123 protein-coding genes, 1 tRNA gene and 1 pseudogene (1 of these 125 only partly in view) are annotated in these 110,733 nt (G+C 58.4%); 55 read left to right on the top strand and 70 right to left on the bottom strand.

Annotation, left to right across the window (positions count from 1 at the left end):
- The 9 genes from Harman_RS18100 to Harman_RS18060 all read right to left on the bottom strand — a co-directional run.
- On the bottom strand, positions 1–261 hold the 5' portion of the coding sequence (locus tag Harman_RS18100; protein ID WP_015299293.1) for a heavy metal translocating P-type ATPase. 2,112 nt of this gene lie to the left of the window's left edge; the window shows 261 of its 2,373 coding nt (coding positions 1–261); its start codon is at positions 259–261; its stop codon lies beyond the left edge, outside the window.
- 60 nt (positions 262–321) lie between these two features.
- Positions 322–1,071, bottom strand: coding sequence for a helix-turn-helix domain-containing protein (locus Harman_RS18095; protein WP_006183449.1), 750 nt, complete (start codon positions 1,069–1,071; stop codon positions 322–324).
- Positions 1,072–1,132: 61 nt separating this feature from the next.
- Positions 1,133–1,417 (bottom strand): hypothetical protein, encoded by a 285-nt coding sequence (locus tag Harman_RS18090; protein WP_006183450.1) that lies wholly within the window; start codon positions 1,415–1,417, stop codon positions 1,133–1,135.
- Between the two features lie 37 nt (positions 1,418–1,454).
- A complete protein-coding gene (locus Harman_RS18085; protein ID WP_006183451.1) occupies positions 1,455–2,117 on the bottom strand; it encodes a DUF6735 family protein in 663 nt (220 codons plus the stop codon).
- Between the two features lie 68 nt (positions 2,118–2,185).
- Entirely contained in the window at positions 2,186–2,566 is a 381-nt protein-coding gene (locus Harman_RS18080; protein WP_006183452.1) for a hypothetical protein, read from the bottom strand.
- Between the two features lie 106 nt (positions 2,567–2,672).
- Positions 2,673–2,861 carry a hypothetical protein gene (locus Harman_RS18075; protein ID WP_096396460.1) on the bottom strand — a complete coding sequence of 63 codons (189 nt, stop codon included), beginning with the start codon at positions 2,859–2,861 and terminating at the stop codon, positions 2,673–2,675.
- Positions 2,862–3,005: 144 nt separating this feature from the next.
- Positions 3,006–3,893 (bottom strand): biosurfactant protein 1, encoded by an 888-nt coding sequence (locus Harman_RS18070; protein WP_096396480.1) that lies wholly within the window; start codon positions 3,891–3,893, stop codon positions 3,006–3,008.
- Between the two features lie 100 nt (positions 3,894–3,993).
- Positions 3,994–4,917, bottom strand: coding sequence for a transcription initiation factor IIB (locus Harman_RS18065; protein ID WP_137685140.1), 924 nt, complete (start codon positions 4,915–4,917; stop codon positions 3,994–3,996).
- Positions 4,918–5,151: 234 nt separating this feature from the next.
- On the bottom strand, positions 5,152–5,556 hold the full coding sequence (locus Harman_RS18060) for a hypothetical protein (RefSeq protein ID WP_137685129.1): 405 nt from the start codon (positions 5,554–5,556) through the stop codon (positions 5,152–5,154).
- A gap of 143 nt (positions 5,557–5,699) precedes the next feature.
- Between Harman_RS18060 and Harman_RS22275 the strand changes: the two genes are divergently transcribed.
- A complete protein-coding gene (locus tag Harman_RS22275) occupies positions 5,700–5,849 on the top strand; it encodes a DUF7837 family putative zinc-binding protein (protein WP_449271443.1) in 150 nt (49 codons plus the stop codon).
- On the opposite strand, the gene Harman_RS18055 is transcribed toward Harman_RS22275, so the two are convergent.
- The gene (locus Harman_RS18055; protein ID WP_137685128.1) at positions 5,837–6,745 is read right to left on the bottom strand and encodes an HFX_2341 family transcriptional regulator domain-containing protein; all 909 of its coding nucleotides are present in this window, start codon (positions 6,743–6,745) and stop codon (positions 5,837–5,839) included. The genes Harman_RS22275 and Harman_RS18055 overlap by 13 nt on opposite strands.
- Positions 6,746–6,951: 206 nt before the next feature.
- On the opposite strand from Harman_RS18055, the gene Harman_RS18050 reads away from it, so the two are divergent.
- Together Harman_RS18050 and Harman_RS18045 are read left to right on the top strand one after the other, a co-directional pair.
- Positions 6,952–7,740 carry a hypothetical protein gene (locus tag Harman_RS18050; RefSeq protein WP_137685127.1) on the top strand — a complete coding sequence of 263 codons (789 nt, stop codon included), beginning with the start codon at positions 6,952–6,954 and terminating at the stop codon, positions 7,738–7,740.
- A 95-nt stretch (positions 7,741–7,835) separates the two neighbouring features.
- The gene (locus Harman_RS18045; RefSeq protein ID WP_137685139.1) at positions 7,836–8,198 is read left to right on the top strand and encodes a hypothetical protein; all 363 of its coding nucleotides are present in this window, start codon (positions 7,836–7,838) and stop codon (positions 8,196–8,198) included.
- A gap of 547 nt (positions 8,199–8,745) precedes the next feature.
- Here Harman_RS18045 and Harman_RS18040 read toward each other — a convergent pair.
- From Harman_RS18040 to Harman_RS17940, 20 genes are all read right to left on the bottom strand, one after another.
- Positions 8,746–9,612, bottom strand: a complete 867-nt coding sequence (locus Harman_RS18040; protein ID WP_137685126.1) for a DNA-binding protein — start codon at positions 9,610–9,612, stop codon at positions 8,746–8,748.
- A 663-nt stretch (positions 9,613–10,275) separates the two neighbouring features.
- Positions 10,276–10,605 carry a hypothetical protein gene (locus Harman_RS18030; RefSeq protein ID WP_137685125.1) on the bottom strand — a complete coding sequence of 110 codons (330 nt, stop codon included), beginning with the start codon at positions 10,603–10,605 and terminating at the stop codon, positions 10,276–10,278.
- 9 nt (positions 10,606–10,614) lie between these two features.
- Complete coding sequence (locus Harman_RS18025) at positions 10,615–10,971, bottom strand: hypothetical protein (protein WP_137685124.1); 357 nt, start codon at positions 10,969–10,971, stop codon at positions 10,615–10,617.
- A gap of 99 nt (positions 10,972–11,070) precedes the next feature.
- On the bottom strand, positions 11,071–11,538 hold the full coding sequence (locus Harman_RS18020) for a hypothetical protein (protein ID WP_137685123.1): 468 nt from the start codon (positions 11,536–11,538) through the stop codon (positions 11,071–11,073).
- Complete coding sequence (locus Harman_RS18015) at positions 11,535–11,867, bottom strand: ribbon-helix-helix domain-containing protein (protein WP_137685122.1); 333 nt, start codon at positions 11,865–11,867, stop codon at positions 11,535–11,537. The genes Harman_RS18020 and Harman_RS18015 overlap by 4 nt, the downstream gene beginning before the upstream one ends.
- 83 nt (positions 11,868–11,950) lie before the next feature.
- The gene (locus tag Harman_RS18010; protein WP_137685121.1) at positions 11,951–12,286 is read right to left on the bottom strand and encodes a DUF7558 family protein; all 336 of its coding nucleotides are present in this window, start codon (positions 12,284–12,286) and stop codon (positions 11,951–11,953) included.
- On the bottom strand, positions 12,286–12,576 hold the full coding sequence (locus Harman_RS18005; RefSeq protein ID WP_137685120.1) for a hypothetical protein: 291 nt from the start codon (positions 12,574–12,576) through the stop codon (positions 12,286–12,288). The genes Harman_RS18010 and Harman_RS18005 overlap by 1 nt, the downstream gene beginning before the upstream one ends.
- 233 nt (positions 12,577–12,809) lie before the next feature.
- On the bottom strand, positions 12,810–13,298 hold the full coding sequence (locus Harman_RS18000; protein WP_235007257.1) for a hypothetical protein: 489 nt from the start codon (positions 13,296–13,298) through the stop codon (positions 12,810–12,812).
- A gap of 360 nt (positions 13,299–13,658) precedes the next feature.
- Positions 13,659–14,921, bottom strand: coding sequence for a phage NrS-1 polymerase family protein (locus Harman_RS21655; protein WP_200830977.1), 1,263 nt, complete (start codon positions 14,919–14,921; stop codon positions 13,659–13,661).
- A 351-nt stretch (positions 14,922–15,272) separates the two neighbouring features.
- Complete coding sequence (locus Harman_RS17990; protein ID WP_200830975.1) at positions 15,273–19,610, bottom strand: primase-like DNA-binding domain-containing protein; 4,338 nt, start codon at positions 19,608–19,610, stop codon at positions 15,273–15,275.
- Positions 19,576–21,783, bottom strand: coding sequence for a VirB4 family type IV secretion system protein (locus Harman_RS17985; protein WP_137685119.1), 2,208 nt, complete (start codon positions 21,781–21,783; stop codon positions 19,576–19,578). Before Harman_RS17985 ends, Harman_RS17990 begins: the two co-directional genes overlap by 35 nt.
- Entirely contained in the window at positions 21,776–22,897 is a 1,122-nt protein-coding gene (locus Harman_RS17980) for a hypothetical protein (protein ID WP_137685118.1), read from the bottom strand. The genes Harman_RS17985 and Harman_RS17980 overlap by 8 nt, the downstream gene beginning before the upstream one ends.
- Positions 22,898–22,899: 2 nt before the next feature.
- A complete protein-coding gene (locus tag Harman_RS17975; protein ID WP_137685117.1) occupies positions 22,900–24,015 on the bottom strand; it encodes a hypothetical protein in 1,116 nt (371 codons plus the stop codon).
- Positions 24,016–24,017: 2 nt separating this feature from the next.
- Positions 24,018–24,854: a hypothetical protein gene (locus tag Harman_RS17970; RefSeq protein WP_137685116.1), complete on the bottom strand. Its 837-nt coding sequence runs from the start codon at positions 24,852–24,854 to the stop codon at positions 24,018–24,020.
- 3 nt (positions 24,855–24,857) lie between these two features.
- Entirely contained in the window at positions 24,858–26,594 is a 1,737-nt protein-coding gene (locus Harman_RS17965; RefSeq protein WP_137685115.1) for a hypothetical protein, read from the bottom strand.
- A gap of 28 nt (positions 26,595–26,622) precedes the next feature.
- Entirely contained in the window at positions 26,623–27,045 is a 423-nt protein-coding gene (locus tag Harman_RS17960) for a hypothetical protein (protein WP_137685114.1), read from the bottom strand.
- A 6-nt stretch (positions 27,046–27,051) separates the two neighbouring features.
- Positions 27,052–27,300, bottom strand: a complete 249-nt coding sequence (locus Harman_RS17955) for a hypothetical protein (RefSeq protein WP_049987855.1) — start codon at positions 27,298–27,300, stop codon at positions 27,052–27,054.
- A gap of 202 nt (positions 27,301–27,502) precedes the next feature.
- Positions 27,503–27,685, bottom strand: a complete 183-nt coding sequence (xseB, locus tag Harman_RS17950) for an exodeoxyribonuclease VII small subunit (RefSeq protein WP_092893802.1) — start codon at positions 27,683–27,685, stop codon at positions 27,503–27,505.
- 2 nt (positions 27,686–27,687) lie between these two features.
- Positions 27,688–28,740, bottom strand: coding sequence for an exodeoxyribonuclease VII large subunit (gene xseA / locus Harman_RS17945; RefSeq protein ID WP_137685113.1), 1,053 nt, complete (start codon positions 28,738–28,740; stop codon positions 27,688–27,690).
- A gap of 75 nt (positions 28,741–28,815) precedes the next feature.
- Complete coding sequence (locus Harman_RS17940) at positions 28,816–28,983, bottom strand: DUF1931 family protein (protein ID WP_121538119.1); 168 nt, start codon at positions 28,981–28,983, stop codon at positions 28,816–28,818.
- Between the two features lie 222 nt (positions 28,984–29,205).
- Here Harman_RS17940 and Harman_RS17935 point away from each other — a divergent pair, with 222 nt between their 5' ends.
- From Harman_RS17935 to Harman_RS17920, 4 genes are all read left to right on the top strand, one after another.
- On the top strand, positions 29,206–29,883 hold the full coding sequence (locus Harman_RS17935) for a metal-dependent transcriptional regulator (protein ID WP_137685112.1): 678 nt from the start codon (positions 29,206–29,208) through the stop codon (positions 29,881–29,883).
- A gap of 128 nt (positions 29,884–30,011) precedes the next feature.
- The gene (locus Harman_RS17930; protein WP_137685111.1) at positions 30,012–31,271 is read left to right on the top strand and encodes a multicopper oxidase domain-containing protein; all 1,260 of its coding nucleotides are present in this window, start codon (positions 30,012–30,014) and stop codon (positions 31,269–31,271) included.
- A 1-nt stretch (position 31,272) separates the two neighbouring features.
- Positions 31,273–32,523: a ZIP family metal transporter gene (locus tag Harman_RS17925; protein WP_137685110.1), complete on the top strand. Its 1,251-nt coding sequence runs from the start codon at positions 31,273–31,275 to the stop codon at positions 32,521–32,523.
- A 142-nt stretch (positions 32,524–32,665) separates the two neighbouring features.
- Entirely contained in the window at positions 32,666–32,971 is a 306-nt protein-coding gene (locus tag Harman_RS17920) for a cupredoxin domain-containing protein (RefSeq protein WP_235007256.1), read from the top strand.
- 46 nt (positions 32,972–33,017) lie between these two features.
- Here Harman_RS17920 and Harman_RS17915 read toward each other — a convergent pair whose 3' ends face one another.
- Positions 33,018–33,536 (bottom strand): winged helix-turn-helix transcriptional regulator, encoded by a 519-nt coding sequence (locus Harman_RS17915; RefSeq protein WP_137685109.1) that lies wholly within the window; start codon positions 33,534–33,536, stop codon positions 33,018–33,020.
- Positions 33,533–33,808, bottom strand: a complete 276-nt coding sequence (locus Harman_RS17910; protein WP_225935434.1) for a DUF7471 family protein — start codon at positions 33,806–33,808, stop codon at positions 33,533–33,535. The genes Harman_RS17915 and Harman_RS17910 overlap by 4 nt, the downstream gene beginning before the upstream one ends.
- Positions 33,809–34,040: 232 nt before the next feature.
- Between Harman_RS17910 and Harman_RS17905 the strand changes: the two genes are divergently transcribed.
- From Harman_RS17905 to Harman_RS17890, 4 genes are all read left to right on the top strand, one after another.
- The gene (locus Harman_RS17905) at positions 34,041–34,628 is read left to right on the top strand and encodes a methyltransferase family protein (protein WP_137685107.1); all 588 of its coding nucleotides are present in this window, start codon (positions 34,041–34,043) and stop codon (positions 34,626–34,628) included.
- A gap of 77 nt (positions 34,629–34,705) precedes the next feature.
- Positions 34,706–36,013 (top strand): DUF7405 family protein, encoded by a 1,308-nt coding sequence (locus Harman_RS17900; protein ID WP_137685106.1) that lies wholly within the window; start codon positions 34,706–34,708, stop codon positions 36,011–36,013.
- On the top strand, positions 36,000–37,061 hold the full coding sequence (locus tag Harman_RS17895; RefSeq protein ID WP_137685105.1) for an iron transporter: 1,062 nt from the start codon (positions 36,000–36,002) through the stop codon (positions 37,059–37,061). Before Harman_RS17900 ends, Harman_RS17895 begins: the two co-directional genes overlap by 14 nt.
- Positions 37,062–37,290: 229 nt before the next feature.
- Positions 37,291–38,361 (top strand): iron transporter, encoded by a 1,071-nt coding sequence (locus Harman_RS17890; protein ID WP_137685104.1) that lies wholly within the window; start codon positions 37,291–37,293, stop codon positions 38,359–38,361.
- 62 nt (positions 38,362–38,423) lie between these two features.
- Here Harman_RS17890 and Harman_RS17885 read toward each other — a convergent pair whose 3' ends face one another.
- Both Harman_RS17885 and Harman_RS22165 read right to left on the bottom strand, forming a co-directional pair.
- The gene (locus tag Harman_RS17885; protein WP_137685103.1) at positions 38,424–39,935 is read right to left on the bottom strand and encodes a hypothetical protein; all 1,512 of its coding nucleotides are present in this window, start codon (positions 39,933–39,935) and stop codon (positions 38,424–38,426) included.
- Complete coding sequence (locus tag Harman_RS22165) at positions 39,919–40,185, bottom strand: DNA-binding protein (protein ID WP_137685102.1); 267 nt, start codon at positions 40,183–40,185, stop codon at positions 39,919–39,921. Before Harman_RS22165 ends, Harman_RS17885 begins: the two co-directional genes overlap by 17 nt.
- A gap of 424 nt (positions 40,186–40,609) precedes the next feature.
- Here Harman_RS22165 and Harman_RS17875 point away from each other — a divergent pair, with 424 nt between their 5' ends.
- From Harman_RS17875 to Harman_RS17855, 6 genes are all read left to right on the top strand, one after another.
- On the top strand, positions 40,610–41,068 hold the full coding sequence (locus Harman_RS17875; protein ID WP_394347831.1) for a DUF7541 family protein: 459 nt from the start codon (positions 40,610–40,612) through the stop codon (positions 41,066–41,068).
- Positions 41,069–41,155: 87 nt separating this feature from the next.
- A complete protein-coding gene (locus tag Harman_RS22270) occupies positions 41,156–41,269 on the top strand; it encodes a hypothetical protein (protein WP_449271442.1) in 114 nt (37 codons plus the stop codon).
- A 127-nt stretch (positions 41,270–41,396) separates the two neighbouring features.
- Positions 41,397–44,081, top strand: coding sequence for a heavy metal translocating P-type ATPase (locus Harman_RS17870; protein ID WP_137685100.1), 2,685 nt, complete (start codon positions 41,397–41,399; stop codon positions 44,079–44,081).
- Position 44,082: 1 nt separating this feature from the next.
- Entirely contained in the window at positions 44,083–44,520 is a 438-nt protein-coding gene (locus tag Harman_RS17865; protein ID WP_137685099.1) for a hypothetical protein, read from the top strand.
- A gap of 21 nt (positions 44,521–44,541) precedes the next feature.
- Positions 44,542–45,477, top strand: coding sequence for a cation diffusion facilitator family transporter (locus tag Harman_RS17860; RefSeq protein ID WP_137685098.1), 936 nt, complete (start codon positions 44,542–44,544; stop codon positions 45,475–45,477).
- 26 nt (positions 45,478–45,503) lie between these two features.
- Positions 45,504–45,887: a SpoIIAA family protein gene (locus tag Harman_RS17855; RefSeq protein ID WP_137685097.1), complete on the top strand. Its 384-nt coding sequence runs from the start codon at positions 45,504–45,506 to the stop codon at positions 45,885–45,887.
- Here Harman_RS17855 and Harman_RS17850 read toward each other — a convergent pair.
- The 5 genes from Harman_RS17850 to Harman_RS17830 form a co-directional block, all read right to left on the bottom strand.
- Positions 45,884–47,206, bottom strand: a complete 1,323-nt coding sequence (locus Harman_RS17850) for an arylsulfotransferase family protein (RefSeq protein ID WP_137685096.1) — start codon at positions 47,204–47,206, stop codon at positions 45,884–45,886. The two genes, Harman_RS17855 and Harman_RS17850, sit on opposite strands and share 4 nt — an antisense overlap.
- Positions 47,203–47,481, bottom strand: coding sequence for a DUF7521 family protein (locus Harman_RS17845; protein WP_004594563.1), 279 nt, complete (start codon positions 47,479–47,481; stop codon positions 47,203–47,205). Before Harman_RS17845 ends, Harman_RS17850 begins: the two co-directional genes overlap by 4 nt.
- On the bottom strand, positions 47,478–47,855 hold the full coding sequence (locus tag Harman_RS17840; RefSeq protein ID WP_137685095.1) for a winged helix-turn-helix domain-containing protein: 378 nt from the start codon (positions 47,853–47,855) through the stop codon (positions 47,478–47,480). The genes Harman_RS17845 and Harman_RS17840 overlap by 4 nt, the downstream gene beginning before the upstream one ends.
- A 150-nt stretch (positions 47,856–48,005) precedes the next feature.
- On the bottom strand, positions 48,006–48,233 hold the full coding sequence (locus Harman_RS17835) for a transcriptional regulator (protein WP_137685094.1): 228 nt from the start codon (positions 48,231–48,233) through the stop codon (positions 48,006–48,008).
- A 59-nt stretch (positions 48,234–48,292) separates the two neighbouring features.
- Positions 48,293–49,252: a transcription initiation factor IIB gene (locus Harman_RS17830; protein WP_137685093.1), complete on the bottom strand. Its 960-nt coding sequence runs from the start codon at positions 49,250–49,252 to the stop codon at positions 48,293–48,295.
- A gap of 70 nt (positions 49,253–49,322) precedes the next feature.
- Between Harman_RS17830 and Harman_RS17825 the strand changes: the two genes are divergently transcribed.
- From Harman_RS17825 to Harman_RS17810, 4 genes are all read left to right on the top strand, one after another.
- Complete coding sequence (locus Harman_RS17825) at positions 49,323–49,940, top strand: COX15/CtaA family protein (protein WP_327411452.1); 618 nt, start codon at positions 49,323–49,325, stop codon at positions 49,938–49,940.
- 281 nt (positions 49,941–50,221) lie between these two features.
- Entirely contained in the window at positions 50,222–51,031 is an 810-nt protein-coding gene (locus tag Harman_RS17820; protein ID WP_235007253.1) for a DsbA family protein, read from the top strand.
- A gap of 7 nt (positions 51,032–51,038) precedes the next feature.
- Positions 51,039–51,455 (top strand): disulfide bond formation protein B, encoded by a 417-nt coding sequence (locus Harman_RS17815; RefSeq protein ID WP_201289638.1) that lies wholly within the window; start codon positions 51,039–51,041, stop codon positions 51,453–51,455.
- Between the two features lie 251 nt (positions 51,456–51,706).
- On the top strand, positions 51,707–52,279 hold the full coding sequence (locus Harman_RS17810; RefSeq protein WP_225935436.1) for a CPBP family intramembrane glutamic endopeptidase: 573 nt from the start codon (positions 51,707–51,709) through the stop codon (positions 52,277–52,279).
- A gap of 109 nt (positions 52,280–52,388) precedes the next feature.
- Here Harman_RS17810 and Harman_RS17805 read toward each other — a convergent pair whose 3' ends face one another.
- From Harman_RS17805 to Harman_RS17795, 3 genes are all read right to left on the bottom strand, one after another.
- Positions 52,389–52,574: a DUF7333 family protein gene (locus tag Harman_RS17805; RefSeq protein WP_137685088.1), complete on the bottom strand. Its 186-nt coding sequence runs from the start codon at positions 52,572–52,574 to the stop codon at positions 52,389–52,391.
- Positions 52,575–52,857: 283 nt separating this feature from the next.
- On the bottom strand, positions 52,858–53,610 hold the full coding sequence (locus Harman_RS17800) for a DUF7260 family protein (RefSeq protein WP_137685087.1): 753 nt from the start codon (positions 53,608–53,610) through the stop codon (positions 52,858–52,860).
- 103 nt (positions 53,611–53,713) lie between these two features.
- Positions 53,714–54,298 carry a plastocyanin/azurin family copper-binding protein gene (locus Harman_RS17795; RefSeq protein ID WP_137685086.1) on the bottom strand — a complete coding sequence of 195 codons (585 nt, stop codon included), beginning with the start codon at positions 54,296–54,298 and terminating at the stop codon, positions 53,714–53,716.
- Positions 54,299–54,485: 187 nt separating this feature from the next.
- On the opposite strand from Harman_RS17795, the gene Harman_RS17790 reads away from it, so the two are divergent.
- From Harman_RS17790 to Harman_RS17760, 6 genes and pseudogenes are all read left to right on the top strand, one after another.
- The gene (locus tag Harman_RS17790) at positions 54,486–55,910 is read left to right on the top strand and encodes a cytochrome ubiquinol oxidase subunit I (protein ID WP_137685085.1); all 1,425 of its coding nucleotides are present in this window, start codon (positions 54,486–54,488) and stop codon (positions 55,908–55,910) included.
- On the top strand, positions 55,903–56,907 hold the full coding sequence (gene cydB / locus Harman_RS17785; protein WP_137685084.1) for a cytochrome d ubiquinol oxidase subunit II: 1,005 nt from the start codon (positions 55,903–55,905) through the stop codon (positions 56,905–56,907). Before Harman_RS17790 ends, cydB begins: the two co-directional genes overlap by 8 nt.
- Positions 56,908–57,301: 394 nt before the next feature.
- Positions 57,302–57,376, top strand: a tRNA-Glu gene (locus Harman_RS17775).
- Positions 57,377–58,236: 860 nt separating this feature from the next.
- Positions 58,237–58,932 carry a ZIP family metal transporter gene (locus tag Harman_RS17770; RefSeq protein ID WP_137685082.1) on the top strand — a complete coding sequence of 232 codons (696 nt, stop codon included), beginning with the start codon at positions 58,237–58,239 and terminating at the stop codon, positions 58,930–58,932.
- A gap of 95 nt (positions 58,933–59,027) precedes the next feature.
- Positions 59,028–59,677: pseudogene (locus Harman_RS17765) on the top strand (IS6 family transposase).
- Positions 59,678–59,769: 92 nt separating this feature from the next.
- Positions 59,770–60,354 carry a plastocyanin/azurin family copper-binding protein gene (locus Harman_RS17760; RefSeq protein ID WP_137685081.1) on the top strand — a complete coding sequence of 195 codons (585 nt, stop codon included), beginning with the start codon at positions 59,770–59,772 and terminating at the stop codon, positions 60,352–60,354.
- 151 nt (positions 60,355–60,505) lie between these two features.
- Here the strand turns inward: Harman_RS17760 and Harman_RS17755 are convergent, their stop codons facing one another.
- Positions 60,506–61,579 carry a sodium:calcium antiporter gene (locus tag Harman_RS17755; RefSeq protein WP_200830973.1) on the bottom strand — a complete coding sequence of 358 codons (1,074 nt, stop codon included), beginning with the start codon at positions 61,577–61,579 and terminating at the stop codon, positions 60,506–60,508.
- Between the two features lie 392 nt (positions 61,580–61,971).
- Between Harman_RS17755 and Harman_RS17750 the strand changes: the two genes are divergently transcribed.
- On the top strand, positions 61,972–63,003 hold the full coding sequence (locus Harman_RS17750; RefSeq protein WP_225935438.1) for a hypothetical protein: 1,032 nt from the start codon (positions 61,972–61,974) through the stop codon (positions 63,001–63,003).
- A 77-nt stretch (positions 63,004–63,080) separates the two neighbouring features.
- Positions 63,081–63,233, top strand: a complete 153-nt coding sequence (locus Harman_RS21650) for a hypothetical protein (protein WP_200830978.1) — start codon at positions 63,081–63,083, stop codon at positions 63,231–63,233.
- Between the two features lie 62 nt (positions 63,234–63,295).
- Here Harman_RS21650 and Harman_RS17745 read toward each other — a convergent pair whose 3' ends face one another.
- The gene (locus tag Harman_RS17745; RefSeq protein ID WP_137685079.1) at positions 63,296–65,830 is read right to left on the bottom strand and encodes a heavy metal translocating P-type ATPase; all 2,535 of its coding nucleotides are present in this window, start codon (positions 65,828–65,830) and stop codon (positions 63,296–63,298) included.
- Between the two features lie 325 nt (positions 65,831–66,155).
- On the opposite strand from Harman_RS17745, the gene Harman_RS17740 reads away from it, so the two are divergent.
- Positions 66,156–67,064, top strand: a complete 909-nt coding sequence (locus Harman_RS17740) for a cation diffusion facilitator family transporter (protein ID WP_137685078.1) — start codon at positions 66,156–66,158, stop codon at positions 67,062–67,064.
- A 312-nt stretch (positions 67,065–67,376) separates the two neighbouring features.
- Here Harman_RS17740 and Harman_RS17735 read toward each other — a convergent pair whose 3' ends face one another.
- Positions 67,377–67,778, bottom strand: a complete 402-nt coding sequence (locus Harman_RS17735; protein ID WP_137685077.1) for a CopG family ribbon-helix-helix protein — start codon at positions 67,776–67,778, stop codon at positions 67,377–67,379.
- A gap of 101 nt (positions 67,779–67,879) precedes the next feature.
- Between Harman_RS17735 and Harman_RS17730 the strand changes: the two genes are divergently transcribed.
- On the top strand, positions 67,880–68,671 hold the full coding sequence (locus Harman_RS17730; protein WP_137685076.1) for a HoxN/HupN/NixA family nickel/cobalt transporter: 792 nt from the start codon (positions 67,880–67,882) through the stop codon (positions 68,669–68,671).
- Positions 68,672–68,753: 82 nt separating this feature from the next.
- Here the strand turns inward: Harman_RS17730 and Harman_RS17725 are convergent, their stop codons facing one another.
- The 5 genes from Harman_RS17725 to Harman_RS17705 all read right to left on the bottom strand — a co-directional run bounded on the left by Harman_RS17725 (position 68,754) and on the right by Harman_RS17705 (position 72,675).
- Complete coding sequence (locus Harman_RS17725; RefSeq protein ID WP_137685075.1) at positions 68,754–71,036, bottom strand: copper-translocating P-type ATPase; 2,283 nt, start codon at positions 71,034–71,036, stop codon at positions 68,754–68,756.
- Between the two features lie 132 nt (positions 71,037–71,168).
- On the bottom strand, positions 71,169–71,366 hold the full coding sequence (locus Harman_RS17720) for a heavy-metal-associated domain-containing protein (protein ID WP_004594582.1): 198 nt from the start codon (positions 71,364–71,366) through the stop codon (positions 71,169–71,171).
- Positions 71,367–71,512: 146 nt separating this feature from the next.
- Positions 71,513–71,908: a hypothetical protein gene (locus Harman_RS17715; protein WP_004594583.1), complete on the bottom strand. Its 396-nt coding sequence runs from the start codon at positions 71,906–71,908 to the stop codon at positions 71,513–71,515.
- Positions 71,909–72,045: 137 nt separating this feature from the next.
- On the bottom strand, positions 72,046–72,321 hold the full coding sequence (locus Harman_RS17710; RefSeq protein ID WP_004594584.1) for a DUF7521 family protein: 276 nt from the start codon (positions 72,319–72,321) through the stop codon (positions 72,046–72,048).
- Between the two features lie 3 nt (positions 72,322–72,324).
- Positions 72,325–72,675: an ArsR/SmtB family transcription factor gene (locus tag Harman_RS17705; protein WP_137685074.1), complete on the bottom strand. Its 351-nt coding sequence runs from the start codon at positions 72,673–72,675 to the stop codon at positions 72,325–72,327.
- Positions 72,676–72,789: 114 nt separating this feature from the next.
- Between Harman_RS17705 and Harman_RS17700 the strand changes: the two genes are divergently transcribed.
- On the top strand, positions 72,790–73,350 hold the full coding sequence (locus Harman_RS17700; RefSeq protein WP_092817279.1) for a DoxX family protein: 561 nt from the start codon (positions 72,790–72,792) through the stop codon (positions 73,348–73,350).
- Positions 73,351–73,380: 30 nt separating this feature from the next.
- Positions 73,381–73,779: an SHOCT domain-containing protein gene (locus tag Harman_RS17695; RefSeq protein WP_049986209.1), complete on the top strand. Its 399-nt coding sequence runs from the start codon at positions 73,381–73,383 to the stop codon at positions 73,777–73,779.
- A gap of 11 nt (positions 73,780–73,790) precedes the next feature.
- Here Harman_RS17695 and Harman_RS17690 read toward each other — a convergent pair whose 3' ends face one another.
- Complete coding sequence (locus Harman_RS17690; RefSeq protein WP_092817280.1) at positions 73,791–74,240, bottom strand: universal stress protein; 450 nt, start codon at positions 74,238–74,240, stop codon at positions 73,791–73,793.
- Between the two features lie 184 nt (positions 74,241–74,424).
- Between Harman_RS17690 and Harman_RS17685 the strand changes: the two genes are divergently transcribed.
- A complete protein-coding gene (locus Harman_RS17685; RefSeq protein WP_004594590.1) occupies positions 74,425–74,925 on the top strand; it encodes a CBS domain-containing protein in 501 nt (166 codons plus the stop codon).
- A 68-nt stretch (positions 74,926–74,993) separates the two neighbouring features.
- Here Harman_RS17685 and acnA read toward each other — a convergent pair whose 3' ends face one another.
- Both acnA and Harman_RS17675 read right to left on the bottom strand, forming a co-directional pair.
- Positions 74,994–77,777 carry an aconitate hydratase AcnA gene (acnA, locus tag Harman_RS17680; RefSeq protein WP_135806943.1) on the bottom strand — a complete coding sequence of 928 codons (2,784 nt, stop codon included), beginning with the start codon at positions 77,775–77,777 and terminating at the stop codon, positions 74,994–74,996.
- Between the two features lie 71 nt (positions 77,778–77,848).
- Positions 77,849–78,046: a heavy-metal-associated domain-containing protein gene (locus Harman_RS17675; protein ID WP_049938510.1), complete on the bottom strand. Its 198-nt coding sequence runs from the start codon at positions 78,044–78,046 to the stop codon at positions 77,849–77,851.
- Positions 78,047–78,180: 134 nt separating this feature from the next.
- On the opposite strand from Harman_RS17675, the gene Harman_RS17670 reads away from it, so the two are divergent.
- The 7 genes from Harman_RS17670 to Harman_RS17640 all read left to right on the top strand — a co-directional run bounded on the left by Harman_RS17670 (position 78,181) and on the right by Harman_RS17640 (position 85,068).
- Positions 78,181–78,771 carry an AsnC family transcriptional regulator gene (locus Harman_RS17670; RefSeq protein ID WP_049986206.1) on the top strand — a complete coding sequence of 197 codons (591 nt, stop codon included), beginning with the start codon at positions 78,181–78,183 and terminating at the stop codon, positions 78,769–78,771.
- Between the two features lie 94 nt (positions 78,772–78,865).
- Positions 78,866–81,472 carry a heavy metal translocating P-type ATPase gene (locus tag Harman_RS17665; RefSeq protein WP_004594598.1) on the top strand — a complete coding sequence of 869 codons (2,607 nt, stop codon included), beginning with the start codon at positions 78,866–78,868 and terminating at the stop codon, positions 81,470–81,472.
- Between the two features lie 17 nt (positions 81,473–81,489).
- On the top strand, positions 81,490–81,714 hold the full coding sequence (locus tag Harman_RS17660; protein WP_004594599.1) for a DUF7123 family protein: 225 nt from the start codon (positions 81,490–81,492) through the stop codon (positions 81,712–81,714).
- Entirely contained in the window at positions 81,711–82,712 is a 1,002-nt protein-coding gene (locus Harman_RS17655) for a DUF63 family protein (protein ID WP_004594600.1), read from the top strand. Before Harman_RS17660 ends, Harman_RS17655 begins: the two co-directional genes overlap by 4 nt.
- 67 nt (positions 82,713–82,779) lie before the next feature.
- The gene (locus tag Harman_RS17650; protein ID WP_235007251.1) at positions 82,780–83,916 is read left to right on the top strand and encodes an NAD(P)/FAD-dependent oxidoreductase; all 1,137 of its coding nucleotides are present in this window, start codon (positions 82,780–82,782) and stop codon (positions 83,914–83,916) included.
- A gap of 393 nt (positions 83,917–84,309) precedes the next feature.
- A complete protein-coding gene (locus Harman_RS17645) occupies positions 84,310–84,774 on the top strand; it encodes a DoxX family protein (RefSeq protein WP_225935281.1) in 465 nt (154 codons plus the stop codon).
- A gap of 6 nt (positions 84,775–84,780) precedes the next feature.
- Positions 84,781–85,068 (top strand): hypothetical protein, encoded by a 288-nt coding sequence (locus Harman_RS17640; RefSeq protein WP_004594603.1) that lies wholly within the window; start codon positions 84,781–84,783, stop codon positions 85,066–85,068.
- Positions 85,069–85,332: 264 nt separating this feature from the next.
- Here the strand turns inward: Harman_RS17640 and Harman_RS17635 are convergent, their stop codons facing one another.
- A complete protein-coding gene (locus Harman_RS17635) occupies positions 85,333–86,331 on the bottom strand; it encodes a universal stress protein (RefSeq protein ID WP_004594604.1) in 999 nt (332 codons plus the stop codon).
- A gap of 456 nt (positions 86,332–86,787) precedes the next feature.
- Here Harman_RS17635 and Harman_RS17630 point away from each other — a divergent pair, with 456 nt between their 5' ends.
- The 8 genes from Harman_RS17630 to Harman_RS17595 all read left to right on the top strand — a co-directional run bounded on the left by Harman_RS17630 (position 86,788) and on the right by Harman_RS17595 (position 92,090).
- The gene (locus Harman_RS17630) at positions 86,788–87,282 is read left to right on the top strand and encodes a DUF411 domain-containing protein (RefSeq protein WP_004594605.1); all 495 of its coding nucleotides are present in this window, start codon (positions 86,788–86,790) and stop codon (positions 87,280–87,282) included.
- A 52-nt stretch (positions 87,283–87,334) separates the two neighbouring features.
- On the top strand, positions 87,335–87,706 hold the full coding sequence (locus tag Harman_RS17625; protein ID WP_135306274.1) for a hypothetical protein: 372 nt from the start codon (positions 87,335–87,337) through the stop codon (positions 87,704–87,706).
- 7 nt (positions 87,707–87,713) lie between these two features.
- Complete coding sequence (locus Harman_RS17620) at positions 87,714–88,595, top strand: class I SAM-dependent methyltransferase (protein ID WP_004594607.1); 882 nt, start codon at positions 87,714–87,716, stop codon at positions 88,593–88,595.
- Positions 88,596–88,944: 349 nt separating this feature from the next.
- Positions 88,945–89,085, top strand: coding sequence for a YHS domain-containing protein (locus Harman_RS17615; RefSeq protein WP_137685073.1), 141 nt, complete (start codon positions 88,945–88,947; stop codon positions 89,083–89,085).
- Positions 89,086–89,168: 83 nt separating this feature from the next.
- Positions 89,169–89,771, top strand: a complete 603-nt coding sequence (locus Harman_RS17610) for an AsnC family transcriptional regulator (protein WP_137685072.1) — start codon at positions 89,169–89,171, stop codon at positions 89,769–89,771.
- Positions 89,772–89,987: 216 nt separating this feature from the next.
- Positions 89,988–90,611 carry an ABC transporter ATP-binding protein gene (locus Harman_RS17605; protein WP_137685071.1) on the top strand — a complete coding sequence of 208 codons (624 nt, stop codon included), beginning with the start codon at positions 89,988–89,990 and terminating at the stop codon, positions 90,609–90,611.
- 109 nt (positions 90,612–90,720) lie between these two features.
- Positions 90,721–91,341, top strand: a complete 621-nt coding sequence (locus Harman_RS17600; RefSeq protein WP_235007250.1) for an ABC transporter permease — start codon at positions 90,721–90,723, stop codon at positions 91,339–91,341.
- The gene (locus tag Harman_RS17595; RefSeq protein WP_004594612.1) at positions 91,338–92,090 is read left to right on the top strand and encodes an ABC transporter permease; all 753 of its coding nucleotides are present in this window, start codon (positions 91,338–91,340) and stop codon (positions 92,088–92,090) included. The genes Harman_RS17600 and Harman_RS17595 overlap by 4 nt, the downstream gene beginning before the upstream one ends.
- Before the next feature lie 284 nt (positions 92,091–92,374).
- Here Harman_RS17595 and Harman_RS17590 read toward each other — a convergent pair whose 3' ends face one another.
- The 8 genes from Harman_RS17590 to Harman_RS17555 form a co-directional block, all read right to left on the bottom strand.
- Complete coding sequence (locus tag Harman_RS17590) at positions 92,375–93,121, bottom strand: plastocyanin/azurin family copper-binding protein (protein ID WP_004594613.1); 747 nt, start codon at positions 93,119–93,121, stop codon at positions 92,375–92,377.
- 19 nt (positions 93,122–93,140) lie between these two features.
- A complete protein-coding gene (locus tag Harman_RS17585; protein ID WP_004594614.1) occupies positions 93,141–93,449 on the bottom strand; it encodes a thioredoxin family protein in 309 nt (102 codons plus the stop codon).
- Positions 93,450–93,572: 123 nt separating this feature from the next.
- A complete protein-coding gene (locus tag Harman_RS17580; protein ID WP_004594615.1) occupies positions 93,573–93,926 on the bottom strand; it encodes an SHOCT domain-containing protein in 354 nt (117 codons plus the stop codon).
- 3 nt (positions 93,927–93,929) lie between these two features.
- A complete protein-coding gene (locus tag Harman_RS17575) occupies positions 93,930–94,346 on the bottom strand; it encodes a DUF302 domain-containing protein (RefSeq protein ID WP_004594616.1) in 417 nt (138 codons plus the stop codon).
- A gap of 95 nt (positions 94,347–94,441) precedes the next feature.
- On the bottom strand, positions 94,442–94,795 hold the full coding sequence (locus Harman_RS17570; protein ID WP_004594617.1) for an SHOCT domain-containing protein: 354 nt from the start codon (positions 94,793–94,795) through the stop codon (positions 94,442–94,444).
- Positions 94,796–94,852: 57 nt separating this feature from the next.
- On the bottom strand, positions 94,853–95,173 hold the full coding sequence (locus Harman_RS17565) for a hypothetical protein (protein WP_004594618.1): 321 nt from the start codon (positions 95,171–95,173) through the stop codon (positions 94,853–94,855).
- 168 nt (positions 95,174–95,341) lie between these two features.
- Complete coding sequence (locus Harman_RS17560) at positions 95,342–95,941, bottom strand: helix-turn-helix transcriptional regulator (RefSeq protein ID WP_011222408.1); 600 nt, start codon at positions 95,939–95,941, stop codon at positions 95,342–95,344.
- A gap of 125 nt (positions 95,942–96,066) precedes the next feature.
- Positions 96,067–97,461 (bottom strand): permease, encoded by a 1,395-nt coding sequence (locus Harman_RS17555; RefSeq protein WP_011222407.1) that lies wholly within the window; start codon positions 97,459–97,461, stop codon positions 96,067–96,069.
- 328 nt (positions 97,462–97,789) lie between these two features.
- On the opposite strand from Harman_RS17555, the gene Harman_RS17550 reads away from it, so the two are divergent.
- Positions 97,790–99,256: an amidohydrolase family protein gene (locus tag Harman_RS17550; RefSeq protein ID WP_137685069.1), complete on the top strand. Its 1,467-nt coding sequence runs from the start codon at positions 97,790–97,792 to the stop codon at positions 99,254–99,256.
- A 29-nt stretch (positions 99,257–99,285) separates the two neighbouring features.
- Here Harman_RS17550 and Harman_RS17545 read toward each other — a convergent pair whose 3' ends face one another.
- Positions 99,286–99,810, bottom strand: coding sequence for an ArsR/SmtB family transcription factor (locus Harman_RS17545; RefSeq protein WP_004048660.1), 525 nt, complete (start codon positions 99,808–99,810; stop codon positions 99,286–99,288).
- Positions 99,811–100,011: 201 nt separating this feature from the next.
- Here Harman_RS17545 and Harman_RS17540 point away from each other — a divergent pair, with 201 nt between their 5' ends.
- Genes Harman_RS17540 through Harman_RS17530 form a run of 3 tightly spaced genes read left to right on the top strand, consistent with a single transcriptional unit; the run spans position 100,012 to position 102,833 of the window.
- The gene (locus tag Harman_RS17540) at positions 100,012–100,227 is read left to right on the top strand and encodes a heavy-metal-associated domain-containing protein (RefSeq protein ID WP_004594622.1); all 216 of its coding nucleotides are present in this window, start codon (positions 100,012–100,014) and stop codon (positions 100,225–100,227) included.
- 4 nt (positions 100,228–100,231) lie between these two features.
- Positions 100,232–102,151: a heavy metal translocating P-type ATPase gene (locus tag Harman_RS17535; protein WP_004594624.1), complete on the top strand. Its 1,920-nt coding sequence runs from the start codon at positions 100,232–100,234 to the stop codon at positions 102,149–102,151.
- A gap of 28 nt (positions 102,152–102,179) precedes the next feature.
- Positions 102,180–102,833, top strand: a complete 654-nt coding sequence (locus Harman_RS17530; RefSeq protein ID WP_004594625.1) for a hypothetical protein — start codon at positions 102,180–102,182, stop codon at positions 102,831–102,833.
- A gap of 33 nt (positions 102,834–102,866) precedes the next feature.
- On the opposite strand, the gene Harman_RS17525 is transcribed toward Harman_RS17530, so the two are convergent.
- The 3 genes from Harman_RS17525 to Harman_RS17510 all read right to left on the bottom strand — a co-directional run bounded on the left by Harman_RS17525 (position 102,867) and on the right by Harman_RS17510 (position 105,831).
- A complete protein-coding gene (locus Harman_RS17525) occupies positions 102,867–104,099 on the bottom strand; it encodes a tyrosine-type recombinase/integrase (protein ID WP_049987695.1) in 1,233 nt (410 codons plus the stop codon).
- 381 nt (positions 104,100–104,480) lie between these two features.
- Positions 104,481–104,966: a hypothetical protein gene (locus Harman_RS17515; protein ID WP_121513335.1), complete on the bottom strand. Its 486-nt coding sequence runs from the start codon at positions 104,964–104,966 to the stop codon at positions 104,481–104,483.
- Complete coding sequence (locus tag Harman_RS17510) at positions 104,959–105,831, bottom strand: ParA family protein (RefSeq protein ID WP_128904668.1); 873 nt, start codon at positions 105,829–105,831, stop codon at positions 104,959–104,961. Before Harman_RS17510 ends, Harman_RS17515 begins: the two co-directional genes overlap by 8 nt.
- 493 nt (positions 105,832–106,324) lie before the next feature.
- On the opposite strand from Harman_RS17510, the gene Harman_RS17505 reads away from it, so the two are divergent.
- Both Harman_RS17505 and Harman_RS17500 read left to right on the top strand, forming a co-directional pair.
- A complete protein-coding gene (locus Harman_RS17505) occupies positions 106,325–106,999 on the top strand; it encodes a helix-turn-helix domain-containing protein (protein ID WP_136689351.1) in 675 nt (224 codons plus the stop codon).
- Positions 106,996–107,691, top strand: coding sequence for a nucleotidyltransferase family protein (locus tag Harman_RS17500; RefSeq protein ID WP_136689352.1), 696 nt, complete (start codon positions 106,996–106,998; stop codon positions 107,689–107,691). The genes Harman_RS17505 and Harman_RS17500 overlap by 4 nt, the downstream gene beginning before the upstream one ends.
- A gap of 84 nt (positions 107,692–107,775) precedes the next feature.
- Here the strand turns inward: Harman_RS17500 and Harman_RS17495 are convergent, their stop codons facing one another.
- From Harman_RS17495 to Harman_RS17475, 4 genes are all read right to left on the bottom strand, one after another.
- A complete protein-coding gene (locus Harman_RS17495; RefSeq protein WP_136689361.1) occupies positions 107,776–108,048 on the bottom strand; it encodes a hypothetical protein in 273 nt (90 codons plus the stop codon).
- Positions 108,049–108,205: 157 nt separating this feature from the next.
- On the bottom strand, positions 108,206–108,640 hold the full coding sequence (locus Harman_RS17490; RefSeq protein ID WP_136689353.1) for a TRAM domain-containing protein: 435 nt from the start codon (positions 108,638–108,640) through the stop codon (positions 108,206–108,208).
- 57 nt (positions 108,641–108,697) lie between these two features.
- Entirely contained in the window at positions 108,698–109,264 is a 567-nt protein-coding gene (locus Harman_RS17485) for a hypothetical protein (protein ID WP_235007249.1), read from the bottom strand.
- A 582-nt stretch (positions 109,265–109,846) separates the two neighbouring features.
- Entirely contained in the window at positions 109,847–110,731 is an 885-nt protein-coding gene (locus Harman_RS17475; protein ID WP_137685068.1) for an IS1595 family transposase, read from the bottom strand.
- Between the last annotated feature and the right edge of the window lie 2 nt (positions 110,732–110,733).

Here is a 110,733-nt window from a genome sequence, read left to right as displayed (position 1 = left end):
CCCGACGACCTCGTAGCCGGCGCCTTCAATCGCCTTGATTACGTCGGCTTCGCTAGTCCGATCAGGGTCGTACGTGACGTTGGCCGTGCCGGTGGTCGGCTGGAGCGTGGCGTCAGTAATGCCGTCGACACGCTGGAGGCTCTTGTCCACCTTTTGGGCGCAAGAGGGACAGTCCATCTCGGGAACGGCGAGGCGGGCGGTCAGCTCACGTCGCTGTCCGCCGCCGCTCGTTTCTCCTGCTGCGTCCGGATTCTCTGTCATTACCTCACGGTAGGAGTGGGAGTTCCATATGTCTTTGTTGGAATATTCCAACTGCGGCCCTCAGTGCGATGCCAGCCGTTCTTCCGCTACCCGCTCGCCGGCGACATGTTGCTTCGCCAAATGTTCTTCCGCCCGACGGAGTCGGTAGGTGAGTGTTGACCGTGGCACGTCGAGATGCTCGGCGAGTTCGCCGACGTCGACCTCGCGGGGTGACTCGTAGTAGCCGTGTTCGACAGCGGCCTGGAGTGCGGCCTCCTGTGCTGGCGGCAGGCCGCTCGGTGTCCCGTCGCCTCCCCCAGCTGATGTCGTCGTATCCGCGGTGCGGAGCATCTCCATCTGGGCGCATTCCCCGACGGCAACCCCGAGGGAATCGAAGAACGCCGCCACATCGCCCTCGTCGGAGTGAATGAGCCGCCACGTGTAGTGGCGGCCCTCGTGACGGGTCTCGAACAGCACACCGTCGCCGAGGTGGTCGCGGGCGATGTGGGGGACTGAGGCACAGGCAGGGGTCCGCTCCCAGTCGGAGTAGAGGATGAGCGTGTCGTCCGTGCGGTCGAGGACACGGGTGGTCTGGGTTGCGCCGCAGTCCTCGGTGGCGAGACAGTCGGCGTAGTAGTCGCTGTTGCGAAACGCGTCCTCGATGGCGTCGAGTGCGTCCGGAGTGCCGGTGGCATGGTCGACTCGCCAGAGCTGGTCGGCAGTGGCGTGCAGCGAGAGTGAACGAACGCGAGCGTCGGGGTGGTCTGCGAGGGCGTCCGCCACCCTGTTGCAGCCGGGCTCGTATTCGAGAGCGAAGACGAGTTCGCGCATACCCCGACTAAGGCCTGCCACGACATAACCCATGGCTTGGGGCGATGTCTACTGGCGGGTATCAGATCACGTCGTCCGGGTCGTGAACCTCCTGCATTCGCTGTGCTTCGGCCGCGTATTGCTCCTGGAGGTCGGGGTCATCGACCATGCCAAGATTGCCGGGTTCAGCATCGACTGCTGCTGTCGTATCTCGGACGTCGGTGAAGGACGTGAGTGCGCGTTCCTTCCGATAGTACTGTTCTCCATCGGGTGTTGCGTAGGTGAGGATGATCAGGTTCTGCTCGTCATCGGAGTACGTCCGTTCGACAAGCCAAACACGAACGTCATCTTCAGACTGATTTGACATACTTAGACGTCCCCCGATATCCACTAAGGGATTGGTGTTACGGCTTGCCGAGACTCGCTGTCTCGAAGGGTGATTCTCCGGTCGGAATGAGCAGCTCCTGTCGGTCTCCGACCCGCTCAGCGAGCTTCCGTTTCAGATACTGTATCGCCGTTGACGGCGTGAAGACGCCCTTATCGAGCATGTCGCCGACGACGTCTTTGAGGGCCGCGAACTGTCCCTGTAGGTGGCCGTCGCCGACCGGCTTGCCGTCGTACCAGCGCACCGTCGCGAGCGCGCCGTTCCCGACGGTCTCTCCCTGTTCGACCGTCTCCGAGTCGTACTGCAGCCCGAACCACAGCGTCCGATAGGCGGTCACCTCGAAGGTGGGTGACACCACGAAGATCGCCTCGTGGTGGAGATAGTCGAGGTGGTCAGCGACGATCTCGTCGAGGGTGAGCCCGGTGGCACGGGGCTTCGGCTTGACGACCGACGACGGACGATCCTCGCCGGCGAGGTAGCCGTCGACGCCATCTGCTTCGAGGCCATCGGCCAGTTCCGCCAGCAGCTGTTTCGCCCACTTCGAGTCGGTGTCGTCGCCACCGAACGGTGTTTCGGCCGAGATTCGGTGCTTGAGCTTGAGATTCGCTGCACCCCAATGAGAGTAGTGGAGCGTGTACTGTCCGTCTGTGCGTTCGTACGCAACGAGTGCGCGGTGGCCCATTGAACAATCTCCTTGCAGGACGACCCACGACTGGATCGCCCCGCACCCCTCCCGGGGGACGAACAACGCTACTCGTCGATCGGGTCGGGGGAACTGAGGTCCGCGTGGAGGACTTCGCCGTCGCGAACGACGTACCGTTTCGCCAGCACGGGAAACCGGCACTTGGTAAATCCGGCTGTCTGGATGTCGAATTCTTCGTTCGGTTCGAGATACTCCGCGAGCGACCGGAGGAACTCGTGAGTGACGATGCCACCGTCGTAGTCAGGAAGACCGTTCTCACGGGCCTCGTACACTTCGAAGCTGTCGTAGCCCCAGATAACGAGTTCGCCGTCGTCGTCCACTTCCCAGTTGAGCGTCCCGAAGCAGTGGTTCTCACAGAGCTCGCGGACTGCCTGTGGATCCGATACGAGCGCGCCGGTCGATGTCGTTGCGGCTTGCAATGTTGCCATGGATTGTTCTCGGGAGCGGTCTCGCGCCCCCGCACCCTTTCAGGGGGCGAGCAACTGCTCACGCTGTGACGGCCACATGACGTTGCGCTGCCGATGCGTCGAGCTGTCAGGATTCTCTGTTGATGTCACCGTCCCTCGTCGTATTCGGTTGGGTGAGAAAATCTACCTGCTCGAGGAGCGTCGTCGCGGTGCTAATTCGCTCTCGATCAGCGGGCTCCAATTGGTCGCTGTCGATACTGGTGAGGCTACTGAGCGCGCGGTGGAGTCGATAGCCGGGGGTGTCTCGTGGATCCATGTGTGCGCCTCCGCCAATTCTCGGCGCCGAAAAACACCGGCGGGCAGTCAGCAGGTGTGGTATCGTCGGGTGGTCGCGAGCTGGCTTCTGTTAACCAACAACTCCGAGCCGACACCAGAATTGTTGGTTAATTTGACGTCGTCTTTACTGATCGGCTTCGGGTTCGGGCCCGTAGCGTGGCGTGCCGCACCGCTGACAGCCCCACATTGGCTGCCCGGTCCACTCGTCATCGGGGACAGCCTCGAATTCGCGGAATCGATGCTTAGTCTCCCGATCACACTCTCGACACTCGAGGTGAGTTCTGTTTGGGCGCTCGCGTCGTGGCTGTTCGGTATCGGTCTTGTCAACGGATTTCTGGAGCGCAATCGCTGGCACCAGCCAGAGGTCGTTGTCTGCGTCCTCACGTAGGCTTGCAAGACGAGCTTCGGTGCGAACCTCGCTCCCGGTTTCGTCGTAGAGGAACGTCGTGTGCTCGCCGTCGTGACAGGACTGCGTCGTCTCTGTCCACGCCGTCCGCTCACGAGCAGCCGCGAGCAGCTGATTACCACATTCAGACGTGACCCGTGTCGCCGAGGGGAGCGAGGGCCACTGATCGACAAGCCGTGGGGCCGGTTCCTCGTCGAGATCATAGATTAGCTTGCAGTCATCGACTACTGGGTCATCGTCTGCCTTCGCGAGGAGGGTGGCCGCAGCAGATCCCTTCCCGACGGCGCCGTAGAACGTCGACGCCTCAACGACTATGTGGATGATATGGAGGAGAGTCTGTTCGGCAGTCGATGTGTCCTGATCGTCGGCTGCTTCGAGATGGTTCGTGAGACAGAACCGGCACTTCGACTGGCCAGCGGGGATCGACGCTCCACAGGAATCGCACTCGGTCTCACCTTCTGTCGGGTCGTCTGGATAGCCCGCGTCGACGCCACCAGAGCGTTGCCGCCGGGGCTCGCCACTACTACTGGCGAGTTGATCGTCGGGAACGTGGGTCGCTTCGCCGAGCGGTCGGAGGGCTTCGTAGTCGGCGTACTGGTCGGTCATAGAGTGATCTGGCCGTATCATGCTTCGTCTTCGGGTTTAAATAATGGCTCTCACATCAATCAGCCTACAGACATACAATCGAAAATCAGCAGTGTGGGCGTTAGACAGCCAGTTCGTCCAGCGCGTCGCGGTGGGTCCGCACGGTGACCACCGAGACGTTCGCAACGTCAGCGACGTCCGACTGGGTGAGCCACCGTCCGTCTTCGCGTCCGGCCTTGTACAGACAGGCTGCGGCGAACCCGGATGGTCGAACCCCCGTGGTTGCTCCGGTCGATTCGGATTCTTTCGCCAACTGCCGAGCCCGCTGCCGGATCTGATCGGAGACGTCGAGCTCCGAGGCCAACCGCGGAACGAACGTACTCGGCGTCACGGGTTGGGCTGGCAAGCCAAGTTCCGTATTCAGCGTCGTGTATGCGTTCGTCACCCGCGATTGCTCGACGCGCGCCGACTCGGTGATGTCGTCGAGCGTTCGCGGCCGCCCGTTACACCGACACGCCCCGTAGACACTCGCGGCGGCCATCGCCTCGATCGACCGGCCCTGGAGGAGGTCCTCGTTCTGAGCGCTGCGGAATAGCTGGCAGGCCTGGTCACGGATCGTCTCGGATAGTTCGAGCGCACTACTGATCCGGCGGACTTCACTAAGCCCGTGTGCGAGGTTGCGTTCAGCTTTCGACTGAAACCGCCCACGGGTCTGTTCACGCCGCATCCGAGTGAGCCGCCGTCGCTTCTGTCCTGAGAGTTCGTTCCCGTTCGCATCGGTCCCGCGGCCGATCTCCGTCGACAACCCACGATCGTGCCGCGCCGCGGTCAACGGAGCGCCAGTCCGTTCGCGCTCGTCGTCGAACCCTCGCCACTCTGGCCCGTGATCGATCCGTTGCTCGTCGATGACGAGGCCGCAGTCCTCGCAGATGGTTTCGACTGCGTTGGTGGTGACCCGGCCGTCGCACTCGGGACACTGGTTCGCACTCGACTCCGTCTGGACGTCCTCATCGAAGTCAGTTTCGTAGATGTCTCTGATTGCCATCGTTCTCACCGTGTTCAGGATACTCGCCAGTACAGCGAGCCCCTCACCCATTGAGGGGACAATAGACTCTATGCAGAACTGAAGTGCCTACACAGGGAGTCGGGTGAACTTCGACACCTGCCGTAAGAACGGCAAGAAGTGGAACGAGGTCCTCGACTGGGGCTACGACGAAATGTCACTAAACCTCCTGTACATCAGATCGAGTCCTTTCCTATAGGACATGATAGGACAGGACTAATCGTCCCGCTTCAGTGCTGCGTAGTACGGCACGCCCATCCTCACCGCGCCAATGAGTCTGTAGATGCCGTAGACGGCGCCAAGGGAGATCCCGACGGTTACAGCCCCGAACTCCATCCCGAGCTCTATCAACATCGTCACACGCGGCAGCACACGACTGAGCAACGGGACGGATTGCAGGAAGAGGCCTGAGTCGAGAACGAATGGTGTGCCACCGTAGACGGCGAGCAGGACGGCGTCCTTGAACTTCAGCACGCCAAAGAGGAGTAGCAGGCACACGCCACTGTAGATCCATTCGAGGTTCTCTAGAACGGCCTCCCGACCCACAGCGATCGAGGTGTCTTTGTTACCGGAGAAGTCACCTCGGATCTTGTTGATGGTCTGATGGAGGTCGTCGAACACTGTCGGATAATCAGACCGTTCCAGCATAGGTCTTGTTCCGGGTTCCACTTTCACTTCGCTTGGATCGAACTTTTGAACGTATACTCCGTTATTACACTTGGAGCCTGGAATACAGTGTCACACGCTCCAGCGCTCCATCCCCCATGTCGTCGGAACAATCGATCCTCGGAACCTGTCCGGCTTGCGACACCGAGATACCCGCAGGTATGCTCCTCATCGAGTACGAGAAGGACGACCACCGAGCGGTCTACGCGGAGTGTCCATTATGCGAGGAGCCAGTTCATCCTCGGTGAGTTTCCACCCACATCCGCCCCATCGTCGAGAGCTGCGTTTCAAGACTATTTCCGACCTTCTCGCGGTCCACATACCCCTTTTCGTCGAGTTTCGAGACGTTGTACTGGACGCGGCTGCGGAACGACTCGTCGTACTCCTCACCCTCTTCTTCAGCCAGCTGTTCGGCGAGCGCAGATGTCGACGCAATCGGATCCTTCCCAAAAAGGAAGTTCAGAATGGTTTTCTCGAAATCCTCAACGTCACTGCCAGGCGACGACGGGAACTCGACGTACATCTGCCCGTCGAGGTCTCGGGCACCCTCCGTCACACCGCTTTCGTTGATTCGGTCGAGAAGCTGCACGATCTCCTCGTACTGGCTGTGCACGGTCAGATCCTCGTACTGCTTCAGATCATCGAGCGTGTCCGCGGCGTTCTCCAGAACCTCCATCATCCGGTGCACGAGATATTCCTCCGGCGAGACGTAGTAGGTGTGGAGCCGGTCTCGAATCTCATCCATATCCTCCTGGAACTCGGCGATTATCGAGTCGGCCGCAGTAGCGAAGGCGAAGGCGACCGTGCGAGGCATCGAAGAGATGTTGACAAAAACCTCGTTATCAGCCTTCAGTTCGTCGAGGATGTAGTCGTACGCCATCGGATAGAGGGTCTCATAGTCAAACATGCCCTCGATTTCGATGGATTCGCGCTGGACCTCGACGTCAATCAGTTTGAACGAATCTTCCAATCGGCGAGTCATATTCGATGCGAGTTGCGCGGCCTTACTCGTTGCCTCATCGTCTGGATCGCCTTCGTGCGTGATGAGCACGACTCGGTCGGCCTCCATCTGTCCCTGCGAAATTGGGTAGATGAGACGCTCGAAGTCGAATCCAACTGGGATAATATGGACTCGTTCGGTCATAGTTCCCTCTGTCTGCGGTTTAGGCTAAAGACCTTCGTTATACGCTTCGAATGTGGGACGAATTATAATCCCTTTGGGCAGTATGTGTTTTGGCAAGCCTAAGAAATAGATATTGTGCGAATAAAAGCAAACAAGACTTATCCCTGTGCGGTGAGTAGTGTCACGACAGGCGCCACCGAGACACAACCGCGCCTGAGAGATCCGACATGCCCGGCGACCGATTCCCGCACGAGTTCGTACCGAAGACCAAACCTGGAGCTTCCACCGATAGACGCCTCTTCGGCTACAACGTCGAGGAGTTCCCGGCCCTCCAAGCACCGTTCCGCCGGTCGATTTGGTTCGTAAACCAACCACGAGAGGCGTTCATGCATCCCGACCAGATGCTCATCATCAACTCGATGGAGCAGAACGAGTTCCTGGTCGGTCGTACTCCTGAGGACGAGTTCGAGCGGCTACAGGAACTGGACGGGATCGTCGACGTCTACTTCCCAGGCGACCGCTGGGTCATGGACAGCGACGATATGGACCGTCGCGAACTCCTGAGCGAGATTGAGCGATCGGTCGAGGGGCAGAAGGCGCTCTACCGTATGGTTGAGGATGCCGAACTCGACGTCGAACTCTATCCCATCATCGTGGGGTGGGAACCGTGGCACTACGAGCACTGCCGGGAGCTGCTCGAGGTCTTCGGCACGAAGTCGTGTGCGTTTGACGGGACCGAGTACAACTCGAAGTTCAACCTCTGGGATGACCTAGAGGCCCTGGTCGAAACACTCGGCCCGGATCGGATTTACCTCAACGGTCGGGTCTCACACGAACATCTCCTCCACGCCCCAGACGAGGTTGTTGCCTTCTCCGGGAAGACGTCGATCTTGGACGAGAGCAGGCAACCGAACGGGGAACACGATGCCGAGCGGTTGACCGAGACCATCAACTGGAGGATCGAGGCCCTGCACAGCTCGCAAACTGCTCTTGACGAATTCATGGTGACCAACTAATGCCACGCAAAGGCGGCGGACCACCTGACGGACGTACCGACGAAGAACAATGGCAGCCTCCGGGACGCGAGGAACCACTCCAACGGTCACTCGATATGGCCTTGGAACTTGAACTGGACGATGAGGAGGAAGACCCGGATTTCATCTACGGCGATATCGTCCACGATACTGAGGCCGACGAACCGATCGCCTTGGTCGTCATAAACATTCCTGGACTCGAACTCGACGAGTGGGAGTTTGAGGACGGGGACACGCTGGCCGACAAGACTCCGAAGTACCCGGATGACGACGAGATCATCGTAGTTACTCCACTCGATGTGCTCGAACAGCACATCCCGAGATGGGGCGACCGGGAAGCTGCAATCCCACTCGAAGACCTCGTTGAGGAGAAAATTCCCTTCGCACCGTTCCCGTCCCTCCAACTGGTCCGGGTCGAAGACTCCCACCTTCGAGACTGAGATGGCCGACGAACTGTGGCCGTTTTTGGTCTTGCTTGCCCTCTTGGTCCTCACCGGAACGCTCGGGACCGTTATGGGCGCGTTCGGAGACGTTGTGCATCTCCTGTGTCCCGACCCGTCGAGCCCATTCAGTGTCTGGTGGTGTTAGGTGTCCTGCGTAGTCTCTGACCGAGATCCCCTCCTGCAGGTGCATCGGCGGTAGGTCTTTCCAGGCGTCCAGTGCGGCGGCTAACTGTACTTCGACGATCGGTGAGCCGGTCGTCCGGTGAGCTTCGCGGAGGTGAATGCGAAGCCGTTCGCGGGCTGTGAAAGTATGTTCCTTGGACATCGTTGCTCAGGGCACGTTGTCTGTGTCCCCCCCTGCCCCTCTGGGTACACACAAACCCCCTCTCTCTCAACCCTGGACAGCCGTCTCACTGCGCTCCTCTCAAGCGTGGGAGCCCGGTCGTGGCTGCCGGCCGACCAGCGGGAGGCCGGGAGCGGAGGGTGGGGTGGCGGGGTCTGGGTCGGTCCGGCACACAGCAAAAAAGAAGGCTGCGCTAACTGGCTATTCTTCCCACCACCGACCGCGCTCCGGGAACTCGATCCTGCTCCAGCCCGTGATGGCGAGACTGCACCGACCTTGGTACCAGTTCTTCTTGACCGCTCTGAATCTGACCGTCTGCCCCTCTCGAACCACCGTTTTCCCGCTCTTCTCCCAGACCGTGAATTTCGTTCGCCCGCTCTCGTCTTCGATGAGCCCGACTTGTTGAATTGAGTTGTCACTTGGAGTCCAGAGCTCAGTGATTTCACCCTGGACCGTCACCTCACCGACCGGGATGTCCGGCACATCCGCGATGGGCACGATTGCACCGGGGACCGCCTTCTGCTCCTCCAACGTCTCCAGCACCGCCTTCGTCACGTCCTGGCCGCGCTGCACCTTCTCGGCCAGCTGCTTCGCGACAACTGCTCTCGACCAGCCACCCTGCACTTCGTCGCTGATCCGCATTGCTTGCTCGTTGACCGCCGCGAGTTCCTCCTGCGTCAGCTTCTCTCGGGGATCTGTGCGCTCCACCGGTTCGGGCTTGTCTCGGCCACACTGCTCGACGACGACCTCCCGCGTCCGCTTCGCGCGTCCCTCCTGCTCACTGAGTTCCGCCTGGGCACTGATGTGCTCCAACTCGGCCTCCCGTGCCTCGATGCGCTCTTCCTGTTCGAGGGTCTTCCCGTACAGGTGATCCGGGCCTTCTTCGACCCGCGCATCTGGGTGGTTGGAATCGACTTTTGCCTGCACTTCCATGTCGACCGTCGCCCGGAACTCCGGCGTCTCGTCGACGACCTCGAATCCGTCCTCGTCGACCTGCGTTTCTTCGTGTTTCTCGAAAGCCTGTTCATCGACCGAAACTACATTACTGGTGGCGTTGTTACTTGACATTGGTCTCACGTAGACCTGAAGGCGCTCACGCGCCCGACACCGCGATGCTACAACATCGCGGATTTCCTCGACGACAACGACCGACAGACTCGTCTGCGCGCTCTCGCTCGCGCCTTCGCGAGCGCCCTGTGGGCGCGAGCGAGAGCGCGCCCGAGGCGGACGACCATCCAGCACCGCGCGCCGACCCGCCCGGAGCGAGCGGCCAGCGGGATATGCCCGCTCGTGTCCGGCCCGATGTGCGGGTCCGTGTCCAGGGCGACTGTCGCCGAGAACGCGCGCCGTGGTGTGGCGCGCGACAGCGCAGGCGGCACCAAGCCCTGGAACGCGAAAGCCCGCAAGGGGCGCAACCGACGGGGATACCCGCTGGCGCCGAGGGCACATCCATTTTAGCCCGGAACGGGCGCGGGCGGTGCGGAGAGCGCCCGCACGCCCGGAATGGTCGGTCGCGAGCGACGCGGAGGGCGGAACGCGGCGCGGGGGGCGAGCCGGAGAGAACCACTGGTCAACCGGGACCGACGGTTAGTGACACAGCCGACATCCTGGCGGACTCAGAAAGGGCGAGGCCGCCTCGGTCGTCCCCCGACCCCGCTAGCACCGGAGGAACGAGGAGCGCAGCGTGGGGCGCGGGATGCCGAGCGGCCGAGGGCTTTCACGAGACGCGTCTCAGTCGTCTCCCTGCGCGTTCAACTCCCGAAGGGTCCAGACAGCCGTCGTGCCGATCCGAACACCATCGAAATTGCGCATATCGAGGTTGACCGTGGCTGTCCGAAACGGATAGTGCTCAACGAGCACACGATGGATGACAGTTCTGACCGCCTCTGCACCATATCGATCAACGACAGCAGCCATCGCCTCGTCGAAGTGTGCGTTGTGGTGGTTCTCACGCGGGTCCCGTGCTCGCTCAAGGACAAGTGTGATCACGTCGTCGACCGACGCGTAGGCTGGATTCCCCGTCTGTTCTCGAACCTCGTAGAGCGCGTCGGTCTCGGTCATGGGTAGTACCTATCCACTGTCGACGTTGTCAGTTAAGTCGGCCCCATCAGTCGTGAGACGACGCTGACGGCGAACCTCAGCGAGGGCGTCTTTGAGCGTCGTGAGGTCGTCAATCGCCGTCGCCTCGCTCATAATGTCGTCGAGAAGCGCGGCTCGCTCGACAGCGTGGGTGTCTCCCTCGGTTGTCTCGATCGAGTCGATGGACACCGACCGCTCCTCACTCCATCCACACGCCCAGCAATTTCGGGCGACGACGAACTGCTCGTCTTTGTCAGCAGCAAGCAGTGCATCCGCCACTGATGCTGAGAGTGGATGGTCTGGCCCCACTTCCATCGTGACAGGGCCGCCACACGTAGGGCACTCCATATCGATACCGAATACCGCCGTCGCTTTCAATATATGGCGTCCGAGTCAAACAATCACATGGTCGTCGAAGAGGCGCTGCCGTAGCGAGATTGGGCGCCTTCAGGAAACGTGTTCGATGGTGATTTCAGGGAGTGAGTGCGCTGCTGGCTCCAGCTCGGCGAAGGATTTGTCGTTTGTGAGAATCGTCGGGTCGCGGTCACGGTGCTCAAACGCTAGCACGAGGATTGGAACGTCCTTCGGCTGGATCTCACAGACGCGAGCGAGCGTCTGCACGGTCGGAGCTGATCGCTGCTCTCGCAGGAGTGCGTCGCTCACATCACGACTCGACGGCGCCTCGATGAGCCCTGTCATTCGCGTCAGTCGCGTCAGAAACCTCGTTTTGACGGTATCACGGTCCGCCGCAGAGAGACTCTGTGTCCGGTCGAATGCGGCCAGCGCTTCTTGGACCATGTACGCGTTGATAGCAGACGTTGTCTCACCGCGGTCGATTTCAGCAAGCAATTCAGCGGCCTGCTCGTTGGTTCGCAGTGTCCCGAAGACCCACAAATTCGTATCGAGGATCTTCACGCGTCAGACCCGTACACCTGCTCGGATGTCTCCTTTCGTGCCTCTTCGACGGCCTGTTCGAGGTCGTCCGCATCGACTTTCTCCCCGAGTGCCGAGAGCTCTGCGTCGATATCGCTATCGGACTGGCGGCTCTGTTCGGCCTGCGCCAGCAGTTGCTCTAGCCGAAGCGCGGCGATCGCCGTGTCGTCATTGAGTTCTCGGAGATGGGACCGACATGCCTCCTTGATGAACTCGCTCTTATTCGTGTAGATCCCCGTTTCATCGAGGAATCGCTCGATTTCGGTGTCGAGTTCGACCGGGAACTTGACGCTGACACTCGCGTATTTCATGGTAGTACCATCGTGCTACAAATATTTAAATGACGGGCTCAGCCCTTGTTCCGGGGGGTGACGTACGGACATCGCTCTCCTCTTTATTTGCTGACCTCTTGGACAAGATGCTCCTCGAGGTCGCGCGTCCAGTACGTTGCAAGTCCGCCGGGACTACATCGCTCGCAAAATTGCAGCGGCCCCTCGAGATGGCCGAGTTCTACACGGAAGCGCGTGAGCGCTGCGAGGGCGTCGACGACGAGCCCACACCCGTCGCAGGTGTGGTGGTCGCGCTCCTCGGGATCCGGCCGCTCTTGGACGGCACAGTCGACACAGATTGGGTGTGTCACCCGTTCGTCTTTCCCCCACGTATGCGCCTCGCCCATCTCTGACCCAGGCGGTGAATCGCAGAACGCACACCCGGAAAGCGTCTGTTGCATCAGTCGTCCTCCGCGTCGGCGTCGGTGGCGGCCTGCCAGCCGCGATGGAACACGGCGAGTTGGGTGATCGAGTCGAAGGGCTTGCTACTGGGCTCGTGGACGAGAATGCGGTGGTCAGGGATTGGCGTCACCACATCGTCCTCAATGAGTTCATCAACGAGACGGCGGGCACTCCGCTCGTCGACGTCCGCCGTCGAGACCCGGGCCGCATCCCGGTCCTGGGCAACGAGTTCGGTTTCGAGTCGTTCGTAGTCGTCCGTCGTGTCGTCGAGGATATCAGGTCCAGTCATGAAAACTCACGCTCTGGACGCGCTTCGAGCGCGCCTCGCCCCTTTGCGGGCGCGAACGACGATCACGGACAGTTAGTTCGCCCGGCCGTTTGGGCCCTGCTCTTCCTGAGCACGTACGCCGAACCCGTACCTTTCCTGCTGCTGATGGGCTAGCTCTCCACCGCCGATGGCACCCTACGTATTCCGGTGGATTGCAAGAGTCGATAGCGAGGAAGCTCTCTTCCTTCGGGCTGTTAGAGTGCGATCACGAGCCCGGTCACGAGTGTAACGAGTGCGAGTGCCAGCCACGTTGTCCGCGCTGCGAGACGCCGCCAGAACCGCCGCCCCAGCTGGCGGAGTTGATCACGGAGGGCTGCCCGCCGTTCCGTTTCGAGGACCGCGACTTCGTCGTAGTAGTCACGGCGATCTGCGGGAAGCGTCCGGAGTGTCGTCTGGCACTCGCTGCAGGTGTATTCGAACTCTGCCCGGACGTGCTGGCGGCGAAACTCTTGCTTGCCGCCCTCGTCGTAGCCTGTAACCTCGTACACGAGAAGTTTTGAGACGAAGCGACGGGCTCCGCACTCCGGACATTGGTTCATTCGGAGCGTTGGCGTTCCATCCTCGCTGCTTGCATCGTCTGACCACGATGGCTGCGAATCTGTATCCTCCGTATCTCTCGATGGACTCGTGTGATTTTCTGACGGCGATGCACTGGCTGCCTCGGAGTTACTGAACGTAGACATGGATTCACCTGTGACTGCACTCAGCTGACACCAGACTGGACACCACGGCGGCTCTCGTGGTGGTGCCCATCGCGCTGAGCGCCGTCACCCTTGGTCGGCGCGATAAACGCTACTGCGGAGGAATTGTCTACTCGTACATAGTTCTGCGATCCACTCTTCGGCCTCGTCGAGACCGAGTCGCAGGATATCACGATGATCGACCGGCAGGAGTCATCGTCACCGGGCGTCGGGGGCGGTGGGTGGGGGATGGAGCACGATATAACGAGCCCATTGGGTAATCCGCCTCCGTTCACGGAACCAGGGCTCTGGAAGTAGTTTCCTCAGACAGGGATGATTGTCCTGACGTTTCAGTCCCCGCTGCTACTCAGACCGACCACCGAAGAATCGACGCAACATGGAGGCTGGCTCTGAGTCATCACCGGTCTCGATCGCAGTACTGGAGTCTTCCTTGTGGGATTGCGTAGTCTCCTGATCACGGGTTGCGAGTTCGTCGGTGAGGCGCTCGATCTCTGTTTCGAGGGCCTCGATCCGCTCAGTCTTCTGTTCGAGTGTTGCCTCGAGTTCGTCGACGCGCTCGCTCAACAAGCGGTTTTTCTCCGCCAGATACGCACGACTCCGGTCTACCTCGTCAGGCGTCCCGCCAGTTGCGACCCTGTCAGGTGTGCCGTGGGGATCTTCGGTATCGCCGCCGGCGTCCGGGTCGTAGAACTCCGACGTGGTCGCAATCGCTCGCTCGATGGTCTTCTCGCCGTACGTCGACCCGTCAGCGTAGTGGACCTCGTCCCACTTCTCCCGCATCAATCCCGACTGGCGGAACAGCTGCTCCATTTGGGTCCGGTCACCACCGGTCCAGAACGCCAGCAAACAGCACAACGCCATGTCGGCCTCGGACTGGCTGTCGTAGCCGACCGTATTCCCGTTCCAGAGCCGCTCGAATTTCTCGCCGTTCGATGCGTTTCGCGCTTTCTCGAGGAGGTCCTCGTCTTCGAGGTCGACGTCGACGTCGGCTACACCGGTCATCGGTGACCGGGCGGCAGCGTCACCACGCTGCTCGGACTCGGATGCTGTGTCACGCTCGATGTCTTGGACGTACTCGCGGTGAATCGCTGTGAGTGCGTCCTGCCGGCGTGCAACGCGAGTGGGTGTCCGCTCGACGTGATCGCCAGTGACGGTGAAAAAACGTGCCGTGTCGTACAGTTCGACGCTCCCGCGACGGTTCCGCCCGTCGGGGAGTGTGCCGGTGATCAGGACGTGATAGCCGGTACCGGACGGCGACACCTCCGTATAGGAGTCGAGTCGCTTGATGATGTCCAACGCTGCGTCGTCGACGTCGTCTGTCTCGGGATCGCGGCAGTCGTCTAGATCGACGCCGACGATGGGATCGTCGTTAGTAAACACGAACCCAATGCCATCGGCGTGCTCCGTCTCGGTGTAGTCGAGTGCTGCCTCGAAACTCGCCCAGGTCTCCGACGCTGTTGCTGACGCGAACCCCCCAGCCCCCGGCGTCACCGGAATCTTCGTCGGTTTACCGTCTCGGTTCTCTTCCCGCCAGCACACCCACTGGTCGCGTTCGCGTAACGTCTCCGGAATCGCCTCCGGCTCGTTGACGATAGGGTCACTCATCCTCACGTAGCACCTCGCATGGCTCTCACTGGCTCTGAGCCAGCACAGAACGCTCTCTGCTGTACGTCGCGATCCAATCCCTTGGTCCCAACGGGGACCCCCCGTTCTATCCTAGTTGGTTGTTGGGTGGAACACCCGCTATAGCAGGTTAAAAATCGCTGGACGTGAGCGTGTTCCACCCATTTCGGCCGTTTCGTAGCTGTTCCACCCATTGAAGATTTGGGTGGAACATGCCGCAGTCGGGTGATTTCCGACATTCGAGTTTGATTGGATGAGGTCATGATTCAGCTTGGGTGGAACAGGTCTCAAGAAGTCCCGATGATATCGGGAATTGGACCGTGTACGTCCATTTCATGGCTGAAAGTCCTCTTCAGACCGGATGCGGACACCAGTGTAATGCGGGACGGGTTCCCCGTCGATTCGCTTCTTCGTGGAGTCCACCTTGATGTGGGTGTTGAGCTTCCGGGTGAACCAACTCTTATTCAGCGGATCGTCGATGCCGTGTGCCTCTGCCCAGTCGTTGTAGAGACCGAATACATCGTCTTTCGGCACGGCTTCATCCGCGTCTTCGACGAGATATTCGTCGACAAACGCTTCGAACGACGGTGGCGATTGGTCTTCCTCGACTTTCTCATCGGCCTGGTCGGTCTGACTGGGTGGTTCGTCAGCGGCCGCTGATTCAGGCGATGCGGGACGGAGTGCCCCGTCAGTGATTGCCGAGAGTGGCCGCTTCTCACCGTCTTCATACACGACCGATTTCGCCTCATCGTGAAGGATAAGGATGCCGTACGTCGAACGTGTGTAGTCTGGTACGGGGAGGTCGGCTTCGGGGACGAATGGCTTCTTGACACGTACCCAGTCGTCCTCGAACGCCGATTTCGTCTCGTAGATGTGTTGCTCACCGTGCTCGTATACGACGTACTCGTCGGCAGCGTGGTCGTAGCTGTAGATGGCTGGAACACGATCTTTCGAGAGTGTTCCAAGCGACGGGAGGCGGATGTGTTCCGTCCCGCTGGTATCACGAAGGACGATCTCGTCGCCATCACGCTGCCAGATGTTCTGGGTCCCGTTCTCGTCGTCGGTCGCCGGTCGCACGGCCGTCACTCCACCTTCTTCGGTCGCTCCACCGTTGAACGTGAGATTCGAGTCAGTCGTGTAGAACCGCGTCTCACCATTCTGGAGGGTACGGACGGGTGGTGTGAGAATGCCGTCGACACGCTCGGCCCACTCAGTTTCGTCGTTTCCTGGGCGAACGACAAACAGCGGGATATCCCCTGCTTCTTGGGCTTTCCGGAGATTCGTGAGCACCTTTGCGGGATTCTCGGGTGTCGTCGTTTCGACTTCGATGGCGAATCGGTCGGCAACGTCGGGGTGACTCGCCCTCGCGTCAGGTTTCTCGCTGCCATCCTGTGCGAGGATCGAGACAGTGAAGCCGAGTGCGGTGAGCTCTTCTTCGATCTGGCGGAGTGCTGCGTCGTGGACACTCCCACCAGCGGCCTGCACGCTACCAGTATCGGGTGTCGAGACATCCTCTCCGGCTTCAGTGAGCCGGATGCGGAGCTCGTCGGCGTCGATATCGACGGTCGTATCGAGGTATCGTGATCGTTCTCGAATATCCGCGAGTGCATCATACGATGGCGGTTCGGCGTCGACGTCGTCGAAGAGTCGTCTGAGTTCGTCGTCAACTGCTTCGACAGCCACCCAGCCGTTCTCCTCACGGCATCCCGCTCGAAGTTGGAGACTCCGAACCACCTTCGCAATCGCACCGTCCAGGTCATCGCTCGCGATATCGAGGACCTCGTGTACGTCGGCAGGTGTTCTCGTTGTTGAGGTGTCTGGCTCAGCCGGCACACCGTGTCTGTCACTGATGTGTTCGTGCATCGAGGAGAGCGTCTCAGTGAACTGCTCTTCTTCACGCGCTGTGAGGGGAGACTTGCTCTCTGGGTGGCCCGGTGGGATCGGGAGTGGTTCGAGACTGAACGGATATGGCCCCGTTTCACCGAACGTCGGGCTCGGCAGGCTGGCGATCCACTCTCCGCGCGGCAACGAACGAATCCGATTGGCGAAATCCGCGGGATCCATCTCCTCGTGGGCCATCGCTCTGGCCAGTTCTCGGTCGACGTTGATTTTCCCGATGAGCGAACTGCCGATGTTGTTCAGGGCGTTCAGGTAGATTTTCCGCCCGCCTTCGGCCTCCATCTGTTCGGGGAACTGCATCGACAGGCCGACAGAGAGCCGGAATCCCCGCCCTTTCTCAAGCAGATCGTTCATGATGTCGGAGACCACGACCGACGCGGCCTCGTCGACGAGCAAGTTCACGACGTAGTCGTCCGGGTGCTCGGAGAGCGCCTGTTTGCGATCTTTGAGGGCTGCATCGAGATTGGTCAGGATCACACCGGTCATAATCCGGGCAGCGTCGTCGCGGAGGTCGCCGAGGTCGAAGAGGATGACCGTATCCTCGTCGAGGAGATCCCGGAAGTCGAACTGGTTCTCGGTATTATTGAAGATCTGACGCAGGTGCGTATCCTGTGAAATGTACGCAAGACGGTTTCCGACACCGCCCATCACGTTCGCGAAAGTATTCGAATCTAACTGGAGCTGCCGTCGAATCGTCCGAGTGACTTCCTCGTCGCTCGATCGCGGGGCGTCGCCGATGTTCTCGTTCGGTGGCCCGGCCTCCCAGAGCTGGTCGACGGCGTGTTCGAGCTGTCGGTGGGCAAAGTAGTCTGTCGACGCTCGGTACAGCCCGTTCTCACGCCCGTATTCCTCGTCGAACAGTGTCTTGATGAGCGTCTTGATGAGAGTCGGGGCCACAGTTGCCCGCTCGTAGCGGTCGGTCCCCATCACGAGCTTCAAAATCTCTTCGTAGTGGTCGGCCTTCCGCTGGACGGCGTCTTCGCGCCGTCGTCCGCTCTCCATCGACGGTTCGAGGTCGAAAAACGAGAACCCAGGGAGTACGTCCGGAATCGGGAAGTGGACGACGTTCTCTTCGAGGTCGGTCATTCCGAACCGACGCGCGTGAGCCCGCATATAATTCTGGGCCATGTCGTCGTTCTTCGGGATGATGAGGATCGTCGGCCCCTCTGTGTTGTCGTACAGCGACAGCATATCGTTGATGAGGGCTTTCGACTTCCCAGAGCCGGTTGTTCCGAACCGGCCGTAATGAGTGGGCAGCAGTCCGGGTGGAATGTGTGTCGGCACGTCTTCGGCCTCGCCGGTGTCTTTGAGGGCGTACCCGATTGCCATCCCGTCTCGGAACTCACTCATGAGGTCCTGGTGGGGACGGGGCAACGGATTCCGACTCTGCTGTTCCGCACGCGTCCCACGTGTCCCCTCGACAGTAAGCTGTTCCGAGGAGGGTACGAGTACGAAGTTCGCGAGTTCTCGGCCACTCACGACGAACTCCGGTCGGGTCTTCCCACGGCCGGTCATGATCTCACGATCCAAGAGCCGCTGAAGCGCCGCTCGGGCGTTTCGTTCTTTCGTGGCTGCCCGAAAGCCGCTGTCGCGCAACCGTTCGGCCGTAACCTCGTAGTACGGCCCGTCAAGCGGGTCGAATACCGGGACAAGTGATTGCATCCGCTCATCGAGATCATCGCGACCCTCGTCACCGGCTGGAATCCCGATGGCTCGGATGTTCGCGGTGAACGACCGCTTCGGATTTTTCGCCTCGATTGCCTCGATGCGTTTTGCAACCGCGTCGCTAAGCTGGTTTCTATCCCGGCTCTCCGACTGATCGTCGAGTTCGAAGAGGGAGCCAATAATCTCCTGGGCGAGTGTGTCCCGCCCGTCGATGACGTCCTCCTTGCGAAGATCGGCATCAGACTGCCAGCTCGCGCGTCGCTGGAAGACGACCTGGAACGCCACTGGTGCTGTCGCCTCCATCAGATGGTCGACGAGCGACGCGAGCGCACCCCCTGGCTGATCGACGGCTGAAAGTTCTGCTTCGTCGTCGTCGGTGAATGGCGACAGTGAGGTCATCCAGTCCTGCTTCCGAGTTGCCGACCCTTGCCACCGCACGCCGAGTGGGGAGACGGATTCGGTCGCTGGCCGCGCGAGTATCGTCCCCTCCGATGTTACCGTTGGTTTGCCAAGCGTCGTGAGTGGCTCATCCTCGGGAATCGCATCTGGTGGTGCGAGTTCGAGGGCCGTGTCTCCAACTTCGATGATGTGGTCGGCAGACGGATCGGCATCTGCTCCTCCATCCGCGACTGATTCGGCGTCTGCTGGCCTCGCTTGACCGTTGTCGTCAGTGCCACGTTCGTATTGCTCGTCAGGACCGAACTCGTACGTTAGCTCGCCCGACTCATAGTGCTCGACGAATGTCTCTCGGTCGAATTCGACAGGCTGCACGAGTCGCGATGCGATGTCGACCTCGGTACGCTCGATGTCGAACGTCTCGGGATAGACCGACCGGAGCCGTTTCTCCAGGGTATCCAGATGGTCGTCAGCACCGTAGTAGAATTCGACGGGGTCGTCTGCCCCCTCGCTCAGCGCGAGAAATTCGAATCGTATCGGTGTGTCGCTATGTAGCGGATTGAGTTTGTCAACTAGCCCTGCTGAGTCCGCTGAGGTCAGTTTGTGAAGACTTTCCAGTGCCTGCGGTAGACGCTCCGGATTGAGGCGTTCGGAGGTTGGCGTCACGCGGAGGAACTCACGCATCGTCGTCACCTCCCGTTGCGCCACCATCAGTCTCTGTTGGCGTCCGCTCAGGTGGGAGTTGTCCGTTGTTGGTCGCTCGGCTTTCAATATCGTCCTGGAACGCCTGCACGTCCGCGTCCACAGCATTCTCGCCAGTCCCGGGGAGTGAGGATCGCCGTTGCTCGGTTGGCTCGAAGTCGATGACTTGCTTCTCCTTGGGCATCGCTTTGACCTGGATGCCGCGCCACTCGCCGTCGACGCCCACCAGAGCCTCGGAGAAGCCGGCGTCTTCGTTGCCGGGGACAGCGTCCTGGACGAACCGCATCTGCGCGTAGTTCAGCCCGAATTCATCGGCCCATTCCTCGTCCATCCCATCGAGACGATGGAACTGTTTGACCGCACACTGGTCGAGGATCGCCTCGGATTCGGCGTGCTCGAAGAACTCGTCGACGGTCTGCGTGACCAGCCGAATCGAGAGATTGTGGTGGCGGTGGTGGCGGAACACCGTTTCGAGGAACGCCAGGCTCGCGGCGTCCTGCATGATGTAGCGCGCCTCGTCGATGTAGAACACGACCTCCTTGTCCGAGACCTTCGCCCGCTCGTAGACTAGCGAAATGAGCAACTGCATCGTCAGCGCCGTGCTGCTGTCGACGCTCCCCTCCTGCTGGGCCAGATCGAGGTAGATGACCTTCTCGTCCCGGATGTCAAAGTCCGACGCTTGACCGAGGTTGGCGTGGCGACCCTCCCCTTCGAAGGGGCGAAGCTGGTCCAGAAGCCACGTCGCGTCCTCGCGAATCTTCCCGGCCTCCTCGTCGGAACGAACGACGAACTCCTCAGGGTCGTCGACCATGTCCTCGAAGACGTCCATCATGTCTCGGATGGTCGGGCTCGGGTTGTCGTGTGTCGAGATGTCGTCGGTGATGCCCTTGCGCTTATAGGCACGTTTGAGGGCGAGTTCGAGCGTGGTGCGGCGGTCTCCCAGTGAGATACCACGGAGGGCGAAGAAGTTCGTGAGGAAGCTCATCGCGTCGTCGAGCTTCTCGTTGAACGGACTCGCGTCCTCACCCATCGCCCGCTGGACGTGCTCCGGGGTCTCCCGGATCTCCAGCGGATTGAGTCCGAGTGTCCCGCCGACAGTGATCCGCTTGGCGTCGAGTGCTTCGGAGACGCCTGCCCAGTTGTTGAGCGGTTCGAGGATGATGCCGATGCGGTCCTTGCTCTGCTCGATAGAGCGGATGAAGTTCTGCTTGGAGCTGAACGACTTCCCGGAGCCCGTGTCGCCGACCGTGAACATCGCGTAGCCGTTATCTCGGGAGAATGGGTCGATGACGACGGGGCTCTGGTTGTCTTTGTGAATGCCGAACTCGACGCCGCCCTCCTCGAGGATCGTCGCGTTGTGCGGCGAGGACAGTAACGCGCCGACGGCGCCACCGAGCGCGATCGATGTCCGGCCGAACTCGTTGTCGCCGATGGGCGCGGCGGACTGGAGGGCGAGGTCCTGCCGGCAGATGGCGGTCTTCGGCGTGAGGTTCGCCGGGTCGTCCCGGAGCGCACTCTTGACCGTCTGGACGGCATCTCTGAGCTCGTCTTTCTCGTCGGCCCGCACGGTGATGAACATCCCCTGATCGAAGACGTTCGCGCCGTTCTCGACGGCCTTGTACGTCGCTGCGGCTTCGTTGGCGCGTTCCTGCAGGTAGGCACTCCGGATACTCTGTTCGAGGTCAGCATCGACCTGGAGGTCGTCCGCGATGTCCTGCAGTTCGTTCCGGGCCCGCTCCTGATTCTTCGGCGTGATATGGGCCGTCAGATCGAACTGGACGTCGGTCATCTCGAAGAGGTCGCTCAGATACCCGTCGTTGGGATAGTCGGCATAGTTCGCGATATATAGCGTCGTCGTCCACTGCTCGCCGACCCGTGCGGCTCGCGTCTCCCACTCGATCGCTGCCGGCGCGGTCACCGTCTTGTGTGACTCGGAGATGTCGTCGAGGAGCTGGCGTTCAGCCTCACCTTCTTCGAGTGTCTCCTCGTCGAGGACATCGGTGAAGTCCACGTCTGGTTGATCATCCGCAGTGGAGCGGTCCCAGAGGTACTTACTGCCGACGCCAAGGACGAGACCCATTGCAAGGGCAAGTACTGCACTCTCTGCTGGCGTCAGATTCTGGAGCCACCCGGCGACGGAGCCAAGCGCGCCACCACCAGTCTGGAGGATCACGTTACGCATCGTGTGGGTCCTCCCGGCGCGAGTGGCCGATGATCGATTGGTCGCGAACGACACGCTCCGCCTCGTCGTAGTCGTGTTCGCGGCCGTTCCAGAAGTCCATATTCAGGACGAACAGCTCGACCGTGCTGAGCCGGCGTGCGGACCACCCCGACGCTTGCTGGATGAACTCGGCGCGCACGTCGTTGACGCGGCTGTCGAGTTTCTCGAACATCTTGGCACGGCGTTCGACGTCGGTGAGGTCCTCGCGGCGGGTGACGAACGGGTTGAACAGGAAGCCGATGACCGGGAACTGGGTCAGCTTCTCGGCGGGAGTCCCCTCGTCGCGGAAGCGGTCGTAGACCTCTATCGGGCTGACTTCAACGCCGATGTAGTACCGAACCTGCTGGATGCCCCGGTCACGCATCTCCTTCGGCCGTGTCTCCCGGTACTCCTCGAGGAGTTCTTTGAAGATCGGGTTCTCTGTGACGTCTTCGTCAGTGAGTCGATCTTCGATGGTCTCGGTGATCTGCTCGACTGGGAAGGAACGGGTTGTGGCGTGGAGTTTGAGCTTCGAGTCCAGTTCTTTGTTGGCGAACTCTTCGCCAGCGTCTTGCAGCTGCGCCCAGTCGTCGGACATCGCGAAGTCCATGTTGGCTGGATCGATCTCGATGAACGCCTCCATCGCGCCGTCTTCACGCTGGATGGCACCAGCGCCCGGCCACGCCCGCTTGATGTTCGTGAGGTCCTGCGTTCGCTCGTCCGGCTTGAACGGCGTGTAGTTCGCGAGTCCGCCCTCGTTGCGCTCTGACTCGTTGGTACTGGTGTCGGCGTCGGCGGGCGCACTGAACGTGACCTGAGGCCGTTTGAGGTACCGATAGACGTCTTTTGTCCACGTCCAGGCGTTCAGATGGGTTGGTGAGACGTAGATGACGGCGACGCCAAAGCCAAGCCCGCCAGCAACGAACGGGAGGGCCAGTGATTCGATCCCGGTGAGGCCCGCGATAAACAGCCCAATAATGGGGAAGGCGATGAGCATGCCGACGTCCCCTTCCTCGATATTGAGATACGGGATGCGGCTCTCCTCGCCGAACTGATCCATGATGCGCCGTGCTGCCGCGTCTTGATCTGCTGACATTGTTAGTGGATTCCTCGATCAAACTCCATCCCGCTGTCATCACTCGCCGATTCCGCTGTCGCTCCACCAGGATCATTCTCTGTTCGACGGTACGACGGCGTGCCGCCATCGTTTCCTCCATGTCCACCGCGGGCAGCCGCTTTTTGCGCGACGGCGTGGCCAGCGGCGGCCTTCGGCCCCCACCGAGCGGCAGTCGTCGCGACGCCGGCGCCACCGACGTAGGCTCCAGCGGCGACACCGCCAACGAGTGCTGCGCCTTTGGTCGCACCGCCGACGACTTTGGCCGTCAGCGGAGTCGCGTATTTGAACGTCTTCCACGTGATGTAGAGAGCGACCAGTGGGAGGGACGCCGCGACGAGATATTTGAGGAACGCTGTTCCTGGCGTGAGCGTCCCACCGCCGTAGATCAAGTCGTACCCCTTGAGGACCATCGCTGCCGGGAGCGGGAGGACAGCCAACGGGACAAACCGTTTGCAGAACCCCATTGCGATATCGGATACGACCGGAATGTTTCCGTAGGCCAGTGCAATAGCGATCGGCATTCCGTACAGGTAGACATAGAGCAGGATCATCCGGATGTAGAACAGCGCCTCCAGAGCCCACATTGAGATTCCACCAATCACGGCGAACAATAGCCCCAGTCCAGGGTTTGTGATGGCTGCTCCCAAGAACTGAAGCATTGCCGAGGCTACCGAGGAAAGCTCCGGCATTAGTGCAATGGTGAACCCGTCGACGAGGTAGAGTGCGAGAGTTCCAACCCAATACCACGTAATGATTAGAAAAGCACCGACCCAGGCCGTCTTCTTCGTTTTTCGGGCTTCGTAGGCACTTCCAATATTGAAGATCCGAACCGTGTGACGGCCCTGAACACTCATTACAAGGAGCAACAGGGCAATCAGCATGATTTCGCCGCCGATGAGAGCATCGTGAATCGCTGGCCAGGGTGCATTGGTCGGTTCACCGAAGACAAAGGCTCCGTTCGTCTCTGGGGTCGGGGTTCCGAACATTCCCTCAGTCAGAGTCTCATACCCCGACCTGAGACCGTCCATGAACAGCCCGATGAACCACTCAACGACGCCCTTGATGCCCTCAAGGACGACGTCAATGAGATCAACCATCGTCAGGTCTCCGTGATCGTGACCTCACAGTCAGTCATCTCGTCAGACCCGGTGTACTGGACATCATAGGTACTCGTGACTCGATTGCCACTGACTCGGGTCTCGACGATAACCGTGAACTGGCCGCTGTTACCATCTGGGGAACACCCCATTCCGTCCTCACTCTCTGAACCGAACGGGAACGAATTACTGAACAGGTCGGCCGTCTCGCCAGGGGAGACTACTACCTGGTCGGTTTCGTGCATTCCACTGCCTCTGGGGTTCTCAATTGGATTGGGAACGTCCCCGGAGAAGATCAGTTCAGTTATCGCTTCTGGACCACTCCCTGTGTTCTCTACCGTGACGAATGCCTCGCCATTCTTGATCCGGTCCGTCTCGCTCTCGCCATAGACTTCGTCCCACGGCTTATCTGGATTATTTCGATAGAGTCCAACATCCTGTATCTGAATCTCTGGACGGAGTTCAGTCGTGGTCTCAACTACTGTCTCCTCGCCTTTCAACGCGAGTACGCGGTACTCACCAGACGCATACGCGGTACCAATCTCGAATGAGACCTGCTGAGCACCTGCGGCTACGTCACGCTTCCCGAATAGCTCGCCGTTCGGTTGGATGAGGTTGACTTGGTCGACGTCGGCCTCTTCGGAGAGTTCGACGACGAGTGTAGTCCCCTCGACAGCGACTCGCGTAAGTGGGCCTTTGCCATCTGGAGAAGTCGTTCCGTCACTAGGCGTCCCAGAACCGCCATTGTCGTTCAGACAACCAGCGACGCCTGCGAGCGCAGCGCTGGCGACTGTTCGGAGGGCGGTTCGCCGACTGATGTGTGGGTGGTTTCTAGTCATGGACTATGGGTTCCGTTGGAAGATGTCTTCTGGACCGAGCATTCGGAGGAGCCGCTTGCCTGCGTAGAACATCACAATAAACGGGATGAGCTGCCAGCCGACCTCGAAAATAAACGCGAACCAACCGTCGATGGTGCCGAGCGGATGCCACCGAGCAGTAGCCGTCGCACTCACATATGCGGGGTTGTGCCCGAGCCACGAGCCTGGGTGGTACCGAGCCGTGTAGATACCCGGCTCGTCGATCGTCACAATCGCCACCCCGGAGGCGTTGGTCTGGACACGCTGCTCCGCGACGGTGATGTAGCCGTTGCGAGTGCTTCCACCGATTGGATATCGTCGGTCAGGATCGCTGAGCACGATTGGTGCGCCGGTTTCGTTGTCACGGAGTTCGATGCGGAGTGTGGCCTGGCTTTCGTTCTGCTGGAGAACCTCGACTGTCAGATTACTGCGCCGGAGCTGCCGCTCGGAGCCAGCGTCAGGTGCCACAATCGAGGCGTTCACACCCCGCACGATCCCCGCTACTTGGAGCGCGTCGCGGTCGACGTTCTCCGCGCGAACCGCAACACCGTACGTCGTCGTGTACGACTGGTTGACGATGTCGATGTTGATGTTCTCACCGAGAGTGCCGTCCGGAGACGGTCGGTCAGTACCCCAGGTGTCGATGATCTCTGGGCCATCGCGAACTGGTTCGGCACGGGGGCCGATTCGCGACGGATACGCGTGAACATAGACCGGAATCGCGTCAGACTCGACGGTGGCGCTGTCGGTCCGATTCGACCGAACGAGCGTGTCCCAGTTGGTGTTCCGCGCGGTGTAGAACCGCCAGACGCCACGGACTCGTGCGCTTCCATTCTCCGTGAGCGTGTACCCCTGCCACGGTCTGGACTGGAAGATAGCCACACCGGCGTCACCATTGGGATACTCGGCGTAGTAGGGGTACGCCGAGAGGTCGTAGATCTCGACGGCGATCGAGTCCGAGACGTTGAGCGACTCGGTACGATACGTGACCTCGACATCGGTCTCGTCGCCTCGGTCGATTCGCGTGGTCTTCTTCAACCGGACGCTGATCTCGGCTTCAAGCGTGAGGTTTGCACTCCAGTCATCCTCGATCTGGTAGTCGAGGGCCGGCGTGTGCGAGCCGTCACGCTCGACGATGGTTTCGCCATTCTTCTTCAATCGAACCTCCTCGACCTCGTTGCTCGTGAGCGACCACTCGATGGTCGTGTTCTCGGAGGAACTCCCGTTCGGAACCCGAACGCGATAGTCGACGAAGCCCCGCAGCGTCCCGTTCGGCGCGATGTAGAGTGCGGTCTCTCTGGACTCGAGATGCCCGCGTGTGGAGGGCTGGACCGCGAAGATCGTGGCGTGGGCATCTTCGATGAAGACGCCGTCCTTGAGGTCAGCGTGTGGTGGATGCACGGACGTCTCTGCCCCACCGGCGTTGAGGTCCTCGAAGTCGTTCCGGGTCCACGTTGCCGCGGTCGCCGGCGGGCGCTTGAACGTGATGTCCGTCCCGTTTGCGAGTTGGTGCATCGCGGTCCGGCTCTCGCCGTACCGCTGCTGATACTCCTCCTGGCTGATGTAGTTGTCCGCGTCGCGAGACCACAGCGTCGCTGATTCATTCTCAGTGAGCCCATTCCCCTCCGTGCCTGGCCGTGGCGGGCTTGCAGTAACGAGACCCGTGACTAGGCTCGTCACGAACAGGGCGGCCATTAGCACGGAGAGCTCTCGTTGTTTCATGGGGGCTCGCGACGGGGGTGGTAGTCACCTACCAGGGGGCGAGGTCGACGCACTGCGCCAGCGGGAGGTTCATCATCGACCCAGCGACGGTGTAGAGTGGCCCGAGGGCGACGAGGACGACCGCGGACTTCATCGCGGAGCGCTTGTGGCGCTTGAGGCCCTTCTTTTGGTCGGGCGTGATCGTGAACATCTCGATAAGGGAGTCGGCCTGCCACACGACTGCGAGGCCGACAATGCCCAGCGCCGTGGTAAGCTGGAAGAAGCCCTCGATCATGCTGGGAAGGTTGTCCGCACTACAGACGGCATTCGTCTGTGCGGCGGCGGGTTCCACAGCGAACAGGCTCAGGGCGACGACGATAAACATAGCTTGCCTGGGAAGCCTACTCGATGCCGTGGACTGGCTGTCGGGGCGATTCGAAGCCGTCTCGGAGGGCGTATTGTCCTGTGACATAGCGGGTTACTCCTCTGCGTCGTCGACGAGTGCTTTCAGATCAGCGTAGCGGTTGGTCTCGTCGACGATCTCGTCTTTCGTGTAGCCCTGTTCGCGGGCCCGTTCGAAGAGATCTCGAAGCTCGTCGGGGTCGACGTCGCGAAGCTCCATCTCATCTCGGAGGGCGCGGCGATAGAGGGCGGACCCGTTGATATGGCTGTTCCACGTCAGGTACAGATCATCGATGTCTTCGATGGTGACTGCCCGTGTGATCATATGTGCGGGGTGGGTATGCACCGGTTGAACCCCGGTCCATGGTGGTGCGATAGCTAGAAGATCGGTATATGCTTTCTGGCCACCAACTGGCGCAAAAATCTAAAGTAAATTATAACCGGAGAGTTCGTTCACCTCGCAAAGGTACCGTTAACCAACAATAGGTTAGATTCCGTTGACTGTTGGTTAAGATTAGAATGGCGCTCTACTCGAGTTCTACGACCTCTCCACGCCCGTTGTCGAGAATTTGCCTCACTTCGGCCAAGAGCTCCTGACCTTCCTCGTGGAGCCTTGTCCCTTCATCGAGGTCACACTCGTCCGCATCGAGCTGCTCAATGATTTCTTCGACACGGGTCAGCCGGTCGTGGATCTCTTTGTCGTTTGCCACGCTTAGATCATCCCCAACCAAAGCCCAGTGATGGCCAACAACAGCAACAACAGCACAGCGATTGCGGCCTTGTAGTAGACCGGCGAGAGGCCCTCGGGTGCGGCCGCCTCGTCGACTGCTTCGGCAAGCTCCCGTTCATGTTCATGCTCTTGCTGGAAGGTTTCGTACACGGCGTCGAGTTGCTGTGCCAGCGGCTTGACCTCGCTCGCGAGGAACTCCTCACGCGAATTCGCGATATACTCGCCGGCGGCCGTCGGCGTGATCGTTGCGACATCCGCCACCTGTTCTGCGATTACCCGGTCGTCAGTATGCCCGATCGCCGTGACGGTCGGGGTGTTCGTGGTGAAGATAGCCTCTGCGACCCGCTCGGTGTTGAACGCCTGGAGGTTCGAATCGCTCCCACCACCCCGGCCGACGATGATCGAGTCGACCTCCTCGGAGCGGTCCAGATGGTGGATGCCGTTCGCGATGGACGTGGGCGCCTCCGACCCTTGGACGGTGGCGTCCTTCACTAGGATGTCGACGGTAGGGTCCTGTTCGTGGATCGCGTTCTGGATGTCATAACGGGCATCGCCACGGAGGGAGGTTACGACCCCAACCCGCTCTGGGAACGCCGGCGGGCGCTGTTTCTGCTCGTCGTCGAACCAGCCACGCTCTTCGAGTTCGCTTCGTAGTCGCTCGACGGCAGCTGCTTGATCGCCGTCGCCGACGACGATCACCTCCCACGGTTTGAGGTCGATTTTCCCACCTTCGACCCAGTAGTCGATATCACCCTCGAGGATGACCTCGGTGCCGTCCTCGAGGTCGGCCTTCATCTCCCGGTAGCGGTTCGCCCAGATCATACAGGGGAGCTCGGCGTCGCCGTCGGTGAGCGTGAAGTAAAGCGCCGTACTGTTCTGGTGGAGGTCGGTGATCTCGCCGATACAGCGGACGCCGTTGAGGGCAGGCGCGTTCTGGACGACCGACGCAATCCGGTCGTTCAGCTGTGACACGCTGAGAACCTCTTTTGCATCGGGTTCGACCGCCTGCCGTTCGGTATCCGGTGCGTCCGCCATCTCCGTTTCCTAACTTCTGAACAGGAACATCAAAAAGCTACGTTCGAGTGACGGGGTTGGCTGCGTTACGCAGGCCTACAGATCGCGGGGCTGGACCGTCTTCCGGTCGTTGGCCTCGGCACGCTCTGCGGCGTCCTCGAGTAGTTCGGCGACCTCTTCGTTGAGGGCGTCGTAGAAATCTGCCGAGACGTTGTGGTCCGAGAGTGCATCCTTCACGGCTGCTTTGACGATTAGGTCAGACATTCCAACGCGGACTTCTATTGTCTATATTATAAAGGTTCGAACTCTCGGTTTTGCCATTCTGGGTGTCAGTTGGAAACACACCAAGAAGCTCCGAAAAATCGATGCCAGTGTTGACCGTGGCGATAACCGGACTCACGGACATCAGAATTGCACCCACAGCTGGTGACTCTACAAGCCGACACGCAGAAAACTATAAACTTAGTCTCGTCTAATTTCGTTCTAATGCTGAGCGCCATCATGGAGGACTATCTCAAAGCGATCTATTACCTCCAGGACGAAACGGATGAACGGGTGCGGACCTCGACGCTCGCTGAGCATATGGGTGTAGAACAGCCGTCCGTCACCAGTATGATGAAAAAATTGGCCGAGCGTGATTTGGTACATCATGAGCCCTACAAGGGGGTTGAACTCACAGACACCGGCATTCCTATCGCTCTCGAAATCATTCGCCACCACCGGCTTTTAGAACGATATCTGACGGATCACCTCGAGTACGATTGGGCTGAGGTGCACGACGAAGCAGATCGCCTCGAACACCACATCAGCAATCAATTCGCCGACCGGATAGCAGAGCAGTTAGGGGATCCCGCAGTTGACCCACATGGCGACCCGATTCCCACCGCGGAGCTGGATATTTCTGCACCGAAATGCGGTGAAACACTGGCCGATCATCAAGTGGGCGACAGCGTTCGAATCGAACGCGTGCCAGACGAAGACGCTGATCTACTCCGATATCTGTCCGAACACGGGATTCACCCGGGAACTGAAGTGGAAATCGTTGAGGTCACCTCATTTGGAATGGTGACACTCGATCTCGACGGTGGCGACGAACCAGTTGCACTTCCCGAGAAAGTTGCCCGCTCTATATCCGCTCAATCTCTGTCTGAGGATACAAGCTAACCGAGTCGGAACCTCGTCCGCCAGCGATTAGTTTAGACTCAATCAAAGTTTAGATGAGTCAAATATATACGTTGGATAGCTCAAGAGACTCCTATGGGCATCAAGAGGCTTGACCAGCGGAGGAGATCATGCCATCGATAGATTACAGTAGCGCAGCAGACGTCACAGAACGACTTGAAGAGCGGCTGGTCGAATCACTCACCGGTGAGACGAGCGTCAGCCGCCGCACGGTGCTCGGCGGTCTCGGTGTTGCCGGGAGTGCAGCCGTCGGACTCGGGAGTTCTCGGGCAAGTGCCGCCTCCGATCACGACGATGAGGCTGAACATGGTAACTTCGGTGCGGTGGGCGAATACCGGGATTTGGATTTCGACCCCCACGAGTTCCTCACTGCATTCAATACCGGAGACAGCGGGCAAGATAACGTTCCCCAACAGGTCTACGAAGAGGATGGCCGAACCGTGCGGGAGTTCGAGTTCACCGCCGTCGACACCACGATAGCAATCGCGCCGGGCGTTGAGTTCCAGGCATGGGCGTACAACGGCCAAGTACCGGGGCCGACGATCCGCGCCGTCGAGGGCGACCTGATTCGCGTGAAGTTCACGAATCTGGGACGACACGCACACACGATCCATCCACACCTGAAGAACCTCAACCCGAGAATGGACGGGATCCCCCAGAATGGGCCTGGCGTCCTCGATACGGGCGAGTCATTCACCTACGAGTGGATCGCCCAACCCGCCGGCACGCACTTCTATCACTGCCACTCACTCCCGTTGAAAGAGCACATCCACCGCGGACTCTACGGCACGATCATCGTCGATCCGGACCCCGAACGCGTCAGGGAGAATCCACGCGAGTACGTCAACTACCCGGGCCCGATTACCGATGACTTCCGAGAGCAGCTCGTCGAAGAGGCGAAGAGCCGGAATCACGAGTACGCTGAAAACGACGCCGTCAACGAGATGGTGATGGTGATGAACTCGTTCGACACCAACTTCGACGGCGGTAACGAGGTCTACGCGGCGAACACACGAGCGTTCGGCTACGGAGTCGGTGACACCGACGGCGAGGGCAACTGGACGGCGGGCGAGACGAAACGCCCCATCCAGATCGACAAGAACCAACGCCAGCGCGTGTACCTCTCCAATGCAACGGAGTTCGACCTCATCAACTCGTTCCACACGCATTCGCAGTTCTTCGACTACTACGACCACGGGACGACGCTGACGCCGACGAATAAGACCGTGGACACGATCATGCAATGCCAGGCGCAGCGCGGCATCATCGAGATTGACTACTCCGATCATGAGCCGGGCCTGTACATGTTCCACGCCCACCAGTCTGAGTTCGCCGAACTCGGCTGGATGAGCTTCTTCGAGGTGGTCTAACATGGCGGATAAGACACGAGACACGACGACGGACGGTGGTGTACCAGCTGAGAACGAGATAACACAACCGCTCGGCCTTCCAAAATGGGTCAGTGCGTTACTCCCGATCGTGTTGCTCGTACTCGTCTTAGGCGTGTTTGCGTTCACGTCACCGCTCGCCGGGGTTCAGAGCGGCGAACCACTTCCCGACGTAACGGTCACGCACACGACGCTTCCGAGCGACGAAACGGTCGTCCTGCACGTGACGAATAACGGCCCCGAATCCGTGACGATATCACAGGTCCTCGTCGACGAGGCGTACTGGGATTTCCGGGTCGAAGGAGCCGGTGGTGACCAAACGCTGGCCCCGATGGAAAGTGCGGAGATCGTGATTCCGTATCACTGGAATCCGGGGTGGGACCTCGAGGTCGCGCTCGTGCTCTCTGACGGAGCGACGTTCCACAACACGATCGTCGCGCCGAGTCAGTCGCCCGGGTTTAGCCTCAGTCTGCTCGGGACGCTCGCAGTCATCGGACTGTTCGTCGGCGTCATCCCAGTCGCATTAGGGATGCTCTGGTTCCCCTACATCAAGACGATGAGTGATCGGTGGCTGCACGCCGTGCTCTTGTTCGCGGCCGGCGTACTGGGCTTCTTGGCATTTGACGCCGGGTTCGAAGCGTTCGAACTCGCCGAACGAGTTCCGGGCGCGTACGAGGGCAACCTCTTGGTCGTCTTCGGGATCTTCGGCGCACTCCTGCTCGTCCAGGCGATCAGTGCGTGGCGTGAGGGCCGTGTCGCTGCTGGTGACAGTCGGGCGAGTAGCGGTCTCTGGATCGCCTATCTGGTCGCGATAGGGATCGGCCTGCACAACCTTGCGGAAGGACTTGCTATCGGGAGTTCGTTCGCACTCGGGCGCGTGTCACTCGGCGCATTCCTCGTGATCGGGTTCATGCTCCACAACGTGACGGAAGGTCCGGCTGTCGTCGCGCCGGTCGCCCGCGGGGAACGCCCTTCGCTCAAGCACTTCGCCGCACTCGGGGTGATCGCCGGCGCACCCGTCATCCTCGGGGGCTGGATCGGTAGTCTTGCATACTCGCCGACGATCGGGGCCTTCTTCCTCGCGATCGGGGTTGGCGCAATCCTGCAGGTCGACTGGGAGATCGCGCGAATGGTTCGCGATGCCGGCGGTCGCGTGGCGAGCGCGACGAACCTGCTCGCGTTCCTGCTCGGACTCGGCGTCATGTACGTGACCGATCTCTTCGTTGTCCTCTAATAGGAAAACACTCGTTTCCGTTACAATGGTCTCGAAGTTCTACAACCGACGATCGATATTGCGGCTCAGCACCGCGACCCTAGCGACTCTCAGCACCGCCGGGTGTCTAGGTGGACAGTCATCATCGGCCCAGACTGTCACGATGCCCGGTGATCTCAAATTTGAGCCGAAGACCGCGACGATCGAACCTGGTGAGACGGTTACATGGACGAACGAGAGTGACATCGATCACACGGTCACAGCCTATGAAGACGAGATTCCAGACGACGCCGCGTACTTCGCAAGTGGTGGCTTCGAGTCAGAGCGTGTTGCGAGGAATCGGGTCACCGAGGGACTCATCGCTCCGGGCGAGAACTACGAGCACACGTTCGATCAACCTGGAACGTACGGGTACTTTTGTATCCCACACGAGAGTTCTGGGATGGTCGGGACAGTTCGAGTAAAGTAATCGAACAATCAAGTTCTCGTTCCGACGAAACACATCCGCAAACTCGTCACGAGCCCTCCGCCAGTAGGTTATCGACGAGGCGGGTGAACCGGTCGATCATCCGATCGGGCAGCGAGGGTGTAATCTCTTCGAGGAGACGAGCGGTCTCAGTCGGCTCGGCTGCGACCAGCGTCACGTGATTATTGGCATCTCGGTGTTTCTCGATGAGATTTTGCTCCGTCAAATGATTCAAGTGCCACTCGAGAGTCCCCCGAGCAATCCCGAGAGACTCTGTGACAGCGTCCGGTCTGGATGGCCCCTGTTCGAGAACGCAGAATAAAATGTCGCGTGCTGTTTCCCGGCGAATGACAGCGATTGCTCCCCGCTCCCACGCATCATATTCAGGTGTGTAATAGTGGGTCCGGCCATAGAGAGGTAATTCGATTACTCTCTCTTGATTCTGGAGTTCCCTGAGATGGTACTGTACCTGTCCTGGTGCGAGGTCTAGTCTCCGCGTGAGTGCGTTGAAGTGTTCTCCAGGGTGGGTGGCAATACACTCGTGAATCCGGTCACGTTGGTGTGTCATGTATCCAAATTGGTCTCGTTCGAAATAGTTCGAGAGTGATAGACCGCAGCAATGACGAGCGCGACAAGAATGACATCAAGTCCGTGTTCGAGAAGGTGATGCTCGGCTTGTGAAAACAGGCCGACGATGGTGATCCCCGCAATTGCAGAGCGTCCAAAGAGGGCAGCTAGCGCAGCGACGACTAACAGATATGGACGGGATTGGCGCTGAACGAACGCGCCGATCGCAAGTCCCAGAAGCACCGCTGTACCAGCAGCTGCGATGGTGATCACCGCGAGCAACGGAAGGGACCACGGATCGATGAACCCACTATGAAGTGGGACAAATCCCGCCATCTGGGTTAAATTTGAAACGCAGTTACCTGAGAGCGTCGATTCAAATCACCCCGGATGTTAGAATTGTAGAGAGTGGTTGGTGGTTCTAAACCCCTTTAGAGGCAGCAGTCTCTATGTAGGAACCACGATTGACTCACCTTTTTGTCTTTCACAATCAGGACGTACGCATATGTCCGCATCCTCAGATCGCGCGCTACTGACGACAGTCGTCGCGGATGTCACGCTGATTCTCGGGTATGCGATCAGTGCGGTTCACCCTGACCGTCGAGTGTGGCCCATCGGCGACAGCTCCTGGCGGTGGTGGTTCAATTGGTCAGCGCTCTCCGTCGTGTTCGCTGGGTTTCCCGTGCTGGTCGCGCTTGATCGGGATTCATTCATTTTCACCAAACGCTGGAGCAAACTCGCAGGTAGCGGTATCGCCGCACTCGGGATGGGATTTGCCCTTTCCGCCCTCTTCGAACTCGGGTGGATGGAAAGCAGTGGAAGAGAAGGGGAGCTTCGGACGGACGGTATCTACCAGTACACGCGCAACCCACAGAGCGTGGGATTCATTACGTTCATCGTCGGCGCGATCATCGCAGTGAACTCCAGGAAACTGGCTGTACACGGCGTCTTGACCATCCTTGTGTACGCACTGTTCCCGTTTGCCGAAGAACCGTGGCTGCGAGAGCAGTATGGCCAGGAATACGATGAATACCGCAAGCGGACCCCCCGATTTATCGGGTGGAACTTGGTGAAGAAGCTCTTCACCAGATAGTCCGATACCGGCCTTGAGGGGGAGATTCAAGAACTCTACCAGAACCGCTTTTCCGTTGACTTCCTAACTGCCGGGTAATGAGTGATGAGAGAGGTATCCCTCGTCGAGAATTCCTCAAGTCGGCCATCGCTATCGGAGGAGCAGCGGCATTTAGTGCCTGCCTAGGCCGTGAAGAGGTCGATGTCCCGACGGGCCCGGACGATCTCTCGTCGTATCCACAACGTCAACACGCTTGGAATGAGGTCCTCCCACGGGACGACCATGGGAACGTCATCGCTCCGAGCCATCGTGTGCTCCTCTATTTGAATTACCGACGAGACGGGCAACCGAACGAAGACGACCGCGACCAAGTTGAAACAGCTCTCCGGGGTATCGAACACGCCTACGAGCGAAGCGGGGACGGGTTATTGCTCACGGTGAGTTATTCTCCGGCATACTTTGACCGATTCGACGACTCGCTTCCCGACGACGTTGACCTCCCCGATCCGGAAGCACTTGCTCCGTTCGAGGAACCCGAGTTCGATACGCCCGATGCGGTCGTCCATCTCGCAAGTAACACGGCACAGGTGGTGCTCGGTGCCGAAGAAGCCCTCAAAGGGAACAAATCGACCCTCAACGGTGTCGATCAGCCCGACGCTGCACTGACCGATGTCTTCTCACTCGCCGACCGGCGAACTGGATTTATCGGGGATGGACTCCCGGCGGAGAATGCAGACGATGCGGAGGGTGTTCCGGCCGACAAAGTCCCGGAGGACGCACCCCTGTTTATGGGATTCAAGTCCGGCTTCAAAAAGAACCAGGCCAGTGAAGAACGTGTGACGATCCAGTCGGGGCCGTTCGCCGGTGGCACGACTCAGCATATCTCCAAGCTCCGACTGAACCTCAACCAGTGGTACAACCAGGACGACCGCTGGCAGCGTGAGGCGAAGATGTTCTGTCCGTACCACGCCGAGAACGACGTAGTCGAGGGCACTGGAGACAACCTCGGAACCAGCAGCAAAATCGACGACTGTCAGCCAACGGATGAGACGGCCCGCGAGATGGGCGTCATCGGTCACTCCCAGAAATCTGCCCGCGCTCGCGACGATGATGACTCGCCGCTCATTCTTCGACGTGACTTCGATTCTACCGACGATGGAGCCGCCAGCCTCCACTTCCTTGCGCTCCAGCGACGGATCACCGATTTCGTCGATACGAGAGAAGCGATGAATGGCACTGACGTCACCGAGCAGTCGGCCGTCGGTCAGCGGAATAACAACGGCATCCTACAGTACATTCGTACGGAGCGTCGCGGTAATTTCCTCGTCCCGTCGCGGTCGTTGCGCGCGCTGCCACCTGCCCAGCCGACTGGGGACGCACAGGAGGTGACGCATGAATCGTCGTGACGTGCTCCGAGTGGCCGGGAGCGGTTCACTCGTAGGGCTCGCGGGGTGTGCCGGCCTGTTCGAGACGCAATCGGCACAAGCACCACCGCTTCCCGAGAACCGGCCGGACGCAGTCTACTATCCGACCCACTACGAGGGCATGAAAATGCCTGGAATGAAGGAACAGGGCGGGTACAGGTGTGCGCTCACGTATTCGTATGCGCACCGGTTCTGGCTGATGAAGCCGAATGGGATCACGAAGGTCGAGATTCAATCCGAGGATTCGATCCACCTGATGCCGGTCGTGTGGGAGACACATACGGGGATCATCCCACCCGATATCAATCCGCAGCTCACGATTACACAGAGCGGGGATTCGATTGATCAGTTCGCACCGTGGCCGATGCTCTCCCAGCCGATGGGGTTTCACTTCGGCGATAACGCACAGCTCAAGGGCGACGGTACGTACACTGTCGAGGTGAGTATCGGCGGGCCGTCGACGCGACGGACGGGGTCGCTGGCCGAGAATCAGGGGAACGCCTCGTTCACGTTCGAGTTCGAATTCAGCGAATCGACGCTCAACGAAATCTCGTATACGGACATCCCCGACGACAGAGAAGGCACGAAGGGTGCTGTCGACCTGATGGACATGGAGATGTTACCGAGTTCGCAAGTGCCGACACCGGACGCGCTCCCTGGGGACGTTCGTGGCTCGGGGACGAGTGGGGACGCGAAGTTCGTGGTTACGATCCTCGAAGACGCGTCGCGTTTCGGTGGGGACGAGAATCAGAGGTATCTCGCTGTTTCCCCGCGCACACCCTACAATCGAACGTTGCTGCCGATGATGTCGCTATCGGGGACACTGCACCGTGACGGTACGTCAGTGTTCGACGGAATTCTACAGGCGACTATCGATCCAGAGCTCCGCTATCACTACGGAGCGACGGTCGCGGATGTACGGACGGGAGATGAGCTGACGATTACAGTCGATTCGCCCCCACAAACGGCTCGCCATGAAGGATACGAGACAGCCTTCGTTGATATGCCAGATGTGCAGGTGACGTTGTAGTTCCAAAGGTGTCTTTAGAATTCCAACCGAAGCCAAACCTATGGAAGAGAAGCACCTTCTACTGGGGGCGTTACTTGGCGTTGTCTCACTCCTGGTACTCACTGGATTCGTCGTTCGCTTGGCGTAGACAGTCACAGAATGGCCGAGGCTGACAGTTACAGAAACCCCCGGTTGACGACAGCGAGGTCGACTCAATGAATCTACCAAACATACCATCTCAGAGGAGAATATGAATCGGAGAACGTTTCTCAAACAGGGGACTGCTCTCTCGGGTGGCCTAGTGCTGTCTGGTTGCCTGGGGCGGCTCGGATTCGAGACGCAGTCTGCATGGCGTGATCCTCCGCTCGTGGAGGATCGACCTGACGCCGTCTACTATCCTGCCATCATCGAAGGAATGGGAATGTACGGAACGACGACGGCCGGCGATCTCGGATTTGCGCTGATGCATTCCTTCCCGCACCGTTTCTGGAACCTCACTGGCTCACGAAAGACGAAAGTCGTCGTTCAGTCGGATGATTCGGTGCATCTGATGGCGAGTGTCTGGGACACCGAGACGGAGACGATCCTCCCGGTCGACGTCTCTGTCGAAATCAGTAACAGCGACGGTCGAGTGTCCTCAACCAACCTCTGGCCGATGATCTCGCCGAATATGGGGTTCCACTACGGCGACAATATCGCTCTCCCGGGGGAAGGACAGTACGATGTGACGCTCCAGGTCGGCCCCTTGCAGACAGCTCGTACGAATCCATTCCACGGGCGATTTACAGAGGGACAGTCTGCCACGATGCAGTTCACGTTCGATACGGATGAGACGTACAATTTGGAGATTCGCCGGTTAGGCGACAAAGCAGGCACCCGTGGGACAGTCGATCTAATGGACATGGAAATGGTCCCTGAACCGGTCGTACCGACAAAATCCGACCTTCCTGGTCGACTTCTCCATGAAGGGCAATCCGGTGATGCGACGATAGTCGTTGCTCTCGTTGACGGTGACCATCGGTTTAGCGATAGTGACGGTCCCTTCCTGATCGTCTCTCCTCGAACACCTTACAATCGCGTGATGCTCCCGAGGATGGCTCTTTCAGCAACACTCAACCGAGGAGGAGACACAATCACACAAGGGACACTCCAAGCGTCTCTCGATCCCGACCTCGGGAGTTTCTATGGGATGGGTCTTGATGAACTCAAGACGGGCGATACGGTCAGAATCACCGTAGAGACACCACCTCAACTGGCGCGGCACGATGGCTACGAAACCGCGTTCCTCGATATGGAGCCGATTGAGTTCACTGTCGAGTGATCCCTTTCTGGTCAAGCTCTGACCATAGTGTGCGACCAGTGGTCCCCTCGAAACCACCAGAATCAGGGTAGATAAGGGGGCGTCGCTCCGGGAAGTGAGAGAATCCAGAGGCTAATGACGGTGTAACCGATCATCACAATAATGAACGGGTACTGGCTCCGGATCGCGACGAGACGACTCGAGAAGAGTTCGTAGGCGGTCGCGTGCGCTGCCCAGATAGCGAGGAGATGCCCGACGAGCACGTAGGCGATACTCAAGCCCTCGAACCATCCAGGTGGAGATAATGTCAGGGGATTCGCTGGGGGCGACAGTGGGGAGACAATCGCCATCCCTAGGGCTGGACTGAGGGATACGGCCAGTCCGGTGTAGTGAGCGAGGTGATATCCCGCTGCGATGGCCAATAGCGAGGGTGCAAACCGAAAGGCGATGCGTTTTGCTGTAATGTATGTCCCAGTCCGTCGCCGAGAGAGTACACCAGCATACCAATACGCGGCGAAGAAAACGACGTAGCCACTGACGAAAAGGAGTGTGTAGATGAGAATCGCACGAATCTGTACGGCTCCCACTCCAATATTAGAGAGGCTGGCGAGTGCCTCGATAGTTGCTGCGCCCGTCTGCGTCGTGATGAAGCCGCTGTACGTGAGCTCCCAGATTAGCGCAATGACGAACGCGACATCGGAGGTGTCCGTGATTAAGTCTGAATCAGTCAGGTCGCTACCGGGCAGTTTTACGGTGAGCTTCCCATCCCGCCGTTTTACAGGAGCGACAGCCCCGAAGAATCGGAACAGGACGGATAACGGATCTGCGTTCCCGAACCATGCGTTGGGACCGACGAGTACAGCGCCTGCAATTGTGACGACACTGTAGCCGAGGATCACAATCGAAAGAGTTGACGGGATCGTGCTGACAGGGAAAACCACCTCAATCCACACGAGAAGTAATAGGCCACCAACAGCTGGCCATCGGGCTAATTCTTCTGGATACGTCCGGTATCCAGTTGGGAGTAGCGAGACGATTCCTCGCCAGGGGTTCAGCACTGGCCAGAGATTGCCTCCGAGATACGTGAGCATCGGCAAGCCTGCACGAACGACGACGAACGTGACGAGGATGGTGAAGCTCGCTGTCGGGAGTTGTGGGCCCGTCACTCCGAGGTAGACTGCCAGTCCGAGGACGACGATCCCGAGTCCACGTCCGATCCACACAATAGGTGTTCGCCAGTCATCAATTGTTGGACCAGGAAACGACCAGCTGTGGAGATAACGGATAAACGCCCGATCAGTGACGAAACTTGCAAGCAGGGCAGAGGCGCCAATCGTAGCGCCGCCAGTGGCGAGATACAGCCATCGGGGAATGGCAAGTGTATCCCGTGGCTGCTTCGAGAGCGTCATTCCGTTCCCGGCAGCGACTGTTTCGGTAAACAGCGTCAATACCGAGACCCAGGTTACAAACTGAACCAGGAGTCTGAGCTTTGTGTTCGATACGACCCAATTATGGAGCCTCGACTCTGGCCCTGACTCTGTGTGCCCCTCTCTGCGTGCTCCAGAGTTCGTGTCTGAGTCAGGCGACGATGGCATATAGCATTAAGAAACCGAAGTACAGGAGCACAAGGGCTCCAAGTGCTTTCAGACGCAGCGTGCGTAACTCGTCTTCTTCGTCCGCTCTGGCAGAGATGAATGCGTCTTCCTCGTCGGCATCCAACTCTTGGGGATGTTCTAAGCCTTTGTGGAGGACGAGGCGGTCGGTCGTTGGGAACGGATGCCCACAGTAATCACACTCCCCTGCAGGTGAGTCACGCCGTGGAACCGTAGTGCCTTCGTATGACATACTCTCGAAAGCTGTTAATCGGCCGTAGGCCAGTCAGCGTTGAAACCGTTCTGGTTCGACGTTCGAACTTCTCCGCTCGTATATCGACTTACGTGGCGACATCAAGGGCGTATGGTCGGTTACAACAGATCGGCTAACGAAGAACGAAGTTGTACAAACATTTCCTTTGACGGCGTGGAAGTAGCTTTTTGTTCAGAGTGGTTGTCCTCGACCGGGGACTGACTCTCCGCTTCTCGCTCTTCTTCGTAGGCGTCGCAGTAGATGCACATAGAAAAGAGTAGTCAGAGCGCCTCTATAAAACCATTTGACCGAAGATGGGCTATCGCGGAGAATCGGGACTATGGAGCACTACCTGGTTAAGAGTGAGACGTTATACTGCACGAATATTAACTAACGGCTGAATCACTGCCATATTCTATTAACGATGAGGGGATCAATAACAGACGATTTATTATATCGTGAAGCTCAATTCGAGATAATGAGCGATCCATCTGACTCGGACGCAACCTTCACCGGATCGAGTCCATGGCCACTCTTCGTCGCGATTGGATTTGCTCTCTCGGAGGTCGGTGTCGTCCTCGGGCTTCGGCCTGTCTCTGTTGCGGGACTGTTGTTGTTCGTCGGATCTGTCGCTGGCATTCTCACAGAGGCGGAGTATATCGCTGAGCCAGCGAAAGCAGCAGGTGTTCAAGGACTCATCCTTGTCGGTCTCGGTGTCTTGTTGATCACACAGAACCAGACCGGGACGACAATCCGCGGTCAATCGATTGCGATCGCTGGAATCCTGTGTCTCGTTGGTGCACTTGTCTGGGTAGGCTTCGTTCGGAGGGAAACCCGCGCCACGGTAGCGACAGCGGAGACATCGGAAACAACATCTGATTGAGGGACCGTACTACAGTAGAATTCGCTACAACAAGAGAGAGATCACGTTCGTGGTTCTACTTGCCATCAGAATCGGTAGGGGGCGATAATGAGTCCGATGAGTACCAATGGTGATGTGGTCAGCGCCGGTCTCATCGTGTGTGGAGTCCGTACGCTTCTCCTCGAGATCAAACACGGCGAGTATCGACCAATCCGGACTTAGGTCCGGGGAATGGGACGGATTATCGGCCGATTTAATAACTCGTCCCGAATACTTTATTAGATACTACCATAATAAGGGGTTTTAGTAGCAGCCGATTTAATAAGTCTGTAGTAGCTAGCAGGACGTAATGACCTCACCTGACGAGGAATCCCACGACGGGAGTGGTGAACCACCGGATCACACCCACGACCACGGAGCGGATTCTCACGAGCAGGGTCATACACATGACCACGATCACAAGGATCACGAGCACGACAATCACACTGGACAAGATGGTGATGACGTTGCCCCATCGATAGACCAGGGAGACGTTGCACAGTTCTCCGTCCCGGAGATGGACTGCCCATCCTGTGCAGGAAAGGTCGAAAACAGCGTCGGAAAGCTAAACGGAATCCGGAGCGTCGACCCGCAAGTGACGACAGGGACGTTGACCGTCTCGTACGACGGCGAGCAAACGAGTGCCACCGCGATTGCTAATCGGGTTGAAAAGGCCGGGTACACGGTGGAGGACACTGGCGAGGTCACCTCGAAATTCACGGTTCCGGAGATGGATTGTCCGTCGTGTGCGGGCAAAATCGAAAACGCCCTTGACCGGGTTGGTGGAGTGACAACATACGAGACGCAGCCGACGACCGGAACCGTCGTCGTCACGTACGATTCGTCGCGGGCTGGGGAAGCTGACGTCATCGACGCGATCGAAAGCGCTGGGTACGAGGTCACGGATACGACAGGCGACGAATCGGGGCGTCAGGAAGCGAGCGGAGAGCGCGAGAGCATCTGGACAAGTTCGCGCGCACTCAAGACGTGGGTGAGCGGTGGATTCGTCGCCTTCGGCTTACTCTTCGAGTTCTTCCTGACCGGCCAGAATATACAGATCGCAGGTCTTCTCGGGACGGATCTACTGGTCGCTGACGTCCTGTTTCTGATTGCAGTGGCCACCGGCGGCCAGGAGATCCTTCGCAACGGCTACTACTCGGCGCGGAATCTGAACCTCGATATCGACTTCCTGATGTCGGTGGCTATCCTCGGCGCACTCGTTGCGAGTCTTGTCTTCGGTGAGGCACTCTACTTCGAGGCCGCCACCCTCGCGTTCCTGTTCAGCATCGCGGAACTGCTGGAGCGCTACTCGATGGACCGTGCCCGAAACTCCCTCCGCGAACTAATGGATCTCTCACCGGATGAAGCAACCGTCAAGCGGAACGGGAGCACGGAGACGATTCCCGTCGACGAGGTCGCCGTGGGAGACATCGTCGTCGTCAAGCCAGGGGAGAAAATCCCGATGGACGGAAGCGTCATCGACGGTGAGAGCGCCGTCAACCAGGCACCGATCACGGGTGAAAGCGTCCCTGTCGACAAGACGACGGGCGACGAGGTGTACGCCGGCACTATCAACGAGGAGGGGTATCTCGAGGTCGAGGTCACCTCCGAGGCCGGCGACAACACGCTCTCCCGCATCGTGGAGATGGTTGAGGACGCCCAGTCGAACAAGACCGAACGCGAACAGTTCGTTGAGCGCTTCTCGACGTACTACACGCCAGTCGTCGTCGGCTTCGCCATCCTGACGACGGTAGCAAGCCCGTACATCTTCGGCACGACCTGGTCCACGGCCGTCGTCTACGGACTGACGCTGTTGGTGTTGGCCTGTCCATGTGCGTTTGTCATCTCGACGCCTGTCTCGGTGGTGTCGGGAATTACGAGCGCCGCGAAGAACGGCGTCCTGATCAAGGGCGGGAATCACCTCGAAGCGATGGGTGCGGTCGATGTCGTCGCGTTCGACAAGACGGGAACACTGACGAAGGGTGAGCTCACCGTCACCGACGTCGTTCCCCTAAACGGGAACTCGGAGGAGGACGTGCTCCGGTGTGCACGGGGACTCGAACAACGGAGTGAACACCCCATCGGCGAGGCAATCGTCGCCGAAGCCGGCAGCGCAGGGGTCACCGAGCGCGAGGTCGATGACTTCGAGAGCATCACCGGAAAGGGTGTTCGTGCCGATATCGACGGTACTCCGCACTTCGCAGGCAAACCGGGTCTGTTTGAGGAGTTAGATTTCGATCTTTCGCACGTACACGCGACGACCGACGGTGGCGTCGTGACACAGACAGCCCGGCAGATGTGTGACCGGAACAACTGTCTCGATCTCCTCGAGGAGACCGTTCCCGAACTCCAGGCTGAAGGCAAGACCGTCGTCCTCGTTGGGACCGAAGACGAACTCGAGGGCGTCATCGCGGTCGCCGACGAGATTCGGCCGGAAGCGAAGCGAACGGTGACGCGACTGAAGCAACTCGGTGTCTCCCGAACCGTGATGCTGACGGGGGACAACGAACGGACTGCCCGCGCGATCGCCGACCAGGTCGGTGTCGACGAGTACCAGGCCGAACTACTCCCCGAGGACAAGGTGACGGCGATCGAGGAGCTCGTCGAGGAGTACGACGGCGTTGCGATGGTCGGAGACGGCATCAATGACGCACCGGCGCTCGCCACTGCCACGGTCGGCGTGGCGATGGGGGCTGCCGGGACTGATACCGCATTGGAGACCGCGGACATCGCCCTGATGGGTGATGACCTCGCGAAGCTTCCGTACCTCTACGAACTCGCAAACGATGCGAACGGTGTCATCCGGCAGAACATCTGGTCGAGTCTCGCTGTCAAAGCCGGGCTGGCGGTCGCAGTCCCGTTCGGATACGTCCCGATTTGGCTCGCTGTCCTCGCTGGGGATGCCGGGATGACGACGGCCGTTACCGGGAACGCGATGCGACTCTCTCGAATCACGCCAGACACAGACACCGAAACCAACGCTTCGGAGGGGTAAGATGGGTGCTGAGAACGAGGGAAATACAACGTCCCATACGGAGGCAGACCAGCAGCAATACCCGTTCGGACTCTCGTCTCCGCAGTTTGCCGTCCTCGTTGTGCTCGTTGGGCTCATCGGTCCCGGTTTACTGGTATACACCCTCGAACAGGCGAATCTCTCTGGCGTTGCTGATCTCGTGTGGATCGTCGGCTATGGTACAACCATATTCGTCGTTTGGTTCATCTGGCTTCGTCCGCTCGATTTCAGTGGCTCCTCTGCCCAGGATATATCGCTCACCGAGGAATCGGAAGAGTCCGACACAGCAGCTGAGGAACGCGATAGCGAGTCTGACTCCTCGGATCGTACTGAATCCTCGGCGGAGGATTCGACGTTGGTGACCGAAGATAGGTCGGAGGAGTCTACTCAGGAATCCCCAGAGTCCTCGGATTCGAAGTAGCTCTCCCTCCAAAGTGAATGTATGACGCTCCATGAACACACACAAGAGGATACGGCAGAACACGAACACCCGTCTGAAACAAGTGGTAGTACGCGTCGGCTTGCGCTCGTCGCGGTCGTCAATTTCCTTGGATTCGTCATCGAACTGGCTGGTGGACTCCTGTTCGGGTCGGTCGCGCTTATCAGCGACGCACTCCACATGCTGTTCGATATGCTGGCGTACGCGATGGCGTTCGGCGCGAGCTACACCGCCGAACGGTTCGAGGGTGGCGAGGCGTGGTCGTACGGTCTCCACCGACTGGAGCCGGTTGCGGCCTTCCTGAACGGCGTCTTGCTCCTCCCGATGGTCGGATACATCGTCTGGGAGTCCTACCAGCGGTTCCTCGAGCCGGTGGCGATCAATCCAGAGTTGACGCTGATCATCGCGACGGGTGGCCTGCTGGTGAACATCGGCTCCGTGTACGTGTTGCAGGGTGGTGAGATGAGTCTCAACGAGCGCGGGGCGTTCTACCACCTGCTCGGTGACGCCGGGGGATCTGTTGCGGTAATCGTCTCGACTGCCGCCGTCGCAGTGTTTGACCTCCCTATCGCAGACCCCGTGGCGGCCGTGCTCATCGGGCTGCTGGTGCTCGCGTCGGCTGGGAACGTCCTCCGAGAAAGCACCTCGATCCTGTTGGAACGGAGCCCGGTGTCGTCCGAAGAACTCCGGGATGAATTGACGACACTCGATGGCGTCGACCAAATCGAGGATCTCCACGTCTGGCAAGTCTGTAGTCAACTCACCGTCGCAACCGTCCGGCTCACCGATACGGCGACCACACTCGAGGAGCAACGGACAATCCAGTCACGGGTTCACGATCATCTCACGGGTCGAGGAATCGACCACGCAACCGTCGAGCTCGTCGGGCATACCGACCCCGATACTGACCCTGTCGGTACGACGAATCACTCCCACTAGCGATGTCCCACACAGCACCCAATCGAATGTTCGAAGTGTTGGACGAGACGAACGAGAACCTCATTGCGATTCGCGTCGGGAAGGGCACGCGAACAGGCTATCAAGAGCTGTACTCGCTCCTCGTCGAAAAGAGCGACCAGTACGGGCATATCCACGTGTACGAGGAAGTTCCGAACTGGACGTTCGGGACGTTTCTCACACACCTCCACGGGGTGGTTCCCGATCTCCGGTACGGCCCCGACTTCGATATCGACCGGTACGCCGCAGTCGGCGATACACGATGGGCGAAACTCTTGTTTGACTGGTGGTATGCAATCCGGACGATCTGGCCAGTCGCTCCCAACGAAATGCGATATTTTGACGGCAAGAAACGCGAGCAAGCTCTCGGCTGGCTTCGAGAGGAAATTTAGTTACGAATTCGGTCAACTCCGCCGCCGACAATGAGGAGCGCAGAGACAAGCGTCAGGCCGAGTTGTGGTTCCCCGAACCAGAACGGCGTCGAGGGAACAACGGCCCGAAGCCCGACCAGGAGTAGTGAGAGGCCCGGCACGCCGGCGTCAGTGCTGTCGACGCCGCTTCCGTTAGTCGTATACTTCGGGGCTCCAACAGGCTCACCGTAGGGAAGTCGGTCGGCTTCGTATGGGATACGCTCTGTTCGAACGCTCCAGACGACAGTTCCGGATTCGTCGACCTCGACGAGTCGCCGGTTGAGCGTGTCGGTGATGAGCGTGTTTCCGTTCGGGAGCCGATCTGCATCCCGAGGCCAATCGAATGCGACCCCCTCAACCTGATCTAAGGCCCACGCTGGCTCCCACTCACCGGCCTCCGTTCGATGGAGCTCGACAACCCGGTCGTTCTCGCTGTCAGCGACGAGGACGGCATCATCTCCGAGCCACTGTGGGTTGTGCTGGTGGTTGAGCACGTCGGGGTCACCACATCGAATATCGCCATCACCATCATAGTCGGCTAACTGGCCTGATTTACGACAGTTGGCATCGTTCGAATCGTTCGTGTCCTCGTTGATGACGTCGACGACGCCTTCTCCGCGCTCGATGACGAGAAGCTGGTTGGCATTGCGTACTGAGACGAGATAGCGCCCGGTGCTGATGACGTCCACGTCGTTGATGTGCAGCCAGTCGGTCGTCGTCGGATCTTGTGGAGCGTCGTAGAACGAACTCGCATTCCACTGCCACGTGACTTCGCCGTTCTTGACAGTAAAGATACGCTCGTACTCCATATCGGTGACCAAGTATTCTCCCGATTCGAGTCGTTCGACATCGTGGACTTCGCTGTTCTTGTTCGTTCGCACCGGGAAGCTGTACTCCGAAAGCACCCGAGTGTCTTGTCCGGGGTCAATGACTCGGAATCCCGTTCGGGTACAGGGAGACTCGTACGGTCCGCACGAAGCGTACCCGCTGTCCATGAACCCGGCTAACACTGTTCCGTTCTCCGTTTGTGTGACGTCGAAATAGCTATCAGCACTCGATTCGCGCCAGGTAGTGTTCGTACCGTTGAGGAGGTAGACGCTACCGTATTCGTGCCAGCCTGGGCCACCCCCCTGAGACCCGACCAAGGTCCGGGACGTCTGGTCTGTCTCCGAAGCCGTCCCAATCGCAGGGGCGAGCATTGCACTGCTAACAAGCGTGAGAACGAACAGAACCACGCCGAAAAGGATTAGGTAGCTACCCCGACGGAGATCAGGAACGGCACCATTCGGAATGGCGTTCATTTCTGGATATACAGCGAGTACATGATGACCGCGAGACCAAGCGCGACGAACAGGCTGTTGATGAGCACGCCGAGTGCCAATCCGACAGAAAAGAACTGGTTGGCCACGCCAGTCAGGATTGCCCCGAGTGTGATGATACCGAACCCGACACCAAGGACACGTAGCGAGTCCGCACCCGTACGCCGATAGGCCTTAAATGCAATGTAGGTGATCCCGCCACCGAGAAGCAGGATTACGAACTTGACGACTGCAATCGCCGTGATGACGCCGTTCATACTTCGTCCCCCATCATCGACCAGATATCTGCAAGCCGTTCGTCGGTAGATTGCGGTGGCCGATCGACATTCACTGAAAACGTACCTGAGTCGTCCATAGAGATCGTGACATCCTCGAACGACCGTTCGTAGTAGGTAACCCGTCCACCTCCAGGGTTGATCGTCTCTTGTTCTCGAACGAGGGAAGCGGAACTGAGGAGTTCTAATTTTCGATACAGCGTCGACTTGGGGATGTCACATGCGTCGAGGAGCTCGTTCGCAGTCATTGGTTCGATAGTTTCCCGGAGAATAGTCCGACACGCGGGATCATCCAGCGCATCGAGGACATCCTGCAGCCCTGGAGGGTCCTCGGAAGACACTGAATTATCTCCCATTATTCGAGAATACGTGTTCGTCGGGAAATGGAGTCCGATTATGGACGAGAGGGTCCATCGGCACCCCGTATTCATTACGGATCCGGGCTGGGGAGTGATGATGGCTGATCCATCCAATGAGGGTGAACATAGTGACACAGTTATGAAACGCTATGATTCCTGTTGAGTTTCGAGTCGTTGTTCGCCGGCGTCGGTAATCTCGTAGAGACCCCTCCCGCGCGGAACAATACAGCCCTCACTGTGGAGATGAGCACACGCTTGGTCGATAGTGATCGGGTGCCCATCGACGATATTAGTGATCTCCATCACATGGCAAGGTGACTCGTCAACGAGCACCTCCAATACTTCGACCTCGGTCTGTATTGAGAACTCGGTCATAGTAGATAACGTGTCATTGGCATATCCGTAGCTGTATTTCGCCCGCAAAGGCCGGCCGGTCAGTCATGCTGCGCGTACACCTCGAGAAGCTCTTGGTATCGATTCCGGATCGTGACTCGACTCACGTGGGCGACCTCACTCACCGTCTCCTGTGTGAGCTGCTCGTTCGTGAGGTGGGTCGCAGCATACAGAGCGGCAGCCGCCAATCCGGCTGGACTCTTTCCACTGTGGACGGCATTATCTGTAGCTACCTCAAGCAGTTCTCGAGAGCGCCGTTCTGCTTCGTCGCTCACGTCAAGCGATGACGCGAATTGTGGGATATATTGCATGGGATCCTCCGGCTCGATCTCCAGCCCAAGTTCTCGGGACAGATATCGGTACGCTCGCTGGATCCTGATTTTCTCGACACGGCTGACATCGGCGAACTCCGTCAGCGGCCGTGGCATTCCATGCTGTCGAGCAGCCGCGTACAACGACGCCGTCGACATACCCTCGATCGAGCGACCGGGGAGCAGGTTCTGCTCGACAGCACGCCGATACAGGACGCCTGCAGTTTCCCGAACCGATTCCGGAAGTCCTAGAGCGGACGCCATCCGGCTGATCTCCCCGAGCGCTTGCTTGAGATTCCGCTCGTGGGCATCCTTCGTCCGGAACCGCTCGTCCCACGTCCGAAGGCGCTGTAATTGAGCACGTTTGCGACCGGAGACGGCTTGGCCGTAGGCATCTTTGTCCTGCCAGCCGATAGTCGTACTCAGGCCCTTGTCGTGCATCAGCTGCGTCGTCGGCGCACCGACCCGACTCTTTTCATCGCGTTCGTCCGAGGTGAATGCACGCCACTCCGGGCCGTGGTCGATTGGATCATCTTCAAAAACCAACCCACAGCTTTCGCAGGTCGCCTCGCCGCTGTCGCTGTTCCGGGTAACACGGCCCTGACACTCGGGACAGGTGTTGTCGTTAGCAGACTTCACCTCACGGTCGCGTTCAATTGATCGTTCCTGGGTATGTTCTTGAGCCATCATACTATCGGCGTATAGGGGGTTTCCCTACAAACCGTGGGTCTTCTTAACAGTGCCGTGGGACGGCTCCTCAATGAATAGCAGGCGGTGTCCCACTCGCTGGGAATCCGGCCTAACACTTTGTCTCCAAGACATCAACTCGTCACACCGCCAGTCAGCGTCCCTACCCAATATTATGTCTCAAGCCCGACTCCGCTGGCACGACGTGCGAACCACGATTTCACAGATTCCGGTCGAGTACAGGCATATCGCCGGGTTCACGCTACTAGTGACGTATATCGTGATGCTTCTCGGCGCCTACACTAGTGCAATCGGTGCTGGACTTTCCTGTCCCGATTGGCCGACCTGCTACGGGACGTGGGTTCCCTTCCTTCAACCCGAGATCATTACTAACTCGCCATACTCTGCACTCCAAATCTTCGCTGAGTGGGCTCACCGTGGACTGGCGATGACGGCCGGGGTTCTGATCGTCGGCACGACCGTTGGAGCATGGGTGACACACCGGAATACACCGATTGTCAAATGGTCGGCCACGGCCGCTCTCGTCCTCCTTCCGTTACAGGTTATCCTCGGAGGATTGACCGTCACGGAAGATCTCCAACCGATCATCGTGACGACCCATCTCGGCGTGGCAATTCTCATTCTCCTCTGTCTCCTGACGACCTTCCTCGTCGCATATCTCCGCCGCTGATGACAGCGAGTCATAAAACAATGCCACAGATACCGACAATACAGCTCACTATGAGAGCACAACACGATGCCTATGAAATCTGCTACCTGGAGTAGTGATCACGAATGACTGCCCATACCTGCCCGATCTGTACAGATCAATTCGAAACAGCTGGAGCAGCGCGTGACCACACATGGAACGTTCACAGCGCCTGCCATTATTGTGGTGAACAACTCGGTGACGAGACTGACGAGCAGCTCTACAGACATTGGCTCGCCGCTCATCCCGACGACCTCTCACGTGTGGACTACAAACGGGCGGACGCAGCCGTCGATTCACGCACGTTCTCAGAGCGGCTCTCCGAGGGAGGTGTCGGAGCTGCTGTCGGAGGACTGACCCGCCGACAGCTTCTCCTCGCCGGCGGTGGTGCCGCCACTGCCGGTCTCGTGATCGGCGCCACCGCTCTCTCTAACAATACGAGTACTGAACCGGAGGGCGGTGCGAATGCTGGAGGTGATACGGGCGCCGTCGCCACTGCCCCGATTCCCGACTCGCCTAGCGAATCCCGGTATGCGACGATGGGGTCTGCTGATGCCGATGTCACGGTCACATACTTCGGGAGCTGGAAGTGTCCGTACTGCGCCCAGTTCAGTACGGAGATGCTTTCACAACTCGTGACGGACTACGTGGAACCAGGAACGATCGCGCTCAAGTTCCGCAATCTCGCATATATCGGTGGCGACCCATTTCTGGGCCCCGATGCACCCGCAGCCGGCCAAGCCGGGTTAGCTGTCTGGAACACCGAGCCAGCCTCGTACTGGGCGTTCCACGAATACGTGTTCCGGAATCAGCCACCCGAGAGCGACCAGTGGGCGACCGCCGAGAGACTGGTCGAGTTTGCTCAGGCCGCAGGCGTCTCCGAGACGGCGTCGATCCGCACGGCGATCCAAGAAAACCAGTACGACGACGTGCTGCGGGCGACTGACAGGGCTGCGAGCGATACCGGTGTCGACGCCACACCCACGCTCCTCATCGATGGCACGACGGTCAATCCACTCGGAAACGAAGAGCGAACAAGACAGTTGATCGAAGATGCAGCTGGATCAAACTGAGTCATGGATGTCCGACGGACGATTCTGGCTTGCAGGCGGGGCAGGCGTCGCGGCAGTTGCGACCCTGGGAAGCCTCTGGTTCAGTCTCGGCCTCGGTCTCGTTCCGTGTACCCTCTGCTGGTATCAACGTATCCTCATGTATCCGCTTGTCGTCGTTCTTGGCGTTGCCGCTCTCGAGAGCCACAACACAATCTGGCGAACGGTCGTGCCACTATCCGTGGTGGGAGCTTCAATCGCGGGATATCACTCCGTACTCCAAGCAACGACGGCCTCATGCACCTTTGCTGGTCCCTGTGCAGTCGTCCAGTGGCAGGCTCCGGTGCTCGGACTCACGATTCCGAATCTCTCACTGATCGCGTTCGTGCTCGTTACAATTACAGTCCTCGCTGGATCGAACCTCGTTGAACCTGAACGTCAGCTATGAATAAAATCACTACCGCGGGATGTCTTGGAATGAACAGCGCCGGAATCGACCTATCGAAGCCAGCTTGTAGGGTGGAGCCCTACGCTCACATCTGATTAATGTCGTCGATATCTCGCTTCCGTTCTGTCGCCTCGGCGATTGGTCTCACATATGGGTCATACGTCGCGGGGGCTATCGTAATCCTTGCCGTCGGGACGGTCGTCGGGTTGTTCGGAGTCGACCTCACGTCACGTCCAGGCCTCAGACTGGTTGTGAGCACGTTCTTCCTCCAAGGAGTGACGTTTGGGGGCATCGCCGTCCTCTATCTCAAAGGCCGTGATCTCGGATTGCGATTCGTCCCAGTTCGTCTCCCTGACAAGCGTGATGGGGCGGTGATTGTCGGGGGGAGTATAGCGATCCTGGGGTTGCTCTTTGTGGCGTCCTCAGTAATCACGGCCCTCGGTCTGAACTCGGCTCAGAATCAGATCGTCGAAGTCGGGCGACAAAATCCGAGTGTATTCCTTCTTCTCATCCCGCTCCAATTCCTATTGGTCGGTCCGGGAGAAGAACTGTTGTTCCGGGGCCTCGTACAGGGTACCCTACGTGAAAGTCTCCATCCGGCTCGTGCAATTATCCTCGCAAGCGCTCTGTTCGCATCGATCCATCTCTTCTCGTTGTCAGGGGAAGGCAAACTGGTGTACATCGGTATCGCATTCGTCCTAGCCTTAGTACTGGGAGCAGCGTACGAGTATACGGACAACCTCACAGTGCCGGCTGTGATTCACGGGACGTATAACGCGGTGCAGTTCGCAGGGGCCTATCTGACGGCGACGGGCGGACTCTAAAACAGCCGTCGCTAGGACTGCGTACCGGTCATCGAAATAATCTGAATCAACACAGCTGGCGGCTAGCATGGATCGCAACCCCGCGGATTTCGGCTACTGGGTCGGCCTGTTATGGACTGGCGCGGAACTCGCCATGTTTCATTCCCAGGAAGAACGCGATGACCGAGAAGATAATCATTGAGGGCAGAACCATCATGAAGACTGTCGAGGAAGTCATCACGGTCGTGAGCGCAATCGCCGCGACGGCGACAATAACGACGAGGGGAGCCACCGAGCGCACGAAGTCGAATTCCATATGTACTGTTGTGACCGGATAGACAAAACCGTTAACAAAGTAGATTTGCTGGAAACCGGAACTAACACGGTGTAAGCGGAAGCCCACCCCTTCACAGTAATTGCTGGGGTCGATTATCTAATATGTTCGACACCCACTCACGCCGATTCTGAAAGCCGTGCACCCGGTGCACGGGGTCCTTCGATTCCAGCGCCCAGTTTGCCAGCACTAATCGCAGCCAAATCAGCAACTACTGTTCAGCCATGGGAGGACATCAAGACTGAGTAGGAGGTGAAAGAGAGAACTACTCATATTGGGAGATGATCTCCAAGAGATCGACAAACATCGCCAACACCGGATAATCAACCTCCAGACCCTCATAGAGATACGAACAGAGGTCAGTGTAGGCATCCACGTCTGCCGACCGATCGATTCGATGAGCGTGGATTACCTCCTGCCGTTGCTGGATCCAACTCTTACATTCATCAGTCAACGTGTGAAGCGTGTCGTATCGATCGGTCAGTTCAGTATCTGAGATTCCCTGTGATTCCGTAGAATCAAGTTCTGCTATCGCCTCTCGAATCTCTTGAACTGTAGATTGCGCGTCTTTGAGCGTAGTGAATTCAGCCTTGAGCGTCTCCAGAAAGACCCGGCGGTTGTCAATACACTGCTGTGCGGCCTCGAGGAGTCGTTGTTTGATGAGCGGTGAGAACGTAGTCGCTTCTGAAATGAGAACCAGCACATCGACCCCGAACTCGGCACTGAGGCTCGCCTCGAACGAATCACCGTACACGTCGCCGTAGTGGTCGACCGCCATCACAGTATCATAATACCACGGCTCGATAGTATCACGGATCGACTTCTCTTCGGATGTCAGGCTCTGATCCACTCCAACAACGGACCGTTCGAACCGAGGAGTCTGTGTGTCGGCAGTCTGAATACGCTGGCGAAACCGTTGGAAAGCTTGACACTCGCGCTCGACCTCGCGTCGTTCCTGCCGAACACTATCGAGGGCAGCATCCGTGTATGTCGGCCACGAGCCTTGTGCGAGCGTCATCGGCAGCGTGTGTCTCCATACTGTAGGTCCGAAGCACAGTCGATGTCGGCCATATAGTGTACAAGTGATTCCGGAGCGCACAGCTCGCAGTGTACGCGGCCGCCTACCCGGAGAACGAGCTGTACGAGACGCTGCCTTGATCGACGATGGTCTGGCTTTCGGGAACGTCTCCGTCCGGCGGCATACTCCCCTCCGCGGGACCGCCGGGTTCGCCAACGACAATCCGACCAACCATCCCCAGGGACTTGTGCGGGATACAGAAATAATCGTACGTGCCCGTGGTCTCGAACGTATGCTCGTACGTTGCGCCTTGTTCACTCAGAACCTCGCTGTTGAACGCTTCCGCTCCGTCGGGAATCCGCGTCACCTCTGCTGAACTCGTTCCTTGTTTGTAGGCAGTTGCTGAGTGACTCCCACTCTGGATTTCGAACGTGACTGTCTCCCCGGATTCGACGAACAGACCGATGGGATCGAAATAGTACTCGCTCCCTTCGGTGACCATCATAACCGTGTTCGATCCCCCCGCGCCACCGGCCGTTTCTCCTCCCGAACCGCCGGTCGTCTCCTCAGTCTCGGTCGTAGTCGGCTCACCGCTACCATCACCGTTTCCAGAACTACAACCTGCGAGACTGGTTACGCCACCTGTTGCGAGAATTCCGGCTGTCTTGAGGACCTGTCGACGCTCCATACTCACTAATCAAATCCCCCAGTATAAGGGTCGAAGGCGGATTCCCAATACATAGGACACCGCCTTCATTTGACGTACCGAAGTCGCAAAGTCGGAGTGATGGCATTCTATCCGACAGGGGTCCATTTTTTACCCGATCTGCGAATCATCGTTCAGACCAATAACGACATCTGTCGAGGTGAGACCGGTGGTTGATCCCGTTCTTGCGAGCCGACTCCAGTTTGCGCTCACCACGATCGTTCACATCATCTTCCCAGTGATGAGTATGGGCCTTGCACCGTTTCTCATCTATTTCACATGGAAAGAGATTCGGACCAAACAGCCGGTGTACGAACAGCTTCGTCGGTTCTGGACACGAATATTTGCGGTCAGCTTCGTCGTTGGAACGGTAACCGGACTCGTCCTCGAGTTCGAATTCGGAACGAACTTCGCCGCGTTCTCAACGACCGCGGGGGAGCTGTTTGGCGGCCCGCTCGCCCTGGAGGGAATGATGGCATTCATGCTTGAAGCCACGTTCCTCGGTATCTTCGTCTTTGGACGGGACCGGGTGTCTGACCGGCTGTACTTCCTGTCGAGTATCGCTGTCGGGCTCGGCACCTGGCTCTCAGCCGTCTGGATCCTCATCGCGAACTCGTGGATGCAGACGCCGCGTGGGTTCGAAATTGTCGTAGAGAACGGCAATCGAATTGTGAAGCTTACCGATCCGCTCGCGGCCTATCTCAACCCACGATTCCCTTATATGTTCATCCATATGCAGAACGCTGCTGTCGAGTCGGTCGCGCTCTTCATGGCCGGCGTTGCCGCCTACTACGTGTTCCGTCACCACGTCTGGGGGTATCCGATTAAACACATCGATTTCTGGGAGAAGACGCTCAAAATCGCACTCGCTGTCCTGCTCATCACGGCCCCACTGCAAGTGATTCAGGGTGATGAGTATGCCCGCCACGTCTCCGAAACCCAACCACAGAAATTCGCCGCGATGGAAGCCGTTTGGGAAACTGACTCCTACGTCCCCGAGTATATCGTCGCGTTCCCCACGGACGTTAATGACCTGCTGAACCCCCGTACAAAAGATCTCTTTGGCATCGGCATCCCGGGTGGCGCATCCTGGCTCGCGAGTGGAGGAAACCCACAGGCAACGATACGCGGCCTCGAATCCTTCTCAACGAAAGCTCCACCAGTGGCGATCGTCTTCTGGGCGTTCCGGATTATGGTGGCGCTCGGCTTCTGGTTCATTCTGCTGGCCGTCTGGGGCGTCTATCGATGGTGGCGTGGCGAACTCTTCGAGGATGACCTGCTGCATAAGGCGTTGATGGCGTCGTCTCTCTTGGGATTCGTCGCCGTAGAGGTCGGATGGATCGTCACCGAAGTCGGGCGACAACCGTGGGTCATTCAGGGGGTAATGAGGACGAGTGCCGGCGTCTCTCCGAGCCTCACAGGCGCCGAAGCAACGTTCACGCTCCTCGGATTCGTTGCTGGGTACATCCTGTTATTGAGCCTCTACACATACGTCGTCGGTCGTATCATCCGAGCGGGACCACCACCCCGGGACGAACTCACGCAGAGTGATGCTGCCCACATCCAAGAGTCAGAGGTGACGTCCGGTGACTAATGTCGAATCGCTGGCTACGAAGCCCTTATTCGGATTGCCGCTCGCCGAACTCTGGTTCGCGCTGCTGTTTTTCATCTTTGGGATGTTCCTCTTTCTCGACGGCTTCGACTTCGGCGTAGGCGTCCTGTTTGCGACCCGTAACGACGATCACGAGAAAGAACAGCTGTTGGCGGCTGTCGGGCCGTTCTGGGACGGGAACGAGGTCTGGCTCGTCGTCTTCGGTGGGGCACTATTCGCGGCGTTTCCGTCCGTCTACGCGAATCTCTTCAGCCGGTACTATCTGTTGATGTTCGCGATTCTAGCCGCACTCGGTCTCCGAGGGCTTGCTCCAGAGATGTACGAGGAGCGTGAAGACGACCGCTGGCGGACACTCTGGGGCTATTCGTTCGTCATCGGGAGTACCGTGACACCGTTTCTGCTGGGGCTGTTCGTGATGAACTGGCTGGTCGGAGCGACCGGCCTCATCACCCCAGTGGGGGTCCTCGGTGGTGTCACAGTCCTTGTCCTCACGATTGTCGATGGTGCGGCGTTCCTCGGCCTGAAAACCCGTGGCGCTCTGCGAGATGAGATGCGAGACTACGGTATCCGAGCTGCCGTGGGCTATCTTGGTATCGCGATCATTACTCTCGGAGTGATATATGTCACTGAGCCAGGGCTGCGCTCCTCGTTCCGTTCGATCACCGTCGTCGCACTTGTGATGCTCACTGCTACCCTGACGGGAATCTATACCGTCGCGCTCCGTAGACGTCGGTACTACGCCGCGTTCGCGGCGACAGCCACACTCGTCTTCGGACTCGTGGGGCTTGTCGCAACCCTTCTGTTTCCCTTCGTGGATCGGACCGCAGGACTCACCGTCCGAGAGGCGATTATCTCTACGCTTCCACTCAATATTATGTCGATCATGGCGAGCGTGCTGCTCCCGATCGTCCTCGGCTACTTTGTCGTGCTCTATTCAGCGTTCAGTGGTCCCGTCGATACCGAGGAAACCTACGGATGAGACGTATAATCAGCCAACGGCGTATCGTTGAGTTGCGTGGACAGAGTGAAACAGAAAATCAACATCGCGTCCTAAATATGGTACTCTGAACCGATGACATCGACACAGCCCAATTCGGAACCCCGATTGCTGTCTCGGATCGTAGTGACGTGGATCGAACTCACGGTCATCGGGTTTGGAGGAGGTGCAATCGGTACATCGATCGGTGGCCCACCAGGATTGATTATTTATTTCGTCACGACCCTCCTCTCAGTTGGTATCCTCTTCTACAACGTAAACGAACTCATCAAACATTGGGTGGTTTCCTCTGCAGACACCAGATAGTCGTCTGCGTCGTCGGATTCGATGTCGTGAAGTGAGTGGGTTTAACTGGATTGGCCAGTGAGCTCAAAATGCTCCATTGGTGTAGCTCGGCCAATCATCTCGGCATCTCACGCCGAGGACCGAGGTTCAAATCCTCGACGGAGTATTCTCGACCGGTCACCGACGAGGAGAAGAAAAGTCTCCCAAGAACGAAGTGAAATGGTTGGTTGACCGATGTACAGATTTGGGTCAAGAATATGCTAACTTCTTTGCGAACTAACCTTACTCGATGCACCGTTGTCGAACTCGTCGTTATCATGTTTCCGGTCGGAGCCGGTCTGGTGTTGGGAGTCAGCTTGTTTTCACTCCCGATAGTGCTCCTTGGGTGGTTTGGGAGTGGATTGGCCGGACTCATAATTGCACTCAGCGCGAGTCGAACATCGAAGAGTGATTACAGTCTCGTACAGTGGCCACGGCCACAGACACCGGGAGACATTCTGATTAATGGAATCGCGTACAATAGCGTGGTACTGCTTGGTACGGTTCTCGCACAGGTGGTGTGGCTCGCCTCGAATAGCCCACTCTTTGGCGTCGGGATCGGCGTGATATTACCGCTCTGGTTTCTCAAGCATATTCATCTCCTGGTGTTTCTGGGCGAGTCGTAATTGGTTCAGAGTATCCTGGTTGCACCAAGATACGCGCCGCCGAACTGAACAGCGTTGTACACTCCGTAATAAGTGACGGAACGGCCAAATTGTCCGTCAACTCGTAGGTTCCGTCGAGTACAAGGGGGCAAGTACAAACACGATTTCTTACGGAGATCCGTTTGCACTCTTCCGAGAGTGACCGCAGATAGACCAGGGGTCTGGAGGAGTCCTCACGGAGAGAGGGTAGATTTTCGCGCTACGGGACGGGATACTGCTAAAATCCTCGATAGCGGAGTAAGGGCTTTCCGAGTCAAACCCGAATTATGGGTAGGTCAATAGCGTGGCCACCAGCTATCTGACAGCGCTCCTATTGAGTTCGATGCCGGCCCTTGGGAACATCTCCGGTGGGCTCGTCGCCGAACGGTTCGAGATCTCCGGCGATACACTCAGCTTAGCGCTCCACGTTGCGGCGGGCATTATCCTCGCTGTCGTCGGTATCGAGCTGCTTCCGACGACGTTGGAAGCCGACCCGCCGTGGCTCGTGCTCGTCGTTTTCCTCGCGGGAGGATTCTTCTCGATCGGTCTTGACAGTCTCACAGACCTCATCGCCGCTCGAACCGGCGGGGGACGTGCAAAGTCAGGTGCCTGGGGTATTTTCGCCGGCGTCGCCGTCGATCTCTTTAGCGACGGCGTGATGATCGGAGCCGGGTCGACGATTTCGCTAGGTCTTGGACTCCTCCTCGCACTCGGTCAGGTTCCTGCCGACATTCCAGAGGGCTTCGCCACGATTGCCACCTTCAAATCGAAGGGCATCCCGCGGCGAACACGGCTACTGTTATCCCTCTCGTTCGCACTTCCAATCTTTCTCGGTGTCACCGTCGGGTACTGGCTCGTCCGTGGTCAACCTGCGATCGTCAAGTTCGGACTGCTCGCCTTTACGGCCGGAATCCTGCTCACGGTTGCCGTCGAGGAGATCATTCCCGAGGCACACAATGAAGGTGAGGCCCGTCTGGCTGCCGTCGCACTCGTGGGAGGATTCGCCCTGTTTACGCTCATCTCTATCTATTTGGAGTAGTCTCGACCTTCAGTTCTTCAGATATTTACTGAATTCGTCACTGTCTAATTAAGCCAGTTTGAGAAGTGAGCAGGTCGTTGAGTTAGTTGGTCAAGATGCTCGCAGACCCGCTCAGCGAATGCTTTGCGGCGGATTTAGAAGAAACTCGGGAGTGTTCGCCGTCCGGCTTCACTCGACCGGTTGTTCACTTAGAGAGACAACAATGATTCTCTCTGAATTAGGTGTTGAACGCTCTAATAAAGCTGTTTGGCAGTGGGTACATAGGCTGGCTGACAGCGTTCCCGACCCGCCTGAGGCGCAGCCGAAGCGGGTCGCCGTCGACAAAACCGCTGTCAAAATTAACGGTGAGTGGTCTTGATTATACGCTGCAATAGACCTCGACACGAAACTCATTCTTGACGTGGCGTTGTTCGGACGCCATGGCACCGATCCAGCGGCTGCGTTCCTGTCTGGACTTCGTGAGAAACGCGATTTCTCAGACACGACGTTTCTCGTTGATCAGTTCGGATATCGGACTGCCCTTGTTCGAATAGGATTGAACAGTCAGGTGGACTATACCGACCGAAAACTCATCGAAAAATGGTTCCACACGCTGAAAATGCGCCTCGACTATTTCCATACTTCGTGGGTGGGCAGTCGGCGGAGCGTTCGACAATAGATTGCTCTGTTTGCACATTATTATAACCATCTCAGACCGCACCAATCGCTTGCTGATCGAACATCGGTCGAGGAGGTCCTAAACTAGACAGTGCCACGTTCACATTGAAGTAAGGCTGAAACACGGATTTCGACGTATGTACCACATTCACTATTGACGCATCGTGCGTAGTGGTGTCTATGACCGAGGAGCAGGAGAACCATCCTGTATCACGGCGGGGGGTACTTCGGGCAGCTGTTGGGGGAACTGCAACGGTAACGGCGGCTTCAACCGAAGCTGCCGCCCAGGAAACAACGATTGACATGAACGACAACCTCGAATTCGTCCCCGCCGAGGCGCAGGTCGATCCGGGGACGACAGTCACTTGGGAGAATGTTGGATCCATCGAACATAGTGTCACGGCCTATGAAGACGAAATTCCCGACGACGCGGAGTATTTTGCGAGCGGTGACTTTGACAGCGAATCATCAGCTCGTGATGCGTATCCGGATGGCAGTATTGGAGGTGATGGAACGTACGAGCATACGTTCGAGACGGAAGGAGAATACGGGTATTTCTGCATTCCCCACGAATCTGCGGGCATGACGGGGACAGTAACTGTCGGCGGGGGCGGTGGCGGTGATGGTGGTGGCGGTGGTGGTGCACCCACTCTCCCGGATAGCGCAAAGACGCTCGGAATCGTCGCAGCGGGTGCGATGAGCGCAGTGCTCGGCCTTGCTTACTTCTTTATCAAATACGGAGGAGACTACGGTGAGTTTGAGTGAAGAGATGCGGGACAGCCGACACCAGGCGTACATACGTAGAACGAAGCGGAATACGGCAAAACAAACGTCGCCAATTTCCAGTATTTGGGGATCGAATCGGAACTCCACCGTATCTTCTGGAGATTAACGATTTCGGGATGACAAGCAAGTACTAGAAGAGATTTAATACACTGAGGGCCATCACGCCGATATATAGGAAGTAAAAGGCATCGAACAGCAAGACCTGCCAGTGTGTGAACCCGTGTTCGGTCGCTCCCCAGTGGGTCAGCCCCGCGTACACGGCCGGCATCAGCGCCACGAATAACAGATTCACCCAATAGAGTTGAAAGTCCTCGATCGGAACCGTGACGAGTGCGAGCGGCACGAACGCTACGGTCATCGTGACCGCGTTGTCACCGATAACGCTCGTCGTCCCGGCGGTGACCTGACCGCTTCTGACGACGCTCCACGTCGCGAACATCTCGGGGATCGCTGTTACGATCGCCGTCACGAATAACCCGCCCACGAGCCTCGAGATCCCGAGTGCAGCCACGATGTTCTCCGTCGAGAGAACGATACCGTACGCTCCCGACGCGAGGACGACCAGCCCGGCACCGGCGAGGCCGAGTTCTTTCTTGGTCCACTGCACGTCCTCCGACTCGGAGCGACCCCTGAAGAACGCCTGGCCCAGATATGCGAGGTAGGCTGCCCCCATAATCCACCCATCGATGGGCTGGAGTCCCCGCCCGGATTCCGGCAGCGTGAGGACGGCGACCAGACCGAGGATGCCGAGATACGGCAGTATCAGGACGGTAACGGCCTCCTTCTGAATCCGAAGGAGATTCTCCTGGCGGTGGCGACCGTGCGTCGCTGTTTGACCGCCAGACGACGTGCTTCCCTGTCCACCGTCGCGACGTGTATCTTGCCCCTCCGTTTCGCCGCCAAGGTCTCGCTTCCGCGAGGCGACGTAGGCGATAGTAACGATGAGTGGAATGGAGACGATGTTCGACCCGAGCATCATTCCCAGCCCGATGTCGGAGACACCGCGATAGGCACTCGTGACGTTGATGCCGATTTCGGAGCCGGCGGCAGCGATCCCGACGAGGGCACCACCTGCGACCGCGGTCAATCCCAACTGTCGGCGGAGCTTCTTAATTGGATGCGAAAGTTGTTCGGCACCCCAGTGAGCAGCGAAGACCCCGACGACCAGAATGACCGCCCACAGCCACGGACTCAGCTGGACCATACCTGTCGAACGGAGATACGTGCCGGGGATCCATAGTAGGTGGGTCGGACTAGTGGTAGAACGTGACGACGGTATAGCATCCGGTGGCGTATGTTTCTCATGGGGCTCCACAGAAGTGGCACACCGTCGTCTATGGGGTGACGCATATCTCTCCGAGTGGCTCTCTCGAATCAGTCAGGTAGAAGTGGCTCCCTGTCCAAGACCGAATAATGTCACCGGAAGAGCCTCAACCACGGGAGGGTTCCTCCCGTGGACAGACCCCTCAAATCGGAGGGTCTGTTCGGCCACTCTCTATACTTCTCGCCGCGATTGTTACGCTCACTCAGATTCCCGTCGCATCCGCCCACGGTACAACCGGAAGCGGTGGACTCTCGCAAGGACACGGACTCATCTTGGCACTGGTCGGTGCCGCCATCCTCGGCGGGTTTATCCTTCTCAAACGGACAGATCGTATCACGCCGACAACCGCTCTGTACGGCGTATTCGTCGGGATAGCTATCACTGCGCTTGGAGCCGTTCTCTTCGAGGGGCTCTCCCCGGATCCGACGTACACTGCGAGTTCGATGCCGTTCCCCCGAGCGTGGTATCAGCCACTGGCCCTGCTGAGTGGCTTGGGCATCATGGTCGCGAGCTTCGTCATTGGGTGGCTGCGCTGGCCATCCCGCCCACGGTACACGTTCCTCGGCATCCTCATGGGATTGTGGATCTCGTACCCCTACCTTCTCCCAGAATTGGCAAGGGATACACATCCACTTGGGTACGCTATCGTCCTCGGCACGCCAATTCTGATCGGCTATGTCATCTGGAAGGACGCAGGGGGTGTCATTCGCGCAGTTATGCGTGATCCGGTTGCGCGTCGCTTCGGCATCGGCGTCGGTGTCGTATTAGCATTCTTTTTTGTTACCGTGACGGGCTACCTCTCGTTTTTCCCCGAAGAAGGCTTCCCCGAGGAGGTGACGGTCGTCGTTCTGCCCGCAATCTATCAGCTGGTATCGTGGCCCACCCTCGAAATCGCGATTCCGCATCTCCCGTTCGTACACATCCCGTTCTTCCTAGCCTTGTCACCTGGCCAGGTCATCGTCGTCGGGATGCTGAGCGCTCTCATCGGGTTGAACGCCGCTCTCATCGCGCGTCACTGGCGCGTTGAGGAACGGGCTGGTATGACCGAAGGGACCGCCGGGAGTGCTGCAATCGTCGGGACGTGTACCTGTGGGTGCTGCGGGCCACTCGTCGCGAAGATCGCGGTGCTCGCTGCCGGGCCATCGATTGCTGCCCCGCTCTACTGGGTATTCGTCGATTCCGCTTCGCCGCTCAGTGCGGTATTCATCGTCGGAAGTCTCCTCTTGTTTACTGGCAGTCTGCTCTACTCGGTCCAAACAGCCCGACAGCCCGAGCAATCGGCTGCCATCATCCCAGCCGACTGAAATGCCGAATCTGCCGTGAGAACGCGGTTTGAGCGAACGTCTCAAGATGGGAAGGGAAAAGTCGACAGTACGTGTTTTTGGGACTAGCAGCGGTACTGATCGTTGTCGGCACACTCGGAACCGGCATTCTCCCGTCGACCCCGTTCTACCAGATCCTCTCTGGAGGCATCATCGTCGCAGGCTTTGCGGTCGGGCACACGGGCCTCCGTGCCTTCGAATTTCTCGAATAAACCACGAAGGCCGTCTTCATCCGATCACAGCAGGTATCTGCCGCTTCGCGGGGTTGGAGCCGCTACTCGTTAAGCAGGTCTCGAAACGAATTCGCCGCGAGAAGACCGCCAGTCACCACGACCGCTCCCATCGCGAACACTGGATTCAGCAACCCCGCCGCCGCAAGGGGGATCGTGATCCCATTATAGAGCAGCGATAGCCCATTGTTCTGTTTGACACGCCGACGTGCTGCATCTGCGAGGTCGAACGTCGCCTCGACCGCCGCAAGGTCGTCATCGACGATAGAAATATCCGCGGCATCGGACGCGAGCGCGGTCCCACCGCCGAGCGAGATACCCAGATCGGCCGTCGCGAGCGCCGGGGCATCGTTCGTTCCATCACCGACCATCGCGACCTGTCCCTGAGACTGTAGCCGCCGAATCGTCGCAGTCTTGCCCGCCGGCGGAACCCCTGCAAACACGTGGTCGACTCCGGGGTGAGTGCCGAGGAAGTCAGTGGCGGCCTCGTCATCGCCAGTCAGGACGACGATCTCCATATCACGGGCACTCAACTGCATGAGCGTGTCGTCCCAGCCCGCTCGTGGCTCGTCGCCCACGACGATGACACCCTCCGCACGACCATCACGACCGACGATAACCGGAAGCTGCCCGACGTCACGGGCCGCTGTCACCCGAGTTTCGAGGGCATCGCTCACCGACCACTCTAGATCCGCAAAGAGATCGAGATTGCCCGCGAGAACTCGCGTGTCGTCAACAACCCCTTCGACGCCGGTCGCGTGGCTCGTGAACTCGGAGATGTTACGTGCTCGCTCGCGGTCGTCTTCATTCGCGACCCCACCATCGGCTCTGGGACCCTCGCCAGCTTGCCCCTCTTGAGCGAATGCGGTCACGATCGCGTCCGCCGCCGGGTGCGATGCTCGCTGCTCCAGGTCTGCGACGGCGGCCAACAGATCTGCCGGTGCATCCGCCTCAAGAACCTCCATCCGACCGGTCGTGATGGTACCGGTCTTGTCGAAGACGACGACGTCGACGTTCCGAAGGCGCTCGAAGACAGTTTCGTCGAACACGACGATGCCGCGGTCTACTGCCTCCTCGATACTCGTTGCGACGGAGAGGGGCGTCGCGAGCCCGAGTGCCCATGGACACCCGACCAAGAGCACTGACAACGCCGTCAGGACGGCGAGCAGGACGCCAGCCCCCACCACGAGTGACCAGCCGCCGGCGAGAACAGCCCCACCCACGACGACTGGAATGACGAACGACGCGAACCGGTCGGCCTGTCGCTGGACGCCGTGGTCCCCACTCTGGAGATTCCAGACCGACGTGATGAGTCGGTCGATACTGCTGGATGCACTGTCACTCACCGTGAGGACAGCGGCGCCGTTCGTGACGACCGCGCCGCCGACGAGGTCGTCACCCGCTCGCTTCAGCACCGGGAGCGATTCGCCCGTCACAACCGCCTCGTCGACCGTACACTCGCCCTCGGCAAGGACTCCATCGACCGGGATACGTTCGCCCTCACGGACGAGCACGCTCTCTCCTGGTTCGAGGTCATTCACGTCGACCGTCGTCGTGGTCCCATCGGCGTCATATCGTCGGGCGTCAGTAACCCGCGAGATGGTGAGGTCCGTCAGGCAGTCCATCGCCCGCTGCTTGCTCAGTGATTCGTAGAAGATCGCAGCGACCACACTCGCGGCAACCACGATCGTCAGGTCGTAGAAGACGTCGATCCGCCCGAGGAGAAACGCGATCGTGCTGTACACGTAGGCACTCACGACGGGGAGTGCGACGAGCAGATCCGTATTCGGCTGTCGCATCTTCAGACTGACATACGCACCCTGTAAGAGCGGAAGGCCGGTGAACACTAGGACCACACCCGTCAGGACAAGAAAGAGCGGCAGGATCAACAGGCCATCTCCACCGCCAATCCCGGACGCACTCGCGTACATGTCCAGCGTCCCATCGCCGAAGAACGACGAGAGCTGCGCTGGATAGAGGAGCACCGCGTACGGCAGGAGCATGAACGTCCCGAAAATAACGCCCGCAGCGTAGCGAAACCCGAGTACCTCGTCGATGTCTCGGCCACCCGTCTCGTCTTGCCGCCGCGACTGGCCGACGACAGTCGTCGGACCATCACTGCCACCGTCACGACGCGTTGCCGTATAGCCCAGCGGACTAAGCGCGTCACAGAGAGCATCCGCCGAGATGCTCGTGGGATCGTACTCAACGCGAATCGTCTCGGTTACGTAGCTCGCTGTAGCGTCAGTAACTCCCGTACAGTCTTCGGCAATCGACTCCAGATAGGTTTCACACGTCGCACAGTGCATCCCCTCTACGTGGAGAAATACCCGTGACTCGGCCCGCTCTCCGTGGGTGTCTGTTTCGCGTTCATCAGCGTCATCGTCAGCACCGGGCCCGGCCGTGGGTCCGTGTGTCGTCTCCGGGCGACTGGAATGCTCCTCGTCACCGAGGACGCGCTGGACGTCCTGACACCCGGTAGAACAGTAGACGCCGCCGTCTTCATCCGCGACTCGGTCATTGGGGACAGCACCACCACAGAGCGCGCACGTGGCAGGTGATGAATAAGATGGAGACATAGCTGATCACCACCGGTGAGAAGAGGTACAGCCTCGACCGCGGAACGTGGATACCGACCTCAGTCGAACGGCCATTACTGGGGGTACAGATGCATCGATATTAATGCTGTTCGGAGAGAGCGGTGCAGTCGCTCGAGGTCCTAGTGGGCTCGGGTTAGGATACGTTGGGTCAACTATCTATTGCATAGGTAGGTACAGTTATATAAAGAGCCTCTTGGTTACCCGTTGACTCTCAACGCACCGTGAAAAGTTTAGATTGAATCAAAAACTCGATTATACGCGCCTAATGAGGCCTCTTATGTGGATGTAGCAGTATCGCTATATTATGGCGGATTCACGTGTAGCCTTTCTCAAAGTCTCTTGGGCAAATGTTCTGTTAAATGCTCTCAAAATTGGTGTCGAGGGGGCACTCGGGATCCTCACAGGAAGTCTCGCCCTTACTGCCGACGCAGCGCACTCCGTTGCAGACCTCCTTGCAAGCGGTGTCGTCTTGATCTGGGGCCAGTCCGTCTATGAGGATGCAGACCAGTCACACCCCCACGGACACAACCGATTCGAACCCCTCTCCGCGCTCTTCGTCGGTGGCATGCTCGTTCTCCTCGGACTCAAACTGCTGTACGATGCGGGTCACTCAATTCTAACTGGAGTGACCGCTGAGTACAGTATTTGGCTTATTATCGGGCTCCTGTTTGCACTCGGTGATATGTACGTCTGTTACTGGTATACCCAATACAAGAATCAGGAACTCCAGCTCCCGAGCCTCCGCGCGCTTGCTGCGGACAGTCTTAACGATCTCTATACGACTGGTGCGGCTCTGGTGGGTGTCCTCGGTATGGCAGTTGGTTACCCAGTTTTTGACCCGATTGCAGGCGGCATCGTGAGTCTACTCGTTATCCACCAAGGCGTAGATATCTCGCGAGAGAATATTCAGTATCTCGCCGATAGCGCTCCTCCGGAATCAGAACAGGAAGAGATCAAGGAGCGCATCCGGGAACACTCTGCTGTTCATGGTATTCACGATTTTGTCGCGTACTACTCTGGGCACATGATCGAAGTCGAGTTTCACGCCGAAGTCGATCAAGAACTATCGGTGGTCGAAGCACATGACGTTGAATCAGAACTCCGCCGGCGCGTCCGTGAAATCGAGCCAGTCGCTGATGTCCACGTCCACCTGGATCCGGCAGGGCTCGGAGAGTGGAAAGACGCTGATGAATCAACCACCTCTCCCGCATGAACAACCCTCGATACGGCAAACTGCAGGCTCTCTCCCTGAACTAAAACACATAACCCGGTCCCCGATCCAGTAGAGTCTCCATCGCGCCGAATCTCTGTAGCGCCGGTGATGCATCGCCTCGTGTGTCATACGCATCTATTGACTCTCCGTCTCCTCATCACCAAGGACGAGATAGACATCCCGATATCCCATACAGCAGAAGACAACATTGTCTCCACCTTACGCGGTCGTCGGAGACAGTCCATCGCAACGTGCGCATATGAGAGACACGTATCGATAGGAGTGCTGATTGGAGCAGACGACTCAGTCGCTCTATTCCGTGGAGAGTTCCGGTTGGAGGAACATGACGTTCACGCGGCCGACGGCATCGAAATCACGGAGTCGGTACACCAACTCCCGGATTCGAGCTGCGGATCCCTGACAGAAAACCGTCTCGAGACACCACTCCCCGTGGTGCATGTGTTGTGTGGTGCCGATGACATCCTCGAATTCGTGCTGGACGGTATGGAGTTCGCCGATGACGAGTGTGTGCTCATAATCGAACGCCAGCGCCGCGACGGCAGGACCTTCTAACCCTTCGAGCTCTGTGTGGCGCTCGATGTATTCGTGAATCGCCTCGCGGACGGCACGGGAGCGTGATTCCAATCCTTCGTCTTGCCACGTCGTATCGAACGATTCGAGAACCTCTTGCGGAATGTTCAAACTCGTTCTCATATCTAAGCCATAGACGGCGCTCCTCAAGAGTGTCATTATTACGAACTCCCGAATCGGGTCATAACAACCGGTATAAGCGATCTCATTCTGCTATCGAGTAGATGGCAAACGGAATTCTCGGACTCGCACTCGGGGCAAGTGCTCTCGGTCTCACTCACGGGCTCGCCCCGGGCCACGGATGGGCGATTGCAGCGAGTTACGCGCTCGACAAACAGAACAAATGGTTCTACGGCGCCGCATCGAGCCTCATTCTCGGGATCGGACATCTCATCAGTAGTATCGCGATGGTAGTCGTGTACTTCTGGGCGCTCTCGTACTTCGACCTCACCCAGATCAGCTGGATGAACTACGTCGCTGGAGCGTTACTCATTGCCCTCGGGATCTGGCAATACTTCAATGGACATGATCACACCGCGCCGGATGACGATGACGACCACGGTGACCATCACGAGCACGACGGCCACGATCAAGATCACGCCCACCACAGTCACGATCATTCCCACAGCACCGACGATAATCAGGGGTGGATCGCTCGAGTTCGGCGGGCCGTCCCGTTTGCCGGCCAGTCCGACCATTCACACTCTCACGATCACCTCGACGAGACGCCAGATCGCGGGCTCTACGGCATGGCAGCCCTCGCGTTCGCCCTCGGATTCACCCACAACGAGGAGTTCGATATTATTGCGATCTGCACCGGCTCGACCTATTGCCTCGAACTGATGCTCATCTACTCGCTGGCCGTCATTACGTCACTCGTCGGTGTGACGCTGGTACTCGTGGCTGGCTACCAGCGTTACGAGGATCGGCTTGAAGACTACGCCGAGTACCTGCCAGCATTCACGGCGACGATCCTCATCGTGATGGGTACGGGATTCATTTTGGGTATCTTCTAAGTCGTAAAAACGGCCTCCTAGTGCCAGAAATAATTATCTATCCGAAAGATTTAGCCTTACGTGAATGACGAGAAAGCACTTCTCAGTCAGCAGATTGAGCGTCAGTAGGTGGAGTCGCACTTGGGAGCTCGGGGAGGGATAGGTCGACGCGCCGGAGCAACTGCGCATTAATCGCGACGATCACCGTACTCAGCGACATCAGAAGCGCACCGACAGCGGGAGACAACAGAATCCCGATCGGTGCCAACACGCCTGCTGCAAGCGGAATCGCGAACACGTTGTACCCCGCCGCCCAGACGATGTTCTCTTGCATCTTCCGGTAGCTCGCCTTACTGAGTTTCACGAGCCGAACGACGTCCATCGGGTTGTTCTGGACGAGGATGACGTCCGCCGACTGGACCGCAACGTCGGTGCCACTCCCGATGGCGATGCCGACGTCGGCCCGTGTCAGCGCCGGCGCGTCGTTCACACCGTCGCCGACCATCCCCACGAGCTTCCCCTGGTCCTGGAGTTCCTGGACTTTCTTGTCCTTGTCTTCGGGGAGTACCTCCGCGAACACCGTGTCGATGCCTAGTTCGTCGGCGACAGCGTTGGCGACGTCCTGGGAATCGCCAGTTAGCATCGCAACCTCGATGCCCAGATCGTGGAGGGCGTCAACGACGCGGAAACTCTCCTCACGGATCACGTCGGCCATCGCAACCGCGGCGATCAACTCTCCGTCACGAACGAGATACACCACTGTCTGGGCGTTCTGGCCGGCCTCGTCAGCGAAGCGCTGGAGATGGTCGGGGATCTCGCTATCGAGTTGGGTCAACAGGTTCGGCCCACCGACGTACACCTCGTTTCCGTCGACGTTTGCGCGAACCCCTCGGCCTTTGATCGCCTCGAAGGCGGTCGCGTCGGGAGTAGTTAGGTCTCGCTCGTCGGCGGCCTCGCGAATCGCTCGCGCGATCATGTGCTCGGAGTCGCTCTCGACGGCTGCCGCCAGCCCGAGCGCGTCGTCCTCGTCGACGCCGTTGACGGTCGCCATATCCACGACGCCGTGTTCGCCCTCGGTAAGCGTCCCTGTCTTGTCGAAGATGATCGCGTCCAGATTCCGTGCGTCTTCCATCGCGATGCGGTCGCGAACGAGCATCCCGTTGCGAGCGGCGAGCGACGTGTTGATCGCGACGACCAGCGGAATGGCGAGCCCGAGGGCGTGCGGGCAGGCGATGACGAGCACCGTCACGACTCGCTCGATGACGGTCGCGTCGAACGAGACCGCGACGGTCCACGCAATCGCCGTCACGACTGCCGCCCCGAGCGCGACGTAGAACAGCCAGCCTGCCGCCCGGTCGGCCAGTACCTGCGTCTTGGACTTGCTCTGCTGGGCTTCCTCGACGAGACGCATGATGCCCGCCAGCGTCGTCTCCTCGCCCGTCGCGCCAACACGGACGCGGAGACTACCATCGCCGTTGATGGTGCCGCCGATGACCTCGTCGCCAGGCTCCTTCGAGACGGGCTTGGACTCGCCAGTGATCATCGACTCGTTGACGTCCGAATCACCTTCCTCGACGGTGCCGTCAGCAGGGACACTTGCGCCCGGCCGGACGAGCACGAGATCGCCTTCCGAGAGCTCCCTGACGGGAACCTCCTCGGTTTCTCCGTCGTCGGTAATACGCTCGGCGGTGTCTGGCATCAGTTTCGCCAGTTCGTCGACCGCGCTGGAGGCCCGCCGGACCGACCGCATCTCGATCCAGTGGCCCAGCAGCATGATGTCGATCAGCGTGACGAGTTCCCAGAAAAACGCAGACTGCGTCGGGAAGACCACGCTCGCGAGACTGTAGACGAACGCGACGGTGATCGCCATCGAGATCAACGTCATCATCCCCGGCGACCGGTCTTTCAGCTCCGGCACCGCCATCTGGAGGAACGGCATCCCACCGTACGCGAAGACGATGACCGCGAAGACGGGGTTGATCCACTCGCTGCCCGGGAACGCGGGGACGGAGAACCCGAGCCACTCCTGCAGCATTTCGCTGTATAGCAGGACTGGGATCGACAGGAGCGTCGAGACGAAGAAGCGCCGGCGGAACATCTGCTCGTGGCCCTCGTGCATCCCGCCATGCCCCTCACCGTGGCCCTCATGGGAACCGTGGCCGTGCCCGTCGCCCTCGTGTCCAGCGTGCTCGTGCTGCTCGTCGAGCACCGTCTCACTCTCCGCAGCAGGGTGTGCCTCTTCTTCCAGTAGCTCCTGTTCTACCCGCTGCTCGTCCGACTCGGCGTCCGATTCATCCTGCTCGCCGTGTTCGTGCTGGTGACTGCTGTCGTCCTGCTGGTGTTCCCCTCCAGGGGGATTCTCATTTGTATCTTTGTGGTCGTCCATAGCCCATATTCTCTGTAGAGGTGGATCCGCTGGCCCCCTGAATCTTCCCCACTGAAACTGTACAGCAGGACCAGCGTAGCGAAGCTTCAAAGACAACGGTTGGCCGTTGTCTCGGAGTGGTCCGCGCGATTCTCAGGCGTAAGCGGTGTACCCGGCGTCTTCGACGGCCTCCACGAGAGCTGTGACATTTGCCTCACCATCGACGCTCGCCTGTTCGCTCTCCCTGTCGACGGTCACGTCAGTCACGCCGGATACCTCTTCGAGGGCCTCTTCGACCGTCTGCTCACAGTGACCGCACGTCATGCCTTCCACGATGATCGTCGTCGTCATACAGGGATACACACGGCCTCCTCTCTTTAGCGGATTTCCCCTTCGATCATACTGATATCGTGGGGCTCAAACTTTAGATTCAAAGTGATACCTGCGGCCGTAACGAACTAGACATCGGATGCGCCAGGTGTCAATAGCGAGGTGGCTCAAGTATCGTTGTGACGCTCTCTGTACGTCTTCGCCGCTAAAAAGACATAGAGTGCGCCGATAGCCCGAATGCCCAAGCGGAATCGCTCGTTCCATTCTATCGACTCTGGACGCTCGTACAGGAACGCGGTGGCAAATCTCTGATACAGGTCGGGAAATAAGAGGACTATCGCACCGAACACGCCGGTAAGATTCATCAGCAATGCGTATGCTCGCCCGTTAAAGAGTGAAAGCGCAGCTATCAGAACACCCTCCGACCGGACTGCTGGACGTATCCACCCTCTCACTGTTCCCTCGTCTGGATTCGAAATGGCGAGTTTCTCGAAGAGCTCGACGATTTCGTCCGGGAACAGCGCTGAGATAGCGCCGAGGACACCGACGAGTGTTCGAATCATACGATATGGTACGACCGATATGGATATAACTCCCACTGCGACGCTACACTATCGAGAACGAGGGGAGTCCGAACAGTAGCGGCTTCGAACCGGGCACGACGCGCAGAGGCCGCTTGTCGAATGGGCGTCCTGAATCCTTATGGATTCGGGGCATACAGGGCGTAGAGGATAGACAGCATCCCGGCTGCGGTGACGAGTGCTGCGACGAATCCTGCTTCGAAGATCGACACCTGGAGGAGTTCGAAGAGGACGCCTTCAAGGAGGCCGCCAAGCCCGACCAATGCGAAGCCGGCGGCGACGTACAGGAGTAACTGCGTGTGATGTCGTTGGTACCCGCGATAGGCCTGATATGCGATGACCAGTGCTAACGCGGTCGTGAACAGTTTGCCGATGACGAATAGCGTGTGGTCCATGATTCAGTCTCCCCGCATTTCCTCGAAGATGGTCGTAATCCGGTCGGCGGGGTCAGGCCGGATGTCGATGTTGACGTCGAAGCCCTCCGCCTGCAGGAGGATTTCGATGCGTTCGAGGCGCGCCTCATACTCGCTGTAGTGCCGTCCCCCGGGGTCGACGTGCGTATACTCCTCGAGGAGGCCCTGCTCGACGAGGCGGGTGACACGGCGCGAGACGGTCGGGCGTGACATGTCACATTCCTCGCTGAGCTCCTTCGCAGACAGGCGGTCGGTCTTCGTCGCCACGAGGATGTCGCGGGCGTACTCGTCGTCGAGTGTCGCGAAGATTTCCGACGGGTCGGCCTCCTCAGTCACACGTCTCTACTCGCGACAGGAGCGTAATATAGCCCGCCGATTTTCTGACCCAGAACGCCGGCTCGCCGTTATATCGTCTCTGCCTCCGTACTGATAGTTGAAGGTGCAATAACTATGTCCACACTCGACTCCGGCATGAATCAGCTCGAGAGCAGAGTCGGCGGTCTGACCGTCGGCGGGAAAGTTCACAGTCTCAGTGCGTGGTTCGTGCTCGCGCTCCGTCTCATGATGGGCTACGCGTTCGCGTACTCCGGGTTCACGAAGATCACCGGCGAGTTCGCCGCGGGCGGTTACCTCACGAACGTCGCGGCGACGAACGGCAACCCGCTCGCGGGGATGTTCGCGTGGATGGGGAGTACGCCGTGGTTCGTCGAGTTCGCGAACGTGGCCGTCCCGTGGGGCGAGCTGTTCATCGGCCTCGGCCTGCTCGTCGGCGCGTTCGTCCGCCTCGCGGCGTTCTTCGGCGCGCTCATGATGCTCATGTTCTACTTCGGGAACTGGGACATGAGCCACGGGTTCATCAACGGGGACTTCGCGTACATGCTCGTGTTCCTCGCGGTCGCCGCGTTCGCCGCGGGCCGCATCCTGGGCCTCGACCAGTACATCGAGAACTACGACGTCGGTGGCGAGACGCTCGTTGAGCGCTACCCCGCCCTCGAATACATCCTCGGCTAACCACGCCGAACTCTCTTCAGGAGTACAATAATGCAAAATCCAATTCAAGCACGCGGGATTCGTTCTCTGGGACTCATCGTCATCGGAGCACTGACGCTAGCCGTCATCATTGGAATGACTCTGACGCACGCTGCTGTTCCAGATACAGTGATGTGGGACTGGCATGACGGGATGTGGAATGATGGTCACATGGCCGGGTGGGGAATATGGAGCTGGGGGATGATGTTGATCGGTTTGCTGTGGATGGCACTTCTGATCGCCCTTCCCGTCTACATCGTCTACTGGCTGACAACGCGGTCGCCATCGGACGGCCCCACCGAGGATAGCGCACTCGCTGTCCTCCAGGAACGGTACGCTCGCGGCGAAATCGACGACGAGGAGTTCGAACGCCGGCGCGCCCGACTCACGCCTGACGGCGGCCGTTACTGACTGTTCTTCCCCTATTCGTCGACTTCCGTCTTCACGACGGTCGCTGGGCGGGTCGTCAATCGAAGGACGCGGTCGGTCACGCTTCCGAGCAAGGCCCGGTATTCTTCCGGCCGGTGTTTCGTTCCAAGTACAAGTAGATCCATATCTTCGGCATCAGCATACCGTACAATCGTCTCAGCCGGTCGGCCGTGCTCAATTGCTTTGACAACATTGACACCGACCTCCTTCGCTTTATATTGGATGTCTGCGATTGTTTCCGTTCCAAGTTCTTCGAGGCCATGTTCTGGGCCTTCGGCTTCATCAACGTACTCGTCACCGCTGTATGCTGTTACGACGTCCTCATCGACCACATACAGAACATGAAGATCGGCATTATGGGCCTCTGCTAGCGCGATAGCATGGGATTCAGCTTCCTCAGAAGCAACTGTCCCGTCAGTCGAGAGCAAAACCGTATCGTACATTTCTCTTTACTTATTGAGACTAGATTATAAAAGCCAGCGCTCTTGGATAGTGGCGTAGTTGGTAACACTTTTTGTAACTTCACAAAGTTTGGAGATTGTCGTCTCTCACGGTTGAAGAGTGGAGGATTTCTATGACGACCAGCTGATGCTAAGCTATTTCCTGTTATGAGTCGTACTGATTAGCATGGGTACCAGACCAACTGACCTCCGGATGGATATTGGTCGTATTGCTGATGAGTCGGTCGCCCGTGTCACGCCTGACGCCACGGTTGCCGAGATCGCTCACACGATGATCTCCCAATCGCGGTGTGCCAGGTACGTGGTCGTCGAAGAATCCGATCAGATCTCTGGTATCATCACCGATCGAGACCTGATTGCTAACCTGCTCACCGAGGAAAGCGAGTTAAGTGTGCTCACAGCCGAGACGAGTGGAGACGACGTACGAGCTGCTGACGTGATGACGCGTGACCCACTTACTGTGCCAGCAGATGCTGAGATTCCAAAAGTCCTGAGACAAATGAACGAAGCGGGTGCTCGACACGTCCCGGTTGTTGAAGACGGGAGCGTTATCGGGATGATCACTCTGGACGATTTAATTACGCATGTTGCTGGTGAGAGCGCACACGTTTCAGCTCAGATGGATAACGTAGCGGGCATCATCCGAACAGAGTCTACGCACGATTGAAACGCTAATTTGGACTCAAAGTTTTTCGTGTTGCTTGTGCTTCCAGAAATAGAGTCAGTTGAGAGAGATTATCGCATGAGGAGCCGTCTAAGGACGTAGTGGAGGATGCCGCCGTGTTCGATATAGGTCACGGCGGCCGGCGTGCCGACCTGTGCTGTGACCGGGAACTCGACAGTCGACCCGTCCGCGCGCTCGGCGATAACGGTCAGTTCGTCCATCACATCGAGCCCGTCATCGAGGCCGTGGATCGTGAAGATCTCAGACCCATCCAGACCGAGAGATTCCCACGAGTCGCCATCATCGAACTGCAGGGGGAGCACACCCATGCCGACGAGGTTGTCGCGGTAGATGCGCTCGTAACTCTCGGCGATGGTTGCGCGAACACCGAGTAGGTCCGTTCCTTTCGCCGCCCAGTCCCGGCTGGAGCCGGTACCGAACTCTTCGCCTGCCATCACGACGAGCGGGACTCCCTCCTCGCGGTAGCGCTGGCTGGCTTCGAACACGGTCGTCTGCTCGTCGGTTGGGTGGTGGATCGTATAGCCACCCTCGACATCGTCGAGCATCTCGTTCTCGATGCGGACATTGGCGAACGTTCCCCGCATCATCACCTCGTGGTTGCCCCGGCGCGCGCCGTAGGTGTTGAACTCGTGCGGCTCAACGCCGTTATCGAGCAACCACTGGCCGGCAGGGAGGTCAGATCCGAAGGGGCCAGCAGGGCTGATGTGGTCGGTCGTAACGGTATCGCCGAGTGTCAGCAGGCAGCGTGCATCCTCAATATCGGCGACGCCGGGTTTTTCGAGGGGGAAGTCCTGGAAGAACGGCGGCTCTCGGATGTATGTCGAGTCGTCGTCCCACTCGTAGACGTCACCTGTGGGCGCGTCGAGAGCAGCCCACCGCTCGTCACCCTCGAACACAGAGGCATACTTCTCCTCGAACATCTCAGGAGAGACGTTCTCGTGGATTGCTGCCTGCACGTCCGCTGCGTCGGGCCAGATGTCCGCCAGATACACCGATCCCCCCTCCTCGTCGGTGCCTAGCGGCTCGTTCTCGAGGTCGACGTCCATCCGCCCTGCGAGGCCGTAGGCGACGACGAGCGGCGGGCTCGCGAGGTAGTTCGCGCGGATCTTCGGGTGAATACGCGCCTCGAAGTTCCGATTTCCGGAGAGGACGCTCGTCGTCCAGAGGTCGTGGTCGTCGATCGCTTGCTCGATGGGATCGGGAAGTGGTCCGGCGTTCCCGATACAAGTGGTACAGCCGTAGCCGACGACCGCGTACCCGAGCTCTTCGAGATACGGAAGCAGGCCCGATTCCTCGAGGTACTGCGTGACGACGCGACTGCCGGGTGCGAGACTCGTCTTGACGTACGGCGGGACATCTAAACCTTTCTCGACGGCGTTCTGGGCAAGCAGACCAGCAGCGATCATCACCGACGGGTTCGAAGTGTTCGTACAGCTCGTGATGGCGCTGACGAGGACGTCTCCGTGTCCAATTTCCACTGTCTCACCGTCGAGGTCGACCTCAACGCGTTTGGTTAACGGGTGCAGTTCCGATTCGGGTTCGACCTGAACACCGCCGTCGGTCTCCGCACCAGCTGCATCACCTTCGCCGAGCCACCGCTGTAGGGCGTCTTCGTCGACATCATCGAGGTCGTCTTCGAACTCCCCGTGGAGAAGTCCCCGGAAGCTCTGTTTCACGTCCCCCATCGGAATCCGGTCCTGTGGCCGCTTGTGTCCGGCGAGACTCGGCTCAACAGTCGAAAGATCGAACTCGACCACCTCGGTGTATTCCGGTTCCTGTTCTCCGAATAGCCCTTGCGCTTCGAGGTACTCGCGAACAAGGTCGATGTGGGCGGGGTCACGCCCGGTGAGTTCGAGATACTCGAGCGTCTGCTCGTCGACCGGGAACATACTGATCGTCGAGCCCTGTTCGGGCGCCATATTGGCGATCGTGGCCCGGTCGGGGACTGTGAGATTCTCCACACCAGGACCGAAGAATTCGACGAACCGGTCGACGACGCCGACCTCGCGGAGCCGTTCGGTGATGTGGAGCACGAGATCCGTCGCCGTCGCGCCCTCGGGTAATTCGCCTTCGAGGCGGACGCCGACGACCTCGGGAAGTTTCATCGTGACCGGCTGACCGAGCATTGCCGCTTCCGCTTCAATGCCGCCGACGCCCCAGCCGACCACACCGATGCCACCGATCATTGGGGTGTGGCTGTCCGTGCCGACGAGTGTGTCCGGCAGGAGCCATTTCTCACCGTCTCGCTCGCGGGCGTGGATGACCCGGCCCAGATGCTCGAGATTCACCTGGTGGACGATGCCGGTCCCCGGCGGGACGACGTTGAAGTTCTCGAAGGCGTTCTGCGCCCACTTGATCGCGCGATACCGTTCGGCGTTGCGCTCGTACTCCAGTTCGACGTTCTTCTCGTAGGCGTCCTCGGAGTCGAAGTAGTCGACTTGGACGCTGTGGTCGATTACGAGATCAATAGGGATCTCTGGTTCGACCAGGGTCGGGTCCCGATCTTTGCGGTCGACTTCGGATCGAAGGGCCGCCAGGTCGACAACTGCGGGCACGCCAGTGAGATCCTGTAGGACGACTCGTGATGGAGAGAACGGAACCTCTGCGTCCGGTACGTCTGGCTTCCAGCCAGCAGCATTCTTGACATCCGCTGCAGTAACAGTTTCGCCGTCGGCGTTCCGGAGCACCGACTCAAGCAGAATACGGATGCTCACAGGGAGCGTGTCGAGGTCACAGAGCCCCTGCTCTTCGAGTGCTCGAAGATCGGCCATCTTGTACGTCGTCCCGTCGACGTCGAGCTCGCGGACGGCATCGAACGGAAGTGTATCAGTCATAGTATCTACACCTGGGATTGGCAGTCGTATCAATCCCTCTCCGAATCCGATTCGACGAGAATCGGGATTTGTTACGCAGAGGCATCGTATCCAGCGTCTTCGACCACAGTCACAAGCTCATCCCGTTCAGCGGACCCCTCGACCGTCGCGGATTCTGAGTCACGATCCGCAGTAGCAGACGTAACCCCCTCAACTTCTTCGAGTGCCTCTTCGACGGTCTGCTCGCAATGTTCACAGGTCATTCCTTCGACGGTGATTGTCTGAGTCATATCCATTCGTAGATAGGGGCGAGTATTCTATGTGGTTTTCTGCTTAGAATCCAATGTTGTCGCAGCCCTGGATCACCGATTTCGAAGGTGTGTTGTGGGCAACAATAATGTATCCTGCGAGACGAAGCGGTCGTATGCGCAATTTGGATGAAACCGACTTAGAAATCCTCTCGTTACTCGCTGATGACGCCCGCCGCCCGTTCAGCGATATTGGCGAGGAGGTCGACTTGTCGGGGCCAGCCGTGTCTGACCGGGTAAAGCGATTACAGGAAGCTGGCATCATTAACAACTTCACGATTGACGTCAACCGGGCTCATCTCCGAGCTGGTGTACCGGTATTTATTCAGGCCGAAATCGGCTCAGCGTCGTTGGAGGCCGCCCGCGAGCGGGCTCGAGAGTCAGATGGCGTTGAACACGTCTTCACGACCTCCGAAGGAGATCTTTGGTTCTATGCCCGTGTTGAAGCCCAGAACGTACGTCAGTGGGTAGATGGACTCTTTAACGAGATCGATGTAGCAGATTACACCGTCACGCTAATTGACGAGCTTGAATGGACGCCGTCCGTTGATGGCGTCGAATTTGCACTCACCTGTGCTGAATGTAACAATACCGTTGATAATCAAGGTGAAACGACGAGAATCGACGGAGAGATCTATCACTTCTGTTGTCCGTCCTGTCTCACACGGTTCGACGATCGGTATCAGCGACTCGAAGAGGGAGCGTAACGCTGTCTTTGGAATCCAAATTTTCCTGCAGTCGAAACCCCGCCTCTCGAAGCAGTAAATCGCCTAAACCTAGACCCCGTATAGTAGAACAAGCATGACAAGCCAAACAATCCATCTTGATATCACGGGAATGTCCTGCGCCAACTGTTCGGCGACGATCCAGGACACTCTCGAATCGCTCGACGGGGTATCGGAGGCGGATGCGAACTTCGCCACCGACGAGGGCTCCGTCACCTACGACCCTGAAGAGGTATCGCTCAAAGAAATCTACGACGCGATCGACGAGGCCGGGTACGGCGCAGTCTCTGAGACGGTAACGATTGCCATCTCCGATATGACCTGTGCCAACTGCGCCGAGACCAACCAAACCGCTCTTGAAAATATTCCGGGCGTCGTTAATGCGGAGGTCAATTACGCAACCGACGAAGCACAGGTCACCTACAATCCTGCGGAAGTATCTATTGGTGCGCTGTACGATGCTATCGAGGAGGCTGGCTACTCGCCCGTCCGCGAAGATGGTGCCGACGAAGAGTCGGGCCAGGACGCACGAGATGCCGCCCGTCAAGCCGAAACTCGGAAACAACTCAGGTTGACCCTCTTTGGGGCAGTGTTATCGGCACCGTTGCTCTTCTTCCTCATCGACAATTATCTGCTCGGTGGCGCGATCGTCCCTGAAGCCGTCTTCGGTGTGGAACTTGGCTGGGTTGAGTTCCTCCTCGCCACGCCGGTACAGGCGATCCTCGGCTGGCCGTTCTATAAGAACTCGTACAAGGCGATCGTGAAGAACGGCCGCGCCAATATGGACGTGCTGATTGCGATCGGTTCAACAACGGCCTATCTATACTCTGTGGCAGTCCTTGCTGAACTCATTGCAGGTGGACTTTATTTCGACACGGCAGCCCTCATCCTCGTGTTCATCACGTTGGGTAACTATCTCGAAGCTCGGTCGAAGGGCCAAGCGGGTGAGGCCCTCCGAAAGCTCCTCGAAATGGAAGCCGAAACGGCGACCATTGTCCGCGAGGACGGCAGTGAAGAAGAAGTTCCGCTTGAAGAGGTCACAACTGGTGACCGGATGAAAATCCGTCCAGGTGAGAAGATTCCCACAGACGGTGTCGTTGTCGACGGTCAGTCTGCCGTCGACGAGTCAATGGTCACTGGCGAATCTGTGCCTGTCGAGAAAGAGGAGGGCGATGAGGTCGTCGGCTCGACGATTAACGAGAACGGCGTCCTTGTCGTGGAGGCGACGAAGGTTGGAGAAGACACGGCCCTCCAACAGATCGTCCAGACAGTCAAGGAGGCCCAGTCGCGCCAGCCCGACATCCAGAATCTCGCCGACCGCATCTCCGCGTACTTCGTGCCTGCGGTCATCGCGAACGCCCTTCTCTGGGGTGTCGTCTGGTTCCTGTTCCCCGAGGCTCTCGCTGGCTTCGTCGACTGGCTCCCGCTGTGGGGTCAGGTTGCTGGCGGCCCGGCCCCGGTCGGTGGGACCGTTTCAGTCTTCGAGTTCGCGATAATTGTCTTCGCGTCCTCGATCCTCATCGCCTGTCCCTGTGCGCTGGGGCTGGCGACGCCCGCAGCGACGATGGTCGGGACGACGATTGGTGCCCAGAACGGCGTCCTGTTCAAGGGCGGTGACATCCTCGAACGAGCGAAAGACGTCGATACAGTCGTCTTCGACAAGACGGGCACACTCACCGAAGGGGAAATGGAACTCACCGACGTGGTCGTCTTTGATAGCGATGGAAATGTGGTGACTGACGGTGGCGAGCCGACCCCAGATGGTGGACAGCTCAGCACCCGTGAGCGCCTCTCAGAGGATGATGTGCTTCGACTGGCGGCGATAGCTGAAAGCGGCAGCGAACACCCGCTCGCCCGTGCAATCGTCGAAGGGGCCGAAGAACGCGGCCTGGACGTGACTGAGCCTGACGACTTCGAGAACGTTCCGGGCCACGGGATCAAAGCAGTCATTGGTGACAGCGAGGTGCTGGTCGGCAACCGCAAGCTGCTGCGGGACAACGGGATCGACCCCTCTCCCGCTGAGGAGACGATGGAACGCCTCGAGAACGAGGGGAAGACGGCGATGCTGGTCGCCTACGAGGGGGAGCTCGTGGGTGTGGTCGCCGACGCCGACACAGTGAAGGAAAGCTCCAAGCAGGCTGTCACAGCACTCCAGGAGCGGGGAGTTGACGTGATGATGATTACGGGCGACAACGAGCGAACTGCCCGTGCGGTCGCTAAACAGGTGGGTATCGACCCGAAGAACGTCCGCGCAGGAGTCCTTCCTGAGGACAAGTCCAACGCGGTCGACAGTATTCAAGACGAGGGCCGGCAGGCGATGATGGTCGGTGACGGCGTCAACGACGCTCCGGCACTCGCGGTCGCACACGTCGGGACAGCAATCGGCTCCGGCACCGACGTCGCCATCGAAGCTGCAGACGTCACGCTGATGCGAGACGACCCGCTCGACGTGGTAAAGGCGATCCGAATCTCAGACGCGACACTCCAGAAGATCAAACAGAACCTCGTGTGGGCGCTCGGTTACAACACGGCGATGATTCCGTTAGCGTCGCTCGGCCTCCTCCAGCCCGTGCTCGCTGCAGCAGCAATGGCGTTCTCGTCGGTGTCGGTGCTGACGAACAGTCTCCTGTTCCGGCGGTACACCCCCGATCACGACTACAAGCTCTTCGGATTTCTTCGCTAACCGTCACCTCTAGATCAATGTCGAATATTTCCCGGCACACGGTTCGAAGGTACCTCGTCGAGACAGCCAGTAGCGAACCGACATACCTCCGGGCTCGCGAGATTGCCAGCGACCTCGACGGATCTCCCAAGGCAGTCGCGCAGTACCTCAGCCAGCTCCAGGACGAACTCACAATCGTTTCACTCGAACAGTGGGGGCGCTCGAAAAGCACGACGTGGCGATTGGAGGTGAACGGGTCGTGAGTACTGTCACCCGCCGCGTCGAGACTGTCCTTCCGGAGACCGGCTCACGCGAGTGGTGGGCGCTGTACCTGCTGGCCCCGCTCGTCCTCCTCGGTGGGGGCATCCTCGTGTTTCCGACGTTGGTCTACGACCGGTTCATCTGGCAGTATCTCTGGGGACCAGTCGTCGCCGATGCGGCCGGTCAGCCAGTCACGCACGAGGGGGTTCGTGCTGTCCAGGGCTACAACGCGGTGAACACGGTAATCTACCTCGCGGCAGTCGTATACAGCCTCCCCGGACTACGTGCGTATCTCGACCAACTCGACGTCACGTTCGACGCACGACTGGCCTACGGGTTCGCTCCGATCATCATCGCAGGTGGGGCGATGCGCGCCCTCGAGGATCTCGGGCTGCTCGGGGACTACGCGGTGTGGTTCATCACGCCATCGATTTACATCGTCGTCACCGCTGTCACCATCCTCGCGCTCGGTGTCGGTGCACTCTTGCGTGACCAAAATATCGGATCTATCCCGCTAACAGTCGGGCTCGTCGGGTCGGTGTGGGCTGTCGGGGCCGTCTGGTGGGCTGTTTGGCACGGCCTCTCGACATCGACCCCACTCCGCCTATGGGTTCCTGTCGCGACGACGGGGATAGCGCTCGGCGTAACCGCACTCTACTACTGGGGCGCGAGTTTCGTCAATATCACACACCTTCGACACCCGCTAATTCTGCTGGCCGTTTTCGGCCAGTTGTGGGACGCTGCGCAGAATCTCATCGGTGTGACGTTCCTCGGCTACTCCCCAAAGCTGGTCGTGACGAATCTCGTGTACCAGGCGACTGGATTCTCCGGATCGACGTTCGTGCTGAAACTCGTCGTGACTGTCGGCATCGTGTGGTATCTCGCCGATGCGAAAGAGGAGATGAATCACACGTGGTGGTGGCTTATGACGTTCTTCATCGGAGCGATCGGACTCCCGATGGGCGTTCGTGGGTCACTTCGGATGCTGTTGGGAGCTTAACGATGGCCTCAAAGATTGGCAAAAACCGATGACTCGAACGTCCAAAATTGCGGTAATAGGTGGAGGGATGGCCGGGCTTGCAGCAGCTGCTGGATTCGACGACGCTGGATTCGTCGTCGAACTATATGAGCGGCAGTCCTACGATAGCAAAGGCGTTAATTGCGGAGAAGCGATGACAGCGGTATCGAAGATCCCACTCGAACCGACTGTAGAGAACGGCTTTCTCAACCCGCTGCCAGCGATGGAAGTGGAGGTGTATGACGGAATCGACGCCGATCGCCACCGCACTGGAGCCGGCACCTTTCCTGCTGCGGATACATATATAACGGACCGAAATGTCGTTGAGCAGTCCTGGGCAGAACAACTCTCAGAGAAGGGTGTTGACATCCACGAAAACCAGTCTATCACACGGACAGATTTCCACGAGTTCACCGATGAGTATGATCTCGTCGTTGATGCAACCGGTCAGCCATCACTCTCTAGTAAAGCGCTCGGAACAACCAACGAGTATTCAGGATATATGGTAGCGCTTAACAGTGATGTCGAAGGGGACTTCACCGAGTTGTACCCGAACAGCCGGATAATTCTGGAGAACTATACAGGGTACTCGTGGGCATTCCCGAAGACATCGCAACGAGCCAACGTTGGTATCGGCTGGACGGTCAGTGACCGGCCTAATGATTATATGAAGGCATTGAGGGAAGCCTGTGAGCGGAATGGGTGGCCAGTCCCGTCGCAGGAACGGACGAACGTCGCAATCATTCCCGAGGGACCAAGCCTTGATCCCGACAGAACCCATCTACCGGAGCATTCAGTCGTACGAGTGGGTGATGCTGCAGGTATAGCAAACCGACTCACCGGAAAGGGGATCTCACAGGCCATTGAATCGGGATTCTTGGCCGCAGAGCTGGCTAACAGAGGCCAATTACACAATTATCCTGATAGATTATATCAGAGGATGAAAACGGAGTACATTTTCGCCACAGTTGTGAGATACTTTCTTGAAACTCGTAATCCCAAGGTTCTGGGAGCAGCAATTCGTGCCGCTGCCGGGATCGATATTGAAGACGTTGACCGGTCTCCGAGTACAGTTCTACTGCGTCTCCTCCGCCACCCTGTTTTATTTGCCCGTATTTTCTCGAGACGACGAGTTTTAAACCGTGTCTATGGAGGAATGACTAACCAGTGGGAGTTAATTGATTGATATCCACTCGAGTTAAATTCTCAGAATCTGTTAGCTACTGAGAGGATCGGTAAGTACAAAGGATTAGATCAGTAGATGAATTCAGTCCCTCAAACAGAATTTTCCGAAATCCAGAAATCGGTGGGCTCAGATTCATCGGTGCTCCTGCTTACATGCCCCAGCACACAATCAGTGCGTTGAGGGTGACCGAATTCCTTCTTGAGGATCATCCAACTCACCTTTGACACCCGCGTTCCTGCAATGAGCCCCGACTCTTAGAGATCACGAACCACCACCAATCTTTTTACCACTTCTGATAAACCCAGTCGTGAGGTGAAGTATGCCATGTCAACACAATCCATTCGAACGAGATTTCTCGGAACTGAGACGTCGTTCTCGGTCTCAGGAGCCTGGTTGTCGTATTGGATCCTGCTGCTCCGGCTGACCGCCGGGTGGTGGATGCTCCACGCCGGCCTTGATAAGATCTGGGCGTGGCCCTTCGACGCCAGCTGGTTCGTCGGCGGAGCCGCTCAGGGCACGATTCTCGCCCCCTTCGTCACGCCGTTCAGCGACGGCATCCTGTTGGCGTTCGTCAACGTGGCGGTACCGCTTGGGCAAACCGCCATCGGTCTCGGGCTGATACTCGGTGTCCTCACGAGGACCGCCGCCTTCTTTGGTGCCTTCATGATGCTGTTCTTCTACTTCATCAACGGCTACGGTGGCGGCTGGGCCAACGGTATGGTCACGGGTGAACTCCTTGGGATCATGGTCTTCGGAACCATTGTGGCACTTGGAGCGGGCGGCGTCCTGGCAGTCGATAACCGCCTGCGTGAGATGGAACTGTTCGAGAACACGCGATTACGGAAACTCCTCGGGTGACTACCAATGAGTGACTTATCAACGGCAGACCAAATCGCCATGTACGTCGGCGGTGGCCTGGTTGTCTTGGGCGTCGTCGTGATCGGCCTGCTCGACATGCTACTGGGAGCCGGGCACCCAGTCGATAGCGAGGGAGCAATCGAACACGCTGCAGTGGTCCCCATCGACATTAGGGCGGGCATCATCCTGCTCGGCTTGGTGATTTGGGGACTCGTCGCCGTTTACAAGTTTGCCGCAGGGTCGGCACCGTCGGGATCGACTACGGGCCAAACCCCATCCGGCATGGACGACTAGTTCAACAACTCAGTCCGTGGAGCCATTTGCCAGTTAACTTTTCGCGTTGCTCGCACTAACGTCCATCTGATGCACCTAAACGTGAAGACAAACACGATTTTTAGGAGTAGCCCTGTCGTTTCTTGGTTTTCCTTCTGGTCAGTACGCGCGCTTTATTCAGCAGAACGAACTTAACACTCTTTGGTTTGGTAGAAGAAACGGGGATTAATACGCAATTAGAATTTCCGAATTTAAGACTGAAATTAGCATATTACAAATAATATTTCAATATAGCCTTGACTTCCGATTCTGGTTTGTCTTTCGAAGAAAGGTGTACGGGTGTTTTTTCAATTCAGCTGTCCTTCGGTTAATCGTTAGAACGGGGTAATCTGCTTCCTCGATCACTTGAGCTGCGACGCTTCCCTGTAATAGCCGACGAATGCCAGTCAATCCTCGTGTCCCCATTGTAACAAGGTCGATGTCAGTCACCTCAGTGTATTTGAGAATCTCCTGCTGAGGTTGACCAAAGCTCAACGTAGTTCGGACAGGAACGTCCAAGGTCGCTGCCTTCTCCGTAATGTCCTCCAAGAGCCGAGTTCCCCGCTGTTCCCAAGAGTCAGTGACCTCTTCCCACGTGAATCCAGGCCGACTCGAATAGGACTGTTCGGAAATGATAAAAAGTCCATGTAGGGTTGCATCATACCGTTTAGCAATTTGTAGCCCATGTTTGAAGGCCACAGATGCCTCGTCGTATCCATCCGTAGGCACGAGAATATCTGTGAACTGACTAGTAGATAACTCTCCTACCGGATCAGAGGGATCCATATCAGGTATCGTCAAGACAGGAAGAGAGATATTTTGAATGATGTGGCTGGAGACGTCTCTCCGGAGAATTCGTGCTAATCTAGTCTGTGTAGGTTTCTGGTGGACAAGCAAATCGATATCATTCTCCTCAGCGTATTCCCGAATAACACCTGGAGAGTGCCCACTATCCACTGCTGGTATCACATTGAGTCCGAGCGAGTGGGCCTGATCCACCACGGGTTCAATTACCGCTGCTGCGTCCCATTCCTCTTGTTTAGTGACTTGATCGGATTCCACCTCCGTGCGTTCCTCATCTTGAATATATAACACGTGGAGAGCCGCATCATACGTTTCTGCAAGTGATAGACCATATTGGACCACTGAGTCCCTTATATCAGCTCCGTAGAGTGGAATGAGGATCTGGTTGTACAGGTTGATGTCCGCACCTTCTCGAACTTCTAGATGGCTGGGGGAGTTCATACATATCTATACGTAACGACGATTTACCGTGCTTTCTGTTAAGAATCGAAACCGGGAGAACAGTCTCTGGGGTGGTGACTTGAGGCTTTTATCGCAAGTAACTCGCTATAGCACGTCTATTTCGAAAAGAGTGGAGACGTCGTTTGGAGTCGCATCAGTTCGACGAGAGCGTATTTCCCACAGTTTCGAGGAGTGAAGTGTCGGAGTCGGTGCGACGAGTCATGCTCTGGGTCATGTTGGGCGCAATTTAAGGCCGATATGCTCGTTGACGGAAAACCGTCACGGCAGCACCCTCGACCGATGAGGGTCGCCACATAGAGACGAATACGGGACTCTGACCTTTGGGGTTTCCTCCTCAGAACTGAAAGTCACCTTCCCCGTCGTGCTTGAATCCGTTCTCAATACACAGGAAAGGTCGACGTACAATTGAATACTTCCGAGCCAAGTGACGAGCATATGGAACGGGCCGTAACTCGTCGCGAACTACTACGGGTCGGTGCGACGACAGTCGCACTCGGAACCGCCGGTTGTTTGGGGTCATCGAGTGGGGATGAGTGGGATATCGAGGGAACGCTAGCGGTGACGAACGCCCAACAATACAGTTCACCAGGCTGTAGCTGTTGTGGAAAATATGCGTCGTACCTGCGGGAACAGCTCGACACGACGCTCGGGGAAACCGAAACCGAGGACGTGACGGATCTCAAGCGCCAACACGGTATTCCATCGGATCTACAGAGCTGTCACACACTCGTCCTCGACGAGTACGTCGTCGAAGGACATGTTCCTGCCGAGGTTATCGCGACGATGCTCGAGGAAGAGCCGGCGATTGACGGCATCGCGTTGCCCGGGATGCCGGCTGGATCGCCGGGGATGGGCGGGACGAAGTCCGACACATTCACCGTCTACAAACTCGGCGGCGGAAAGACAGGTGACGTGTACACCGAGATCTGAACAGAGAACATCTGGTCAAGATACTTTGGGACGGCAGTCGACAGCCTGAACGATGATTCGACGACTCCTCCATGGCCTCGGGTATGTGTTCGCGTACGTACTTTTCCTTGGCGCGAATACGCCGGACTCGGTCGTCACCCGTCTTCGTATCGCGTATCGTCTTGTCGGTGTCCGGATCGTCGAGACGCCACAGATCGATTCGGTCGAACGGACGATCTTCCTGTGTCCGTACCGAAATCTGGGCGCCACTTGGTTCGGGGAGAAGTGGATTTGTCATGACATCCTAGACCGCGTGGACGACGGCTACGTGACGTATCTCCGGCGGCACAAGGGAATCGACTACCAGCGTCCTCGCGGGTGTGCCGACCTCGCGTACTGCGACGAATCCGAGTACTGCTATTCGGAGGTTTCCGAACTCGAGTAGGTGGCCGATGGATCAGAGTACTCTCCGCCACCGAATCACCGACCAGTTTTCTTACCGCGGCGAGCGAGCCGATATCTGGCGGGCGTTCGACCTCCTGTTCGATACTGACGAGTTCCTCAATCTCGGCTACTCGGAGTGGTACCAGCCACATATAGCCGGTTCGAGTCAACGTCGCCTCGTCACGGAAGTCGGCTCAAGGGTCGCGTCGCATCTACCCACAACCGACGGAGTGCGCCTCCTCGATGTCGGCTGCGGTCGGGGGGGTCCAGCCCTCCACCTCGCCTATCAGTTCGGCTTCAACGTCACTGGTGTCGACCTCGTTCCGTACAACATCCAGATGGCAACCGAGAACGCACGGGGTAAGCACCTCGATTCCGAGTTCATCATCGGTGACGCGACACAACTCCCGTTTACCAGGGACTCGTTTACCGCGTGTACAGCCATCGACGCACTCGTATACCTCCCCGAGCGGAATCGCGTTTTCGCTACAGTCGCAGATACCCTCGAACCCGAGGGGGTTCTCGTAGTCTCCGATCTCGTGATGCAGTCAGACGTGACTGAAACGGAACGGAGATTGGTCGATTCATTTGCGGATGCGTGGGATATGCCGTCCTTGGGTACTGTTGAAGGATACAAAGCTGCTCTCGACGAGACGAGCTTTGAGCTCAAAGCGGTCGAAGATATCACGAAACACAGCGTCGGACGCTTCCGAAAGTGGACGACGCTGTACCTCCAGCTACTCACGAGCCCGCTCCGGGCTCTCATTGAACGACTGTTAGGAGCGTATGATCTCGATCCCCCAGCGATTACTGAGCAGGTACGGAAGGCTCACCACGCGCTGCCGTTCCTGCGACACGTTATCTTCGTTGCGGAACTAGAGACTACTTGACTGCTACTTGCACGGCGCAAGAAAGAATCGGATCGTCACGTCGACGCTTGAGCATCCACGAATTTGGATGGACCTGTGGGGTCTTCACTGCTCGTGATTGTCGTGTGGTGGATCGTGACCCATAGGTTTAGAATTGGTTCAGACTCCAGTATTTATATAGGACACAGATAGGAATCCGTTGGTATACTCGAACGATAGTTCGGGATTGTGAGGTACTAACCGTTGATTGTGGAGTCAGAAAAGCCAAACCGTGCAGCACGGCGCAAATCGCTATGTATCCCGACTTTGGATTGCTAAGAACAAATTGCTTGATTCAGGCCCTCGTACCATTGATGTGGGGTGAAACCGAATGGCAACTGATCCAGTCTGTGGAATGGACGTCGATGAAAGTGATCCGGCGGCCACAGCTGAGTACGACGGTCAGACGTACTACTTCTGTGCCGAGGGCTGCAAGGAGACATTCACCTCGACACCGGAGAATTACGTCTAACCGTCACACCCCTCACCTGCGTCGTAGCTCCCCCCACACCCCCCCCCATTCACCCGATCCCCTCACCCCCATTCCGCCTTTCGATGACCCAACCAGAACTTGACGACACGGATCGCGAAATCCTCCGTCTTTTAGCGGAGAACGCGAGACGACCATACAGCACTATTGCTGAGGCAGTAAATCTTTCAGCCCCGTCCGTTTCAGCACGCGTCCGTCAGCTGGAGCAAGAAGATGTCATTCGTCGATTCACCGTTGATCTCGACCTCACACAGTACGAAAACCGGGTACACGTCATGGTACGCCTCCAGCCTGAGCTCGGAAAGACGGATTCTCTTCGAGAATCGATCCTCGAGAGCCCATCCGTAGAACACGTATTCACAACTGTGGAGGGCGAAATCGTGGCTGTTGCGACGCCGCCGCGGACTATAGTCGGAAACTGGGCGCAGCAATATCTACCACTGACTGACGTGCGGCGATACGACGTCCAACTGCTGTCGAGCGCTGCTCACTCAACGTATGCCGAGGGGACTGAATCCGCACTCAAATGTGCAAATTGCGGAACCACTGTCGGTGAAGACGGACTAGCCACCCGTGTCGGTGGTTCACTCCAGCAGTTTTGCAGTGAGAACTGTGAAACAACGTATAGGGAACAGTATACAGAAAGTCAAGAGAAATCTGATGCTTAGAGTCTAGCATTAGCTGTATACTCAATCCCTGATTGCTCACGAGTTTGCTGCTAATAGTTTGGATTTGAAACAGTAATCGCAGTGAATTAGGAGCGTGTGTATACACCTATGGAAGCGTCCACAACCACCACAGGAGAAGCTACAAGCAACAAGGTACTCGTCCGTGCTAATGAGATTGAAAAAACGTACGGATCGAGTTTTCCATTTACGCGGTCAGTGACCGTCCTCACCGATGCCGATCTCGAAATTCGGAGGGGGGAAATCGTCGGAATCGTCGGCGCGAACGGGTCGGGCAAATCCACGCTCATGAACATCCTCGTCGGTGTCCTCGAACAGGATTCCGGAACAGTCGAACGGACGGGAACCGTTGGCTGGTGTCCACAGGAACCACTGCTTTACGACCGCTTGACGGTCGGAGAGACGTTCCGATTGTTCGGTTCCGGATACGGAATGACCGCCGAAGAAATCGACGAGGCCAAACACCACTTGGCGTCGAAACTCGATTTCGAGCAGTACCTTGACTACCGAATCGACCAACTCAGCGGTGGAAACCGGCAGAAAATCAATCTCAGTATCGCCCTGATGCACGACCCCGACGTCCTCATGCTGGACGAGCCTTACACCGGATTTGACTGGGAAACGTATCTAACGTTCTGGGATCTCGCTGAGGAACTCGCTGCCGACGGAACAGCTGTCACGATGATTTCACACCTGATCGAAGAGCAAAGTCGTCTCGACCGCATCTACGAGGTACGTGATGGACAGGTCTACGACGTGACTGACCAGGAAGGCGAGACTGATGCAACGGCCAGTGAACGGGGGGAAGAGACCGATGAATAGGGTTTGGACGGGGATCCGGCCGAACGTCTCCACCTTCCTCAGAACTCCCCTGAATGTTGTCCTAGCACTCCTCCTTCCGGTTGTCGTTATCGAAGGCTGGGGACAAGCGATGGCAGGACTGCCGACCATGCCGACGGTCGATGCGATTCCGATCGATCTGGGTCGCCTCCTCGGAGCGATATTCGGGGTCGCCATCATCGCCGGTCTGATGGGACTCGCACAGATGATTAGTGCGCGGGCAGCCGATCGACGACTCGTTCAGACAGGCTATCCACCCCGAACACTGCTTGCGACTCGATTAGCGACGCTCGGGGGTGTCACAGTCGTCGTGGCTGCCGTAAACTACGGCGTTCTCTGGCTGACGATTTCACCGGAAGCCCCTGTTCTAACGTTCGGATTCCTCGTACTTGCCGGCCTCGTCTATGCGTTTCTTGGTGCACTCGTTGGGGCGCTCCTTCCGCGACTGTTCGAAGGCTCGCTCGTCGTGGTGTTCCTGGCGATGATGGACGCGTTCCTCAGTGGCGACAGCCCGCTGACCGCCGACGTTCCCGAGTTCGTGGAGTACTTCCCGCTCTATCATCCGAAGGAACTCCTTCAGGAGGCGATGTTTCAAGGTACATATACGACGGGTGATCTCGGCTTCGTTGCCGGATACCTGCTAGTCTTGCTCGTACTCGTCACCGCAGTGTTCGGAATGACGATGCGCACCAGTGGTGGGTGGTCTGCATGAGTCGTACGACAACGGCGTTCACAATCGGCATCAAAGAACAGGCGCGAAACTACGTCCTCGTCGCTCTACTGGTCGTCTTACCGGTCTCGTTCATCACGTTGGCGTTCGCAGTCACCCAGGATGTCGAGATGCCGGTTCGGACGCTCGTCGACGGTGAGACGGTGACGGTCATGCGAGGGATGCCTGAGGTCCACGGCGTGATTATGACGCCGATTACGAGCGCCCTCATCGCGGGACTCGCTGGGTTGTTCCTGATGCGAGAAGCCAAAGACACGGATGGGCGTCTGGCAGTCGCCGGCTATCGTGCACGACAGGTAATCACTGCCCGGTTTGGGGTCCTCGCAGCAATCACTCTCATCGTCACCGGCGTCTCAGTCGGCGTGATGCTCGTCGATTTCCAGCCTGAGCATCTCTGGTGGTTCGTCGCAGCGATGCTCGTCGTCTCGGTCACGTATGGTCTCATCGGGATGCTCGTCGGGGCCGTCTTCGACCGCCTAGCCGGGATGTGGCTAATGCTGATTCTCCCGATGCTCGATATCGGACTCTTCCAGGATCCGCTGTTCATCCAGTCCGAGCCCGAATGGTGGATGAAACTACTCCCCGGCTATTGGCCCGTCCGTGTGATGGTCGATACCGGACTCACAACGGACGTAGATACGACTCTCTCATTGGTGTGGGCTACTGGATACCTCCTCCTCGTAGCTGTCCTCACAATCGGCGTCTACTACCGAATTACACAGGAGAAGTAAGATCAGGCCAGTAGACTACTTACTCCGGTAACTGTAGGGGAGAAGACCCAAACAGCACTATATCCAGCTTCGCTCAATTGGATAGTTTGACTCGGATTTCACTACGACCGTCTGATCGGGCAAACGGTTCGGTGGACTCTGGTTGCTGCTGTGTCCCTCGTTCTCTGGGCACCGATGAGTGCGGCTTACGTTCCGCGGAGAAGTGCCGCGGCGTAGGAACAGGTCTTCGAAGGACTCCTGAGCGAGGGACCTCAGGCGTGTAGAAATGGCGACGACACCGCGCCTTACCGAGATGGGTCTTCACTCCCAGTCTCCAACCGTTCACGACGCTTCTGGAACTCTTCTTCGTCGATCTCGCCTCGTGCGTAACGACGTTGGAGGGTTTCCATAGCGGAATCGTCACTCTCTGGAGGTGCATCGCCTCGACCCATTGCCCAGTAGAGGAAGCCGCCGACCAGCCCCAGCATCCCGAGTGCCCCGCCGACGAACGGCAGCCCACCGAACCATCCACCGTTCCGGCCGTGCATCATCCCTGGACCCATCATTCCGCCATCGGTACTCCCACTGCCGTCGACGTCCGAGCCGACGGCAACGGCGCCGTTCTGGACGATCGTTTCGCTGTCTGGGACCTCGCCGTCCGGGATCGGGCTGTCTTCAGCTGGACCGCCAGGGCTACCAACGACGATGCGACCGACCATGCCGACCGTCTTGTGAGGGATGCAGTAGTAGTCGTACGTTCCGGGCACCTCGAACGTGTGCTCGAAGCTCCCCTGCGAGATGGTCCCGCTGTCGAAGGCGGTGGCGTCGGCGGGAACGCGGTCCGGATAGGCCGTCGCCGAGTGAGCTCCGGCTGCTATCTCGAAGCGGACGGTCGTGCCAGGTTCGACGTGGAGCCCGATCGGGTCGAAGTAGTTGTTGCCCATCTTCACGACGGGCGTCTCCTGTGCGGCGACTGGTTGGGTGAATCCCGCACTCGCGACTGTGCCAGCACCGAGCGCTCCCAGGAACTGGCGTCTACTGTAGTCTGTCATTGTAGCTGGTTGGCTTCTGTTATCCACGGATGATGCTGGCGAGCCGGTTCGTGAGTCCGGGCGATTGCTGGCCGGCGCTCTCGATGGCAGCCTCCAATTCGTCCCGGTCGACGATGCCGATGAACTCGGCCGTCTGTTCCCCGTTTGCATACACGAGCGTCGTTGGCGTCTTTCGGACACCGTACTCCTCGGCCGTCTCCAGATCGGTCTGGATGTCGACCTCCCGGAACTCGACATCCGGATACGCATCTTCGATACCCTCGTTTTTCTCTCGCTGCGTTGCGCACGCTCCACAAGTCTCCTGTGTGAACAGGATAACTTCCGTCATAGTAGCTAGTATGGTCTTATGCTTTTAGCACACTTCTATTCACATCCGAAAGCTGTGAGGGTCACAGATTTCGGATTCCAAGGGGCCGGACGTGAGTAACGCCGGAGGTTGGTGGTCGGACCGTCACTCCGAGCGTTCGAGCTTGTTCCGACGCGCCTCGAACTCTTCCTCGGTGAGATCTCCGCGGGCGTATGCCATACGCAGCTCCTCCATTGCGGGATTCCGCGACGACTGCGATGCCGTCACGCGACGGAAGACGAGATATCCGCCACCGAGCAGGAGGAGGAGGAAGACCAGCTGGACGAGCATCCCGACGAGTGGCCACCAGCCGCTGGTCGTCCCGTATCCACCCATCATTCCACCGTATCCCATCATCCCGCCGAATCCCATCCCCATCGTGAGCAAGGGGAGGACGATGATCGCCCCGAGGATGAGGAGGACGATGGTTGTGGTGTCGAGTTGGTTTGATGATGTCATGGTTCAGATCTCGGTCGATGATTCGAGTTCGTCCGCGACGCTGGCGAGAACGCGTTCGAACCGGTCGTGGACCTCGTTCGCGATCGAGTCGAGTGCCTCGTTGTCGGCGATGCCGACGAGCTGTTGTGGGTCGACGGCACTCACCATGACCTCGCCGCCGTCGGTTTCGTAGACAATGACGTTACACGGGAGGAGTGCGCCGAGTTCGATCTCTTCGTTCAGGCCCTCGTGTGCCAGCCCCGGGTTGCACGCACCGAGGATGCAGTACTGTCGAAACTCCTCGCCGAGTTTCTCCTCGAGCGTCGCTTGGACGTCGATGTCACAGAGGACGCCGAATCCTTCGTCTTTGAGCGCCGCAATCGTCGTGTCGACGACGTCGTCGAACTCACCGGTGACTGAAGTCTGTATTGTGTATTCCATGAAGTATCATACCCCGTCTACGGGGTTAACGGTTGGGTGCCGCAACGGCGGCCGTTGGGAATATGATGTATCGGCTGGAACAGCAGCTGCTCCAGTCATCCGGTGCGTTCGAGCTGTTCTCGCCGCCGATCGAATTCGTCATCCGAGAGCTCTCCGCGGGCGTAGCGCTCACGGAGAACCGACAGCGACTGCTCTTCGTTCCCACCGGAGCCTCGATTGAGGAGCGCATAGACAATGTAGAGCGGAACGGCGATGAGGAGCCCCATCCAGAGGAACCCCCAGAGCCCCATCGCTCCACCGAAGAGGCCCCAGCCGCCCCCCATCATGCCGCCGCCGTAGCTCCCACTACCGTGGGCAACAGCCGGTCCAGTCGCCGCAACTAGCAGCGGGACGGCGAGGATCGCGAGTCGCCGAGCAGTGCGTCCGATGTGAGTGGTGAGTTGCGTCATTATCTTGCGTTGGTGAGTTGTGGTGTTCGATTGGAGCGATCGAAACGGCCAGAGCCGTCAGCAGTGGCCCTGCCCGTACATCCCGCCGTTGTAGCCGTCGTCAGCCCCGTCGTGGTATTCCCCGTCAGCCATGTCCTGGGCCATCTCGTCGACGGTCACACCCATGTGCGACTCCATCCACTCGACGCTACCCGGGCCCATGTGTTCGGTCATCTGTGCCTCCATCCAAGTGGCCCATTCATCTGCGGTGGCATTGTCCGTAGGCGCGTCGTCAGCGGTCGTTGCGTTGTCGTGTGCGCTGACTGCCGGTGCGGCGAACGCGAGTCCGACAATCGCGAGCGCCACGAGCAGCCACCGGCCGAGTTTGAAGTTGGTCATTGTCTCTCTCCTCGGTTACTCGTAGGCCTGCTCGGGAGTTATCGACATGGGTGTGAATCCATACAGGAGAACGTTCGAGAACGTCTATAACATCTTCTAACCGTTTTGCTCGAGGGAGACCGTTCATACCTACGGAATTCGAGAGGGAGAGCGCCCGATAGATAGCGACTATTTTCCCGGTTGTTGCTGCCGAAGGTCATCACTCGGATACACACGATAGGTCCGACCCTGTCGTTCCCGATACAGCAGACCTCGCTCCTCGAGTGAACTCACGGTCTGGCTTACTTTACTCTTCGAGAACTCAGATCGATCCCGAAGTTCAATCTGCGTGATTCCGGGGGAGTTCAGGACGGGTTCGAGGACGCGTCGTTCATCATCCGGTAAGAGATCGAGAACGCGTGCTTGGGGGTCCGATTCAGGATTGATAGACGTCGCCGGTGCAGCGTCATCATCCATCGACGTAGCTGTTGCCGCCGATGTCTGTGCAGGATCGACAGGCGCCGTTGTGTCGGCCACTTCTGGATCGGTGAGTTCTCCCCGGACCACGTAATAGACGCCACCGATAACGCCAGCAACCAGCAGGGTTCCAACCACGTACCAGAGGGGGTCTGGGCCGTGCATCGTTCCCATAGATGAACCCATCATTGACCCCATCGATTGCTCGATAGCCCGACGCTGTTGATAGGCCCGCCAACTGAGTACCCCGCCGGCCAGGAGAACGAACCCGAGAAGCACACCGACGACAGTATCTGCTCGACGGCGATTCATATGACAGCCCCGAGTTGCGGGATTTGACTATTCATACCGTCTATTTGAGCGCAGTAGGTGTGACAATTGCGGATTGAAACTGTGATGATGAACCCCATCACAGCGGATGAACCACAGTGCGATCATCAGTGGTCATGATCGTGATCGTGGCTCGATATTTGCGGGCTTTGATTAGTAAATTCCGTTGGTTCTTCTTCGAACGTACGCTTGCATTTCTTTGAGCAAAAATAGTACGTCGTCCCATCGTGGGACGCACTCGGGCCCTCATCGTCGGTTCGCATCCCGCACACCGGATCTCGATACTGACCTGGTGCGCCGAGTCCCCGCCGGTAGACATACAGAAGGAACCCGGAGAGCGCAAAGGCGATAATATTGAGGTAGAACGTGTAGTTGAGCTCGAAGTACGTCTGTTCAGTCGCCGTCTCGCCGCCCGCCAGATCTGGAACGATACCCAGCGCGTCGAACAGCAGCTCCATGAGGAAGCCGGTGAACGCCATCGTGACGAAGAAGACGCCGAGGATGTACAGCATCACCTTCCAGCCGTAGTACTTCCGGTAGACGTTCAGGACGGGCACGGTGATGAGGTCGGCGTAGACGAACGCGATGATCCCGGCGAAGCTGACGCCACCACCCCAGAGCGCGACGGCGAACGGGACGTTGCCCATACTGCCGACGAAACTGAGGACGGCGATGATGACGCCCATGACGGCGTTCTCGGCAGTCACGAGCAGGCCGTCGCCCTGAATGAACAGCGTGTTCCACACCCACTGCGGGACGAAGACGATGACGAACCCAGAAATAAGGAAGCCGGCGACGATGTCTTTCCAGATCATCGACCACTCCTTGCGGTACTGATTCCCGACCTTGTACCAGCCACCCCACGACAGCAACTCGTCACGCCACCCGCCGCTACTCGACGTCTCCTGGCGATAGGTCTCCATACAGCCCTCCGAGCAGAATTTGAGCGTCTCACCGCCGTCGGTCGTGAGCGTGTACTCGTCTTTCCCCTCCATCCCGCAGGTGGGATCTTCCGTGACGCCCGCCTGGTGGTCGCGCTCGTTGAGCTTCTCGCGGACTTCGTTAAACAGGTTTTCGGGAAGCGTGAGGTGGACGATGGCGGCCATGACGGCGATGAGAATCAGGCCGCCGAGCAGTTCCGCGACGAGGAACTCCCAGCCAAGCAGGATGAGAATCATCAGCCCTAGTTCGACGATGAGGTTCGTCGACGCGAACATGAACGCGAGGAAGTTCACCGCGTGCGCCCCCTTCTTGAACAGGCCCTTCCCGATGGCGACGGCGCCGAAACTACAGCCACTGCTTGCTGCTCCGAACACAGTCGCCTTGGTAAGTCCAGTTAGATCGCCCTCACCCAGCACCTGTGCCATCCGCTCCTTCGAGACGTAGACCTGGACGAGACTCGTAATCGTGAGGCCCATGATGATCGCCCACGCCGCCGTCCAGAGAAATCCGACACCGATACGAAGGGATTCAAGAACTCCGTCGATTATCGTCGCCTGCATAGGTGTATCATTGTAGGGATCATCTATTGCGGTTTTGATTAGAATATACTGCCTATGAGGGTATCAGTACTATGGCATCGTAACCGTCGGCCATAGATGATCTATCGTGAAGAGGGGAAAACATTGCAAACCTCCACAAGCTCCACGGAATCCGACTTCAGATTCAAAAGGGGAATCTGATTAAATCACGCCGACGTATTAGAGGCTAATGGGACCAGTAGAGACCGATGATATCCCAAATGAGGGGAACACCACCTGGAAGAACAGCCTTCGCCGGCCTGCTCGGTTGTCCAGTACGGTAACTGTCACATCCACTTCCTAATTTACGATGGCTGTCGATCTGGCAATCCATGATGCACTCGTTCTCACAGCCGACGAGCGGAACCGCCTGTACGAGCGCGGCACAGTATGCATCACCGATGGCTGTATCGAAGAAGTCCGACCATCACGTGCAGGAGACGGAGAATTAGAAGCGTCCACCGTTATCGACGGGAACGGGAAACTGGTGATGCCGGGGTTGGTGAACGCCCACACGCACTTGGAGATGACACCGCTCATCGGTGCGTTTAGCGAACTCGAGCTGACGGAGATGCTTGGGAGTGGGACGGCCTTGTTTAACAGATTAGGGAACGGCGAATTCGAGTACCTCGTCGAGGCAGGCGTCGAGCTCGCAGCGCTCAATTTCCTCTTGGGCGGTGTCACGACCGTGAACTCGATGGACGCACGGCCTGCCGCAGGTGCAGAGGCGTTCGGGGAAGCAGGGCTCCGCGGATTTTTCGGCCCGGCGATCTCGGACCTCTTCTGGGACCAACCAGTCGATCAGCAGTTCTCCCGTGCTCGCGAGTTCGTCGAAACGTACCACGACACGTACGACGGCCGAATCAGGGCGACGATCTGCCCGCACGACGACTGGTCGTGTACCAGGCAGCTGTGGGAACGGACCGCATCCCTCGCCGCAGAGTACCCGGACCTGCTCGTCCACACGCACTTGCTCGAACTCGAGGAGAGTAACACGATGGCACGAGCGAACGGTGGCGAGGACTCGGTAGGATTGCTCGACGACGTTGGACTCCTGGACGACCGACTGGTCGCTGCTCACTTCCGCCTCGCCGACGAAGAGGACATCCAGCGAACCGCCGAGGCGGACGCGGCTGTTGCGCACTGCCCGTCCGTCTTCTGTTACTGGAATCCGGACGGGGAGACGCAGTGGACGCCCGTTCCCGAGCTTCGAGCCGCCGGCGTCGACGTCGGAGTAGGGATTGACGACCACTACTGGCACGACTCGTACAGCATGTTCGGTGAAGCGCGGCAAGCTCGGCTGGCGGCAAATCTCAAGCGTTCAGCCGGGCAGTTCGACTCGATGGAACTGATACGAATGCTCACTATCGAGGGCGCACGCGCGCTGGGGATGGGCGACGAGATCGGCAGTATCGAAGCGGGAAAGCGCGCGGATATTATCCTCCTCGACGTCGACAAACCGAAGTTCACGCCACTGACCAACGTTCCCGCACACGTCGTGAACAACGCGGTCCCGGCCGACGTCGAGACAGTGATCGTTGACGGCGACGTCGTCCTCCGGAATGGTGTGCCCGAGACAATGGACTCGGACGACGTGCGACAGCGAGTAAATCAGGCTGTCGAACGCTTCATGGACGAGACAGGCTGGGAGTTAGACATTGGTGGTAGTGAACCGCCGACCAGCATCGAGACTGTACGGGACCTCCCAAAGCGTGGCCCTGCGCGACTCCTGACTCGCCTCGCGATGCAATCCGCGCGTGATCGGTTCTCCTTCTAAGACCCTGCCAGCGTAGGGGTGGTTCCCCCTCAGGAATTTCTGTGGGCGCGAACGAACGCACGTCGCAGGACGGTCAGAAGAACGTACGTCTCGTACTTCTGGGTCTGGCAGTGCTCGCAGGGCTGCATATCCTCGACGATCTCCTCAATAGCGTCGTCGTACTCGTCGGTGAGCGTAGTGAGCGCGTCCGTGATCTGGGGCTGGGCAGCGTCGATCATCTCCTCGACGGCGGCGTCGGCCGAATCTGGTAGTGAGTACGAGAGGACGATCGTGTTCGCGTGGTAGTACTTCGTCGTCCCACCACGCCCCTCCTCGAAGCGAACGACGTCGACGAGGCCCGCATCCCGGAGCTCGTTGATGTGATGGCGGACCGTGTTCTCCGTCCGGTCGATGCCGCGATCGTCGAGGCGTTCGTGGACCTCGGTCGCAGTTAGGGCTTCCTCGGACAGAATGTCGAGGACCATCGCCCGCATCGGCTCGTCGATGGCGTCCGAAATCCGAGTGTCTCGCACCGCGATGTCGTCGAGACGGTGGTCGGTATCGGAATCACTCATACGAGGACTGAGCGCGAGCACGCGGGAAAAGGTAGCGGGGCAGGAGTCGGGTAGGTGTCTGTCGAGGTATCCAGTACAGGATGGACCCGCGATAGCGAAAGCCCTAGACGACCCGTTTGACTGTTCCAACGACTCGTATCCGAATTCAAACATATCATATAAAAAATACTTATTGAGGTACGGGCACTATCTCAAACTGTAATGAGCGACACAACCCAATTCCGCGTCCTCGACTTCGACTGCCCGACCTGCGCGAGTACCGTCGAACGCGCCCTGTCGAACGTCGACGGCGTCCAGCACGTCGAAGTCCACTACGCGACCGGCCGCGTCGAGATCGAGTACGACGACAGCGTCGCTGACCCCGACGCCTTCGCAGAGACCATCGAAAACCAGGGGTACACTCCCCAGCCCGCCTAACACTATGAACAAACAATCGATCACGCAGTACTACCGGAACCACCGGAAGGCCATCGTCACGGCGACAAGCGGCCTGCTGTACGGCGGTGGCTGGAGTCTCGGCTACCTCACGAGTTTCGAGATGGCAAGCGCCGCCATCCTCGTCCTCGCGACGGTCGTGGGTGGCTACGACATCGCCAAGACCGCTTACCACGAGGTCACCAACCGGACGCTCGGCATCAAGACGCTGGTGACGCTGGCCGCCATCGGTGCTATCGTCATCGGGGAGTACTGGGAAGCCGCCGCCGTCGTCTTCCTGTTCAGCCTTGGCAGCTACCTCGAAGGCCGGACGATGCGGAAGACCCGGACGGCACTTCAGGAGCTACTGGAGATGACGCCCGACACGGCGACCGTCCGTCGCGACGGGACACTCCAAAAGGTCTCCGCCCGCGATGTCGAAGAGGGCGAAGTCGTCGTCGTAAAGCCGGGCGGGAAGATCCCGGTCGACGGAACCGTCGTCGACGGCGAGAGCGCAGTCAACCAGGCGCCGGTCACCGGCGAGAGCGCGCCCGTCCACAAGGCCGACAGCGACGAGGTGTACGCCGGGACGGTCAACCAGGAGGGCGCGCTAGAAATCCGGACGACGGGAGCGGGATCGGATACGACTCTCGAACGGATCATCCGTCGCGTCGAGGAGGCCCAGGAGGCTCAGTCGCCCACGGAGAGTCTCATCGACCGGTTCGCGAAGTACTACACGCCGGCCGTCATTGCCCTGGCTATCGGCGCGTACGCGGTCACGCAGAACGCGATCCTGTCGCTGACGCTGCTGGTCATCGGCTGTCCGGGCGCGCTGGTCATCGGGCCACCGGTCAGCATCGTCTCGGCCATCGGTAACGCCGCCCGGTCGGGCGTGCTGATGAAGGGCGGCGAACACCTCGAACGCGCCGGCAAGATCGATCTCGTCGCCTTCGACAAGACGGGGACGCTCACGAAGGGCGAGACCACCGTCTCCGGTATCGAGGGGTTCGGCGTCGCCGCCGCCGACGTCCTCTCGCTCGCAGCGACCGCCGAGAAGAAGAGCGAACACCACCTCGCGGACGCCATCGTCGACATGGCCCGCGAACGCCAGACGGCTGCGACGGACGGTGGAGCGACGGTCGCCCAAGCGGACGATACGGACGTGGGGCGCAGGTCGGTCCCCGATCCCGACGACTTCGACGTGGTCGCCGGCAAGGGCGTCATCGCCCATGCCGATGGCCAGGAAGTCGTCGTCGGCAACCGCGCGCTGCTGGACGACCGCGACGTCGATGTCCCCGATCGGGTCGCCGACTACGTCCGCGAGCGTGAGGGGCGCGGCGAGACAGTCGTCCACGTCGTTCGGGACGGGGACATCATCGGCGCGATTGCGATGCGGGACGAGCTCCGGGAGGCCGCTCCTGGGGTCGTCGCGGCGCTCCAAGACGCTGGCATCGAGACGGTGATGCTCACCGGCGACAACGAGCGGACGGCCGCTGCCGTTGCCGAGGAGGTCGGTATCGACGAGTACCGTGCCGAACTCCTCCCCGAGGACAAGCAGTCCGTCATCGAGGGCTACCAGGCCGACGGCCACGTCGTCGCGATGGTCGGCGACGGCATCAACGACGCGCCATCGCTGGCCACTGCCGATGTCGGCATCGCGATGGGTGCTGCGGGAACGGACACCGCTATCGAAACGGCTGACATGGCGTTGATGGCCGACGACCTCGAACGCATCCCGTACGCGGTCAAACTCAGCAAGGCGACGCGCTGGAACGTCCTCGAGAACGTCGGGCTCGCGGTGCTGACCGTGACCGTCCTCCTCGCGGGCGTGCTCACCAGCTACGTCACCCTCGCGTCGGGAATGCTGGTCCACGAGGCCAGCGTCCTCCTCGTCATCCTCAACGGGATGCGACTGCTCCGCTACTGACCACGAGACACGATCACAACCACAACTCATGACATCGAATTCGACTGCGACTGACACGACCCAGACGAGAACCAATTGGCAGGTCGACTACGACGCCGACCCGATCGAAATCCGCGACCCCGTCGCGGAGGCCCTCGGCGTCCTCGAACCGGGCGAGCCGTTCGTCGTCACCTACCGGGACGCGGTGAAAGAAGCCGGACACTCCTGTCCGACAGCCTCGGGTGCCTATCGGATCGTCCAGCTCGGGCTCGACGCCCTGTATCCCGACGACTATCCAGTCCGGAGCGAAATCGAGGTCCAGACGGCCGGCCCGCAGGACGATGCCGCGTACGGCGTGATGAGCCGCATCATCTCGTACGTGACTGGCGCGACCGGCGATGACGGATTCAGCGGGCTCGCCGGCGGCTATGGCGGCCGCCGCGACCTCCTGCGCTTCGACGCGTTCGACCCGGACACGGCGGACCCGACGTTCCGGTTCCGGCGAACCGACACGGACGAGACCGTCGAAGTGACCTACCACGTCAGCGACGTTCCTGACGGTGGACCCGCAATCGGGAACCTCCAAGGGATTCTCGACGAATCGGCAACTGACCAGCAACGAGAGGCTTTCGCTGACGCCTGGCACCGCCGGGTACAGGTCGTCCTCAGCGACGACTCGCTGTTCACCGTCGACGCGGTGTGAACGCGACGGTCTACCCCTCTCACTCGAAATAAGTTACTGCGGTACACTATCGATCTCCTCAAGGGCCTCAGTAGCGACATCACCTAACTCACCAGCCTCGATATGCGAGTACCGCTCACGAACCATCTCCTCAGAATTATCGAGATATCGGGCCGCCACAGTATATCCGAATGCCCGGACCAGAACCTCGCCCATGCCACGACGGCCACCGTGCGGAGCAAGATAATCGTGTTTCGGATGGTCGATGTCGATCTCCGCGGCCTCCGAGAGTCGTTGGAGAATCGACCGTGCGCCGTCCGTCGTGATCGACGGCGGCCGAATGTCCACATCGAGCGCCAGCAGCAGGTCGCGAGCGTACTCCGCACGGCGTTCAATGATTGCTTCTGGGCGTTCCCCTCGTTCGGCGAGGTTTTCCCGGACGAGCCCTGCGAGCGTCCGTTGGTCGAACGTCGGAAACACCGGCCAGCGCTCCGTTGGTGGGTCCATCAACTGGCGATAGCTTCGCAACGGCGAGATCACCGGATCGGGAAGGCTCGCGGCATCCCATTGCTGTTTCTTCCGGTAGACGTCCATACTCCCGTCGTCGACGGAGAGGTCCTCCCAGCGGACGCCGCGCCGGCGCGGGTCGTTCGGATCGCGGAGGAGTTCGCCAACGCGGACGGCGGTGTACGCGAGGACAAACACCAGCGCCCGGTCACGAGCCGCCTTCAACGCCGCGTAGCGTGCTCGCTGCTTGTCGAGGGGATCAGTATCCTCCGGGAGTGTCGTGTACGCCTCGACGGCGTCGCGGGCCCGTTCGTCGACGTGACGGGTGAGGGCGTGGCGCTGTTCGGACGTCCAGGCCTGCTGGTCGCCGGGCTTGCGACCGTCGTCCTCCGGCAGCGGCGCCATCGCACTCGCTCGCTGCGCGTAGTGGGCCTCAAGATATCCCTCGTTGACGCACCAGCCACACCACGCAGAGATATAGCGGTAATAGGTTTGTACTGTGTTCTGCTTGAGTCCCCGATCTCCACCGAGATGTCGGGCGTACTCCCGGAACACGCGTTCGTCGAGATCGTCGAAGGTCGGCTCGCGGCCGACGTCGTCGGCGATCCCGGTCCAGTCGTCGGCGCCGCGGTCGCCGGCGGCCCACTCGGCGAACCGTTCGAGCTCGCGTGCAGCGTTACGTCGATAGTTCCCACCGCCGCCGCCCCGGCCTTTCCCCTTGTCTTGGAGGTAGCGCTCGAAGCTGTCGTCGAGCGGCGTCGAAAGCGCTCGGTCAGGCATTCACCGGCCCTCCACCGTCCTGCAGCCCCGGTCTCGGGTCCTCTACCCTGGGGGAAGCGTCGTCGTGAGGCGGTTGCAGCATTCGTGCTTCACCGACGGCGCCGGGGTACTTCAAAGTGGTCGTGATTACCGGCGTAATCAGGACCATCGAGTACAGAAATCTCATAACCATTTTTCCGATGATAGAAGGGTTCTATCCCCTGAAATTCGGATTTGACCAACGGTATAAACCATATACCGATATACTAAAACCGCGACCGCCGTTCGGACCCGGTTCTGAGAATAATCGCAAGACTGCAAGCAGATAGCTTGCTACACAATCTGCATAATGTACAATGCGCACAAAATTTGAATGGTGAGGAAAATCAGCCAAATCCAATGTTAGTCGTTCGTAGCTTGCTCGCTCAGCATCTCAACAACTTCCTGAACACGTTCCTCATCGGCTTCGATACCACGCTCCCGGAGGATCTGGAGGGCAACCTCATCACCGTGGTCCGCAATTACCCGGAGACACGCATCTTGAAACTCTCTTCCCTCAAACTCGGGAACATCAAACATAGAACACGCAGCAGTTACCGATGATCGCATCCGGGTGACGCCATCCCACGTGTCCTCCCGGACATAGAAGCCGTGCATATCGGTCTCATCAAAGGAGAAGGCCGGTCCACCGGTGGATTCGTCCACATCCTCCTCATCCTGCTCAGGAATGGACTCAGTCTCCGACTCTGTGTCCTCAGTAGTTATCTCTTCATCCGGTTGCGGTTCATCCTGGGCGTCAGTACGTTCGTCGTCATCCGATTCGGCTCCTTCCTCCGTTTGTTTGAGCTGTTCAGCGACGTCCCCGAAACGGTCGTCCTCATTAGGCATGGCTGTGTTCCTCCACGAGGTCCGCTAAGTGATCGAAATTCGGGATCTGGTCGCAATCTTCGTCGAACTCCGAGACCGGCATTCCTTGCTTGAACGCGCGAGAAATCGCGGTCCGTTCGCGAATCCCTGGCTTCGGAATACTATCGATGGTGCGTTCCGAATCATCGAGGGCATCGAAGATCTCCGGGTCCACACGAGCGTACTCGGGGACGAATGAACCGAACTCCCGGTTGAGATTTTCAACGAGAGTCCGATGCTCGTTGCGTTGTCCCATTGTTTCGCGAATCATATTCGGAGTGACTGCGAGGATATCCAACCCGATATTCTGCCGGATTGGGGAGATCTGGCGTTCAATCATCTTATTGAGGCCGTTGATCGAGCCAGCACGCGGGATTAGCGGGATTATGACGCGCTGGACGGCGATGAGGGCATTGTCGGAGAGTTTCCCACGGCCGCCTGCGGCATCAATTATCACGTAGTCGTATCCGTTTTGAATGAGCGGATCGACGACGTTCCGTCGAAGCTTCACGTCTGCGAACCGTTCGTCCTTCAGCCTCGTCTCGACGTTCTCGAGCTCGTTACTCGACGGGAGTAGGTGAACGCCGAAGTCCGTCTCGATAAGCAGGTCTTCGGGGTCCTCACCATCGATAAGGGCGTCACCGAGGTTCGCATCTCGGTCGTACGCATCGTCGTATCCCAACTGGGTCGTCATGTGCCCGTCCTTATCCAGATCCAATAGTACCGTCTCATGGCCACGAGCAGCGAGTCGATCAGCGATGTTGAGCGCGATCGTGGATTTCCCTACCCCTCCCTTGAGCAACGAGACAGCTGCTCCGGGGAGCCCTTCAAACTCGTCAGCACTCATAGCTCAGCACCCCGTAAGAAGCGGATTTTGTACATTTTGTAGGTAATGTACATTGGGTAGATGTTGAAGGTTGCGCGAGTTTTGTCGATAATGTACGTTTTGCACTGGTCATACGCGGTCAATGATGCTCGTCCATCTTAATTCTGTGCCAGACAGATTGCGTACGCCATCTACACAATCTACATTTTGTACATTACGTAGATTGTTGGCACAATCTCAATTGGCATAATCACCGTCGACCCTACGCAATCTACATAATTTAGATAATCAGCATTTCATACGCATTCATCACAATCTTTGCCACCCACACGAACCAATTGAAGAAGCCCAATTTACATTATCTACATTATCCACATTATGCAGATTGGCTATGAGATCTACATTCTTCAGTCATTCAATGGGAGAGTCCCGAGTGATAGAACTCAGACAGAGCCGTTCTACCCCGTCTTCTAGTAAGACCTTTAGCTGTTACCGGATTATTGGTAACTACCAGATGTATGAGGTTCTCGACGACACGGCGGCACAGACTATCCTCGCCATCGAGAGTGGTGACTCCATCCGCCGTGTCGCCCAACACCTCCACACGCCCTACGAGACAGTGAGACAGGCCGTCAATCGGCTGGAAGAGGCAGGCTACGTTTCCTATGATGACGGCCTCACTGTAGTCGACGAGCGCGTACGCGACGCAGCGCTCGAGCTCGTCGCTGCCAGCGCTGGCGTCAGTCCACCCTCCATCGAGGAAACATACGTCATCCCACAATTCGGTGACTGGCCGTTCGCGTTCACGCGGATCGACGCCGTCTACGTGTGGACTCAGGGCGGCTACCAAGTCGGTCGCGAGCCCAACGACTATCCACTGTTCCTGGCTGTTCGTGAGCAGGACGTCGACGCCTGGGAGGGGTTCTTCGAGTCCTTCGACCTCCCGACCGCATTCGAACGACAGCCCCGAGACGAGCTTAGCGGACCGCTACAAATGGTCCTCGAGCCACGCGCGTCACTCGATATCGAGCACGTCGAAGGGTACCCGGTGATACCGAGAGCAGAGACGATCGAGTACATGCGCGAGAACTACGCCCAGTTCCAGTCGGCGCTGGCGATGCTCGACCGGATGTACGAGGACCTTGACCTCGGCGTCACGTATCGAGAGACCGAACGGGCGCAGCCATGAGCTTCAACAACCGAAGTGACGCGCTCATCGAACTGCTCGAGGAGCTCACCAAAGAGGGCCACGAGTACGTTCTTGTTGGCGGCTACGCTGTCTCAGCATTCAATGCTCGCTTCTCCACGGACCTCGATATCGTCGTCGCGCCGGATTCCAAAGCTGACTTCGTCGAGTTCCTCGAACAGCGGGGATTCGAGAAAACGGACAGCCACGCCAAAGAATGGTTCTACGACACCGAAGTAATCGAGTACGAGAAGCGGCTCACGCCGCAGCAGCCGATCGGCTTCGATCTCCTGGTGAACGGACTCGCGTGTCGCCAGACGGAGGCACAGTGGTCGTTCGACTACCTGTACGACCACAGCCACCAACAGGAGGTGAGCGGAGGCACAGTGACGACGACAGCCAGAGTGATCGATGGGGCCGTCCTCGTGGCGGCAAAGCTCCACAGCGGCAGAGAAACGGACCTTCGGGACGTCCTGGCGGTCGCAGAAGAGAGCGACCTCAACGCTGTCACGCCTCACCTTCGGCGAGGGGACGACGATGCGCTACGGGAGCAGCTTGAGCGTGGACTGGAGATCATAGAGAGCGATGAACTCAAGCACGGGTATCGGAGTGACTTCGGGGCCTCAGCAGTCTCAGAAGAAACGGTCACCGCTCTCCAAGAGTATCTGTCTGCACAGATTAACCACCTGAGCTGAAGCGGTCGGGACCCCCTTGATCGGAAATGAAGATAGGGTCCTTCAGCGGTGCTTGCAGTCAGTCAAAAAATTGGAGGGGCGGTGTCAGTCGACCGTCGCTAACACACGGACATCCGTAGCTGAGTGTCGTTCCCGTTCAGTACGAGCACCATGCTCGCGGAGGAACTCATCAATACGGTCGGCAAGGGACTCCGCGTCCTCTCTATCAACGTGGACGATCAGCGTCGGATGTTCCTCGTCGCTGTTCTCAATCACGAGCGAGACATCCTTGAATTCGTCCGGCTGTCTATACGCCTCAAACTCATCGGCGACCTGGTTGGCCAGGTCGTCGAGTACCTCAATCGGTTCCTTTGTCATAGATTGTATTTCGGCTTTGGAAGGTTGTGTCATCGCGAGCGCGTGAAGAAAACGTGACGTGACTTTCAGAACCACCTCCATCAGACAAACGCGAACGGAGCCTTCTCACACCGATGGTTTACCGAGAAGAAGACCGATCCGCAGAAGGGACAACAGGTTAGAGTGCTCGCGGATCGCTATCGACAATGCTCGCAAACGCGACGTTCTCCTGAACTTGTTCGATTTCGACTGTTGGCTCGTCGCCGGGCTGAGCGCCGGGAACGATCACGACGTACCCCCGTTCGACTTTCGCAATACCGTCTCCTTGATCACCGACGGTTTCGATTGTCACGTCGCGCACTTCTCCCTCATCAACAGGAGGACCAGATGAATCATGGCTCGTGCTCCCCTGAGAGGCGGGATGCCGTGGGGCCTGTGGAGATGTTGATTCAGCTTCGGAGGAGGAATCAAGGAGAGCGATGCGGTACGTTTCATCACCGGTCAGCGCCCCGTGCTTGATCTCACTCGGAGGAATCTCGATGACGAAAGTGCCATCCTCCTCCTTAATTTTCGCAGTGAAAAGCGAACACAGGGAGTCTGATATTTCTACCATAACTGGGTTTGATACTGGATACAATTAATCGGTCTCTTTGAGAAGGAGCGAACTGGATCAGCTGTCCTCAGCTGGTTCTTCCCAAGGAATGTCTCGCTTATGGACTACAGCGAGCTTCGAGTCGTCATCATCTTCCATTGCACTGAGACCACGCTGGACGAGAGTGTGAACCTGCCCAGCAGACTCCGGGAACGAAAATTGGTCATCCTCCGCATCAGCACGGAGTTCCAGATAATGGAGGTACAACCTGAACGTCGTATCTGCTCCGATAGGCCACCAAATCGTCCCTATCTGCTCATCTACCTGATTGTCCCAATGCTCTATGAGTTCACGGATATCGTCGACGAGCTCCTCCCCAGAAGTGCGAAGGCGGAGGGAGTATTCCCGATCCCGCTCCATATCTTCGATTATATCCTGAAGGAAAGGCTCAGCCTCCAAGGCGGTAGGTGAGGTCTGATCCGCTTTTAGAAGGTGTTCTAACGCCCGAATTTCTTCACGCCGAGCGGCTACAGCGTATGCGACATTGTACTTGTCCTCGGGGAAGATTTCGTGCTGACTCGGTTGCTGTGCCTGAGGGACAGTATCCCCGGTGGATGAGCTAAATAAGGTGTCAAAGAGTCCCATACGCTTCGTCCGGACGGCACCCATAAGTACTTCCTGTCAGAGTGGACCTCAGCTCCGGCGACAGTGTACCTTCTAACCAGTCGTTGCGTAATCAGAGGATCTCGTGTGAATCCTGACCGACCTGGGAACGCGTATGAAACTCATCCAAAATATAGAGGATTGAAACATCAAATAATGACGTCAGCTGTTGCTGATATCGGACAATGTCTTTCTTATCTCCGGTCACAATACGCTGAAGCACATCGCGTTCTGCAAGCCCTATGGCGTCAAGAAGCCACTGAGAGTCTACTGGAGGTATCCGGGACTCTCGAATTCCGATGTGCTCCTTGACTAGACCGCGAGCGCGCTCCTGATTGTCATAAGTTGACGACATGACGTGGACAGCATCCATTAGTGCGTCTTTCCGCTCCTTTGCGTCGTGGAGAACACGATCTCGAAGATCTTCGACACACCGTTTCGCATTCCGTGGGGTGATTTCACGCGAGGAGAAGTAGTCCTGGAAGTGTCGAACAAAGTGTGGCTTGGCCTGACTTCGAACCTCAATATTATCGAAGAACGCTCATCCGTAGCACATTGTTGATTTCACAGCGTTGCTCGAACAGCGTGTTTGAGAGCATCTCGGCCGGGTTTCCGAAACAGCTCTCGGCGTAGCTGAAACGCTCTAAGATACTGTGTTAGCTTGTCTTTGGAGATACCTCGGTGGGGCGAGAGCCACCGTCGCACCTGCGACGCGTGGCTCTCGCAGGTGTTGACGTGCACCTCATCGTCGGCGTATTCACCGTCGCCGTGGACGACGTATTCGCGGTCGAATGCGTCGTCGTCTTCGAGCGGTTCATACGCTCGAAAGCCGTCGGTATAGACAGTGAGCGACTCCTGCTGGCGGTCGGCCAGCAGGAGTCGAATCGTCGATTCGTCTGCGGCTTTCGCCGGGATCACGTACCGCTGTCCGGTGCCGCGGTCGGCGATGATGAACACGGGTGGCTTGTCTCCATTATACGAACCACGCCCACGCGTGGACAGGCCACGCGAGCGCGACTCCCGGTCGCGCTCGCGGCCTTTCTTCCCGGCAGAGACGTACACTTCGTCGATTTCGACGGGTCCGACAAGATCGAGGGAAGGCGCATCGAGCGCTCTGGCGAAGCGCTCGATGCGCCGGTGCATCGTTTTGTATGTCACGTCGATTTCGCACTGTAGTTGGCGAAGACTCGTGTTAAACCGGAGAAACGCATAAATTGAGAACAGCCACCGCCGGAGCGCAATCTTCGAATGAGCGAAGATCGTGCCAGTCTTATCGTTGAACGTGCGGTCGCAATTCTTACAGAGATACCGCTGAAACTCTCTGTAGCTGCCGTTTCTGACCGTCCGGTCAGAACGGCAGCGAGGACAGGTAACACCGTCACGCCAGCGAACCTGTTCCAGCAGGTCCGCTGCGACCGATTCCGACCCAAACACATCTAGCGGAATCATTC

Source organism: Haloarcula mannanilytica, assembly GCF_005406125.1.
GTDB classification, from domain to species: Archaea; Halobacteriota; Halobacteria; order Halobacteriales; family Haloarculaceae; genus Haloarcula; species Haloarcula mannanilytica.
The sequence above is the reverse complement of the archived record's forward strand: the minus strand, read 5'-3'. Positions and strand labels throughout refer to the sequence as shown.

What these genes read in the sequence shown, in the direction of transcription:
- Harman_RS17800 (WP_137685087.1), bottom strand. Translation starts at nt 53,610, where the DNA reads ATGACGCTCGCACAAGGCTCGTGGCCGACATACACGGATGCTGCCCTC.
- Harman_RS18070 (WP_096396480.1), bottom strand. Translation starts at nt 3,893, where the DNA reads ATGACCGACCAGTACGCCGACTACGAAGCCCTCCGACCGCTCGGCGAA.
- Harman_RS18015 (WP_137685122.1), bottom strand. Translation starts at nt 11,867, where the DNA reads ATGAAATACGCGAGTGTCAGCGTCAAGTTCCCGGTCGAACTCGACACC.
- acnA (WP_135806943.1), bottom strand. Translation starts at nt 77,777, where the DNA reads ATGACTGATACACTTCCGTTCGATGCCGTCCGCGAGCTCGACGTCGAC.
- Harman_RS17730 (WP_137685076.1), top strand. Translation starts at nt 67,880, where the DNA reads ATGGCAAACGGAATTCTCGGACTCGCACTCGGGGCAAGTGCTCTCGGT.
- Harman_RS18095 (WP_006183449.1), bottom strand. Translation starts at nt 1,071, where the DNA reads ATGCGCGAACTCGTCTTCGCTCTCGAATACGAGCCCGGCTGCAACAGG.
- Harman_RS17845 (WP_004594563.1), bottom strand. Translation starts at nt 47,481, where the DNA reads ATGAACGGCGTCATCACGGCGATTGCAGTCGTCAAGTTCGTAATCCTG.
- Harman_RS17560 (WP_011222408.1), bottom strand. Translation starts at nt 95,941, where the DNA reads ATGAATCGCCGTCGAGCAGATACTGTCGTCGGTGTGCTTCTCGGGTTC.
- Harman_RS17700 (WP_092817279.1), top strand. Translation starts at nt 72,790, where the DNA reads ATGTCCACACTCGACTCCGGCATGAATCAGCTCGAGAGCAGAGTCGGC.
- Harman_RS18050 (WP_137685127.1), top strand. Translation starts at nt 6,952, where the DNA reads ATGCCCGGCGACCGATTCCCGCACGAGTTCGTACCGAAGACCAAACCT.
- Harman_RS17735 (WP_137685077.1), bottom strand. Translation starts at nt 67,778, where the DNA reads ATGAGAACGAGTTTGAACATTCCGCAAGAGGTTCTCGAATCGTTCGAT.
- Harman_RS17575 (WP_004594616.1), bottom strand. Translation starts at nt 94,346, where the DNA reads ATGGAATACACAATACAGACTTCAGTCACCGGTGAGTTCGACGACGTC.
- Harman_RS17885 (WP_137685103.1), bottom strand. Translation starts at nt 39,935, where the DNA reads ATGCCATCGTCGCCTGACTCAGACACGAACTCTGGAGCACGCAGAGAG.
- Harman_RS17915 (WP_137685109.1), bottom strand. Translation starts at nt 33,536, where the DNA reads ATGACACACCAACGTGACCGGATTCACGAGTGTATTGCCACCCACCCT.
- Harman_RS17600 (WP_235007250.1), top strand. Translation starts at nt 90,721, where the DNA reads ATGGCAGGACTGCCGACCATGCCGACGGTCGATGCGATTCCGATCGAT.
- Harman_RS17660 (WP_004594599.1), top strand. Translation starts at nt 81,490, where the DNA reads ATGTCGAATATTTCCCGGCACACGGTTCGAAGGTACCTCGTCGAGACA.
- Harman_RS17725 (WP_137685075.1), bottom strand. Translation starts at nt 71,036, where the DNA reads ATGGACGACCACAAAGATACAAATGAGAATCCCCCTGGAGGGGAACAC.
- Harman_RS18000 (WP_235007257.1), bottom strand. Translation starts at nt 13,298, where the DNA reads ATGTCTACGTTCAGTAACTCCGAGGCAGCCAGTGCATCGCCGTCAGAA.
- Harman_RS17850 (WP_137685096.1), bottom strand. Translation starts at nt 47,206, where the DNA reads ATGAACGCCATTCCGAATGGTGCCGTTCCTGATCTCCGTCGGGGTAGC.
- xseA (WP_137685113.1), bottom strand. Translation starts at nt 28,740, where the DNA reads ATGGCGGACGCACCGGATACCGAACGGCAGGCGGTCGAACCCGATGCA.
- Harman_RS18085 (WP_006183451.1), bottom strand. Translation starts at nt 2,117, where the DNA reads ATGGGCCACCGCGCACTCGTTGCGTACGAACGCACAGACGGACAGTAC.
- Harman_RS22165 (WP_137685102.1), bottom strand. Translation starts at nt 40,185, where the DNA reads ATGTCATACGAAGGCACTACGGTTCCACGGCGTGACTCACCTGCAGGG.
- Harman_RS17970 (WP_137685116.1), bottom strand. Translation starts at nt 24,854, where the DNA reads ATGACTAGAAACCACCCACACATCAGTCGGCGAACCGCCCTCCGAACA.
- Harman_RS17905 (WP_137685107.1), top strand. Translation starts at nt 34,041, where the DNA reads ATGTCCGCATCCTCAGATCGCGCGCTACTGACGACAGTCGTCGCGGAT.
- Harman_RS17715 (WP_004594583.1), bottom strand. Translation starts at nt 71,908, where the DNA reads ATGATTCGAACACTCGTCGGTGTCCTCGGCGCTATCTCAGCGCTGTTC.
- Harman_RS17530 (WP_004594625.1), top strand. Translation starts at nt 102,180, where the DNA reads ATGACATCGAATTCGACTGCGACTGACACGACCCAGACGAGAACCAAT.
- Harman_RS17635 (WP_004594604.1), bottom strand. Translation starts at nt 86,331, where the DNA reads ATGAACTCCCCCAGCCATCTAGAAGTTCGAGAAGGTGCGGACATCAAC.
- Harman_RS17495 (WP_136689361.1), bottom strand. Translation starts at nt 108,048, where the DNA reads ATGACAAAGGAACCGATTGAGGTACTCGACGACCTGGCCAACCAGGTC.
- Harman_RS17485 (WP_235007249.1), bottom strand. Translation starts at nt 109,264, where the DNA reads ATGGGACTCTTTGACACCTTATTTAGCTCATCCACCGGGGATACTGTC.
- Harman_RS17940 (WP_121538119.1), bottom strand. Translation starts at nt 28,983, where the DNA reads ATGTCTGACCTAATCGTCAAAGCAGCCGTGAAGGATGCACTCTCGGAC.
- Harman_RS17580 (WP_004594615.1), bottom strand. Translation starts at nt 93,926, where the DNA reads ATGACATCATCAAACCAACTCGACACCACAACCATCGTCCTCCTCATC.
- Harman_RS17545 (WP_004048660.1), bottom strand. Translation starts at nt 99,810, where the DNA reads ATGAGTGATTCCGATACCGACCACCGTCTCGACGACATCGCGGTGCGA.
- Harman_RS17665 (WP_004594598.1), top strand. Translation starts at nt 78,866, where the DNA reads ATGACAAGCCAAACAATCCATCTTGATATCACGGGAATGTCCTGCGCC.
- Harman_RS17540 (WP_004594622.1), top strand. Translation starts at nt 100,012, where the DNA reads ATGAGCGACACAACCCAATTCCGCGTCCTCGACTTCGACTGCCCGACC.
- Harman_RS17685 (WP_004594590.1), top strand. Translation starts at nt 74,425, where the DNA reads ATGGGTACCAGACCAACTGACCTCCGGATGGATATTGGTCGTATTGCT.
- Harman_RS18045 (WP_137685139.1), top strand. Translation starts at nt 7,836, where the DNA reads ATGGCCTTGGAACTTGAACTGGACGATGAGGAGGAAGACCCGGATTTC.
- Harman_RS17515 (WP_121513335.1), bottom strand. Translation starts at nt 104,966, where the DNA reads ATGCCTAATGAGGACGACCGTTTCGGGGACGTCGCTGAACAGCTCAAA.
- Harman_RS17795 (WP_137685086.1), bottom strand. Translation starts at nt 54,298, where the DNA reads ATGGAGCGTCGACAGGTCCTCAAGACAGCCGGAATTCTCGCAACAGGT.
- Harman_RS17755 (WP_200830973.1), bottom strand. Translation starts at nt 61,579, where the DNA reads ATGGTCCAGCTGAGTCCGTGGCTGTGGGCGGTCATTCTGGTCGTCGGG.
- Harman_RS17595 (WP_004594612.1), top strand. Translation starts at nt 91,338, where the DNA reads ATGAGTCGTACGACAACGGCGTTCACAATCGGCATCAAAGAACAGGCG.
- Harman_RS17710 (WP_004594584.1), bottom strand. Translation starts at nt 72,321, where the DNA reads ATGGACCACACGCTATTCGTCATCGGCAAACTGTTCACGACCGCGTTA.
- Harman_RS17620 (WP_004594607.1), top strand. Translation starts at nt 87,714, where the DNA reads ATGGATCAGAGTACTCTCCGCCACCGAATCACCGACCAGTTTTCTTAC.
- Harman_RS18075 (WP_096396460.1), bottom strand. Translation starts at nt 2,861, where the DNA reads ATGGATCCACGAGACACCCCCGGCTATCGACTCCACCGCGCGCTCAGT.
- Harman_RS17625 (WP_135306274.1), top strand. Translation starts at nt 87,335, where the DNA reads ATGATTCGACGACTCCTCCATGGCCTCGGGTATGTGTTCGCGTACGTA.
- Harman_RS17920 (WP_235007256.1), top strand. Translation starts at nt 32,666, where the DNA reads ATGCCCGGTGATCTCAAATTTGAGCCGAAGACCGCGACGATCGAACCT.
- Harman_RS17695 (WP_049986209.1), top strand. Translation starts at nt 73,381, where the DNA reads ATGCAAAATCCAATTCAAGCACGCGGGATTCGTTCTCTGGGACTCATC.
- Harman_RS17875 (WP_394347831.1), top strand. Translation starts at nt 40,610, where the DNA reads ATGAGGGGATCAATAACAGACGATTTATTATATCGTGAAGCTCAATTC.
- Harman_RS18090 (WP_006183450.1), bottom strand. Translation starts at nt 1,417, where the DNA reads ATGTCAAATCAGTCTGAAGATGACGTTCGTGTTTGGCTTGTCGAACGG.
- Harman_RS17590 (WP_004594613.1), bottom strand. Translation starts at nt 93,121, where the DNA reads ATGACAGACTACAGTAGACGCCAGTTCCTGGGAGCGCTCGGTGCTGGC.
- Harman_RS18005 (WP_137685120.1), bottom strand. Translation starts at nt 12,576, where the DNA reads ATGACTGGACCTGATATCCTCGACGACACGACGGACGACTACGAACGA.
- Harman_RS17990 (WP_200830975.1), bottom strand. Translation starts at nt 19,610, where the DNA reads ATGGTGGCGCAACGGGAGGTGACGACGATGCGTGAGTTCCTCCGCGTG.
- Harman_RS17650 (WP_235007251.1), top strand. Translation starts at nt 82,780, where the DNA reads ATGGCCGGGCTTGCAGCAGCTGCTGGATTCGACGACGCTGGATTCGTC.
- Harman_RS17525 (WP_049987695.1), bottom strand. Translation starts at nt 104,099, where the DNA reads ATGCCTGACCGAGCGCTTTCGACGCCGCTCGACGACAGCTTCGAGCGC.
- Harman_RS17630 (WP_004594605.1), top strand. Translation starts at nt 86,788, where the DNA reads ATGGAACGGGCCGTAACTCGTCGCGAACTACTACGGGTCGGTGCGACG.
- Harman_RS17805 (WP_137685088.1), bottom strand. Translation starts at nt 52,574, where the DNA reads ATGGAATTCGACTTCGTGCGCTCGGTGGCTCCCCTCGTCGTTATTGTC.
- Harman_RS17585 (WP_004594614.1), bottom strand. Translation starts at nt 93,449, where the DNA reads ATGACGGAAGTTATCCTGTTCACACAGGAGACTTGTGGAGCGTGCGCA.
- Harman_RS17760 (WP_137685081.1), top strand. Translation starts at nt 59,770, where the DNA reads ATGACCGAGGAGCAGGAGAACCATCCTGTATCACGGCGGGGGGTACTT.
- Harman_RS17895 (WP_137685105.1), top strand. Translation starts at nt 36,000, where the DNA reads ATGAATCGTCGTGACGTGCTCCGAGTGGCCGGGAGCGGTTCACTCGTA.
- Harman_RS17975 (WP_137685117.1), bottom strand. Translation starts at nt 24,015, where the DNA reads ATGGTTGATCTCATTGACGTCGTCCTTGAGGGCATCAAGGGCGTCGTT.
- Harman_RS17770 (WP_137685082.1), top strand. Translation starts at nt 58,237, where the DNA reads ATGCCGGCCCTTGGGAACATCTCCGGTGGGCTCGTCGCCGAACGGTTC.
- Harman_RS18080 (WP_006183452.1), bottom strand. Translation starts at nt 2,566, where the DNA reads ATGGCAACATTGCAAGCCGCAACGACATCGACCGGCGCGCTCGTATCG.
- Harman_RS17890 (WP_137685104.1), top strand. Translation starts at nt 37,291, where the DNA reads ATGAATCGGAGAACGTTTCTCAAACAGGGGACTGCTCTCTCGGGTGGC.
- Harman_RS17555 (WP_011222407.1), bottom strand. Translation starts at nt 97,461, where the DNA reads ATGCAGGCGACGATAATCGACGGAGTTCTTGAATCCCTTCGTATCGGT.
- Harman_RS17670 (WP_049986206.1), top strand. Translation starts at nt 78,181, where the DNA reads ATGCGCAATTTGGATGAAACCGACTTAGAAATCCTCTCGTTACTCGCT.
- Harman_RS17490 (WP_136689353.1), bottom strand. Translation starts at nt 108,640, where the DNA reads ATGGTAGAAATATCAGACTCCCTGTGTTCGCTTTTCACTGCGAAAATT.
- Harman_RS17960 (WP_137685114.1), bottom strand. Translation starts at nt 27,045, where the DNA reads ATGTCACAGGACAATACGCCCTCCGAGACGGCTTCGAATCGCCCCGAC.
- Harman_RS17690 (WP_092817280.1), bottom strand. Translation starts at nt 74,240, where the DNA reads ATGTACGATACGGTTTTGCTCTCGACTGACGGGACAGTTGCTTCTGAG.
- Harman_RS17640 (WP_004594603.1), top strand. Translation starts at nt 84,781, where the DNA reads ATGAGTGACTTATCAACGGCAGACCAAATCGCCATGTACGTCGGCGGT.
- Harman_RS18025 (WP_137685124.1), bottom strand. Translation starts at nt 10,971, where the DNA reads ATGGAGTGCCCTACGTGTGGCGGCCCTGTCACGATGGAAGTGGGGCCA.
- Harman_RS17855 (WP_137685097.1), top strand. Translation starts at nt 45,504, where the DNA reads ATGTTCGAAGTGTTGGACGAGACGAACGAGAACCTCATTGCGATTCGC.
- Harman_RS17745 (WP_137685079.1), bottom strand. Translation starts at nt 65,830, where the DNA reads ATGTCTCCATCTTATTCATCACCTGCCACGTGCGCGCTCTGTGGTGGT.
- Harman_RS22275 (WP_449271443.1), top strand. Translation starts at nt 5,700, where the DNA reads ATGTCGTCGGAACAATCGATCCTCGGAACCTGTCCGGCTTGCGACACC.
- Harman_RS18010 (WP_137685121.1), bottom strand. Translation starts at nt 12,286, where the DNA reads ATGCAACAGACGCTTTCCGGGTGTGCGTTCTGCGATTCACCGCCTGGG.
- Harman_RS17570 (WP_004594617.1), bottom strand. Translation starts at nt 94,795, where the DNA reads ATGACGCAACTCACCACTCACATCGGACGCACTGCTCGGCGACTCGCG.
- Harman_RS17965 (WP_137685115.1), bottom strand. Translation starts at nt 26,594, where the DNA reads ATGAAACAACGAGAGCTCTCCGTGCTAATGGCCGCCCTGTTCGTGACG.
- Harman_RS17935 (WP_137685112.1), top strand. Translation starts at nt 29,206, where the DNA reads ATGCTGAGCGCCATCATGGAGGACTATCTCAAAGCGATCTATTACCTC.
- Harman_RS17865 (WP_137685099.1), top strand. Translation starts at nt 44,083, where the DNA reads ATGGGTGCTGAGAACGAGGGAAATACAACGTCCCATACGGAGGCAGAC.
- Harman_RS17930 (WP_137685111.1), top strand. Translation starts at nt 30,012, where the DNA reads ATGCCATCGATAGATTACAGTAGCGCAGCAGACGTCACAGAACGACTT.
- Harman_RS17720 (WP_004594582.1), bottom strand. Translation starts at nt 71,366, where the DNA reads ATGACGACGACGATCATCGTGGAAGGCATGACGTGCGGTCACTGTGAG.
- Harman_RS17830 (WP_137685093.1), bottom strand. Translation starts at nt 49,252, where the DNA reads ATGATGGCTCAAGAACATACCCAGGAACGATCAATTGAACGCGACCGT.
- Harman_RS17675 (WP_049938510.1), bottom strand. Translation starts at nt 78,046, where the DNA reads ATGACTCAGACAATCACCGTCGAAGGAATGACCTGTGAACATTGCGAG.
- Harman_RS18055 (WP_137685128.1), bottom strand. Translation starts at nt 6,745, where the DNA reads ATGACCGAACGAGTCCATATTATCCCAGTTGGATTCGACTTCGAGCGT.
- Harman_RS17870 (WP_137685100.1), top strand. Translation starts at nt 41,397, where the DNA reads ATGACCTCACCTGACGAGGAATCCCACGACGGGAGTGGTGAACCACCG.
- Harman_RS17825 (WP_327411452.1), top strand. Translation starts at nt 49,323, where the DNA reads ATGAATAGCAGGCGGTGTCCCACTCGCTGGGAATCCGGCCTAACACTT.
- Harman_RS17475 (WP_137685068.1), bottom strand. Translation starts at nt 110,731, where the DNA reads ATGATTCCGCTAGATGTGTTTGGGTCGGAATCGGTCGCAGCGGACCTG.
- Harman_RS18040 (WP_137685126.1), bottom strand. Translation starts at nt 9,612, where the DNA reads ATGTCAAGTAACAACGCCACCAGTAATGTAGTTTCGGTCGATGAACAG.
- Harman_RS17955 (WP_049987855.1), bottom strand. Translation starts at nt 27,300, where the DNA reads ATGATCACACGGGCAGTCACCATCGAAGACATCGATGATCTGTACCTG.
- Harman_RS17980 (WP_137685118.1), bottom strand. Translation starts at nt 22,897, where the DNA reads ATGTCAGCAGATCAAGACGCGGCAGCACGGCGCATCATGGATCAGTTC.
- Harman_RS17500 (WP_136689352.1), top strand. Translation starts at nt 106,996, where the DNA reads ATGAGCTTCAACAACCGAAGTGACGCGCTCATCGAACTGCTCGAGGAG.
- Harman_RS18030 (WP_137685125.1), bottom strand. Translation starts at nt 10,605, where the DNA reads ATGACCGAGACCGACGCGCTCTACGAGGTTCGAGAACAGACGGGGAAT.
- Harman_RS17505 (WP_136689351.1), top strand. Translation starts at nt 106,325, where the DNA reads ATGTATGAGGTTCTCGACGACACGGCGGCACAGACTATCCTCGCCATC.
- Harman_RS17550 (WP_137685069.1), top strand. Translation starts at nt 97,790, where the DNA reads ATGGCTGTCGATCTGGCAATCCATGATGCACTCGTTCTCACAGCCGAC.
- Harman_RS18065 (WP_137685140.1), bottom strand. Translation starts at nt 4,917, where the DNA reads ATGGCAATCAGAGACATCTACGAAACTGACTTCGATGAGGACGTCCAG.
- Harman_RS17900 (WP_137685106.1), top strand. Translation starts at nt 34,706, where the DNA reads ATGAGTGATGAGAGAGGTATCCCTCGTCGAGAATTCCTCAAGTCGGCC.
- Harman_RS17740 (WP_137685078.1), top strand. Translation starts at nt 66,156, where the DNA reads ATGGCGGATTCACGTGTAGCCTTTCTCAAAGTCTCTTGGGCAAATGTT.
- Harman_RS17860 (WP_137685098.1), top strand. Translation starts at nt 44,542, where the DNA reads ATGACGCTCCATGAACACACACAAGAGGATACGGCAGAACACGAACAC.
- Harman_RS22270 (WP_449271442.1), top strand. Translation starts at nt 41,156, where the DNA reads ATGAGTCCGATGAGTACCAATGGTGATGTGGTCAGCGCCGGTCTCATC.
- Harman_RS21655 (WP_200830977.1), bottom strand. Translation starts at nt 14,921, where the DNA reads ATGAGTGACCCTATCGTCAACGAGCCGGAGGCGATTCCGGAGACGTTA.
- Harman_RS17815 (WP_201289638.1), top strand. Translation starts at nt 51,039, where the DNA reads ATGTCCGACGGACGATTCTGGCTTGCAGGCGGGGCAGGCGTCGCGGCA.
- Harman_RS17535 (WP_004594624.1), top strand. Translation starts at nt 100,232, where the DNA reads ATGAACAAACAATCGATCACGCAGTACTACCGGAACCACCGGAAGGCC.
- Harman_RS17985 (WP_137685119.1), bottom strand. Translation starts at nt 21,783, where the DNA reads ATGCGTAACGTGATCCTCCAGACTGGTGGTGGCGCGCTTGGCTCCGTC.
- Harman_RS17510 (WP_128904668.1), bottom strand. Translation starts at nt 105,831, where the DNA reads ATGAGTGCTGACGAGTTTGAAGGGCTCCCCGGAGCAGCTGTCTCGTTG.
- Harman_RS17565 (WP_004594618.1), bottom strand. Translation starts at nt 95,173, where the DNA reads ATGACCAACTTCAAACTCGGCCGGTGGCTGCTCGTGGCGCTCGCGATT.
- Harman_RS17610 (WP_137685072.1), top strand. Translation starts at nt 89,169, where the DNA reads ATGACCCAACCAGAACTTGACGACACGGATCGCGAAATCCTCCGTCTT.
- Harman_RS17925 (WP_137685110.1), top strand. Translation starts at nt 31,273, where the DNA reads ATGGCGGATAAGACACGAGACACGACGACGGACGGTGGTGTACCAGCT.
- Harman_RS17840 (WP_137685095.1), bottom strand. Translation starts at nt 47,855, where the DNA reads ATGGGAGATAATTCAGTGTCTTCCGAGGACCCTCCAGGGCTGCAGGAT.
- Harman_RS17615 (WP_137685073.1), top strand. Translation starts at nt 88,945, where the DNA reads ATGGCAACTGATCCAGTCTGTGGAATGGACGTCGATGAAAGTGATCCG.
- Harman_RS17835 (WP_137685094.1), bottom strand. Translation starts at nt 48,233, where the DNA reads ATGACCGAGTTCTCAATACAGACCGAGGTCGAAGTATTGGAGGTGCTC.